The organism is Roseateles sp. FW305-36 (assembly GCF_058787015.1).
Window position 1 is genome coordinate 57,864 of sequence record NZ_JBYSZK010000018.1, and the last position, 93,924, is coordinate 151,787.

At 69.0% G+C, this 93,924-nt stretch carries 100 protein-coding genes; 53 read left to right on the top strand and 47 right to left on the bottom strand.

The annotated features are described in order from the left end of the window. Positions 1-55 precede the first annotated feature (55 nt). Genes AC3WOE_RS25945 through AC3WOE_RS25955 form a run of 3 tightly spaced genes read right to left on the bottom strand, consistent with a single transcriptional unit; the run spans position 56 to position 3,383 of the window. A complete protein-coding gene (locus AC3WOE_RS25945; RefSeq protein WP_492694607.1) occupies positions 56-1,075 on the bottom strand; it encodes a M48 family metallopeptidase in 1,020 nt (339 codons plus the stop codon). Continuing rightward, positions 1,075-2,199: a YjgN family protein gene (locus tag AC3WOE_RS25950; protein WP_492694609.1), complete on the bottom strand. Its 1,125-nt coding sequence runs from the start codon at positions 2,197-2,199 to the stop codon at positions 1,075-1,077. Before AC3WOE_RS25950 ends, AC3WOE_RS25945 begins: the two co-directional genes overlap by 1 nt. A gap of 2 nt (positions 2,200-2,201) precedes the next feature. Then, positions 2,202-3,383, bottom strand: coding sequence for a YjgN family protein (locus tag AC3WOE_RS25955; RefSeq protein ID WP_492694611.1), 1,182 nt, complete (start codon positions 3,381-3,383; stop codon positions 2,202-2,204). Between the two features lie 200 nt (positions 3,384-3,583). Between AC3WOE_RS25955 and AC3WOE_RS25960 the strand changes: the two genes are divergently transcribed. After that, positions 3,584-4,234: a glutathione S-transferase family protein gene (locus AC3WOE_RS25960; protein ID WP_492694612.1), complete on the top strand. Its 651-nt coding sequence runs from the start codon at positions 3,584-3,586 to the stop codon at positions 4,232-4,234. Between the two features lie 28 nt (positions 4,235-4,262). Here AC3WOE_RS25960 and AC3WOE_RS25965 read toward each other — a convergent pair whose 3' ends face one another. Both AC3WOE_RS25965 and AC3WOE_RS25970 read right to left on the bottom strand, forming a co-directional pair. Then, positions 4,263-4,910, bottom strand: coding sequence for a response regulator (locus AC3WOE_RS25965; RefSeq protein WP_492694614.1), 648 nt, complete (start codon positions 4,908-4,910; stop codon positions 4,263-4,265). A gap of 361 nt (positions 4,911-5,271) precedes the next feature. After that, positions 5,272-6,930, bottom strand: coding sequence for an FMN-binding glutamate synthase family protein (locus AC3WOE_RS25970; RefSeq protein ID WP_492694616.1), 1,659 nt, complete (start codon positions 6,928-6,930; stop codon positions 5,272-5,274). 85 nt (positions 6,931-7,015) lie between these two features. Here AC3WOE_RS25970 and sppA point away from each other — a divergent pair, with 85 nt between their 5' ends. Further along, on the top strand, positions 7,016-8,884 hold the full coding sequence (gene sppA, locus AC3WOE_RS25975) for a signal peptide peptidase SppA (RefSeq protein ID WP_492694618.1): 1,869 nt from the start codon (positions 7,016-7,018) through the stop codon (positions 8,882-8,884). A 1-nt stretch (position 8,885) separates the two neighbouring features. On the opposite strand, the gene AC3WOE_RS25980 is transcribed toward sppA, so the two are convergent. Both AC3WOE_RS25980 and AC3WOE_RS25985 read right to left on the bottom strand, forming a co-directional pair. Beyond that, positions 8,886-9,275 carry a nuclear transport factor 2 family protein gene (locus AC3WOE_RS25980; protein WP_492694620.1) on the bottom strand — a complete coding sequence of 130 codons (390 nt, stop codon included), beginning with the start codon at positions 9,273-9,275 and terminating at the stop codon, positions 8,886-8,888. A 179-nt stretch (positions 9,276-9,454) separates the two neighbouring features. Continuing rightward, positions 9,455-10,075 carry a glutathione S-transferase gene (locus tag AC3WOE_RS25985; protein WP_492694622.1) on the bottom strand — a complete coding sequence of 207 codons (621 nt, stop codon included), beginning with the start codon at positions 10,073-10,075 and terminating at the stop codon, positions 9,455-9,457. A gap of 54 nt (positions 10,076-10,129) precedes the next feature. Here AC3WOE_RS25985 and AC3WOE_RS25990 point away from each other — a divergent pair, with 54 nt between their 5' ends. The 3 genes from AC3WOE_RS25990 to AC3WOE_RS26000 all read left to right on the top strand — a co-directional run bounded on the left by AC3WOE_RS25990 (position 10,130) and on the right by AC3WOE_RS26000 (position 12,649). Beyond that, complete coding sequence (locus AC3WOE_RS25990) at positions 10,130-10,606, top strand: hypothetical protein (protein ID WP_492694624.1); 477 nt, start codon at positions 10,130-10,132, stop codon at positions 10,604-10,606. Next, the gene (locus AC3WOE_RS25995; RefSeq protein ID WP_492694626.1) at positions 10,606-12,090 is read left to right on the top strand and encodes a hypothetical protein; all 1,485 of its coding nucleotides are present in this window, start codon (positions 10,606-10,608) and stop codon (positions 12,088-12,090) included. Before AC3WOE_RS25990 ends, AC3WOE_RS25995 begins: the two co-directional genes overlap by 1 nt. Before the next feature lie 73 nt (positions 12,091-12,163). Then, positions 12,164-12,649: a hypothetical protein gene (locus AC3WOE_RS26000; RefSeq protein WP_492694628.1), complete on the top strand. Its 486-nt coding sequence runs from the start codon at positions 12,164-12,166 to the stop codon at positions 12,647-12,649. A gap of 12 nt (positions 12,650-12,661) precedes the next feature. Here the strand turns inward: AC3WOE_RS26000 and AC3WOE_RS26005 are convergent, their stop codons facing one another. The 6 genes from AC3WOE_RS26005 to bufA2 all read right to left on the bottom strand — a co-directional run bounded on the left by AC3WOE_RS26005 (position 12,662) and on the right by bufA2 (position 16,940). After that, positions 12,662-12,964, bottom strand: a complete 303-nt coding sequence (locus tag AC3WOE_RS26005) for a putative quinol monooxygenase (protein ID WP_492694629.1) — start codon at positions 12,962-12,964, stop codon at positions 12,662-12,664. Between the two features lie 14 nt (positions 12,965-12,978). After that, on the bottom strand, positions 12,979-14,361 hold the full coding sequence (locus tag AC3WOE_RS26010; protein ID WP_492694631.1) for an amidase: 1,383 nt from the start codon (positions 14,359-14,361) through the stop codon (positions 12,979-12,981). After that, positions 14,358-14,891 carry a peroxiredoxin gene (locus AC3WOE_RS26015; RefSeq protein WP_492694633.1) on the bottom strand — a complete coding sequence of 178 codons (534 nt, stop codon included), beginning with the start codon at positions 14,889-14,891 and terminating at the stop codon, positions 14,358-14,360. The genes AC3WOE_RS26010 and AC3WOE_RS26015 overlap by 4 nt, the downstream gene beginning before the upstream one ends. A 63-nt stretch (positions 14,892-14,954) precedes the next feature. Beyond that, positions 14,955-15,734 (bottom strand): HvfC/BufC family peptide modification chaperone, encoded by a 780-nt coding sequence (locus tag AC3WOE_RS26020; RefSeq protein ID WP_492694635.1) that lies wholly within the window; start codon positions 15,732-15,734, stop codon positions 14,955-14,957. Beyond that, the gene (gene bufB, locus AC3WOE_RS26025) at positions 15,731-16,552 is read right to left on the bottom strand and encodes an MNIO family bufferin maturase (protein ID WP_492694637.1); all 822 of its coding nucleotides are present in this window, start codon (positions 16,550-16,552) and stop codon (positions 15,731-15,733) included. Before bufB ends, AC3WOE_RS26020 begins: the two co-directional genes overlap by 4 nt. Positions 16,553-16,685: 133 nt before the next feature. Further along, the gene (gene bufA2 / locus AC3WOE_RS26030) at positions 16,686-16,940 is read right to left on the bottom strand and encodes a BufA2 family periplasmic bufferin-type metallophore (protein WP_492694639.1); all 255 of its coding nucleotides are present in this window, start codon (positions 16,938-16,940) and stop codon (positions 16,686-16,688) included. 221 nt (positions 16,941-17,161) lie between these two features. Between bufA2 and AC3WOE_RS26035 the strand changes: the two genes are divergently transcribed. From AC3WOE_RS26035 to AC3WOE_RS26060, 6 genes are all read left to right on the top strand, one after another. Next, positions 17,162-18,043: an N-acetylmuramic acid 6-phosphate etherase gene (locus AC3WOE_RS26035; protein ID WP_492694640.1), complete on the top strand. Its 882-nt coding sequence runs from the start codon at positions 17,162-17,164 to the stop codon at positions 18,041-18,043. Then, positions 18,040-19,320 (top strand): MFS transporter, encoded by a 1,281-nt coding sequence (locus tag AC3WOE_RS26040; protein WP_492694642.1) that lies wholly within the window; start codon positions 18,040-18,042, stop codon positions 19,318-19,320. Before AC3WOE_RS26035 ends, AC3WOE_RS26040 begins: the two co-directional genes overlap by 4 nt. After that, positions 19,317-20,453, top strand: coding sequence for an acyltransferase family protein (locus tag AC3WOE_RS26045; protein WP_492694643.1), 1,137 nt, complete (start codon positions 19,317-19,319; stop codon positions 20,451-20,453). Before AC3WOE_RS26040 ends, AC3WOE_RS26045 begins: the two co-directional genes overlap by 4 nt. Before the next feature lie 4 nt (positions 20,454-20,457). Beyond that, on the top strand, positions 20,458-21,729 hold the full coding sequence (locus tag AC3WOE_RS26050) for a glycoside hydrolase family 10-like protein (protein WP_492694645.1): 1,272 nt from the start codon (positions 20,458-20,460) through the stop codon (positions 21,727-21,729). A gap of 84 nt (positions 21,730-21,813) precedes the next feature. Beyond that, positions 21,814-23,076 carry a glycerophosphodiester phosphodiesterase family protein gene (locus AC3WOE_RS26055; protein WP_492694647.1) on the top strand — a complete coding sequence of 421 codons (1,263 nt, stop codon included), beginning with the start codon at positions 21,814-21,816 and terminating at the stop codon, positions 23,074-23,076. A gap of 88 nt (positions 23,077-23,164) precedes the next feature. Then, positions 23,165-23,944, top strand: coding sequence for a substrate-binding periplasmic protein (locus AC3WOE_RS26060; protein WP_492694649.1), 780 nt, complete (start codon positions 23,165-23,167; stop codon positions 23,942-23,944). On the opposite strand, the gene AC3WOE_RS26065 is transcribed toward AC3WOE_RS26060, so the two are convergent. Next, positions 23,892-24,503 carry a flavodoxin family protein gene (locus AC3WOE_RS26065; RefSeq protein WP_492694651.1) on the bottom strand — a complete coding sequence of 204 codons (612 nt, stop codon included), beginning with the start codon at positions 24,501-24,503 and terminating at the stop codon, positions 23,892-23,894. The genes AC3WOE_RS26060 and AC3WOE_RS26065 overlap by 53 nt on opposite strands. A 183-nt stretch (positions 24,504-24,686) precedes the next feature. Here AC3WOE_RS26065 and AC3WOE_RS26070 point away from each other — a divergent pair, with 183 nt between their 5' ends. Then, positions 24,687-25,331 (top strand): hypothetical protein, encoded by a 645-nt coding sequence (locus tag AC3WOE_RS26070; RefSeq protein ID WP_492694653.1) that lies wholly within the window; start codon positions 24,687-24,689, stop codon positions 25,329-25,331. Here the strand turns inward: AC3WOE_RS26070 and AC3WOE_RS26075 are convergent, their stop codons facing one another. Then, the gene (locus AC3WOE_RS26075) at positions 25,332-25,709 is read right to left on the bottom strand and encodes a DUF779 domain-containing protein (RefSeq protein ID WP_492694655.1); all 378 of its coding nucleotides are present in this window, start codon (positions 25,707-25,709) and stop codon (positions 25,332-25,334) included. A gap of 35 nt (positions 25,710-25,744) precedes the next feature. Next, positions 25,745-27,268 carry an acetaldehyde dehydrogenase ExaC gene (exaC, locus tag AC3WOE_RS26080; protein ID WP_492694656.1) on the bottom strand — a complete coding sequence of 508 codons (1,524 nt, stop codon included), beginning with the start codon at positions 27,266-27,268 and terminating at the stop codon, positions 25,745-25,747. Between the two features lie 385 nt (positions 27,269-27,653). On the opposite strand from exaC, the gene AC3WOE_RS26085 reads away from it, so the two are divergent. Beyond that, positions 27,654-29,396 carry a PQQ-dependent methanol/ethanol family dehydrogenase gene (locus tag AC3WOE_RS26085; RefSeq protein WP_492694658.1) on the top strand — a complete coding sequence of 581 codons (1,743 nt, stop codon included), beginning with the start codon at positions 27,654-27,656 and terminating at the stop codon, positions 29,394-29,396. A gap of 73 nt (positions 29,397-29,469) precedes the next feature. Then, the gene (locus tag AC3WOE_RS26090) at positions 29,470-29,775 is read left to right on the top strand and encodes a high-potential iron-sulfur protein (protein ID WP_492694660.1); all 306 of its coding nucleotides are present in this window, start codon (positions 29,470-29,472) and stop codon (positions 29,773-29,775) included. Positions 29,776-30,007: 232 nt separating this feature from the next. On the opposite strand, the gene AC3WOE_RS26095 is transcribed toward AC3WOE_RS26090, so the two are convergent. The 9 genes from AC3WOE_RS26095 to AC3WOE_RS26135 form a co-directional block, all read right to left on the bottom strand. After that, positions 30,008-30,304: a hypothetical protein gene (locus tag AC3WOE_RS26095; protein ID WP_492694662.1), complete on the bottom strand. Its 297-nt coding sequence runs from the start codon at positions 30,302-30,304 to the stop codon at positions 30,008-30,010. A 320-nt stretch (positions 30,305-30,624) separates the two neighbouring features. Then, positions 30,625-31,083, bottom strand: coding sequence for a hypothetical protein (locus AC3WOE_RS26100; protein WP_492694663.1), 459 nt, complete (start codon positions 31,081-31,083; stop codon positions 30,625-30,627). A 161-nt stretch (positions 31,084-31,244) separates the two neighbouring features. After that, positions 31,245-31,484: a hypothetical protein gene (locus AC3WOE_RS26105; protein ID WP_492694665.1), complete on the bottom strand. Its 240-nt coding sequence runs from the start codon at positions 31,482-31,484 to the stop codon at positions 31,245-31,247. A gap of 149 nt (positions 31,485-31,633) precedes the next feature. Then, positions 31,634-32,338 (bottom strand): hypothetical protein, encoded by a 705-nt coding sequence (locus tag AC3WOE_RS26110; RefSeq protein ID WP_492694666.1) that lies wholly within the window; start codon positions 32,336-32,338, stop codon positions 31,634-31,636. A 2-nt stretch (positions 32,339-32,340) separates the two neighbouring features. Next, positions 32,341-32,835 (bottom strand): hypothetical protein, encoded by a 495-nt coding sequence (locus tag AC3WOE_RS26115; RefSeq protein WP_492694668.1) that lies wholly within the window; start codon positions 32,833-32,835, stop codon positions 32,341-32,343. Then, a complete protein-coding gene (locus tag AC3WOE_RS26120) occupies positions 32,832-33,443 on the bottom strand; it encodes a hypothetical protein (protein WP_492694670.1) in 612 nt (203 codons plus the stop codon). The genes AC3WOE_RS26115 and AC3WOE_RS26120 overlap by 4 nt, the downstream gene beginning before the upstream one ends. After that, a complete protein-coding gene (locus AC3WOE_RS26125; protein ID WP_492694672.1) occupies positions 33,443-34,069 on the bottom strand; it encodes a hypothetical protein in 627 nt (208 codons plus the stop codon). Before AC3WOE_RS26125 ends, AC3WOE_RS26120 begins: the two co-directional genes overlap by 1 nt. Then, a complete protein-coding gene (pqqB, locus tag AC3WOE_RS26130; RefSeq protein ID WP_492694674.1) occupies positions 34,066-35,001 on the bottom strand; it encodes a pyrroloquinoline quinone biosynthesis protein PqqB in 936 nt (311 codons plus the stop codon). Before pqqB ends, AC3WOE_RS26125 begins: the two co-directional genes overlap by 4 nt. Before the next feature lie 270 nt (positions 35,002-35,271). Further along, complete coding sequence (locus tag AC3WOE_RS26135; protein ID WP_492694675.1) at positions 35,272-37,329, bottom strand: sigma-54-dependent Fis family transcriptional regulator; 2,058 nt, start codon at positions 37,327-37,329, stop codon at positions 35,272-35,274. A 298-nt stretch (positions 37,330-37,627) separates the two neighbouring features. On the opposite strand from AC3WOE_RS26135, the gene pedF reads away from it, so the two are divergent. The 6 genes from pedF to AC3WOE_RS26165 all read left to right on the top strand — a co-directional run bounded on the left by pedF (position 37,628) and on the right by AC3WOE_RS26165 (position 45,826). After that, the gene (gene pedF, locus AC3WOE_RS26140) at positions 37,628-38,041 is read left to right on the top strand and encodes a cytochrome c-550 PedF (protein ID WP_492694794.1); all 414 of its coding nucleotides are present in this window, start codon (positions 37,628-37,630) and stop codon (positions 38,039-38,041) included. After that, entirely contained in the window at positions 38,038-38,859 is an 822-nt protein-coding gene (locus AC3WOE_RS26145) for a substrate-binding periplasmic protein (protein WP_492694677.1), read from the top strand. The genes pedF and AC3WOE_RS26145 overlap by 4 nt, the downstream gene beginning before the upstream one ends. Positions 38,860-38,887: 28 nt before the next feature. Beyond that, positions 38,888-41,002 carry a TonB-dependent receptor family protein gene (locus tag AC3WOE_RS26150; protein WP_492694679.1) on the top strand — a complete coding sequence of 705 codons (2,115 nt, stop codon included), beginning with the start codon at positions 38,888-38,890 and terminating at the stop codon, positions 41,000-41,002. A gap of 11 nt (positions 41,003-41,013) precedes the next feature. Then, positions 41,014-41,955: a beta-propeller fold lactonase family protein gene (locus AC3WOE_RS26155; protein WP_492694681.1), complete on the top strand. Its 942-nt coding sequence runs from the start codon at positions 41,014-41,016 to the stop codon at positions 41,953-41,955. 21 nt (positions 41,956-41,976) lie between these two features. Beyond that, positions 41,977-44,463, top strand: coding sequence for a TonB-dependent receptor (locus AC3WOE_RS26160; RefSeq protein WP_492694683.1), 2,487 nt, complete (start codon positions 41,977-41,979; stop codon positions 44,461-44,463). Between the two features lie 235 nt (positions 44,464-44,698). Continuing rightward, a complete protein-coding gene (locus tag AC3WOE_RS26165) occupies positions 44,699-45,826 on the top strand; it encodes a porin (protein ID WP_492694685.1) in 1,128 nt (375 codons plus the stop codon). 68 nt (positions 45,827-45,894) lie between these two features. On the opposite strand, the gene AC3WOE_RS26170 is transcribed toward AC3WOE_RS26165, so the two are convergent. Beyond that, the gene (locus AC3WOE_RS26170; RefSeq protein ID WP_492694688.1) at positions 45,895-46,455 is read right to left on the bottom strand and encodes a cytochrome b/b6 domain-containing protein; all 561 of its coding nucleotides are present in this window, start codon (positions 46,453-46,455) and stop codon (positions 45,895-45,897) included. Between the two features lie 242 nt (positions 46,456-46,697). On the opposite strand from AC3WOE_RS26170, the gene AC3WOE_RS26175 reads away from it, so the two are divergent. Continuing rightward, positions 46,698-46,775, top strand: coding sequence for a PEP-CTERM sorting domain-containing protein (locus AC3WOE_RS26175; RefSeq protein WP_492694796.1), 78 nt, complete (start codon positions 46,698-46,700; stop codon positions 46,773-46,775). Positions 46,776-46,962: 187 nt separating this feature from the next. Here the strand turns inward: AC3WOE_RS26175 and AC3WOE_RS26180 are convergent, their stop codons facing one another. Beyond that, entirely contained in the window at positions 46,963-48,180 is a 1,218-nt protein-coding gene (locus AC3WOE_RS26180; protein WP_492694690.1) for a hypothetical protein, read from the bottom strand. Between the two features lie 246 nt (positions 48,181-48,426). On the opposite strand from AC3WOE_RS26180, the gene AC3WOE_RS26185 reads away from it, so the two are divergent. Continuing rightward, positions 48,427-48,912 carry a DUF1203 domain-containing protein gene (locus tag AC3WOE_RS26185; RefSeq protein ID WP_492694692.1) on the top strand — a complete coding sequence of 162 codons (486 nt, stop codon included), beginning with the start codon at positions 48,427-48,429 and terminating at the stop codon, positions 48,910-48,912. A 26-nt stretch (positions 48,913-48,938) separates the two neighbouring features. Here AC3WOE_RS26185 and AC3WOE_RS26190 read toward each other — a convergent pair whose 3' ends face one another. Next, positions 48,939-49,667 (bottom strand): hypothetical protein, encoded by a 729-nt coding sequence (locus AC3WOE_RS26190; protein WP_492694694.1) that lies wholly within the window; start codon positions 49,665-49,667, stop codon positions 48,939-48,941. A 106-nt stretch (positions 49,668-49,773) separates the two neighbouring features. Next, positions 49,774-50,019 carry a hypothetical protein gene (locus AC3WOE_RS26195; protein WP_492694696.1) on the bottom strand — a complete coding sequence of 82 codons (246 nt, stop codon included), beginning with the start codon at positions 50,017-50,019 and terminating at the stop codon, positions 49,774-49,776. Between the two features lie 219 nt (positions 50,020-50,238). Between AC3WOE_RS26195 and AC3WOE_RS26200 the strand changes: the two genes are divergently transcribed. The 3 genes from AC3WOE_RS26200 (at position 50,239) to AC3WOE_RS26210 (ending at position 51,930) form a co-directional block, all read left to right on the top strand. Then, positions 50,239-50,550, top strand: coding sequence for an HNH endonuclease (locus tag AC3WOE_RS26200; RefSeq protein WP_492694698.1), 312 nt, complete (start codon positions 50,239-50,241; stop codon positions 50,548-50,550). Positions 50,551-50,748: 198 nt separating this feature from the next. Then, positions 50,749-51,483: a hemerythrin domain-containing protein gene (locus AC3WOE_RS26205; protein ID WP_492694700.1), complete on the top strand. Its 735-nt coding sequence runs from the start codon at positions 50,749-50,751 to the stop codon at positions 51,481-51,483. Between the two features lie 12 nt (positions 51,484-51,495). Next, entirely contained in the window at positions 51,496-51,930 is a 435-nt protein-coding gene (locus AC3WOE_RS26210) for a hypothetical protein (protein WP_492694702.1), read from the top strand. On the opposite strand, the gene AC3WOE_RS26215 is transcribed toward AC3WOE_RS26210, so the two are convergent. From AC3WOE_RS26215 to AC3WOE_RS26225, 3 genes are all read right to left on the bottom strand, one after another. Further along, the gene (locus tag AC3WOE_RS26215; RefSeq protein WP_492694704.1) at positions 51,887-53,239 is read right to left on the bottom strand and encodes a GAF domain-containing protein; all 1,353 of its coding nucleotides are present in this window, start codon (positions 53,237-53,239) and stop codon (positions 51,887-51,889) included. The two genes, AC3WOE_RS26210 and AC3WOE_RS26215, sit on opposite strands and share 44 nt — an antisense overlap. Continuing rightward, the gene (locus AC3WOE_RS26220) at positions 53,229-53,726 is read right to left on the bottom strand and encodes a hypothetical protein (protein WP_492694706.1); all 498 of its coding nucleotides are present in this window, start codon (positions 53,724-53,726) and stop codon (positions 53,229-53,231) included. Before AC3WOE_RS26220 ends, AC3WOE_RS26215 begins: the two co-directional genes overlap by 11 nt. Before the next feature lie 69 nt (positions 53,727-53,795). Continuing rightward, positions 53,796-54,014: a hypothetical protein gene (locus AC3WOE_RS26225; RefSeq protein WP_492694708.1), complete on the bottom strand. Its 219-nt coding sequence runs from the start codon at positions 54,012-54,014 to the stop codon at positions 53,796-53,798. A 189-nt stretch (positions 54,015-54,203) separates the two neighbouring features. On the opposite strand from AC3WOE_RS26225, the gene trhA reads away from it, so the two are divergent. Beyond that, positions 54,204-54,881 (top strand): PAQR family membrane homeostasis protein TrhA, encoded by a 678-nt coding sequence (gene trhA / locus AC3WOE_RS26230; RefSeq protein WP_492694710.1) that lies wholly within the window; start codon positions 54,204-54,206, stop codon positions 54,879-54,881. Here trhA and AC3WOE_RS26235 read toward each other — a convergent pair. Beyond that, on the bottom strand, positions 54,872-55,189 hold the full coding sequence (locus AC3WOE_RS26235; RefSeq protein WP_492694712.1) for a PEP-CTERM sorting domain-containing protein: 318 nt from the start codon (positions 55,187-55,189) through the stop codon (positions 54,872-54,874). The genes trhA and AC3WOE_RS26235 overlap by 10 nt on opposite strands. A gap of 321 nt (positions 55,190-55,510) precedes the next feature. Here AC3WOE_RS26235 and AC3WOE_RS26240 point away from each other — a divergent pair, with 321 nt between their 5' ends. From AC3WOE_RS26240 to AC3WOE_RS26255, 4 genes are all read left to right on the top strand, one after another. Next, positions 55,511-55,717, top strand: coding sequence for a cold-shock protein (locus AC3WOE_RS26240; protein ID WP_492694798.1), 207 nt, complete (start codon positions 55,511-55,513; stop codon positions 55,715-55,717). 73 nt (positions 55,718-55,790) lie between these two features. Next, positions 55,791-56,009 (top strand): hypothetical protein, encoded by a 219-nt coding sequence (locus AC3WOE_RS26245; protein ID WP_492694714.1) that lies wholly within the window; start codon positions 55,791-55,793, stop codon positions 56,007-56,009. Positions 56,010-56,091: 82 nt separating this feature from the next. Next, positions 56,092-56,352, top strand: coding sequence for a translation initiation factor IF-1 (gene infA / locus AC3WOE_RS26250; RefSeq protein ID WP_492694716.1), 261 nt, complete (start codon positions 56,092-56,094; stop codon positions 56,350-56,352). Positions 56,353-56,467: 115 nt separating this feature from the next. Further along, positions 56,468-57,346, top strand: coding sequence for an alpha/beta hydrolase (locus AC3WOE_RS26255; RefSeq protein ID WP_492694718.1), 879 nt, complete (start codon positions 56,468-56,470; stop codon positions 57,344-57,346). Here the strand turns inward: AC3WOE_RS26255 and AC3WOE_RS26260 are convergent, their stop codons facing one another. The 3 genes from AC3WOE_RS26260 to dmeF are packed head-to-tail and all read right to left on the bottom strand — an operon-like array spanning position 57,347 to position 61,012. Continuing rightward, positions 57,347-58,882 (bottom strand): GGDEF domain-containing protein, encoded by a 1,536-nt coding sequence (locus tag AC3WOE_RS26260; RefSeq protein ID WP_492694720.1) that lies wholly within the window; start codon positions 58,880-58,882, stop codon positions 57,347-57,349. It lies immediately after the preceding gene. 48 nt (positions 58,883-58,930) lie between these two features. Further along, positions 58,931-60,037 (bottom strand): threonine aldolase family protein, encoded by a 1,107-nt coding sequence (locus tag AC3WOE_RS26265; RefSeq protein WP_492694722.1) that lies wholly within the window; start codon positions 60,035-60,037, stop codon positions 58,931-58,933. A gap of 3 nt (positions 60,038-60,040) precedes the next feature. After that, complete coding sequence (gene dmeF, locus AC3WOE_RS26270; RefSeq protein WP_492694724.1) at positions 60,041-61,012, bottom strand: CDF family Co(II)/Ni(II) efflux transporter DmeF; 972 nt, start codon at positions 61,010-61,012, stop codon at positions 60,041-60,043. A gap of 126 nt (positions 61,013-61,138) precedes the next feature. On the opposite strand from dmeF, the gene AC3WOE_RS26275 reads away from it, so the two are divergent. Genes AC3WOE_RS26275 through AC3WOE_RS26290 form a run of 4 tightly spaced genes read left to right on the top strand, consistent with a single transcriptional unit; the run spans position 61,139 to position 65,406 of the window. Next, positions 61,139-61,816, top strand: coding sequence for a DUF3348 family protein (locus AC3WOE_RS26275; protein ID WP_492694726.1), 678 nt, complete (start codon positions 61,139-61,141; stop codon positions 61,814-61,816). Then, complete coding sequence (locus tag AC3WOE_RS26280) at positions 61,813-64,209, top strand: coiled-coil domain-containing protein (RefSeq protein WP_492694728.1); 2,397 nt, start codon at positions 61,813-61,815, stop codon at positions 64,207-64,209. The genes AC3WOE_RS26275 and AC3WOE_RS26280 overlap by 4 nt, the downstream gene beginning before the upstream one ends. Beyond that, complete coding sequence (locus AC3WOE_RS26285) at positions 64,202-64,867, top strand: OmpA family protein (RefSeq protein WP_492694730.1); 666 nt, start codon at positions 64,202-64,204, stop codon at positions 64,865-64,867. Before AC3WOE_RS26280 ends, AC3WOE_RS26285 begins: the two co-directional genes overlap by 8 nt. Continuing rightward, positions 64,864-65,406 (top strand): DUF2894 domain-containing protein, encoded by a 543-nt coding sequence (locus tag AC3WOE_RS26290; RefSeq protein WP_492694732.1) that lies wholly within the window; start codon positions 64,864-64,866, stop codon positions 65,404-65,406. Before AC3WOE_RS26285 ends, AC3WOE_RS26290 begins: the two co-directional genes overlap by 4 nt. Here the strand turns inward: AC3WOE_RS26290 and AC3WOE_RS26295 are convergent. Beyond that, positions 65,371-67,302, bottom strand: a complete 1,932-nt coding sequence (locus tag AC3WOE_RS26295) for a M61 family metallopeptidase (protein ID WP_492694800.1) — start codon at positions 67,300-67,302, stop codon at positions 65,371-65,373. The two genes, AC3WOE_RS26290 and AC3WOE_RS26295, sit on opposite strands and share 36 nt — an antisense overlap. A gap of 236 nt (positions 67,303-67,538) precedes the next feature. Between AC3WOE_RS26295 and AC3WOE_RS26300 the strand changes: the two genes are divergently transcribed. Continuing rightward, on the top strand, positions 67,539-68,180 hold the full coding sequence (locus AC3WOE_RS26300) for a glutathione S-transferase family protein (protein ID WP_492694734.1): 642 nt from the start codon (positions 67,539-67,541) through the stop codon (positions 68,178-68,180). Between the two features lie 128 nt (positions 68,181-68,308). Here the strand turns inward: AC3WOE_RS26300 and AC3WOE_RS26305 are convergent, their stop codons facing one another. The 3 genes from AC3WOE_RS26305 to AC3WOE_RS26315 are packed head-to-tail and all read right to left on the bottom strand — an operon-like array spanning position 68,309 to position 70,030. After that, positions 68,309-69,091: a PEP-CTERM sorting domain-containing protein gene (locus AC3WOE_RS26305; RefSeq protein WP_492694736.1), complete on the bottom strand. Its 783-nt coding sequence runs from the start codon at positions 69,089-69,091 to the stop codon at positions 68,309-68,311. A gap of 47 nt (positions 69,092-69,138) precedes the next feature. After that, on the bottom strand, positions 69,139-69,627 hold the full coding sequence (locus AC3WOE_RS26310; protein ID WP_492694738.1) for a c-type cytochrome: 489 nt from the start codon (positions 69,625-69,627) through the stop codon (positions 69,139-69,141). A 25-nt stretch (positions 69,628-69,652) separates the two neighbouring features. After that, positions 69,653-70,030, bottom strand: coding sequence for a cupin domain-containing protein (locus tag AC3WOE_RS26315; RefSeq protein ID WP_492694740.1), 378 nt, complete (start codon positions 70,028-70,030; stop codon positions 69,653-69,655). A 137-nt stretch (positions 70,031-70,167) separates the two neighbouring features. Here AC3WOE_RS26315 and AC3WOE_RS26320 point away from each other — a divergent pair, with 137 nt between their 5' ends. Continuing rightward, entirely contained in the window at positions 70,168-71,070 is a 903-nt protein-coding gene (locus AC3WOE_RS26320) for a LysR family transcriptional regulator (RefSeq protein ID WP_492694742.1), read from the top strand. Between the two features lie 36 nt (positions 71,071-71,106). Here the strand turns inward: AC3WOE_RS26320 and AC3WOE_RS26325 are convergent, their stop codons facing one another. The 3 genes from AC3WOE_RS26325 to AC3WOE_RS26335 are packed head-to-tail and all read right to left on the bottom strand — an operon-like array spanning position 71,107 to position 73,795. Next, positions 71,107-71,808, bottom strand: a complete 702-nt coding sequence (locus AC3WOE_RS26325; protein WP_492694744.1) for a creatininase family protein — start codon at positions 71,806-71,808, stop codon at positions 71,107-71,109. After that, entirely contained in the window at positions 71,805-73,379 is a 1,575-nt protein-coding gene (locus AC3WOE_RS26330) for an ABC transporter substrate-binding protein (protein WP_492694746.1), read from the bottom strand. Before AC3WOE_RS26330 ends, AC3WOE_RS26325 begins: the two co-directional genes overlap by 4 nt. Beyond that, positions 73,376-73,795, bottom strand: a complete 420-nt coding sequence (locus AC3WOE_RS26335) for a GNAT family N-acetyltransferase (RefSeq protein WP_492694748.1) — start codon at positions 73,793-73,795, stop codon at positions 73,376-73,378. The genes AC3WOE_RS26330 and AC3WOE_RS26335 overlap by 4 nt, the downstream gene beginning before the upstream one ends. Positions 73,796-73,913: 118 nt before the next feature. Here AC3WOE_RS26335 and AC3WOE_RS26340 point away from each other — a divergent pair, with 118 nt between their 5' ends. The 7 genes from AC3WOE_RS26340 to AC3WOE_RS26370 all read left to right on the top strand — a co-directional run bounded on the left by AC3WOE_RS26340 (position 73,914) and on the right by AC3WOE_RS26370 (position 82,093). Then, a complete protein-coding gene (locus AC3WOE_RS26340) occupies positions 73,914-74,843 on the top strand; it encodes an N-acetylmuramoyl-L-alanine amidase (RefSeq protein WP_492694750.1) in 930 nt (309 codons plus the stop codon). Next, positions 74,843-75,856, top strand: coding sequence for an ABC transporter permease (locus AC3WOE_RS26345; protein ID WP_492694752.1), 1,014 nt, complete (start codon positions 74,843-74,845; stop codon positions 75,854-75,856). Before AC3WOE_RS26340 ends, AC3WOE_RS26345 begins: the two co-directional genes overlap by 1 nt. After that, complete coding sequence (locus AC3WOE_RS26350; RefSeq protein ID WP_492694754.1) at positions 75,856-76,152, top strand: DUF7660 family protein; 297 nt, start codon at positions 75,856-75,858, stop codon at positions 76,150-76,152. The genes AC3WOE_RS26345 and AC3WOE_RS26350 overlap by 1 nt, the downstream gene beginning before the upstream one ends. Positions 76,153-76,161: 9 nt before the next feature. Further along, a complete protein-coding gene (locus AC3WOE_RS26355; RefSeq protein ID WP_492694756.1) occupies positions 76,162-77,073 on the top strand; it encodes an ABC transporter permease subunit in 912 nt (303 codons plus the stop codon). Then, on the top strand, positions 77,073-78,023 hold the full coding sequence (locus AC3WOE_RS26360) for an ABC transporter ATP-binding protein (RefSeq protein ID WP_492694758.1): 951 nt from the start codon (positions 77,073-77,075) through the stop codon (positions 78,021-78,023). Before AC3WOE_RS26355 ends, AC3WOE_RS26360 begins: the two co-directional genes overlap by 1 nt. Beyond that, positions 78,016-78,978, top strand: a complete 963-nt coding sequence (locus AC3WOE_RS26365) for a peptide ABC transporter ATP-binding protein (RefSeq protein WP_492694760.1) — start codon at positions 78,016-78,018, stop codon at positions 78,976-78,978. Before AC3WOE_RS26360 ends, AC3WOE_RS26365 begins: the two co-directional genes overlap by 8 nt. 154 nt (positions 78,979-79,132) lie before the next feature. Continuing rightward, the gene (locus tag AC3WOE_RS26370; protein WP_492694762.1) at positions 79,133-82,093 is read left to right on the top strand and encodes a TonB-dependent receptor; all 2,961 of its coding nucleotides are present in this window, start codon (positions 79,133-79,135) and stop codon (positions 82,091-82,093) included. Positions 82,094-82,139: 46 nt separating this feature from the next. On the opposite strand, the gene AC3WOE_RS26375 is transcribed toward AC3WOE_RS26370, so the two are convergent. The 3 genes from AC3WOE_RS26375 to AC3WOE_RS26385 form a co-directional block, all read right to left on the bottom strand. Then, positions 82,140-82,394: a YMGG-like glycine zipper-containing protein gene (locus AC3WOE_RS26375; RefSeq protein WP_492694764.1), complete on the bottom strand. Its 255-nt coding sequence runs from the start codon at positions 82,392-82,394 to the stop codon at positions 82,140-82,142. 160 nt (positions 82,395-82,554) lie between these two features. Beyond that, a complete protein-coding gene (locus AC3WOE_RS26380; RefSeq protein WP_492694766.1) occupies positions 82,555-82,857 on the bottom strand; it encodes a PsiF family protein in 303 nt (100 codons plus the stop codon). An 83-nt stretch (positions 82,858-82,940) separates the two neighbouring features. Next, the gene (locus tag AC3WOE_RS26385) at positions 82,941-84,278 is read right to left on the bottom strand and encodes a serine/threonine-protein kinase (RefSeq protein ID WP_492694768.1); all 1,338 of its coding nucleotides are present in this window, start codon (positions 84,276-84,278) and stop codon (positions 82,941-82,943) included. Between the two features lie 40 nt (positions 84,279-84,318). Here AC3WOE_RS26385 and AC3WOE_RS26390 point away from each other — a divergent pair, with 40 nt between their 5' ends. The 9 genes from AC3WOE_RS26390 to AC3WOE_RS26430 all read left to right on the top strand — a co-directional run bounded on the left by AC3WOE_RS26390 (position 84,319) and on the right by AC3WOE_RS26430 (position 91,897). Beyond that, positions 84,319-84,711: a VOC family protein gene (locus AC3WOE_RS26390; RefSeq protein ID WP_492694770.1), complete on the top strand. Its 393-nt coding sequence runs from the start codon at positions 84,319-84,321 to the stop codon at positions 84,709-84,711. A gap of 63 nt (positions 84,712-84,774) precedes the next feature. Next, a complete protein-coding gene (gene argS, locus AC3WOE_RS26395) occupies positions 84,775-86,529 on the top strand; it encodes an arginine--tRNA ligase (RefSeq protein ID WP_492694772.1) in 1,755 nt (584 codons plus the stop codon). Beyond that, entirely contained in the window at positions 86,526-87,188 is a 663-nt protein-coding gene (locus AC3WOE_RS26400) for an SPOR domain-containing protein (protein WP_492694774.1), read from the top strand. Before argS ends, AC3WOE_RS26400 begins: the two co-directional genes overlap by 4 nt. Positions 87,189-87,219: 31 nt before the next feature. After that, positions 87,220-87,888, top strand: coding sequence for a thiol:disulfide interchange protein DsbA/DsbL (locus tag AC3WOE_RS26405; RefSeq protein WP_492694776.1), 669 nt, complete (start codon positions 87,220-87,222; stop codon positions 87,886-87,888). Next, positions 87,885-88,544, top strand: coding sequence for a thiol:disulfide interchange protein DsbA/DsbL (locus tag AC3WOE_RS26410; protein ID WP_492694778.1), 660 nt, complete (start codon positions 87,885-87,887; stop codon positions 88,542-88,544). Before AC3WOE_RS26405 ends, AC3WOE_RS26410 begins: the two co-directional genes overlap by 4 nt. A gap of 71 nt (positions 88,545-88,615) precedes the next feature. After that, positions 88,616-89,221 (top strand): lipopolysaccharide transport periplasmic protein LptA, encoded by a 606-nt coding sequence (lptA, locus tag AC3WOE_RS26415; protein WP_492694780.1) that lies wholly within the window; start codon positions 88,616-88,618, stop codon positions 89,219-89,221. Beyond that, positions 89,218-90,003 (top strand): LPS export ABC transporter ATP-binding protein, encoded by a 786-nt coding sequence (gene lptB / locus AC3WOE_RS26420; protein WP_492694782.1) that lies wholly within the window; start codon positions 89,218-89,220, stop codon positions 90,001-90,003. The genes lptA and lptB overlap by 4 nt, the downstream gene beginning before the upstream one ends. Positions 90,004-90,017: 14 nt before the next feature. Continuing rightward, positions 90,018-91,514, top strand: coding sequence for an RNA polymerase factor sigma-54 (locus AC3WOE_RS26425; RefSeq protein ID WP_492694784.1), 1,497 nt, complete (start codon positions 90,018-90,020; stop codon positions 91,512-91,514). Then, the gene (locus AC3WOE_RS26430; RefSeq protein ID WP_492694786.1) at positions 91,511-91,897 is read left to right on the top strand and encodes a hypothetical protein; all 387 of its coding nucleotides are present in this window, start codon (positions 91,511-91,513) and stop codon (positions 91,895-91,897) included. The genes AC3WOE_RS26425 and AC3WOE_RS26430 overlap by 4 nt, the downstream gene beginning before the upstream one ends. A gap of 15 nt (positions 91,898-91,912) precedes the next feature. Here the strand turns inward: AC3WOE_RS26430 and AC3WOE_RS26435 are convergent, their stop codons facing one another. Then, positions 91,913-92,746: an AraC family transcriptional regulator gene (locus AC3WOE_RS26435; protein WP_492694788.1), complete on the bottom strand. Its 834-nt coding sequence runs from the start codon at positions 92,744-92,746 to the stop codon at positions 91,913-91,915. A 113-nt stretch (positions 92,747-92,859) separates the two neighbouring features. On the opposite strand from AC3WOE_RS26435, the gene AC3WOE_RS26440 reads away from it, so the two are divergent. Further along, positions 92,860-93,795, top strand: coding sequence for an alpha/beta fold hydrolase (locus tag AC3WOE_RS26440; RefSeq protein ID WP_492694790.1), 936 nt, complete (start codon positions 92,860-92,862; stop codon positions 93,793-93,795). Positions 93,796-93,924 lie beyond the last annotated feature (129 nt).

Sequence of the window (93,924 nt, forward strand, 5' to 3'; positions counted from 1 at the left end):
TCTTCCCTTCCTCCCCCCCCCCCCCCCCCCCCCCCCCCCCCCCCCCCCCTCCGCTTCAACGCTCGCTGAAGAAACGCACCCGCTCTTCGTCAGCCGGATGCGTGGCAATCGCGATGGCCACAGGGTTGTTGTCCACCGTCGCCTTGTGCTGCTCGGCCAGGCGCTCGAAGAAGACGGCCATGCGCGAGGTGTCGACGCCGCCGGCCCGCGCCAGGCTGCGGCCGTAGAGGTCGGCCTCGCGTTCGTTGTCGCGCGAATAGGCGTTGCCGGCCAGCACGGCGGGCGCCGAGGCCAGCAGGGTCGAGAAGTCGCCGACGATGACCGAGGCCACGATGCTGACGGCGCCGGCGTGCAGCATCAGCCGCAGGCCGTGGCGATGCTGCACATGGCCGATCTCGTGGGCCAGCACCGTCATCACCGCATCGGGTTCGTCGGCCAGCAGCTCCAGCAAGTCGTCGGTGATGACGATGTCGCCGCCCGGCAGGGCGAAGGCATTCGGGCCCAGGGCCTTGCCGCCGTCGCGGAAGTGGATCTCGAAGCGCTCGGGCAGGGGCACGGCATGGCCGGCGCGGGCGATGACCTCGTCCCAGCGCCGGCGCCAGGCCCGCTGCTGCTCCGGCTTGAGCCGGCTGGGCTTGAGCCACTGGTCGTCCAGGCCGTCCAGCACATGCTCGCCCAGCGTCCGCTCGGCCGACCGCGGCATGGCGTCCACCGCCTTGTCCACGGCCCAGGGCAGGCCCCAGCGGTAGGCGGCCGCCAGGCCGGCGACCAGCAGCAGCAGCGACAGCAGGGCCAGCCGCCAGCTCTGCTGCCACTGCACGACGACGCTGTCGCCGCGGCCCGAAGCCTGGCACCAGGCGTCGAAGGCCGTGCCATCGGCAAAGCTCAGCAGGCCGCCGCCGGGCAGCAGGATCTGGCGCTGGCCATGGCGCTGGCGCTCGGGCCAGGTCAGGGTGGACAGGGCCGCGCTGTGTTCGCCGTAATGCAGGCTGGCCCCGTCCAGCCAGACCTCCACGGGCCGGGCACGCGCGCTGCGGCCGTCGAACCAGTCGGCATGCAGGCGCGGGCCGGTCATCACAGGCCCAGATCGATGCCGAAGAAGTCGCCGGCGAAGTCGCCCGCGGCCTCGGCGCTCAGTGCCGCCTCGTCACCCGTCCAGGCGTCCATGTCGGCCGTGGTCTCCAGGGTCACGGCCTGCAGGCGCAGGCGCGCCGTCGCGATGGCGGCAAAGGGACGGTAGAGGCTGAGCGTGACGATCACGAGCAGCCAGTTCTTCAGCGTCAGCTTGGCCAGGGTCATGGTGTCCAGCGCGCTGAGGAAGCGGATGTCGTTGCTGGACGTCTGCGTCCAGGCCATGTTCTGCAGGCCGGCCGTGAAGATGGACGACGTGATCACATAGGCCAACAGATACAGCAGGCCCAGGCCGACCATGAAGAACCAGCTGTCGCCACCGCGCAGGGACGGCAGCAGCACGGCAAAACCGATGCCGACCAGGATAGCCACGAGGCCGCCCGCGAGGCCGGCCCGGAAGCTCAGGCCCCAGACCTGCGACGGTTGCAGCGTCGTGCGCGCCTGCTGATGCGCATAGCGGTAGTGGTTGTGCTGGTAGCGCTTGGCCAGGCCCAGCGTCCACGGCACCATGAAGTTGAAGACGATGGCGGCCAGGCCAGCCAGGCCCATGGCGGCGAAGCCTCCCTGTTCCGGCAGGATCACCATCAGCATCAGCGGAACGGCCGCCGGCAGAAAGGCCTTGTAGGCATCGGCGACGCTGCCCGAGAAGCCCAAGCGCAGGCCGCGCCAGCTGGTGTGCGTCAGCCGGAAGCGCATGCCGGCCCGCCACAGCGGCGGCCACAGCAGCACCAGGGCCACGAAGGCCACTGCGCTCAGCGTGGTCGAGACCGCGCCCAGGCCGACGTAGAGGCCGAACAGCACGACCAGCAGCATGAAGCCCTTGAACATCTTCCACGGGTCGCCATGAAAGCTCAGGGCCTGTCCATCGATCAGGGTGTTGGCATAGAAGTAGCGGATGCGCCTGGCCTTGGCGAAGGGCAGGTACAAGCCCAGCGTCACCAGCGTGAGCAGCATGTTGACGGCCCAGATGCGAAAGTACTCGCTGCCCGAACCGGTGAAGCGGATCTCCAGCGTGCGCGGGACGGCAGCGGGGGCGGTGAAGCTGGGTTCGAGGCGTGCGTCGTCCATGCTCACAGGCCCATGTCGATGCCGAAGAAGTCACCGGCGATGTCGCCGGTCGCGTCCGCATGTCCGGCATGGGCCGCGGCGACCCAGTCGGCCGGGTCTTCGCTGCTCTGGACATAGACCGCCTCCAGCCGCAGGCGGGCCGTCGACACGGCGGCGAAGGGCCGGTACAGCCCGAGGGTCAACGCCGTCAGCAGCCAGTTCTTCAGCGTCAGGCCGAACAGGGCCGAGAAGCGCAGCGTGCTGCGGAACTTCAACGCCTCGCTGCTGGTGCCGTTCCAGGCCAGGTTCTGCATGCGCGTCGCGCCATAAGGCATGACGACGGCGAAGTACAGCAGATAGCCCAGCAGCAGGCCGATGGTCATGAAGGCGATGCTCGCGATCCGTCCGCCGCCGCCGACCGCGGCGCCCACGGCGCCGATGACGGCCACCAGCACGCCGGCACCGATCATCGGCAGCAGCGAAACGCCAAAGGTCTTCAGGGCCAGCAGATAGACCTTGGCCACCGACAGCTTCACGCGGCTGTGCTGGCCGGCGATGCGATAACCGTTGTGCTGGTAGCGCTTGAACAGGGTCAGCGACCAGGGCGCGAACAGCATCATGCTCAGGGCACCGACCGCGTACAGCGCCATGCCGGGCGTGAAGCCGCTGGCGGCCTTGAGGGTCTCGGGGTCCAGCGAGGTGGCACCGCCCACCAGGGCAATGGCCGGCAGATAGCTGGGCGCGCAGCTCAGATAGGCGCCCGCCAGCGTGCCGTCGAAGCGCATGCGCAGGCCGCGCCAGCTGGTGTTGCCGAGGCGGAACTGCAGCGAGGCCCGCCACAGTGCCGGCCAGACGGCGCACAGGATCAGGAAGGCGACGAAGGCGGCCGTGGTCGAGAAACGCCCCGCGCCGCTGTAGACCGCCATCAGCAGCACCAGCAACAGGAAGCCGCGGAACATCTTCCAGGCGTCGCCATGGAAGCTCAGCGCCTGGCCGTCGACCAGGGTGTTGGCATAGAAGTAGCGGATGCGCCGGGCCTTGGCGAAGGGCAGGTACAGGCCCAGCGTGACGAGGATGAGCAGCAGGTTGACCGACCAGATGCGGAAATACTCGCTGCCCGAACCCGTGAAGCGGATTTCGAGGACACGCGGCGCGGGCGGCTGCGCCGGAATAGCCGCGGCGAGGGCGGCGTCAGGTTCTTGCATGGAAAGGGATCTCCCTGGAGTCAGCCACCGTCTACCGCAGTGGGCCGGCCGACACTCTGGCGGCCGGCGGCCGGGCTGGCAACCCCCGCGTGAGGTGGCTGTGTACCGGAGCCGACAGGCCTTTTTCACGGCCGAATCGCCATGGGGCGCTGGCTAGAATCGTTTCGACTTGTGATCTCCGTGTTTGCCCTATGACCGCGATGAAGTTGATCGGATCTCTCGCCAGCCCCTATGTGCGCAAGGTGCGCATCGTGATGGCCGAGAAGAAGCTCGATTACCAGTTGGTGCTTGAAGATGTCTGGGGCAGCGACGCCATCCTGAAGATGAATCCGCTCGGCAAGGTGCCCTGCCTCGTCATGGAAGGCCAGGACTCCATCACCGGTGCCGTCTTCGACTCGCGCGTCATCGTCGAATACGTCGACACCCTGTCACCTGTCGGCAAGCTCATTCCCGAGCGTGGCCGTGAGCGCTGCGAAGTGCGCACCTGGGAGGCCCTGGCCGACGGCATCGTCGACGCCGCCATCCTCGTGCGCCTGGAGCGCACCTGGGCCCAGCGCCCGCCGGAGCAGCGCAACCAGGCCTGGATCGACCGCCACCTGACCAAGGTCACCGCCGCCCTGGCCGCCATGAGCCAGGGCCTGGGCGAGAAGCCCTGGTGCTCGGGCAACCACTTCTCGCTGGCCGACATCGCCGTGGGCTGTGCCCTGGGCTGGCTGGAGTTCCGCTTCCCTGAGATCAACTGGCGCGAGGCGCACCCGAATCTGGCGCGCCACATGGACAAGCTGTCGCAGCGCCAGAGCTTCATCGACAGCGCACCGACGGCCCAGCCGCCGGTGGCCGTGCCGGCCTGAGGGCCCGTTAGCGCTACGGCAACGGGCCCTAAGCGATCAGCAGCTCTCTCGATCGAACGTGCAGCAGGCGCACCAGGCGCCAGATGCGCCGTTCGATCTCGGCGACTTCCAGCTTCCACAGCGTCGCGATCTCGGCCAACAGCAGGCCCTGGGCCAGCAGCGTCAGCAGATGGCGGCTGGCCTGGTCGATCTGGCGGCCGGCGGGCGTGGCGTCCAGCGGCGCGGCGGCCTGGCGGGCGATGGTCAGCGGGCTGCGCTCGATGCCGAAGGCCGCCAGGCCCTGACGCGCGAGTTGGGGACTGAGGGCCGCACGGCGCTCGTGCAATCGCGCCAGGGCTTCCACCAGGCCGGCGCCGCTGCCGTCGTCGACGTGATAGGCATTGGCACCCGCGCTGAGGGCCGCAAACAGCTGCAGATCGTCGGCCGTCGGCGTCAGCAGCAGCAGTTGGGGGCGCACCGGCAGGCGGCCGAGTTCATGGGCGACCCGCATCGCATGGCTGTCGACCAGGCGCAGGTCGCTGGCGACGATGTCGGGCGCCAGCGCAGCGATCTCGTCCAGCGCATCGGCCAGCACGGTGCTGCTGCCGGCCAGTTCGATGCCCTGGGCCTGCAGCAGCAGCGAGCGGGTGCGCTGCAGCGCGGTCTCGCTGAGACGGAGAAGGTAGACGGTGGGCATGGCGCAGGGATGTAACCGCCCGTGATTGTGCGCGTTTTGGCCGCCGCCCCCCTAATTTGCAGTCGCCACCCCCCGCAAGCACGCGCCCCTCGTCCAAGGAGTACCTTGGCCGGTCTTGCAGACCGCGCAGCCGACAAAGCGGCCGCTCTTCGGCAGGCACGGCAAGTCCGCAGGACTTGCCGTGTCCGGCCTCAGCCCCCGAGGGGACGGCGATGCTTGCCGGCTCGACCGGCAAGCACATCGCCAGAGCGGGCCGGCTAGGTGAACTGGAGTCGGACACAAACAGTCCCTGCGGACTGTTTGTGCCTACGGAAGGCCGCGGGCCTCTGGCCCGTGGCAGGCCCGTCGCTCGGCCCGAAATTCACACGACAGAAGTACGTTCGATGCTGCCCTGGGGCGAAAAACTGTGGGCGCTGGCCAGCGGCCAGTAGATGCGGAAGGTGTTGTGCGGCAGTTCGCCGCGCAGCACGGCGCCGGGCTCGACGAAGGGCAGCAGATTGGCCAGCAGCCTCACCTCGTGCTTGTCCAGCCGGTGCACGATGTGCTGGGCCGTGATCTCCTGCGGGTGGCACAGGCCCGCGGCCTCGACCAGCTCCTTCAGCGCCTTCAGCGTGTTCTGGTGGAAGTTGGCGACGCGCTGGGCCTTGTCGGGCACGACGATGGCGCGCTGGCGGTGCGGGTCCTGCGTCGTCACGCCCGTCGGGCAGTGGCCGGTGTGGCAGGCCTGGGCCTGGATGCAGCCCAGCGCGAACATGAAGCCGCGCGCCGAGTTGCACCAGTCGGCGCCCAGGGCCATCAGGCGCACGATGTCGAAGGCCGTCGTGACCTTGCCGGCGCAGCCGATCTTGATCTTGTCGCGCAGGTTCAGGCCGAGCAGGGTGTTGTGCACCAGCAGCAGGCCTTCCTGCAGCGGGGCGCCGACGTTGTTGGTGAACTCGAGCGGCGCCGCCCCGGTGCCGCCCTCGGCGCCGTCGACGACGATGAAGTCGGGCGTGATGCCCGTCTCCAGCATGGCCTTGGTCAGCGCGAACCATTCCCAGGGATGGCCGATGCAGAGCTTGAAGCCGGTGGGCTTGCCGCCGGACAGGGTGCGCAGCTTCTCGATGAACTGCATCATCTCGACCGGCGTCGAGAAGGCGCTGTGGCGGGCCGGCGAGATGCAGGCCTGGCCCACCGGCACGCCACGGGCCGCGGCGATTTCCTCGGTCACCTTGGGGCCCGGCAGCACGCCGCCATGGCCGGGCTTGGCGCCCTGGCTCAACTTCAGCTCGATCATCTTGACCTGCGGGTCGCGCGCACTGGCCTCGAACTTCTCGGCGCTGAACGAGCCATCGTCATTGCGGCAGCCGAAATAACCCGAGCCGATCTCCCAGATCAGGTCGCCGCCATGGACGCGGTGGTGCGCGCTGATCGAGCCCTCGCCGGTGTCGTGGGCGAAGCCGCCGATCTTGGCGCCCTTGTTCAGCGACAGGATGGCGTTGGCGCTGAGCGCGCCGAAGCTCATCGCCGAGATGTTGAAGACGCTGGCCGAATAGGGTTGGGGCCGAGAGGCGCCGATGGTGATGCGGAAGTCGTGGCTGGTCAGATGCGTCGGGGCCAGCGAGTGGTTGATCCATTCATAGCCGCGCGCGCCGACGTCCAGCTGGGTGCCGAAGGGGCGCTGGTCGGGGTCGCCCTTGGCACGCTGGTAGACGATGGAGCGCTGGGCGCGCGAGAAGGGCGCGGCGTCGTTGTCGCCCTCCAGGAAGTACTGGCGGATCTCGGGCCGGATGAACTCCAGCAGGAAGCGCAGATGCCCGATGACCGGGTAGTTGCGCAGAATGGAATGACGCGTCTGGCGCGAGTCGCGCAGCCCCAGCAGCGCCAGCGCGAGGAAGACCAGCGTCAGCACGCCGTCGGTCAAGCCGCCCATCCAGCCGATGGCGAAGAACAGAGCCAGCAGGCCGCACAGCATCCACGTCAGATATCGCAGCGGGAAATGTTCGTTGATGCGTCTCGTCCAGCCGGGCCAAGCAAGCATGAGGTGTCCTCACAAACCGTGACTTGCAGAGCTTAAGGCCGCCGCCCCTCACAATCGCCCGCATCAACCCTCAAGGTAGCTGTCGATGAAGTCCTTTTTCTCCACGCTCGGCTGGCTGTTCTCCAAGGCCTGGTGGCTGCTGGACGGCACGCGCCGCGCGCTGATGAACCTGCTGGTGTTGCTGCTCATCATCATCTTCGTCATCGCCGTGATGACGCGCGGCCCCAAGCCGCTGAGCGACAAGACCACCCTGGTCCTCAAGCTCGACGGCAATCTCGTCGAGCAGTTCTCCGGCAGCCCGCGCGAGCAGCTGACGGCCCAGGCCCAGGGCCGCAGCGTGCCGCACCAGACGCGCCTGCGCGACGTGCTGGCCGTGCTCGACCAGGCCGGGCGGGACGACAAGATCAGCGCCGTGCTGCTCGACGTCGAGGAACTGCAGGGCGCCGGCCTGGCCGGCCTGCACGAGGTGAGCGCGGCCCTGCAAACCTTCAAGAAGAGCGGCAAGCCGGTCTACGCCTACGCCGACAGCTACAGCCAGCGCGGCTACTTCCTGGCCGCCCAGGCCAACGAGGCCTATCTGCACCCCATGGGCATGGTCGGCATCGAGGGCTTCGGCCGCTACCGCACCTATTACAAGGACGCCCTGGACCGCATCGGCGTGTCGCCCAATGTCCTCAAGGTCGGCACCTACAAGAGCTTTGCCGAGCCCTACACCGCCAACGGTCCCAGCGCGGCGACGCAGGAGGCCGAAGGATTGGTCTACGGCGAGCTGTGGAGCGGCTTCACCGGCAGCATCGAGACCGCCCGCAAGCTCGAGGCCGGCAGCGTCGCCAAGAGCATCAACGAGCTGCCTGCCCTGCTCGCCGCGGCCCAGAACGACCCGGCCAAGCTGGCCCTGCAGGCCAAGCTGGTCGATGGCCTGAAGACGCGTGACGAGATGCGCGCGCTGCTGATCGCCAAGGGCGCCAAGGACGACGAGAGCAAGAGCTTCCGCCAGGTGTCCGCAAATCAGTACATGGCCTATGTGAAGGAGGCCGGCACGCCCAACAAACTGCAGCCGGGCATCGGCATCGTCGTGGCCGAGGGCGAGATCGTCGACGGCGACGCCGGCCCGGGCCGCATCGGCGGCGACTCCACCGCCCGCCTGATCCGCAAGGCCCGCGAGGACGACGCCATCAAGGCCCTGGTGCTGCGCGTGAACTCGCCCGGCGGCAGCGCCTTCGCCTCCGAGATCGTGCGCCGCGAGCTGGAGCTGACGCGCCAGGCCGGCAAGCCCGTCGTCGTGTCCATGGGCGACGTGGCGGCCTCGGGCGGCTACTGGATCTCCATGGCCAGCGACGCCGTCATCGCCGACCCCGGCACCATCACCGGCAGCATCGGCGTGTTCGGCATGCTGCCGACGGCCGAGGGCCTGATGGACAAGCTGTCCCTGCACACCGGCGGCGTCACGACGACCTGGCTGGCCGGCGGCTACGACCCGCGCCGTCCGCTGGACCCGCGCCTGAAGGCCGCGGTCCAGGCCAGCATCGACAACATCTACGGCCGCTTCACCACCCTCGCCGCCCAGGCGCGCAAGAGCACGCCGGAAAAGATCGATGCCGTGGCCCAGGGCCGCATATGGACCGGCAACCAGGCACTGGCGCGCGGCCTGGTCGATCGACTGGGCAGCTTCGCCGACGCCGTGCAGACCGCCGTGCAGCTGGCCAAGCTCGAGGTCAAGGCCGGCGAGAAGCCGCGCCTGGCCTATGTGGAGCGCGACCTCAGCCGCAGCGAGCGCCTGCTGGCCTCGCTGACCGACACGCTGGCGCCGTCCATCGCCACTTCGCTCGGCCTGGACGCCCTGCCGGCGCCGGTGCGCGAGGAACTGGCCCTGCTGAAGGAACTGTCGCAGTTCTCCGCCCGCGGCCAGTGGGACAAGGCCGCCGCGGTGCACTGCCTGTGCGGGATTCCCTGACCTACTGCTGCATCTTCGCCAGCAGCTCGGCCATCTTCTGCTGCACGGCCTGGATGGCCTTCAGGGGCCGGATCATGACCTTGAAGTCGGTGATCTGGCCCGCGTCGTTCCAGCGGATCAGGTCGACGCCGTTGACGGCCACGCCGTCCAGCGCCAGCTCGAACTCCAGCAGCGCATCGCGCTCGCCGCGGATCTCGCGCACATAGCGGAAGCTGTCATTGCCCAGGATCATCAGCGCCGCGCCGAGGTATTGCGACGCCAGCGGCTTGCCGCGCTGAGGCGTGTGCACGACGGGCGAGTGGAAGACGACGTCGTCGGCCAGCAGGGCCGAAAGCGCGCGCGGGTTGCGGGCCTTGGCCAGTTCGTGCCAGGCGTCGATGGGATGGGTCATACCTGTTGTCCATGGTTAATAGTTGAATCGGAGTTTCGGGCCGAGCGCCGGGCCGCTCCCTAGCCGGCCCGCGCTGGCGATGTGCTTGCGGCTCGATGCCGCAAGCATCGCCGTCCCCTCGGGGGACCGACCAGACTCGCTCGCGTTCAACGACGCGAGGCTGGGCGAGGGGCTTCAATTCAAGGCCAGTGACGTTGAAAGACGGAGGCGACTTCCGGATGTTGCTCCACGCGCAGCAGCTGGGCATGAAAGCTCGGCCTGTCGGCCTGCAGCATAGGGCGCGCGCCCGACCATTTGGACACCACCGTCGCCAACAGCTCCAGCGCACCCGGCGATCCGGCGTCGAAGCCGATCTCGAACTGGTCGGCGAACAGCCGCCAGTGCTCGTGCAGGCGGGCGCGCGTGCCGGCCCGGATCTGCGCCTTCATCGCGTCGTCGCAGGGCTCGCACCAGCGCTCGGGGTAGTCGATGACGCTGATGGCCGCATAGCAGTTGGCCGCCACATAGACCAGGCCGCGGATGGCGCGCGCGCGGTCGCTGGCGTCGGCCGGCAACAGCAGCCCCGGCGGCGCCGTCAGGCCCAGATGGATGAGGATGGCCGCGCTTTCCGTCAACACCGTGCCGTCGGCCAGCACCAGGGTCGGAATTTGCCCCAGCGGATTCACCTTCAACAACTCGTCCCGCCCGGGGCCGGGGCTCCAGGACGCCGCGTCCACACCCGTGTAGGCCAGGCCCGCCCGCAGCAGCGCAGCCTCGACAGCCGCCGAACCCGAGCCCTTGGTGCCGTACAAGGTCAACATTGCCATGACTCCTTCATTGAGCGTGTCCTCGAGCGTGCAAAATGGTCTCACATCATGAGCACCGGCCCCGCTCTTCCCCCCTCCCGCCATCCGGTCGTCAAGCCCAGCTTCGGCCGCGTCAGCGTGGGAGTGCATGGCCGGGTCATGGTGTCGGTGGCCGAAGGCCCCTTCGATGCACCGCTGATGGCCGCCGTCAAGCGCGCCATCGCGCTGGCCGGCAAGCGCCTGCCGGCGGACCGCCGCTTCGGCGACCTGCTGGAGATCCGCGGCAGCCTGCAGATGAACTCCGACGCGCTGGCTGAACTGCGTGCCAGCATCGACGCCTTCGGTTCGCGCGGCATCGTCGCCGTGTCCACCGTCTTCCTCGTGCGCCCCGGCATCCCGGGCATCGAGCGCCTGCCGGCCTTGATGGACATCTGGCGCGCCAGCCGCCCGGTGCGCCGGGCCGACAACTTCGACTCCGCCTGGGCCCTGGTCAATGCCGACCTGACCGCGGCCGGCCTGCCCACGCAGCCACCTCCCGCGCGCTGATGACGGAAGCCCTCGGCCTGCAATGGCCCCTGGATGCCAAGGGCAGGCGCTCCACCGGAGCGCCGGGGCAGCGCATCGTGGCTGCCGCCCTGCGCGAGCTGGATGCCGCGGCCGCCGGCGCCGTCATCGCGGAGCGCGACTGGCGCCATGCCTACCCCGCACACTGGCTCGCGCTGGTGCAGGCCCAGGCGGCGCGGCCCGTCGGCGTGGTCGCATCCGCGCGTGCTGGCCTGGCCGCGGCCTGGAGTGAACTCCCCTTTTTGCGCAGCGGCAAGTCGCAGACTCTGCTGGAGGCGATGCGCGCGCCGCGGCGTCGCTTGCTGAGCCTGGAACTGCGCGGCAGCGGTGATGCGGCACCGGCGCCCTGGACCGTGCCCCACCAGGGCCGCGAGTTGTCTGGCGACGCCCTGGCCCGCCAGATCGACCGCTGGGAAAAGGCCGGCGTCTGCGAGGCGGCCCATGCGAGCGCCCTGCGCGACTGCCTCGCCCATCCCGAGTGGTTCGACCTGTCCGACCAGCACCTCGTGCTGCTCGGTGCGGGCAGCGAAGCCGGGCCGCTGACCTGGCTCGCGAAATGGCGGGCCCACCTCGTCGGCATCGACCTGGCCCGTGCCGCCAGCTGGAAGCGCATCGCCGCCACGGTCGCCGCCGGCAACGCCACGCTGACCGCGCCGGTCGCCCAGGGCCAGCCGCTGGACGTCGCCCATGCCGGCGCCGACCTGCTGGCCGAAACGCCCGAGATCGCGGCCTGGCTGGCGTCGCTGGGCACAACCAGCTCGAACGGGCTGTCCGTCGCCAACCTCGCCTACCTGGACGGCGAGCGCCATGTGCGGGTGTCGCTGGCCATGGACGCCATCAGCGCCACGCTGTGCGAAGCCGATGCCCGCACCCAGCTCGCCTACATGGCCACGCCGACCGACGTCTTCGCCGTGCCCGAGGAACTGGCCCGTGACGTGATGCGTCGCTACGCCGAGCGCGGTGTCGTCAAGAAGCTGGCCCAGTTCGGCGCCCGCCTCTCCAGCGGCGGCCGCGGCTTTGCGCCGCATATGGAGGCCCTCGTCGACGCCGGCGATTTCGGCCGCTGGGGCCTGGTGGACGCCCTTGTCGTCGAGCAGGGTCCGAACTACGCGCTGGCCAAGCGGCTGCAGCAATGGCGGGCCCTGGTGGCGCGCGCCGAGGGCCATCGCATCGCCTTCAATGTCGCGCCCAGCACCACGACCGCGTCGGTGGTCTCCAACCCGCTGTTGGCGGCGGGCTTTCGCGGCGCCAAGGCCTTCGGCGTCGAGGTCTTCGCGCCGGCGACGACGAATGCGCTGATGGCCGCGATGTGGGTGCACCAGCTGCGCACACCGGCGCGCGACTTCGCCCATCCTCTCAAGCTGCTGGTGCACAGCGCCAACCACGGCGGCCTGTGGCGCCTGCCCTACAGGCCGCGCTCGGTGCTGCCAATGGCGGCGCTGCTGGGGTTTGTCAAGCGGGCCTGAGGGCCCGCGGGTCAAGCGGCGGTAAGCTCGGCAAAAGGGGCCGGTTGCAGAATCTGCAGGGCACCCGACGCCCATGAACGCCCCGGACACCACCCCGCTTTACGAGCAGCCCGACGCTCACGGCTTCGGCCGCGTGACGGTGGGCTTCCTGGGCCGGGTCATGCACTACATCGCCCAGGGGCCGTTCGACGCGACGCTGATGGCCGCCGCCAAGCGCGGCACCAACATCGCCGGGGAACGCATCCCGGCGGACCGGCGCTACGTCAGCCTGATGGAATTCCGCCGGCCGCTGGGCCTGGACGACGAAGGCATGCGCGAATTCAAGGAGACGGTCGGCGGCTTCGTGGATCGCCGGACGGTGCCCCTGGCCACCATCCTGCTCGTCGCGCCGGGCGACGAAGACGCCCCCATGGTGCTCGACATGGCGGCCGTCTACCGGCTGAGCCGCCCCTGCCTGGTCTGCACGGACGTCGCCGCTGCCTGGGCCGAAGTCAACCGCGTGCTGCGCGAGGCCGGGCTGCCGGAGCAGCCGTTGCCTCCGAGCATCGGGCGGGCTTGACGGCCCGCCTCCTCAGCCCGCCGGGTTGAGGGCTGCGGCCTCGTAGATCTCCAGCCCCGGCAGCTCGGTCGCCATGCCGGCCAATGCCTTGCCGAAGGCGCGCGAGGCCGGCACGCGAAAGTGGACCTGCAGGGCCGCCATGTCGCTCCACTTCTCGACGAAGACGAGACGCAGCGGGTTCTCGCTGTCGCGGTGCACGGCATGCGCAATGCAGCCGGGCTCGGCGCGCGAACGCTCGACATGCTCCTGGCTGAGCTTCAGCACTTCGTCGAAGTGCTCGGGGCGGGCGGTCACATGGCCGAGGACAAGGATCATGAAAGTGGGCTCCGTCAAAAGGGCCAGGGACGCTGGGCGGGGCGCAGCTGTTCCCACACGGCACCCAGGGCCAGCACGCCGGCGTCGTCGAAGCGACGGCCGATGATCTGCAGACCGATGGGCAAGCCGCCCGCCGTGTAGCCCGCATTGATGGACAGGGCCGGCTGCTCGCTCATGTTGCAGGGCAGGGTGAAGGCGATGTGCTCGAAGGGCCGCGTGGGGTCGTGCAGCGGGCTGGCGAGATGGGCCGGGTAGGCCGGCATGGGCGCCACCGGCGACAACACGAAATCAAACGGCTCACAGGCGGCATTGGCCGCCTCGCGCAGCGCCTGCATCTGGCTGTAGCCGCGGAAGACCGTGCCGCCGTCATAGCCGGCCGCGGGCGCGACCCAGTCGAGGATATAGGGCAGGACCTTGGCACGGCGCTCCGGCGCCAGGGCCGAGATGTCCAGCCACGACCGCATGCGCCAGAAGCGGTCGATGCCATCGGCCATCTCGCGCGTCGTGAAGGGCGGCAGCGGTTCGACGATGGCACCGGCTTGTTCGAAGGCCCGCGCGGCGGCCGTGACGGCGGCGGCCACCTCGGGCTGCACGGCGTCGCCCCAGCCGGCGTCCATCAGCAAACCGATGCGCAGGCCGCGCGGTTGGAGCGGCCGCGGCGCCGCGCCGGAAGGCGGCAGCTGAGTCGGGTCACGGGCGTCGGGCTGGGCCAGCACGGCCAGCATCAACGCGGCGTCTGCCACCGTACGCGTCAGCGGCCCGGCGACGCGGCCGGCATAGCCCGGCTTGATGGGCACGCGACCATGGCTGGGCTTGAGGCCGACCAGGCCACACCAGCCGGCCGGCAGGCGGATGGAGCCGCCGATGTCGGTGCCCAGGTGCAGCGGCCCATAGCCAGCCGCGCCCGCGGCAGCGGCGCCTGCGCTGGAGCCGCCCGGCGTCATGGCCATGTCCCAGGGGTTGCGCGCCGGCTCGGAGTAAAGGCTGGACAGGCCCGAACTCAGCATGCCGTAGTCGGGCATGGTGGTGCGCGCCCAGGCAATGGCGCCCGCCTCACGCAGCCGCGCGGCCGGCGGTGCCTCGAAGTCGGCCACCGCATCGTCGGCCGTGGCGGCAGTGCCCACGCGATAGCTCGCGCCCGGCACGGCGATGTTTTCCTTCAACGTGACGGGCACGCCGTCCAGCGCCAGCGCGGTGCCGGCACGCCAGCGACCTTCGCTGTCACGGGCCGCCGCCAGCGCACCCTCGGCGTCGACCGCGCACAGCGCATGCAGCTCGCCCTCGCGCCGGCCGGCCTGCTCGAGCACGGCCCGCATGACGTCGACGGGCGACAACTCGCCCGAGCGATAGGCCGCCAGCAGCGCGGCCGCATCCAGGGCGTGGAGGCCGGTGGTCACTTCTTGAACTTCTCGGCGGCCTTCAACATCGCGTCGATGTGGCCGTCGGGGTTCATGCTGGCATGCACGGCGGCGATCTTGCCGTCCGGCGCGATCAGGAAGGAGACGCGGTCGGCCATGGTGCCGGGCACCATCTTCAGCGCGACGTCATAGTCCTTGATGACCTTGCCGCCGGCATCGGCCGCGACGGCGAACTTGTTGCGGCAGGCCTCGACGCTGAACTTCTTCAGCGTGTCGATGTCGTCGTTGGACATGCCAATGACGGTGGTGTTGAGGGCCTTGAACTTGTCGGTCGCCTCGGCGAACTGGTGGGCCTCGACGGTGCAGCCGCTGGTGAAGGCCTTGGGATAGAAATACACCACCACCGGGCCCTGCTTGAGGGCCTCGGCCAGCTTGAACTTGAAGGCCTGGCCCCCGACGGCGGCGTCGGCGCTGAAGTCCGGGGCCGGTGCGCCGACCTTGAGGGCGGCATGGGCCGCGCAGGGAATCAGCAGGGCGGCGGACAGGGCGGTGAACAGGCGTCGTGACATGGCAGGCCTCGTTGGTGAGGCCCGCAGGATAGCCAAGCCGCAAAGGCCTGGTATCGCGCTCGGTCAGGGCGTTTGCAACAACCCGTCGGCCAACCAACGCTGCAAGGCGCCGATGACGGCCGGCGCAGCGGCTTCGGCGTCACCCAGCACTTCGGCAGCACGCTCGCAAAGTAGTGCAAAGGGCAGGCCGGCGGCCACGCCGTCCAGCAGCGCCGCCTCCAGGGGCTCCAGCGAACGCCAGCGCGTCTCCAGGCCCTGGCGCCAGGCCAGCAGCACATGGTCATGCGGCACCGGCTCGGGCAGCTCGGGCTGGTCGTCGCCTGACTCGGGCTCCCACTCGCGCAGCACGCGCCAGGCGGGTTCGATGGCGCAGGTCAGCGTCACACGCTGCACATGGGGCTGCAGCTGCAGGAGGAGGTCGGCCCAGTCATCGGGGCTCAATGCGGCCAGCGTCGCCGGGTCGAGCAGCGGCGCCTCGGCGGCATCGAAGGCGCCGCGCAACGCCCAGTCCATGCGGGCGAAGTCGACCAGGCTGGCGTGGGGCACGAGTTCCTCGTCGGCCGTGGCCATGAAGTCGGCCAGCCCGTGGCCGAACCAGCGGATGGACGGCTGCTGGCTGGGCCTGGCGTCGAGGTAGGCGCGGCCCAGCGCGTCGAAGGCGTCGTCGCCCAGGGCGCGGGCCAGCACCGTGAAGTTGTCGGTCAGGGCCGCGACGAGGCGCGCGCGGTAGGCGTGGCGGTAGACCTCCAGGCCCGTGGCGAAGTCGCCCGCCAGCAGGCCGGCGGCGTCGGCGCCGTCGCGGATGGCGGCGGCGAGTTGTTGCTGTTGCTGCGTGACGCTCATGCTTCGGCGGCCAGACGACGGGCGACGTTGAGCTCGGCCAGCAGGCTGTCCAGCGGTGGGATGTGGTCGTCGCGCTCGATCATGGTCGGCACGGCGCCGAAGCGCTTCACGGCGTGCTGGTAGAGCGCCCAGACCTCGTCGCGCACCGGATGGTCATGGGTGTCGATGACGATGTCGCCGCGGTCTTCATGCCCGGCGAGATGGATCTGGCGCACCGGCTCGACGGGGATGCCGTCGAGATAGGCGACGGGATCGAAGCCGTGGTTGCGGCCCGAGACATAGACGTTGTTGACGTCCAGCAGCAGCTGGGCGCCGGTGGCCTTGAGCAGCTGGGCGATGAAGTCCCACTCCGTCATCTCGTCGGCCGCGAAGCGCACATAGCTGGACACGTTCTCCAGCACCAGCGGCCGGCCGAGGATGTCCTGCACCTGGGCAATGCGGCCGCCGACGTGGTCCAGGGCCGCGCGTGTCAGCGGCACCGGCAGCAGGTCATGCAGCTGGCTGTGGGCGTCCGCACTCCAGCAGAGGTGATCGGACACCCAGCCCGGCTCGAGCCGGTCGGCCAGGGTTTTCAATTCACGCAGATAGCCGAGATCCAGCGGCGCCGGCCCGGCGACGGACAGGGACACGCCATGCATGACCAGGGGGTAGTCCGCCCGGATGCGCTCCAGATGCACCAGCGGCGAGCCGCCCGGCACCAGGTAGTTCTCGGAAATGATCTCCAGCCAGTCGGGCTTGACGGCGGCATCGACGCCGGCCTCGAAGGCGGCGTAATGCTCGACGCGCAAGCCGAGGCCAAAGCCTTGAATCTTGGTCATGTCGTCACAAACGAAAACGACGTGCGGCCGCAGGCTCGCACGCCATCAAGCGGCAGCCGTGGAACTGGCTTTGCCAGGCCACTGGCTGCGCCCCCTTTGAGGGGGAGGCGCGTCAAGCGCCCCGGGGGTGGTCTTACTTCTCGACCTTGCCGCCAGCCTTGGTGCACTCGTCAGCGCTCTTCTTGCTGACCCAGCCCTGGCCCTTGCAGCCGTTGTGGCCCTTGCAGTCGCTCTTGGCGGTCTTGCACTCGGAAGTGCCCTTGCAGCCGTTCACGCCGGAGCACTTGACCATGCCGTCGGCCGCAGCAGCGGTCATGGGCACGGCGGTGGCGAACAGGGCGGCAGCGGCGGCAGCGATGCCCAGGCCGGTCTTCAGGGATGCGTTCATGTGGAGTCTCCAGAAAAGAAAGTGGATAGATCGGGTAATCACCACAGGTCGGCCCTGAACAGCGGAACCGACTTGCCAGCTTGCGTCGAAATGACCTTGCCAGTCCTTACAGCCAGCCAGCAGATTCTGATTACCTGACGTTATGACCGCAATGGCGCGTGGCATTCGTCATGCCTCGATGCCAACCGCTAGAGTCCGGCAGCTTGCTGCCAACCTCTCTCATGTTGAACACCGAAACACCGAGCACCCGGCATCCCGACCTGGATACCTACGCCACGCCGGCCCTGCTGGATGCATTCATAGACGACCAGACCGCCGCCATCGCCGCCGTGAAGGCCGCCGCGCCCCAACTGGCCGCGGCCGTGGACGCTGCCCTGCCCCGCATCCGCGCCGGCGGCCGCCTGCTCTATGCCGGTGCCGGCACCTCGGGCCGCCTCGGCGTGCTCGACAGCGTGGAGCTCTACCCCACCTTTTCCTGGCCGCGTGAGCGGGCCGTGGCCGTCATTGCCGGCGGTGCCGGCGCCATGTTCGTCGCCGTCGAGGGTGCGGAGGACGACCGCGCCCAGGGCGCCGCCGATCTCGCCGCGCTGAACCCCGGCCCCAACGACGTCGCCCTGCTGCTGGCGGCCTCGGGCGGCACCCCCTATGTCTTGGGGGCCATCGAAGCCGCCCGCGCGGCAGGTGCGCTGACCATAGGCTTCGCCAACAACCCGGGCGCCCCCGTCACCCGGCAGGCGGAGATCGGCATCACGCTGGACACCGGCGCCGAGGTCATCTCCGGCAGCACCCGGCTCAAGGCCGGCACCTCGCAGAAGATCGCGCTGAACACCTTCTCGTCGGCCCTGATGGTCAGGCTCAACAAGGTCTACGGCAATCTCATGGTGGACCTGAAGGCGACCAATGCCAAGCTCGTCAAGCGGGCCGTGGCGCTGACGGTGCGAGCCTCGGGCGCCGGCGAGGCCGAAGCGCAGGCGGCGCTGGCCCAGTGCGACCACCATGTGAAGACGGCCCTCGTGATGCTCAAGCGCGGCGTGGGCGTTGACGCGGCGCGAGCGCTGCTGGATGCCGCCGACGGCAACGTGGGCCGGGCCCTGGCCGCGTGAGCACGGCCCAGCGTTCGCCGTGGGCGTGGATCCCCACGCTCTACTTCGCCCAGGGCATTCCCTATGTCGTCGTCATGACGCTGTCGGTGGTGTTCTACAAGAACCTCGGCATCTCCAACACCGACATCGCCCTCTACACGAGCTGGCTCTACCTGCCCTGGGTCATCAAGCCCTTGTGGTCGCCGCTGGCCGAGCTGTTCGGCACCAAGCGCGCCTGGGTGGCGGTGCTGCAGTTCTTCGTCGGCGCGGCGCTGGCAGGCGTGGCACTGACCATCCCCGCCGACAAGGTCTTCCAGCTGTCACTGGCCGTCTTCTGGCTGATGGCCTTCGCCTCGGCCTCACACGACATCGCCGCCGACGGCTATTACATGCTGGCCCTGCCCCAGCACCAGCAGGCGGCGTTCGTCGGCGTGCGTTCCACCTTCTACCGCCTGGCCAATATCGGCGGCCAGGGCGGCCTGGTCTATCTGGCCGGTGAGCTGACCGAGCGCACCGGCAGCGTGGTGAAGGCCTGGACAGTCGTGTTCTGGTTGCTCGCCTGCCTGTTCGTGCTGCTGGCCCTGTGGCACGCCGCCGTGCTGCCGCGCCCCGCCGCCGACGTGCGCGGCCCGGGCCGCAGCGCGGCGCGCGGCCTGCTGGCCGAGTTCTTCGCCGTCTTCGCCAGTTTTTTCAGGAAGCCCGGCATCGCCGTCACGCTGGGCTTCCTGCTGCTCTACCGCTTCCCCGAGGCCCAGCTGCTGAAGCTCGCCAGCCCCTTCCTGCTCGACCCCGTCGACAAGGGTGGCCTGGGCCTGTCCACCAAGGCCGTCGGCATCGCCTACGGCACCGTGGGCCTCACGGCCCTGACCCTGGGCGGTCTGTTCGGCGGCTGGGTCATCTCCCGCATCGGGCTCAAGAAGGCGCTGTGGCCCCTGGTGCTGGCCATGCATGTGCCCAACGTCGCCTTCCTGCTGCTGGCGTTGACCCACCCCGCCAGCCTGGCCCTCATCAGCACGGCCCTGGCCGTCGAGCAGTTCGGTTATGGCCTCGGCTTCACCGCCTATCTGATGTACATGATCCACGTGGCCGATGGCCCGCAGAAAACCGCCCACTACGCCATCTGCACCGGCTTCATGGCCCTGGGCATGATGATCCCCGGCATGTGGAGCGGCTGGCTGCAGGACCACATCGGCTATGTGCCCTTCTTCGCCTGGGTGCTGGTGGCCACGCTGCCGAGCATCGCGATGGCCGCGCTGATCAAGGTGCCGGACGGTTTCGGCAAGAAGGTTGACGAGTGAACAACGGTCGCATCCTCAGCCTGGACGCCTTCCGCGGCTTCGCCATCGCGGCCATGCTGCTGGTCAACAACCCGGGCGACTGGGGCAACGTCTACGCGCCGCTGCTGCACGCGCACTGGAACGGCTGGACCTTCACCGACTGGGTCTTCCCCTTCTTCGTCTTCATCAGCGGCATGGCGATGACGATCAGCCTGGCGCGCCGCGCCCAGGCCGGGGCGGACAAGACCGCCCTGCTGCTGAGCACCTCGCGCCGGGCCCTCGTCATCATCGGCATCGGCCTGCTGCTCAATCTGATCCCCTACTTCAACTTCGAGACCCTGCGCATCCCCGGTGTGCTGCAACGTCTGGGCCTTTGCACGCTGGCGGCGGCGCCCATCGTCATCTGGTGCGGCCGGCGCGGCGTGGCGATCTGGGCCGTGGCGCTGATGGCCGTCTACTCGGTCGTGCAGCTGGGCCTGCCGATGCCGGATGCGGAAGGCGTCGTCCACGTCGGCCTGCTGGAGCCGGGCAAGGACGTCGGCGCCTGGCTGGACCGTCTGCTGCTCGACGGCCATCTGTGGAAACAGGCCAGGACCTGGGACCCCGAGGGCCTGCTGTCGACGCTGCCCGCCGTCGCGTCGCAGCTGCTCGGCGTGTTGGCCGGCTATGTGCTCGCCTCGAAGAAGCAGCCCGCCGAGAAGGCCATGACCTGGGTCCTCGCCGGCCTGGCCTCGCTGTGGCTGGGCCAGGTGCTGGATGGCTTGCTGATGCCCATCAACAAATCGCTGTGGACGCCATCCTATGTGTTCGCGATGGCCGGCTGGGCCCTGCTCGTCTTCGCCGTCTTCTACTGGCTGCTGGACGCCATGCCGCAGCCACTGGCCCGCCAGCGCTGGGCGCGCCTGTTCCATCCGCTGGTCGTCTTCGGCATGAACGCCCTCTTCCTGTTCGCGCTGTCGGGCCTGGTGGCCAAGCTGCTCTACACGGTCAAGTTCGCCGACGGCAGTACGCTGGGCCGCGTCCTCTACGCGCCGCTGCGGGATTCGGGCCTCGCCCCCGTCAACGCCTCGCTGCTGCACGCCATCGCCTTCGTGCTCGTTATGTACGCCATCGCCTGGCTGATGTACCGCAAGCACTGGTTCGTGAAAGTCTGAAGCCATGAAACGCCGCGATCTGCTCAGTCTCGCCTCCGTCCCGCTGCTCAGCGCCTGCGCGACGCCACCGGCGCCTGCGCCCATGGTGCTGCCTGGCGAAGCCGCATTGGCGCCGACACCACCGGCCTCCGCACCCGCCGTAGCGGCGTCCACGACGCCCGCCCCGCCGCGCGAATGGCGGGCCGCCTGGATCGCCACCGTCGCCAACATCGACTGGCCCAGCAAGCCCGGCCTGAGCGCCGAAGCCCAGCAGGCCGAGATCAAGACCCTGTGCGACACCGCCGTGCGCATCGGCCTCAATGCCCTGATCCTGCAGGTGCGCACCAGCGCCGATGCGCTGTACGAGTCCAAGCTCGAGCCCTGGAGCGAGTACCTGACCGGCACCCAGGGCCAGAGCCCTGGCTATGACCCGCTCGCCGTCTGGCTGGCCGAGGCGCGAGCCCGCAGCCTGGAGCTGCATGCCTGGATCAACCCCTACCGTGCACGGCACAGCACCGCCAAATCGGCCCTGGCCGAGACCCACATCGGCCGCGGCCGCGACTGGGTCAAGCGCTATGGCGACCAGCTCTGGATGGACCCGGGCGACCCCGCCGCCGCCGAGCAGACCCTGGCCGTCGTGCGCGACATCCTGAGCCGCTACGCCGTCGACGGCATCCACATCGACGACTACTTCTATCCCTATCCCGTCAACGACCCCGTCACCAAGCAGGAGGTCGACTTTCCCGACGAGACGAGCTGGCAGCGCTACGTCGCCAAGGGCGGATCGCTGAACCGCGCCGACTGGCGCCGCTACAACGTCAACACCCTGGTGCAGCGCCTGTACGCGCTGGCCCACGAGGTGCGGCCCGGCACGCGCGTCGGCGTCAGCCCCTTCGGCATTCCCAAGCCGTCTGCACGCCCTGCCGGCATCAGCGGCTTCAGCCAGTACGACAAGCTCTATGCCGACGTCGAGCTGTGGCTGCGCGAGGGCTGGATGGACTATCTCGCGCCCCAGCTCTACTGGCCGCGCGCGCAAACCGCCCAGGCCTTCGAGCCGCTGCTGCAGGCCTGGCGTGCTTCCAACCCGCTGGGCCGGCCCATCCATCCGGGCCTGTTCACCAGCCGCATCAACGACACCGACAAGAGCTGGCAGCCCGACGAGGTGCTGGCCCAGATCGACAGCATCCGCCACCTGTCGCCGGGCAGCGGCCACATCCACTTCAGCATGGCGGCGCTGGCGCAGAACCGCCGGGGCATCGCGGACGCGCTGCGCAGCGGACCCTACGCCGCCCCCTAACTTCACGTCGCCTGGGCTGCCGCCTGTCACGGCGGCTTCATCGCCTCTGGCTTAGCGTGCGGGTTGTCCACCCCTGGAGACCTCATGCACCGCACCCTCGCCCGCCTCGCGCTGCTGGCCCTGGCCACCGCCAGCCTGCCCGCCTTCGCCCATGACAATGACGGCGATCGCCGCGGCGGCATCGCCAGCGTGCAGCTCGGCCCGCGCCCCTTCTTCCTCGTCAACGACATGCCCGAGGGCGCACTGAAGAAGCGCCTGCAGCACTGCGCCGCCACACGCGAGAGCTACCGCCCCACGCTGTTCTCCATCGGCCACCGCGGTGCGGCCCTGCAGTTCCCCGAGCACACCAGGGAGAGCTACGAGGCCGCCGCGCGCATGGGCGCCGGCATCGTCGAATGCGACGTCACCTTCACCAAGGACAAGGAACTGGTCTGCCGCCACGCGCAGAACGACCTGCACACGACGACCAATATCCTCGCCACGCCGCTGGCGAGCAAATGCATCAAGCCCTTCACGCCGGCCGTCTTCGATGCCGCCGGCACCCTGGTCGCACCGGCTGCCGCCGAATGCCGCACCAGCGAGCTGACGCTGGCCGAGTTCAAGACCCTGCGCGGCAAGATGGATGCCTTCAACCCGCGCGGCCGCACCGTGGCGGAGTACATGGCCGGCACGCCCAACTGGCGCACCGACCTCTACGCCGGCCCCACCAGCGGCACCCTGCTGTCGCTGAAGGAAGCCATCGCGCTCTACCAGCAGCTCGGCGTGAAGATGACACCCGAGCTGAAGGCGCCCAGCGTCGTCATGCCCTTCGACGGCTTCACCCAGGCCGCCTATGCGCAGAAGATGATCGACACGCACAAGGCCGCCGGCGTGCCGGCTCGCGACGTCTGGGCCCAGAGCTTCGACCTCAACGACATCCTCTACTGGGTCAAGAACGAGCCGGCCTTCGCCCGCCAGGCCGTCTATCTCGACGACGCCAATGGGCCGGCCGACCTGCCCACCGCCGAGCAGCTCAAGGCCTGGCGCGCCCAGGGCGTGCGCATCGTCGCGCCGCCGCTGTGGGCGCTGCTGGCTGCCGACACCAGTGGCAACCTGCTGCCCTCGCAATACGCGCGCAACGCCAAGGCCGCGGGCCTGGACATCATCACCTGGTCGCTGGAGCGCAGCGGCATCCTGGCCGACGGCAACAACGGCTCCTACTACCAGACCTTCGACAGCGCCATCACCCGCGAGGGCGACATGTTCCGCATGCTGGACGTGATGGCCCAGGACATCGGCGTCATCGGCGTGTTCTCGGACTGGCCGGCCACCGTCAGCTTCTACGCCAATTGCACCGGGCAGAAATAGGGTGGCGCGGGCGGGCCCGCCCGCGCCCCTTGGTCATGACCTTGGCGAAGGACTACATTGCGTCTGACTCCTCGCCCGTCCTTCCGGCATGCGCTCCGTCGTCCGCCTCCTGTGCCTCGTCTTCGCCCTGTCCGGCGCGTTGGCGTCGGCGTGCGAGCTGCGCATGACCTGGAAGCACGATCCGCCCTACCAGTACCAGGACGACCAGGGCCGCCTCTCCGGCCTGGAGATCGAGGTGGCCTACGCGGCGGCGGCCCGCCTGCAGTGCCGGCTGCTGACCGTGGAACTGCCCTTCGCCCGCGCCATGGCCGAGCTGGAGGCCGGCCGCATCGACATCGTCCCCGGCGTATTGCCCACCGCCGAGCGCGAGCGCTACGCCCGCTTCTCGCTGCCGGGCATGCGCACGCGCAATCTCGTCTTCCTGCGCAGCGACCTCGCACCTGACCCACGCCTTGCCACCCTGGACGACCTGCGTGCGTCCGACCTGCGCGTCGGCCTGGAGCGCGGCACCGCCTACCGGGACGAGCTGAAGGCCCGGTTGCAGCGGCCCGGCATGGAGCGCCGGCTGGAGGAGGCGACCAGCCTCGAGGGCCTGCTGCGCATGCTGCAGATGCAGCGCATCGACGCCTTCGTGGCCGACGAGTACTCGACCGCCTATCTGGCCCGGCAGCTCGGCCTGGCCTCGTCCATCAAGGCCAGCACCCTCGTCATCGACAACGAGGCCCCGGTGTTTGCCTTCTCGCGGCGCAGCGTCGCCGCAGCCACCGTGGAGCGCTTCAACACGATCCTCGAGGCGCTGCGGCGCGATGGCACCCTCAAGCGGCTTGAGGGCCGCTTCCTGACCGCCCCGACGCCGCCGCCGCGCTGACCAGCAGCCGCGCCGCCGCGGCCATCGCGGCCTCGTCCTTCAACACGTCGCCGGGCCGGCTGCCGTCGCCCAGCACCACGCCGCCCCAGCGCATCTTCATGTAGTCGGCGCTGAAGCGCAGGCTGTCCACCAGCGGCGCGGCCAGATGAGGTTCGTCGCCGCTGCTGGTGGCACACAGCAGATGCATCGCCTTGCCGGCCATGCGCGGCTTGAAGTCCAGGCCCGGCACGCGCATGAATCCACTCCAGTGGTCGAGATAGAGCTTGAGCGGGGCCGGCAGGCTGTACCAGTACAGCGGCGTGGCGACGAGCAGGTCGGTCGCCCACAGCGTGTCCTTCAGCGCACGGCCGAGGTCGCCCTCGGGCTCGGGGTAGTGGCCGCCGCCCTCGTGGCGGATGTCGACGAAGGGTGGCAGGGCCAGTTCGGCCAGGCGCAGCCAGCGCACTTCGACGTCCGCGGGCAAGGCCCCGACGGCCGCCCGGGCCATCAGCTCGGCATTGCCGTCGGCGCGGGTGCTGGCGAGCAGGACGAGGATGCGGCGGTTCGCGGATTCCGTCATGGCAAGGGATGAAGTTTGGGGCTGCCCATGATGGCCCGGAGTCCTGATCCCCCGCCTGTCGCGGGACAAATCCTCGAATCGGCTCCCGCCCACCCCCATCCGCGGGGCGCCCCCCAGGCCTTGGGGTGGGCACGACCGCCGCTTCGGTCGCCCAATGGCACAGCAGCCTTTCGGAGACCCGCCATGCGCCGCACCCTTGTCGCTCTTGCCCTGTCCGCCGCGGGCCTTTCCCAGGCCGCCACCGTGTCCGTCTACGCCAACCTGGCCGCATGGCAGGCGGCCGTCGGCGGGCCGGGCCAGGCACAGGACTTCACCGGCTTTGCCCCCAGCGCCGACCTGACCGGCGTGGCGGTGCTGCCGGGCGTCACGCTGTCGAGCAACCTCGGCCCGGTGCAGACCTTTGCGCAGACGGCCATGGCCTTCGGCCCGCGCGCCAACGGCAATGCCTTCTACGAGGCCCACTACGCCCTGCCCTTCCTCGCGGTCGCCCTGGACATCACCGGCTTCGAAGCCATCCCCGGCGTGCCCAGCACCGCCATCGACCCCGGCCTGCTGTCCTTCCTGTTCAGCGACGGCACGACGCAGGACATCGCCATCTCCGGCGGCAGCGGCGCGCCCATCTTCGTCGGCATCCTGTCGAACAGCGCCATCACGTCCCTGCGCTGGACCGAGGCGCACGAAGGCAATGGCGGCAACGAGGAGACGGGGCTGGACAACCTGCGCGTGGCCCTGCGCAGCGCCACCAACCCACTGCCCTTGCCGGGCACGCTGCCCCTGGCCTTGCTGGCCCTGGGCGCACTGCCGCTGGTGCGCCGCCAGCGCGATTGATCAGACCGCTTCTATCGGGGCCAGCCGCGGCACTTCCTCATCGGTCCACAGCCGGAAGAAGGCGACGAAGTGCCGGCCCGAGCCGTCCTCCAGGCCGAAGCTGCCGCTGTTGCCCGGCGCCACATCCAGCGTCATCTGCAGGCCCGCGAGGTAGTCGCATTGCGCCTCGCTGGCATAGACCGGGACGCCATCCACACGGCCGAGCAGGCGATCACCGGCGTTCAGCTTCAGCTCATGCACGGCAAAGCACATCGGTGCGCTGCCGGCGCAGCAGCCATGCGATTGGTAGAACAGCAGCTCACCGTGGTCGCGCCTGAGCTGGGCGATCAGCGCCAGCGCGGCTTCGGTGGCCTGCACGCGGGGAATCGATTCCGTCATGGCAAAAGGGGCGGCCGAGGCCGCCCCACTTTGCTTCAGAAGAAGCCCAGTGCGTTGGGGCTGTAGCTGACCAGCAGATTCTTGGTCTGCTGGTAGTGGTCGAGCATGGCCTTGTGGGTCTCGCGACCGATGCCCGATTCCTTGTAGCCGCCGAAGGCAGCATGCGCCGGGTAGGCGTGATAGCAATTCGTCCAGACGCGGCCGGCCTGGATGCCGCGGCCCAGGCGATAGGCGCGGCTGCCGTCGCGGCTCCACACGCCGGCACCGAGGCCATAGGGCGTGTCGTTGGCGATGGCCAGGGCCTCGGCTTCCGTCTTGAAGGTGGTCACGGCCAGCACCGGGCCGAAGATCTCCTCGCGGAAGATGCGCATGTTGTTGTGGCCCTGGAACAGCGTCGGCTGGATGTAGTAGCCGCCGGCCAGGTCGCCACCGAGCTGGGCGCGCTCGCCGCCGATCAGCACCTTGGCGCCCTCTTCCTTGCCGAGCGCCAGATAGGTCTGGATCTTGTCCATCTGCATGGCCGAGGCCTGGGCGCCCATCATGGTGTCGGTGTCCAGCGGGTTGCCCTGCTTGATGGCCGCCACGCGCTTGACGGCACGCTCCATGAACTTGTCGTAGATGCTTTCCTGGATCAGCGCGCGGCTGGGGCAGGTGCAGACCTCGCCCTGGTTGAAGGCGAACAGCACCAGGCCTTCGATGGCCTTGTCGAGGAAGGCGTCGTCCTCGGCCATCACGTCCTCGAAGAAGATGTTGGGGCTCTTGCCGCCCAGCTCCAGCGTGGCCGGGATCAGGTTGCTGGCCGCTGCCTGGGCGATGACCTTGCCGGTGGCGGTCGAGCCCGTGAAGGCGATCTTGGCGATGCGCTTGCTGTTGGCCAGCGGCATGCCGGCCTCGCGGCCGAAGCCGTTGACGATGTTGAGCACGCCGGCCGGCAGCAGGTCGGCGATCAGCTCGGTCAGCACCAAGAGGCTGATGGGCGTGCTCTCGGCGGGCTTGAGCACGACGCAATTGCCGGCACCCAGGGCGGGCGCCAGCTTCCAGGCCGCCATCAGGATGGGGAAGTTCCAGGGAATGATCTGGCCGACGACGCCGAGCGGCTCGTGGAAGTGATAGGCGATGGTGTTGTGGTCGATCTCGCTGAGCGCGCCTTCCTGCGCCCGCACGCAGCCGGCGAAATAGCGGAAGTGGTCGACCGCCAGCGGGATGTCGGCATTCAGGGTCTCGCGGATGGGCTTGCCGTTGTCGACGGTCTCGGCGTAGGCCAGCAGCTCGAGGTTCTGCTCGATGCGGTCGGCGATCTTCAGCAGCAGGTTGGCACGCTCGGCGGGCGGCACGGCCGCCCACTTGGCGGCGGCGGCGTGGGCGGCGTCCAGGGCCTTGTCGATGTCGGCGGCGGTGGAGCGCGCAGCTTGCGTGTAGACCTTGCCGTTGATGGGCGAGATCACGTCGAAGTACTGACCTTCGACGGGCGGCACGAAGGCGCCGCCGATGAAGTTGTCGTAGCGGGGCTTGTAGGCGATCTTGGCGCCGGCTTGGCCGGGGGCGGCGTAAACGGTCATGGCTTGTCTCCTGCGAAAGGGGTTGTGGCTCCCCTTCAACGCAGAACCCGTGCCAACCCCTTGCAGGCGCTCCCCAGCCCGTTGCGGCGGCCCGCGCTTGAGGGAAACCACCCGCCGACTGTTTCAGCCTGGAGCAGTTTGGAGCAGTGCGGGACAGCGCGCGGCGACCGCGAGCACCGACTGCTCCAAACCGCCGCTGTCACACCGCGACGCAGCGGGGAGCAGGGACGTCCGTAGAAGCCAGCAGGCGCGACACGCCGACACGCCCACAACTGCTCCATCTCGCCGCGTTTTGGATTGGCATGGAGCTTGCGCTTTGACTGCTCATCCGCCCGCCGCAGCAACACCGGCCCGCGGACATCCATCAACACCGGAGACAAACACCATGCAACTCAAGCCCCTCGTCGCGCTGATGTCCCTGGGCCTCGTGGCCCTGGGCGGCGCCAACGCCGCCGTGACCGAGCAGATGATCGAAGCCTCGTCCAAGTCCGGCCAGGAAGTCCTGTCCTGGGGCCTGGGCACGCAGGGCCAACGCCATTCGCCGCTCAAGCAGGTCAACACAACCAACGTCGCCAAGCTGGTGCCGGCCTGGGCCTTCTCCTTCGGCGGCGAGAAGCAGCGCGGCCAGGAGTCGCAGCCGCTGATCCACAACGGCAAGATGTTCGTGACGGCGTCCTACTCGCGCATCTTCGCGCTGGACGCCGCCACTGGCGCCAAACTGTGGAAGTACGAGCACCGCCTGCCCGACGGCATCATGCCCTGCTGCGACGTCGTCAACCGCGGCGCGGCCCTGTTCGACAACCTCGTCATCTTCGCCACGCTGGACGCCCAGCTCGTGGCCCTGGACCAGAACACCGGTGACGTGGTCTGGAAGGAAAAGATCGACGACTACGCCGCCGGCTACTCGGCCACGGCCGCGCCCATCATCGCCAACGGCCTGCTGCTGACCGGCGTGTCGGGCGGCGAGTTCGGTGTCGTCGGACGCGTCGAGGCGCGCGACCCCAAGACCGGCAAGATGGTCTGGACCCGCCCCACCGTCGAGGGCCATATGGGCTACATCTGGGACAAGGACGGCAACAAGCGCGAGAACGGCGTCTCGGGCACGCCGGGCAAGAGCTGGCCCGGCGACCTGTGGAAGACCGGCGGCGCGGCCACCTGGCTGGGCGGCACCTTCGATCCCAAGACCGGCCTCGCTTACTTCGGCGCCGGCAATCCCGCGCCGTGGAACAGCCATCTGCGCCAGGGCGACAACCTGTTCAGCTGCTCCACCGTCGCCATCGACGTGAAGACCGGCCAGATCAAGTGGCATTACCAGGGCACGCCCAACGACGGCTGGGACTTCGACGGCGTCAACGAGTTCATCACCTTCGACATGGACGGCAAGCGCATGGGCGCCAAGGCCGACCGCAACGGCTTCTTCTACGTGCTGGACGCCAACAACGGCCAGCTGGCCAACGCCTTCCCCTTCGTCAAGAAGATCAGCTGGGCCACCGGCATCGACCTGAAGACCGGCCGGCCCAACTTCGTGCCCGAGAACCGCCCTGGCGATCCGACCGCCGGCGCCGACGGCAAGAAGGGCAACTCGGTGTTCTCGTCGCCTTCCTTCCTGGGCGGCAAGAACCAGATGCCCATGGCCTACAGCCCCGACACCAAGCTCTTCTACGTGCCGTCCAACGAATGGGGCATGGAGATCTGGAACGAGCCCATCGCCTACAAGAAGGGCGCGGCCTATCTGGGCGCCGGCTTCACCATCAAGACGCTCAACGACGACTACATCGGCGCCCTGCGCGCGGTCGACCCCAAGACCGGCAAGATCGTCTGGGAGGTCAAGAACAACGCGCCGCTGTGGGGCGGCGTGCTGACCACCGCCGGCAACCTCGTGTTCTGGGGCACGCCGGAAGGCTGGCTCAAGGCCGCGGACGCCAAGACCGGCAAGGTCGTCTGGCAATTCCAGACCGGCTCGGGCGTCGTCGCGCCGCCGGTGTCCTGGCAGCAGAACGGCGAGCAATACATCAGCGTCGTCTCAGGCTGGGGCGGTGCCGTGCCGCTGTGGGGGGGCGACGTGGCCAAGAAGGTCAGCTTCCTGGAGCAGGGCGGCATGGTCTGGGTGTTCCGACTCTCGAAGTAAGCCACTCGTCTCTTCCTCTCAAGGCGCCGGCCCGCAAAGGCAGGCCGGCGCCTTTCCTTTGCCCGAGTCCATCATGAATCCCACCCGCCGCATCTTCATGTTCCAGGCCACCACGGCCTGCCTGGCCGTGCCGGCCATTGCTCAAACCACCCAGGTCGACGAAGCCAGCGAGACCGCCGTCGCCCTCGGCTACAAGCACGACGCGAGCAAGGTCGACAAAGCGAAGTTCCCCAAGTACCAGGCCGGCGAGCACTGCGCCAACTGCCAGTTCTGGCAGGCCAAGCCGACGGAGGCTTGGAGCAATTGCGCGATGTTCGGGCGCAAGGCCCAAGTCGCGAACAAGGGCTGGTGCAACGCCTGGGCGAAGGCGGCGGGCTGAGCGCCAGCCGGGCTCGCTGAACAGGAGCCCGCTGGGTCGATCACATGGAAGCGGCTGTCGGCTTCAGGCTGATGGCAGTCCTCCGCCTTGGCGCGTTCAGCCGACGGCTTCCGACCCTGAGCGGACATGGAACCATGCCAGATTGGACGGCGAAAACCTGACGTTCAACGCTGACATCGGGCGGCCCGGACTGCACATCAGGCAAGGGTCGGTGGCAATTTCCGATTAGCGCTCATTCCTCTGCGTACAGAGTTGGGCGCACGACCCATGGTGAATCAGCCGCCGATCGAACAGCTTCATAGCCGCGCGGAATTGCGCTGTGCAACTGGAGCTCCGGAAAACTCTGGTAAAGGCAATCCAGCCCGACAACCAAGCCGTCCTCAGGATCCTCTGTCGTGTCGCAGAGTACCTGCCAGGCGCCGTCTTCGTCGTGAAGGACAGCAAGTACCGGATAGCCAAGCTTCATTACCTGCCGCGTTGTTACGCAGGCTGTATTTGGCGGCACGTCAAAAGGCCAGTCTGATTGCATAGCGCTAATGTGCAAAGCAGGAAGCCGCCCCGGCGCCTCCTATTGGAAGTAGGTCTCAGCAGGCATCCGGCGCTCGCGAGATTTAGCCCGAAGAATTGTCCATGATCGACCAGCTCCGTGGCACAGAAGCAAACAGCCGTCGAAGACTGCTCTTGGCCGACTGCGTACCTCCGCCGGAGTCGACACGAAGAACGACTCACGCTGCGGAGCGGCCGCCGGCTTCAGGCAGGTTGCGCTCCTGCGCTTGGCGCATCCGGCCGACAGCTTCCGACCGTGAACGGTCATGTGCTGCGGCCATATCACAGGACCGGAGCGGTCGTTCACCGTTGAAGCTGACCCGCAGGCGGCGGCTCGTCGACACGAGTCGGCTTGAGTGATTGGCTAGGGCTCAGGAGGCGCAGGAAGTCGGCGAGAGAAGAGTAGCTGGGACCTCCCCGGCGGGATATCCCGCCTGTGGCGGCATCCACAATGATTGGGTGCTCATCCGGCAGAGCAGCAATGCCCACCCGGGGCGTAACAGTCCATTTGCCGCGGCTCAGCTCCGGGACACCAACCGCGCCACAGTTCGAGATGTGGACCGCCATGTAAAGAGAGGCCACCGCTTGTGCTTGTATGGCGCTTAACCCCTGCTCGATGTCCACGTCCCGCAACGTCATCATGTCGTCGGTACTAGCAATCTGTTCGAGCACAGCTCGGTCGGTCGGGACTCTCCAAGAGACCTCAACTGCAGAGCAGCTTCCAGCCAGCCCGAAGAGGAGCACCAGCAGCAGTGTGGACAAGCACGATTTCACTTGAGTCCTAGGTGTCTATGCGAATCGATAACGATTCCTTCCCAACATTTGAGCATCTGCGCAGACCACCCGCTAGGCCTTCCGATATACGTAGCTCGAGGGCTCATTTTCGAGAGCGCATGCTCGTATCGACGGACCCGTCTTCCCGATCATGGCGGCGTCAAGTCGATGCCGAGCATCGAGCCCAGGCCGAATGTCAGGAACAGCAGGGCGACGAGCAACAGCACGAAGGCGACACCCGCCCTGGCGGCCGCCCAAAGCACCACGCGCCCTGACTCAGGCCCTTTCTCGCTTTTTGCCTTGTCGTAGTGCCACTTGACGGCGAGGAACATTCCGATTCCCAGCACGCCCACTTTGAACACGATAAGGACGGTGGGGACCCATTCCATGATTTCGATGATGCAGCCATCTAGCTGACGCTGTCTTCCGTAAGGCGAACGAGCACAGCAACTGCTTGCCACTGTGCCCTCGGCGGGATGAAAAAACAGGTTCAGATTCGTAGAAATCGCACCGGATCAGATGGGCGCGCCCCGCGGCATCACTTCCAGCTCTCCAGCTCCAGCGTTCGCGAACCGCCCACCAGCATCGGCGAGGTGGACGGCTCGTTGCGTTCCAGCTTCACGAGGCCGACGCCGCGGCAATACCACTCGACGGTGGTCAGTGGCTGGTCGCGATAGCCGCTGATGGCGTCGACAAAGATCTTCACCAGCGCGCTGCCGCGCACGCGCAGGCAGGGCGAGAAGCGGCCGGCCGGTGTCTGCACCGCGTCGGCCACGGCCTCGATCTCGTAGGTCATCGGGATGCTGGGATGGCTGTGCTTGATCTCGCGCGGGTACTCGGCCGTGCGCATCAGCAGATAGGCCGTCGTCGGTGCCTGCCATTGCGTGCCCACGGCGTACGGCGCCTTCAGCACATAACGGTCCCGCGCATCGGCCACCGGCTCGGCCTGCATGTCGCTCTTGCTGGCCACGCGCCGGATGCCGGCGGCGTCGGCGCGCAGCCAGTAGTCCACGCCGCTGTCGCTGCGGCGCTGCCAGGCCGGTTGATCGTCCAGCACCAGCGTCGTCGAGCCCAGGGTGCGCAGGGTCAGGCTCTCGCGCTCGGGCGCGTCCGCGCCGCTGCGCGTCGTCACCGTGTAGGTCCAGCGGTGGCCGGCTTCAAGGGGGAACCAGGACTGGCCTTCGGGCGTGCGGCTGCAACCAGCCAATGCCATCAGCGTGAACAGAAGACTGCGACGGCGCATGGTCACTTCTCGGGCAGTTGAGGCAGCGGCATATCGCGCAACTTCACCTGTTGCTCATCGCTGCCCGGCCTCAGCCAAGCCAATCCCTTGCGGCCCACCTTGGGCTCAGCCGTGCCGAGCTGCGCGATGCCATTGCGCACCTTCTTCAGGCCCTCGTTGAGCAGGGCGTGCAGGTCTTTGGCATAGGGCAGCTGATAGGCGCGCGGCTGGGCGGCGGGCTTGCCGTCCTCGATGGCGTTGACCCACACGTAGAGGGCACCTTCGCGCTTGGCCGTCGGCTCCTCGATGACGGCGGCCAGCAAAACAAAGCGCTCGGGCAGTGCGTCGCCGCTGGGCCAGCCCCACAGCGTGTGGATGGCGCTCTCGGCGTAGAAGTAGAAGGCGCTGACGCCGACGACCAGCAGGCCACGCAGCCAGGCGGGCCAGCGCGATTGCAGCAGGGCGAGCAGGCACAGCAGCAGCAGGGCGGCAAAACTCAGGATGATGGGCAGGGTCATGGTCTTTGCATCAAGCTCTTGGGCAAGGTGTTGACGTTGACGACGCTGCCGTCGGGCAGCAGCGTGAAGCGCACGGCCGTGGCCTCGTCGCCCTGGCGGGCGAGCTTGACGGTGCCGTAGAAGACGACGTCGGCGCGCGGGTTGACCTTGATGACGGTCACGGTCACCGGCACAGCCTGGCCGTCGTGGGACTGGTAGTACTGGGCGTTAACGACGAACTCGCCCGGCACCAGGCCGCGGATGGTCACCACCTCCTGGCGGAAGGGACTCTGGATCTTCTGGCCGTTGATGATGGTGGAGGCATTGCCCTCGCCGCGGTCGTCGCGGTCCAGGTACATCAGGCCGGCCTCGCGCTGGCGGAACCACACCAGGTTGCCGCCGGGGTCCTGCACCCAGGTGTCGATGTCGTTGGGGCTGTTGTCGGGCCAGGCGACATTGATCAGGTACTCGGCCTTGGACGGCACGTCGCCCGCCTTGGTGGCGCGCGGGTTCATGGCCAGCAGGGCCACGATGAAGCAGAAGACAAAGCCGATCAGCAGGTTGAACAGCATGTCGTAGAAGGGGTCGACCTCTGCTTCACGCGAGCCGCGGCGACGGGCGCGGGTCATCACTCGCCCCCTTGCAAGGCTGAGCGTTGAATGTCCGCCACCAGTGCATCGGCAAAGCGATCGAGCCGCGTCAGCTGCAGCCCGAGCAGGATGTTGCCCACCAGGCCCACCATGGTCGTCAGCAGCGCCACGCCCAGGCCGGCCGTCAGGCTGCGCAGCAGCTCCTGCGACTGGGCCGGGTCGAAGCTGTGCAGCTTGCCGATGGACAGGGCCAGCATCGAGAAGCCGATGACCTTGCCGAGCAGGCCGAGCTTGAGCTGGATGCCGTTGACCCACCAGGCCGTGCCATGCGGGCCGTGGCTGTGTTCCAGCAGCAGATCGGTGGCGGTCGCGGCGTCATGCCGCAGCGCCGCTGCGTACTCGGCGGCCCACCCGGTCTCGCGGTCGTTCAGCAAGACCCGCTGGCGCTGGAGCTCGCGCGAGCGCTGGCCGCACCACAGCGTGGAGCACAGGAAGACGACGGCGATGACCAGCGTCAGCCCCGTCGGGTCGGCGCCCAGCAGCAGGGCCCAGACGCCGCGCACGCCGAGCAGCCAACTGCAGAAGGCCAGGCCGCCGACCAGGGTCAGCCATTCCAGCCACAACGGCTCGGCCTCGCGCCGACGAGGAGCGATGAGCGCCCTCATAGCTCGATCACCATGCCGTCGTGAGCCACCTCGATGCCCTGGTCCGCCAGCTCGCGGTGCTGGGCGCCGCCGCGGTCGAGGATGGGGTTGCTGTGGTGGATATGGGTCAGCACCTTGCGCGTTGCGCCGCTGGCCCTCAGCACCTCAATCATGCCGGGCCGCTCGCCATGGCGGGTCTGGGGCAGATGGCCCTTGTCGCTCGCGCTGACCGAGCCGACGCCCGCATCCCGCATGCCGTGCTCGGTCCAGAAGCTGCCGTCGACGACGATGCAGTCCGACTCGCGCATCCAGGCCATCTCGGCCTCGCCCACATCCGCCAGGGCCGGCGACAGGAAGAGGCGGCGGCCGCTGCGCACGTCCTGCACCTGCAGCGCGATGCACTCGCCCGCCGCTTCTCCACGCAAGCGCGCGTGTCGCGGTGTGCGCGCGGGCACGGCCACGGCGGTGAAGCGCAAGGCCGGAAAGCCCGGGATCTCGAAGCTGGCGCTGCGCCGGTCGCCGGCGATGGGCAGCATGCGCCAGCGCACCCGGCAGTAGCTCTCCAGCACATGCAGCAGCGGCAGGTCGGCGGTCAGGTCCTCGAAGACCAGCGGCGTGGCATAGACCTCCAGCTCGCGGCTTTCGCGCAGGCTGAGCAGGCCGGCGACATGGTGCAGCCGCGAGTCCAGCAGCACGACGGCGTGAATGGGTGTGTCACCCGCCTGCGTGGGCTGCAGGGCCCGCGTGCTGCGGATCTGCTGCGGCAGGTCGGGGCTGGCGTTGATCAGCAGCCAGCCCTCGCCGGGCCGGCCGTCCTGGGAGATGGCGATGGAGGACTGGGTGCGTGCGCTGGCGTCGAGTTCACCGCGCCGCCAGGCGCTGCACAGCCGGCAGTGGCAGTTCCACAGCGGGAAGCCACCGCCCGCGCCGGAGCCGAGCACGAGGAGCTTCATGAGGTGAAGCCCCGCAGAAGAAGACGGGACATGGAGGCAAGGGTTGGCAAGCGATGCACGCTTCAGTGCAAAACCCATGCCTTGCGAAAACTGCCCCTTCCCTAGGGTTTTCTGCTCCAGATCGGCACAACGCGCTGTTCAGCGCCCCGGGAAAGTCCCGGGCCGCTGATTCGGCCCGGAAACAACGCCCAAGGGAGTGCCGGGCCGCCCCAAGCTCCCTTGACCCCCTCGGGGGGCGGGCCGGGATCTCGCCGACCCTGGGGGCTTATTTCAATCGCCTTGAGGGGCGTTCCAGCGCAGCTTGCGATAGATGGTGTTGCGGCTGATGCCCAGCTGCTTGGAGGCCAGCGAGATGTTGCCGCCCACCGCATCCAGCGTGGCGCGGATCATGTCGATCTCGGCCTGCTCCAGCGTGCGCGCCGTGGCGGGCTCGGCGGCGACGAAGGCGGGCTGCGGTGGCGGCAGCACGGGTGCTGCCTCGTAGGGCGCCCAGGCCGGCGCAGGCGCTGCCGAGAGCGTGGGCTGATGGGGCATCACGCCGGCACCCCCCACCGAACGCTGCATGTCCTCCAGGAAATCGTCGGACAGGTGGTTGGTGGTGATAAGCCGCTCGCCCGCCGACATCACCGCCGCCGTGCGCAGCACATTGGCTAGCTGGCGGATGTTGCCGGGCCACTGGTAGCGGCGGAACATGCCTAGCACCTGGGGGCTGAGCTCCGGCGTGTCCTGCGGGCGCTCGGCCTGCAGGATGCGGCGCACGATGGCCTCCAGGTCGGTCCGCTCGCGCAGCGCCGGCAGACGCAGGGCCAGGCCGTTGAGGCGGTAGTACAGGTCCTCGCGGAAGCTCTGCTGCTCGATCATCTCGCGCAGATTGCGGTGGGTGGCGCCGATGACGGCGATGTCCACGGCGATGGACTTGGTGCTGCCCAGCGGCGTCACGCTGCGCTCCTGCAGGGCGCGCAAGAGGCGGGCCTGCAGCGGCAGCGGCATGTCGCCGATCTCGTCGAGGAACAGCGTGCCGCCGTTGGCCTGCACCAGCCGGCCCGGCGCACCCTTGCGCCGCGCGCCGGTGAAGGCGCCTTCCTCGTAGCCGAACAGCTCGGCCTCGATGAGGCTCTCGGGAATCGATGCGCAGTTCACCGCCACGAAGGGCTGGCGCGAGCGGTTGGAGTCGTGGTGCACCGCGCGGGCCAGCAGCTCCTTGCCCGTGCCGGTTTCGCCCAGCACCAGCAGGGGGATGCCCTTGTCCAGCACGCGCTTGACCTTCTGGATGACGGTCTCCAGCTGCGGGTCGCCGGTGCGCAGGTATTGCAGGCCGGAGAAGCGCTGGGACGCGTCGGCACCCACGATGGGCGCCTCCACGGCCGGCGCGGCTTCGCGCACCTCGGCCACCTCCTCCACCTCGCCCCGATGCACGCCCGCCACCACCGGCCGCGACGGCCAGTCGAAGCGCGCCGTGACGAACAGCGTCTGGCCCGTCGGCAGGCAGAGCTGCATGGGCGGCGACAGCGGCATGCGGAAATGGTCGTAGATGGCCGCCGGCGTGGTGCCGAACAGGCTGCTCAGGCTGCGGGCGCGCAACTCGGCGCCGCTCATGCCGAGCTGGTCCAGCGCGGCGCGGTTGGCGCCCAGCAGCCGCCCGTCGGGCGACACGACGAGGATGCCCTCCAGCAGCGTGCCGATGAATTCGGGCCGGGTGTGGAAGTGCAGGCGCAGGCGGTTGTTGTAGTCGTCCGAGAGCCAGTGGTTCTCGATCATGCGGGCCGACATGCGCACCAGGCCCATGGTGTGCTGGTGATAGCCGCGGTGGTCGCCCGTCACGTCCAGCACGCCCAGCATGTTGCCGCGCGGGTCGAAGATGGGCGAGGCCGAGCAGGTCAGGAAGTTGTTGGCGTGCATGAAGTGCTCGCCGCCGTGCACCAGCGTCGGCGCCTCCTCGAACAGGGCCGTGCCGATGGCGTTGGTGCCCTTGGCGTGCTCGGCCCAGTTCTCGCCCGGCGCCAGCGCCACGCGGTGGGCGCGGGCCAGGAAGCTGTCGTCGCCGACGGCGTGCAGGATGGTGCCCTGGGCATCGGTCAGCACGATCATGCTTTCGGTGTTGACGATCTGCTCGTAAAGCAGCTGCATCACCGGCGCGGCGTGGGTGTACAGGCGCTGGTTGCGCTCCCGGGCCAGGTTCAGGTCGCTGCGGATCAGCGGGTCGAAACCGCCTTTCTCATGGCGCTTCAGGCCCAGGGCTTCGCTGCGCTGGTGGCTGCGCTCGATGAAGGCCTGTCGCGGCGCTGCCAGCGGCGCGGGGCCGGCCGGCGTTTCGGTCTCAATGGACATAAGAGGCTTCCTTGGCCTGCCTCTGCACAGGCTTGTCTCCGGGTGGCGCGGTCTGTGCCGCGCGTCTGTTGAGGTCATCGTGTCCCAAACCACACCGGCTGTCCATGCGCTGGCGCAAGCCGCGCGCAAGCGACTGTGTCAAGTTGGAGCACTCCGGCGCTGGCATGTGGCTTGCAGTTTGAAGCTCGAACCCGACACGGGCCTTGCAGACCTCGACAACACCGGAGACAGCCCCATCATGAAACCCCAACCCCTCGTCATCGGCGGCATCCTGTGCCTGGCCGTCCTGGCCACCGCCATGCAGGCCTGGGCCCACGGCGACGTCACGCCCCAGGCCGTGGACACCACCAGCCTGCCCCAGCTCGGCGACGGCTGGCGGCCCGAGAACCCCTACCGGGGCAACGACGCCGCCATCAAGATCGGCACCTCGGCCTTCAACCAGAACTGCGCCCGCTGCCACGGCCTGGAAGCCATCTCCGGCGGCATCGCCCCCGACCTGCGCCGCCTGGACAACGACTGCTCCACGCTGAAGGACGCCGCCAAGAAGGCCGCCTGCGTGAAGGAGAACGACGACTACTTCCTCAACACCATCCGCCACGGCCGCAGCCGCAACGGCGCCGTCTACATGCCGCCCTTCGAGGGCGTGTTCACCCAGGAAGCCATGTGGGCCATCAAGTCCTACCTGGAAACCCGCCGGGAAAAGCCCCTATGAACCGCCGCCAACTGCTGGCCTGGGCCGCCGCCGGCGCGCTGACGGGCACCCAGGCCGCCGCCGCCACGCTGGCCCAGGTGCGCGAGCGCGGCCGCCTCGTCGTCGGGCTCTACGAAGACATGCCGCCCTTCAACGTCAAGGGCCAGGGCATCGACGTCGAGCTGGGCCAGGCCCTGGCCGAGGCCCTGGGCGTCAAGTTCTCGCCCCTGCCCTTCAATGCCGACGAGAACATGAACGACGACCTGCGCAACATGGTCTGGAAGGGGCACTACCTCGGCTACGGCCCGGCCGACGTGCTGATGCATGTGCCGGTGGACCGCCCGCTGATCGAGGCCACGCCGCAGGCGCGCATCTTCGGGCCCTACTACCGCGAACGCGTCATGCTGGCGCGCCGCCTGGACCAGCTGCCCACGCTGGACAGCCTGTCCCAGCTCGGCACACGCCGCGTCGCCGTGGCCGGGCAGACCCTGGCGGGCTGGCTGATGATCGGCGCCGACGGCGGCGCCTACCGCGAGCAGCTGCTGACGACCTGGAAGGACGGCTGCGACGCCGCCCGCGCCCTGCAGCGCGGCGAAGTGGCCGCCGCGGCCGGCCTGGCCTCGGAGCTGGAGACGGTGCTGGCCGGCGATCCGGCCTACCGCATCGAACCCCTGCCCATGCCCCGCGCCCCCCACGACGGCTGGGCCGCGGGCATGGCCGTGAAGCGCGACGCCACCGACCTGGCCGAAGCCCTGCAGGCCGCGCTGAACGGGCTGCAGAAGTCGGGCCGAGTGGGCGAGATCTTTGCCAAATACAAGGTAGCGTGGCGCCCCGTCTGAGCTGACCGTCGAAAAACCGGAGACAACCATGACCACCAGATTCGCGTTTGGGACGCGAAGGACGGCTCTCGCGCTCGCGGCGTTGGCAGCAACCACCGCCCACGCCGCGCCCACCGTCCTCGATCCCGTCGTCGTCACCGCCACCCGCACCGAGACGGCCCCCTTCGACCTGCCCGCCTCCATCGACCGCATCGACGGCGAGGCCCTGCGCGCCGGCCGCGCCCAGGTCAACATCTCCGAGGGCCTGGGTGGCGTGCCCGGCCTGCTGGCCCGCGACCGCCAGAACTACGCCCAGGACGTGCAGATCTCGGTGCGCGGCTTCGGCGCCCGCGCCAGCTTCGGCATCCGCGGCGTGCGCGTCTACGTGGACGACATCCCCGCCACCCTGCCCGACGGCCAGGGCCAGATCACCAATGCCGAACTCGGCACGGTGGGCCGCGTCGAAGTGCTGCGCGGGCCCTTCTCGGCGCTGTATGGCAACTCCTCGGGCGGCGTCATCAGCATCTATTCCGAAGTACCGAGCGGCCCGCCGCGCCTGGACGCCGGCGTCGCCTTCGGCAGCGACGGCCTGCAGCGCGTGGCCGCCTCCAGCAGCGGCAGGGCCGGTGTCATCGCCTACACCCTGGGTGCCAGCCGCTTCGAGACCGATGGCTACCGCCAGCACAGCGCCGCCGAGCGACGCCTGGGCAATGCACGGCTGAGCTTCAAGCTCGGGCGGGACACCCAGCTCACGCTGATTGCCAACAGCGTCGAGCTGCCCGAGGCACAGGACCCGCTCGGCCTGACCCGCGCGCAATGGCAGGCCGACCCGCGTGGCGTCGACCCCTCGGCGCTCAGCTTCAACACCCGCAAGACCATGAAGCAGGAGCAGGGTGGCCTGGTGCTGGAGCACGGCATCGACGCGAGCAACACCCTGCGCGTGATGGTCTACCAGGGCCACCGCACGACGACGCAGTTCCAGTCCATCCCGGTCGCGACACAGGCCAACGCCCTGCACCCCGGCGGTGTCATCGACCTGGCGCGCGACTACGAAGGTGCCGACATCCGCTGGCGCTGGAAGAACGCCACTGCCAGCGTGGTCGCCGGCGTCGCTGCGGACGAGTTGCGCGAGCACCGCGTCGGCACGCAGAACTTCATCGGCACCACCCTCGGCGTGCAAGGCGCCCTGCGCCGCGACGAGACCAACCGCGTCTCCAACGCCGACCCCTATCTGCAAGCCCAGTGGCAGCCCACGCCGGCCTGGCTCGTCACCGGCGGCGTGCGCCGCGCCAAGGTCGACTTCCGCTCCACCGACGCCTACATCACCAAGACCAACCCCGACGACAGCGGCGCCGCCAGCTACGCGGCCACGCTGCCGGTGCTGGGCGCAAGCTATGCCGTCAGCGAAACCCTGCACGTCTACGCCACCGCCGGCAAGGGCTTCGAGACGCCGACGCTCAACGAGCTGGCCTACCGCGCCAGCGGCGCCACCGGGCTCAACTTCGGCCTGCAGGCATCCGTCAGCCGCAGCCTCGAGACCGGCATCAAGGCCCGCCCCTGGAGCGGCGCCGAGCTGACGCTGGCCCTGTTCGAGACCCGCACCGAGCACGAGATCGTCACGCAGACCAATGTCGGCGGCCGCGCCACCTACCAGAACGCCGGCGCCACGCGACGCCGCGGCCTGGAAGCTGCGGGAAGCTGGCAGCTCACGCCCGCGCTGCAGGCGCAAGCCGCGGCCACCTGGCTGGACGCCCGCTACCGCGACGGCTTCCTGACCTGCACCGCCACGCCCTGCGCCGCCGCCTCCAGCCAAGTCAACGCCGACAACCGCATTCCCGGCATCGCCCGCACCGCCGTCTACAGCTCGCTGACCTGGCAGCCCGCCGGCGGCTGGCGTCTCGGCGCCGAGGCACGCTCGCTGAGCAAGGTCTACGTCAACGACCTCAACAACGACGCCGCCCCCGGCTACGCGACGCTGGCCGCCTTCGCCGGCTACCAGCTCAGCCTCGGCCCCTGGGACCTGGGCGCCCTGCTGCGCGTGGACAACCTGGCCGACCGCCGCTATGCCGGCTCGGTCATCGTCAACGACGGCAACAGCCGCTTCTTCGAGCCCGCGCCCGGCCGCACGTGGTTGGCCTCGGCCAACGCCACTTACCGCTTCTGAGGAGAGCCACCATGCACCGCCTCCTGCCCACGCTGACCCTGCTCACCGCGGCCATCGCCCAGGCCCACGCCGGCCCGCTGGCCTATGTCTCCAACGAGGGCTCGGGCACGCTCAGCGTCATCGACACCGCGACCGATGCCGTGCTCTACGAGCTGCCCGCCGGCGCCAAGCCGCGCGGTGCCGTCATCAGCCCCGACGGCCGCCGCGCCTACGTCAGCGACCAGCCCGGCAACCGCCTCGTCGTCATCGACCTCGCCGCACGCCGCCAGGCCGGCGAGATTCCGCTCGGCGAGTCCCCCGAAGGCCTGGGCCAGTCGCCCGACGGCCGCTGGGTGACGGCCGCCGTCGAGGAGACCAACGAGGTCGTCTTCGTCGACACCCGCACCATGACGCGCAGCTTCGCCGTCAAGGTGAAGGGCAAGAACCCCGAGCACGCCGTCTTCAGCCCCGACGGCCGCCTGGTGCTGGTCAGCGCCGAGGAGGGCGAAGCGGTGGACGTCATCGACGTGGCCAAACGCGCCCAGATCGCGCAGATCCCCGTCGGCACGCGGCCGCGCGGCATCGGCTTCTCGCCGGACGGACGCAAGGCCTTCGTCGCGGCCGAGATGTCCAGCGAGATCTACGTCATCAACACCCAGACCTTCACGGTGCAGGACAAGCTGATGGCCGGCCCCAAGAGCAACGGCATCAGCGTGCACCCCGACGGCCGGCGCGTCTTCATCTCCAACGGCGGCGACGCCACGGTCTCGGTGCTGGACGTGGACCGCATGACCTTCATCGCCACCATCCCCGTCGGCCAGCGGCCCTGGAACATGGCCCTGACGCCCGACGGCCGCAAGCTCTACGTGGCCTGCGGCCGCTCCGGCGCCGTCTCCGTCATCGACACCGAAACCCAGCAGCGCGTGGCCGACGTGGCCGTGGGCAAGCTGCCCTGGGGCGTCGTCATCCGCTAGCCGCGGCACTCGAAAGACACCATGACACACCGCCACGGCCGATGCTGGGCGGCGCTGGCACTCGCCTGCGCGCCCGCCGCTCACGCCCAGGTCCAGCTGGAGCGCGTCGAGATCGTCGGCCTGTCGCCGATCGCTGGCGTGGACGTGCCGCGCGACTGGATCCCCGCCGGCGTGCAGACCGCCCGTGCCGCCGACATCGAACGCAGCCAGGCCCTGGACCTGAGCAGCTTCATGAACCGGCGCCTGGGCAGCGTCCATCTCAACGAGGTGCAGGGCAACCCGCTGCAGCCGGATGTCAACTTCCGCGGCTACACGGCCTCGCCGCTGCTGGGCACGCAGCAGGGCCTGTCGCTGTACCTCGACGGCGTGCGCCTCAACCAGCCCTTCGGCGATGTGGTGAGCTGGGATCTGCTGCCCAAGAGCGCCATCGCCTCCGTGTCGCTGAACGCCGGCTCCAACCCGCTGTTCGGCCTCAACACCCTGGGTGGCGCGCTGGCCGTGCAGACCAAGGACGGGCTGAAGAACCCCGGCACTTCATTGCAGGTTCAAGCCGGCTCGCACCGCCGCACCGCGGCCGAGTTCGAACACGGCGGCGCCGACGCCGAGGGCCGGCACTGGTTCATCACCGGCAACCAGTTCAACGAACGCGGCTGGCGAGTCGACTCACCGTCCAGCGTCAGCCAGCTCTTCGCCAAGCTCGGCCAGCGCAGCGGCGACAACGACGTGTCCTTCACCACGGCCCTGGCCCGCACCAGCCTCAACGGCAATGGCCTGCAGGAACGGCGCTTTCTCGAGCGCGACCGCGCCAGCGTCTACACCAGGCCCGACAACACCAGGAACCGCTCCGCCCTGCTCAGCCTCGCGCTGTCGCACAACCTGAACGCGCAGTGGACGCTGAGCGGCAATGCCTACGCACGGTTGATCCGCACCCGCACCTTCAACGGCGACCTCAATGACGACGCGCTCGACCAGTCGCTCTACCAGCCCAATGCCGCCGAGCGCGCCGCACTGACGGCGGCGGGCTACGCCGGCTTTCCCACCGCCGGCGAGAGCGCGGCCACCACGCCTTTCCCGAAGTGGCTCTGCATCGCCCAGGCCCTGCTGAAGGATGAGCCGGCCGAGAAGTGCAACGGCGTCATCCACCAGACCGCCACGCGCCAGAGCAACCAGGGCTTCAGCGCCCAGCTCGGCTACGACGGCCCGCTGTTCGGCTTCAAGAGCCAGTCCCTCGTCGGCGCCGCGGCCGACTTCAGCCGCAGCCATTTCACGCAGGGCTCGGAACTGGGCTACCTGAACGCCGACCGCAGCATCACCGGCGTCGGCGCCTTCGGTGATGGCATCAACGGCGGCACGGTGGACGGCGATCCCTACGACACCCGCGTCGACCTCGCGGGCCGCACGCGCACCCTCAGCGTCTTCGCCAGCAGCGTGCTCACGCTGAGCCGCGGCACCCACCTGACCCTGTCCGGCCGCTACAACCACAGCACGGTGCGCAACCGCGACGCCATCACGCCGGGTGGCGGTGCAGGTTCGCTGGACGGCGACCACCGCTTCAGCCGCCTCAACCCGGCCCTGGGCCTGACCTTCACGCCGGTGGCCGGCGTCAACGCCTGGGCCGGCATCAGCCAGGGCAGCCGCGATCCTTCGTCCATCGAACTCGGCTGCGCCGACCCCGCCAACCCCTGCAAGCTGCCCAACGCCTTCGCCGGCGACCCGCCGCTGAAGCAGGTCGTTACGACCACGCTGGAAGCCGGCGTGCGTGGCGCAGCCGGCAGCCCGCTGGCCTGGAGCGTGGGCGTGTTCCGCTCCGACAACCGCGACGACCTGCTCTTCGTCGCCGACGACGCGGCTGGCTTCGGCTACTTCAAGAACTTCGGCAAGACGCGCCGCCAGGGCGTGGAACTGGCCCTCAGCGGCCAGCCCGCCAAGGGCCTGACGCTGGGCTCCAACCTCACGCTGCTGGACGCCACCTACCGCACGGCCGAGGTCGTCAACGGCGCGTCCAACAGCAGCAACGGCGCAGCCCTGGCCGGCCTGCCCGGCGTGGACGGCAATGTCCAGATCAATCCCGGCGACCGCATCCCGCTGGTGCCGCGCCGCATGCTCAAGCTCTATGCCGATCTCGACCTCGGCGATGCGTGGCGCCTCGGCGCCGACGCCATCGCCATGAGCGGCGCCTCGGCACGCGGCAACGAGAACGGCCAGCACCGGCCCGACGGCGTCTACTACCTCGGCCCCGGCCGCAGCGCCGGCTATGCGGTGCTCAACGTCAACGCGGCATGGAAGCCCAGCAAGGGGCTCAAGCTCTTCGCCCAGGTCAACAACCTGCTCGACCGCGCCTACGCCACCGCCGCCCAACTCGGGCCGACGGGCTTCAACGACGCAGGCGATTTCCAGAGCCGCCTGTTTGCCGTCAATGCCAACGGCGACCGGCCGCTGCGCCATGCGACCTTCTTCGCGCCGGGGGCGCCGCGCAGCGTGCAGCTGGGCGTGAAGGTCGAGTTCTAGAGAACCCTCGAAAGCTGCTCCACGCAGTCACAGTTGCGCTGCACATCGGCGCAACACGCGCGCCGCCTCACGCCACAGCTCGCGTCGGGTGGGACCCGCAGCAGCGTGCCAGCGCGGCACGCTCACCTGTGCCTTCTGCGTCGCGCCGCAACGCCGCGCGCCCGCCTTCGCTCCAGCCCGGTACTGGCACAGCCCTTGCGCAAAGGGCTGGCCCACAACCACAACTGGAGACAACATGAACATCGTCAACAACCGCACCCTCACTGCCGTGGCGCTTGCCACGGTTGGCGCCACGGCCCACGCCGCCGACTTCAAGGCCGGCGAGTGGGACCTGAGCCTGGGCGGCATCGTCAACGCCTACTACACCCGCACCAGCTGCTCCGGCTCGCAGGCCGTCGGCGGCGCGGCGCTCGCCACCAAGGGCCTGGGCTGCGGCGGCACCGATGGCCGTACCGTCATCGGCAACGGCCTGCTGCCCAACGCCCTCACCACCACGGCCAAGACGCGCCAGGAGGGCTATGACATCAGCGCCACGCTGATGATCGGCGCGGCCGTCGCCTCGGGCGACGCCATCTCCAACAACAACAACGTCGACGTGCGCCAGGGCTTCGTCACCTTCGGCAATGCCGACATGGGCAGCGTCAAGCTCGGCCGCGACTACGGCCTGTTCGGCTCCTCGGCCATCCTCGGCGACATGACCCTGCTCGGCGCCGGCGCCCCCGTCAGTGCCACGCAGCGCAACCGCGTCACGCTGGGCCATATCGGCTCCGGCTACACCTACCTCGGCACCTACGGCCAGATCGCCTACAGCCTGCCCACCAGCGGCGGCTTCTCGGCCACCGTGGCGCTGATGAGCCCGGTCGACGCCGGCGCCCTGATCGGCCGCAACGAGCCGCAGATTCAGGCCCTGGCGACGGCCAAGTTCGACGGTGGCAAGGTCTGGCTGGGCGTGAAGCGCCAGAAGTTCGAGGGAACGGGCAGCTTCACGATGAACGCGGCTGAGGTCGGCGCCAGCGTCAGCGTCGGCACACTCGGCTTCGCCGCCAATGTGCAGAGCGGCAAGGGCCTGGGCGTGCTGACCGACGGCGACAGCGGCAACCGCAAGCAGACCAACCTGCTGCTGCAAGCCACCTGGCAGGCCACGGCCAAGACCAAGTTCGGCCTGAACTGGGGCGAGAGCAAGCTGAAGGACGGCGCGGCCACTGACCTGCGCAGCAACACCAATGTGACGGCCGGCCTGTACTACGGGCTGACCAAGAGCGTCACGCTGGTGGGCGAACTGAGCCGCACGACGTCCAAGCCGGTGGTGGGCGACTCCGCGCGCATGAACGGGGTGGCGCTCGGCGGCATCGTGTTCTTCTGAGGCGGCGAGGTCCTCGCGGCGCTGCCACGAGGGCCTTGTTCAAACCGGCGCTGAGGCGCGCCCGCGGCTCAGCGCCTGCTCTGCCAGGGGAGCATGGCCGCCAGCACGCCGTCGCGGCGCAGGAAGTGGTGATACAGCGCGGCCGCCGCATGCAGGCCGGCCAGCCACATCAACACGTCGCCCAGCAGGCCGTGCACATCGCCCCAGTCCGCCGCCTCGCCGAGGCGCGAGCCGGCGATCCAGGGGAACTCGTCGATCCGAACACCACCCAGCAGCGTCAGCGGGTGGTGCTCGCTGCCCAGGGCCAGCAAGGCCGTGGCCGGCAGGGCCAGCATCAGGGTCCACAGCGCGACGTGGACCAGCTTCGACAGCCCATGCATCCACGCCGCCATCTCGAAGCGCGGCTTGTCCGGCCGCAGCGCCACCCACACCAGGCGCGCCAGCGTCAGCGCCAGCACCAGCAGGCCCAGGGATTCATGCCAGACGATGTCCAGCCGCGTCGCCGGGTCGATGCCCTTGCGCATCATCCGACCGAAGCCACCCGGCCCCAGGATGAAGGCGACGGTCACGGCGATGGCGGTGAGCCAGTGAAGGGCGCGGCTGAGGGGGTCGTAGCGGGGAGAGGGCATGGGTAGGGCTCGCCGAAGAAGCGTTGGCTGGCAATTGTGGCGCGGTGCCGATGCCGTGCTGACCTTCCCGTATGCCAGCACACCCGGCGCGACCGGCATCGACGTCCGCTTCACCGGCGCCTTCGCGCCGATCTACACCGACACCGAAAACCACCTCACGGTGATTGAGTTCGAGTGGGGTTGCAGCCCCACCGGGCCCTGGACCGTCAGCCCAGACAACCTCAAGACCGTGCCCGGCGGCAGTGCCGGAGCCGGCGTCGGGGCTGCTGTTGGCCGTGGGGCTGGGGGTGTTGACTGGGTGGCGTTGGCATGGCACTTGAAGCAGTGCCGTTTTGATCGGGCGGACGAGCACCTCATCCGAGCGCCTGTTCACGCTCAACGAAAAGTGATGAGGTTACCGACGCTGCGGCTGACCCATTCGCAGTCGGTCCCGCGGGCACACAGGCAGCCGCTCGCCACCGCAGGAATGCAGCGTCAAAGATTTGAGTCTTGGCCCCGAGCTTGCGCTCATACGGAAAGCTGCTGGAGCTCTTTCTGTATAGCGGTGTCTAGAACCGCCCGTCCCCACCACATCAAACCCATCTCATCCGCCGACAACGTAAGCGCGTTGCCATGGACGACCTTCGAACGCACCTCATAAAACTTCTCGAACTTCGATCTGAGTTCACCGCGCTCGGAAAAATTGCGTCCTATCAGATAAGCGCATCGATCCGACAGCATTCTCGTAAGCCCGCCGCTGTCCTTTTCTTCCCCGAACAGTGCCTCAAGGCCAATGCTGGTCTGGATTAACGCCATCGTAGGACTGACCGAAAGGTATGCGTCAAAACCCCACTCGCAGGCTGTGCGGATACGACCGGCTCCAGCTACGTTTGAGTGCAGGAGGCGTGCTACAGGCTCAAGGACTTTGCGCAGCACCGATTTCTGGCCGTCGTGGTCACCCTGCTCGCTGACGGGAAGCCAGAACTGGTGGGTGTCAACGAAATGGCAAATCTCAATCGACAAATTCACATCTGGCGGTCCAGCGGAAGACGACGCGCCATTACTAAGAAACTTCGCCCGATGCTTGGGAACGCGATACGCATGGAGATCGTTCCACCCAGAGGCCGCCTCAGTGATGATCCCCGCTCGCTTGTGCAACAGCTTCGCGGACAGCAGCTGATGCATTGAGAGCTTGTATGCGGTCAGCGCTTTGCGCCCGGCCGAGGTATCCATGCCAGACCCTGCATAGCCGGCAACTCCAACTTCGAGCGAGGGCAAAACATCGTCAGCGGGTGGACTCGCAACACCGAGCAGACCGCCTTGAATCGCGTCGGTCGCGGCACCCGTGACGGAACTCGAAAACGTCAGTGCCATACCTGGTCCGATTTCTAGCTTAGATCCCGCCAACAAAAGCTGAGGCAGTGGCAGACGCACCTCATAGCTCAACGGAACCGAAGTAAAAAACGCTGTGAGCGTGGAGCCGAGCCGATCAAGCTCGCCAGGCGATATGACCGACTTCAACTGCTTGGACTCACCCCAGTCAATCGCCGCGCCCTGAAGTGCCTCGTAGATGTGTCGGAAAAAAATCGACAAAACATCGGCTTCAGACAGCCACTCGCTTTTGGCTTTCATGACCTCAGTTGTCACGCTGCGCAGCTGCGCTTGGCATCCGTCGAAATCCGAAAAACGCCCAATAACAGACGTCTGTTGCAGCAGCCCGACAACTTTCCTCAATAGCGCTTCCATCGCATCCCTATGCACTTTCTGCCCCCTCCAACTCTGATGGAATCATTGCGCGGTGAAGATACACGAGGAGTCTGAGCGGTTGGCTAGCTAGGCCCTAGATCTGATTCCCTTCGGTCGCCCAACAGCCCACAGCCTGCTTGCCGACCAACTGCATGTCCGCTCCCAGCCAGCACCGCGCTCGTCCCACTGCTGCAATCCCGCCCGTCATCCACAGCGGCACACCACCCGCCGCCAAGAACGGGCCCCATGCAGATCTCTACTCCCACGACCCCGCTGCTCGTCCGCGGCATCCCCACCGCGCACGCCGATGCGCTGCGCGCCGGTGGCCCTGACGCCCACGGCCAGGCGCCGCTGAAGGCCACGGCCCATGGCCTGGGCAACCCCTGCCGGCATTGCTTGAACCTGATCGCCGAGGGCGACACCAAGCTCATCCTGGCGTATCGCCCCTTCGATCACGCCCAGCCCTACGCCGAGACCGGCCCGATCTTTCTGCATGCGGCCGACTGCGAGCGCTACGAAGCCGACGCGCTACCCCAATGGTTCGCCCATCTCGCACCAGCCCTGGCGCGCGGCTACGACGCCAAGGACTGGATCGTCTACGAGACCGGCCGCGTCGTGCCCGGCCACGAACTGGCCGAGGCCTGCCGCGCCATCCTCGCCCGCGAGGACGTGGCCTATGTCCACATCCGCTCGAAGTTCAACTGCTTCCAGTGCCGCGTAGAGCGTGGCTGAGGCCGCCGAAAAAAGCAAAGCGCGGCTCAGTGCTTGGCGCGATGCAGGATGGTGGCGATGACGGAGCGGTCGTTCATGCCGGTGGTGGACGAGCTGGCGCCTGAAAAATTCTGGCCCCACCAGAGCTGCTGGCCGAGCTGGGCGGAGATGGCGCCCCAGCGCTGGCCGACGTCCGGCCCGGTGCCGAACAAGCGCAGCTCGCACAAGGTGCGGCGGCATTCCACGGCGAGCAGCTCGAAGCCCTTTTGCACGCCGGCATCCTGCAGGGCCTGGCGCAGTTGCGCCTCCATCTGCTGCGACCAGGCCGGGTCCAGGGGCTCGCCGGCGAAGCGGGCGTGCAGCTCGGGCAGGGAGGGTGGCCTCGAGTTCTCGTCGAGCAGCATCTTGGCGTGCTCGGCCGACAGCGTGATGGCCGGCACGTCGACTCGCCCCGCCGCTGGCGCCGCGGCCGAGGCCATCTTCTTGGCATCGACCGCAGCCACGGCGGGCGGGCAGACCGCGCCTGGCGCGACCGCTGCCGTGGTGGCGGCGCTGCTGCCCTGGCCGGCCGCTGCCGGTCGGCTGGCCGCCACTGCACTGGGCGGCACCGGGGCCGCTTGAGGCGCAGCGGCCGTGGCCGGCAGGGCGCTGGCTGATGCCATCGGCGCTGTGGCTGCGGCCGACGGGCTGGCCACCGCACCGTTGAGGTAGTGGGTACCGATGACGGCGAGGGCCGCCCCCGCGATGCCACCGATGGCGAGGTCTCGAATAGTCATGGCTCCCTTGCCGCCAGCGGGTTGGCCTTGCGCTGAACGGCGCGGGCAGCATAAGGCCAGCGGCAGGCCGCCGCGCCGTGCGTTCTGCTGCGAGCGGCCGAAGGACTCAGTGCACGTGCGAGGCCGCACCTGCCGGCGCAGCGGCCGCAGCCTTGCAATGCTTGTCCATCATGCTTTCCGGCGCGCTGGCGGCACCGCCGGGCTCGGCGGCATGGCGCTTGCACATCTCGTCCATCATGTTGCCGCCCTTGGGGCCGGCGCCCTCGGGTGGGCCTCCGCGCGACGGGGCGGTGGCGCAGGCGGCCAGGGCGAGGGTCAGCGCAAGCGCGGGGGCAAGGGTGAGGGACTTCATGCGGCGTTCTCCAACGGCAACAACTCGTCGCCAGCTTGCGACGCGGCGTACGTCCGGTGCTTGATGCGCGTCAAGCGTGTCGCGATGGTGGCAGCTCCTGCACGTCGCGCGCCTGCCCGGGCCAGACTGCCCTCCCGCCGCGCTCGGATTTGCCCACGCCTGCAAACGCGCGCCAGCCGGGCGGCCGAAGATGCGCACTGCTTCACCCGCCCTCACCGCATGCCCAGCCGCCCCGCCGACGCCGACACCGCCGTCTGCCCCTTGTGCGAGCGCGCCATCCCACCCGCGCAGCGCGACGCCCACCACCTGGTGCCCAAGAGCAAGGGCGGGCGGCACACGCAGTTCCTGCACCGCGTCTGCCACCGGCAGATCCACGCGCTGCTGACCGAGACCGAGCTGGCGCGCAGCTACACCACGATCGAGGCCCTGCTGGCCCATCCGCAGATCCGCAGCTTCGTGGACTGGGTGAAAACCAAGCCGGACGACTTCTTCGTCGCGACCCGCAAGAGCGCACGGCTGCGGCGGCGCTGACCGACGGGCCGGCCTTGCAGCATGACCTCCGGCACGGCTCAAATGTCAAAAATACCAATACCGACGCGCACTTAGCAAACTCTTAAGGTTCCGCTAGCAAGCATTTAGCGGCGCGCCGCCGCCCCGATTCCTACAGTTGCTGCACGGTCGAACAACAGCAGCGACCGACCCATTCACCGCACCACACAGGGAATCGACATGCACACCTCATTGCAGGAAATCCTCGCCGTTCGCGGCACCGTCACGACGCCGCGCTTCGACATCTACGCCACCATCCACAAGGGCGTGCGCCTGATGCTGACCGACCTCATCACCAGCGCCGGGCGCGTGGACCCGCAGGACGCGGCCTCGGTGCAGCAGCTCGTCGACAAGGTGGAGGCCGCAGCGGACTTCTGCCTGTCGCACCTGGAGCACGAGAACGCCTTCCTGCACACCGCCCTGGAGCGCCTGCAGCCGGGCACCAGCCAGCGCATCGCCACCGAGCATGTCGAGCATGAGCGCGACATCGAGGCGCTGCGCCGCCATGCCCGCGCCCTGCCCGACTGCACGGCAGAAGAGAGGCCCGCGGCCTGCCACGCGCTGTACCACGCCGTCAGCCTGTTCGCGGCCCACAACCTGGCCCATATGCACCTGGAGGAGACCGAGCACAACGCCGTGCTGTGGGCCCATCTGGACGATGCCGGCATCATGGCCATCCACGGCCAGTTGCTGGCCTCGCTGACGCCGGCCGAGATGACGATGTCGCTGCGCTGGATGCTGCCGGCCCTGTCGCCGGCCGAACGGCTGGGCATGCTGGCCGGCATGAAGGCCAAGGCCCCGGCGCCGGTGTTCGGCGTGGTGCTGGCCCTGGCGCGCGAGCGCCTCAACGACGACGACTGGGCGTTGCTTGCCCGCGGCCTGGGCATCCCCGTGGCCGATGGCCTCACCGCTTGAGGGGAGCCCGCGATGAACGCCAACAACAACAAGCGCTACGCCGCCTGGTGGCTGCGCATGGCCGCCGTCTATCTCGTCATGGGCGTGGCCCTGGGGAACTACATGGGCGCCACGCACGACTTCACGCTGCGCTCGGTGCACGCCCACATCAACCTGCTGGGCTGGGCCAGCATGCTGGGCTTCGGCCTGGTGGTGCAGCACCTGGCCGACACGCTGAGCGCGCGCCTGGTGGCCCTGCAGTTCTGGCTGCACCAGTGCGCCCTGCCGGTGATGCTGTCGGCGCTGGCGGCCTTGATGCGCGGCAACCCGGCGGTGGAGCCGCTGATCGGCCTGGGCTCGGCGACGGTGGGCGTGGCGGTGTTGTGCTTCGCCACCAATCTGTGGCGCGGCACGGGAGCGAAGCTCAGATTGGCAGGAGCTGAAGCTGCCCGCACACCTGCAGCCTGAGCCGGCCCCGGCCGTTCTTGTGCAGGGCGATGCCGAGCTTCTGCTCGTCCAGGCGCCGGCGCAGCAGGATGAGGCGGGCGTCGAGGTTGTCGACGACGTCAGGCAGCTTGATGGCGGGGTCGAGCCGGATCTCGCGGTTCGTGAACTCGGTGCGGCCGGTGGCCACGTATTCGTTCAGCAGCCGCCACAGGATGGCGCCGGCCACGCCCTTGATGACGTAGTCCTGGTTGCAGAAGACGCTGTGCGAAGCGGCGTGATAGCGCAGCTGCAGCGGCTCCTGCGGCTGGCCACCGAAGGGGCAGTCGAGTTCGGCAGGCCGGGTCTCGGCGGGAGCGGCTTCAGCAGCAGCGGCGACGCTGTCGCCCAGCGCACGCATGGTGGCCGCCACGAGATGGGCGAAGGCGACGAGGGCGTCCTCGTGGTCGTAGGTGAAGTGCAGGTCCTGCTCGCTCTCGACGAGCAACACGCCCAGCACACGCCCGCCGTGCAGCAGCGGCACGCCGAGCTGGCTGTGCGGGTCGGCCAGGCCGGGGTAGGGAATCTCGATGGAGAGGTCGGCCTGCGAGCCCTCCAGCCTCACCACCTCGCGCATGGCGCGGCTGTAGCGGTAGGCCTGGGTCAGCCAGCTGATGCGGATGGGCGTGCGTGCCTGGGCGCAGACGCCGATGACGCCCTCGCCCAGCGCGATCTCGGAGCCTATGCCCGAGCGCGCATAGCCGCGGCTGCCCACGGTGTAGAGGCGCCGGCCGTGCTCGTCCATGACGAGGAACATGGCATGGCGCACCTGCAGGTCGGCCACCAGGGTGTCCAGTGCCGCATCCACCAGGGCGCCGAAGTCGCTGGACGCCGCCACCTTCTCGCACATGCGGCGCAGCGCGGCCAGCGGCTGCAGGGCGGGCGCGGCCGGCACCACCGTGTTGCCGGGCAGGACCTCGAGCTCCTCGACGCGGTAGATGTCGGAGCCGAGCAGGCGGAACACGCCGGCCATGCCGGTGTGCGAGGCGATGCCTTCGAGGTGGGCCTTCATGCGCTCGAACAGCGCGCCCTCTGACTCGGTGCGCAGATAGCTCAGCCGCATGCGGTAGAGGCGCCCGGTGTAGGGGTCGACGACGCTCAACTGGCCCTGCGGGTTGGCGAGGATGTTGCGGCGCGTCTTGTTGAAGAACTGGTAGGACAGCGCGACGTGCTCGCCGTCGACGTAATGCACCTGCGACAAAAAGGCCACGTTGGGCTCGCCGTCGGGCGCGCAGGTGGCCATGGTGGCGGGGATGGCGCCTTCCAGCGCGGCACGGATCTGGTCAAGCCGCACGGCCAGGCTCCGGCTCGGTGGCGCCCAGCGCCTGCCCGGCACGCGGGCCGGGCGTCTGCACGAAGACGGCACCAGCCTCGAAGCGCACGACGGCCAGCGCCGTCCAGGGCTGCTCGAAGAAGTTGCGCGCAAACTGCTCGGCGATGTAGATGCGCGCCAGCTCGGCCACCATATGGCCCACGTGCTGGCGCAAAAAGGCCTCGTCGTCGCGCGTGGCGGCACGCACGCTGGCGCCGCCGCCCTTGAGCTGCACGGCAACGCTGGTATAGGGCTCGCTGAACACGGCGGCCACTTTGCCGGTGGCGCGCACGTCGGCCAGGAACTGGCGCGCCTGGTCTTCCCTCACCCAGGCCTCGACGGTGCGGCGGTCGTCGAGCACGCGGCCGGCCATGCCCCAGCACAGGCTGGGCACCGCGGCCGCGCTGCTGGAGGACAGCACCACGTCGCAATGCTGGTTGAGTTTGGCCAGGAGGGCGTCGTCGATCACGGCGGCGGCAGCGGTGTGGTCGGAGGCGCCCAGTGTAAGGAGGGCGGCGGCCGCACCGCCCGCGGCCGGCTAGTGCACGTGCGAAGCCGCGGCGCCGGGGGCGGCGGCCCTCTCCTTGCAGTGCTTGTCCATCATGCCTTCGGGCGCGCTGGCGGCCTGGCCGGGTTCGGCGGCGTGGCGCTTGCACATCTCGTCCATCATGCCGCCGCCGGGGGCGCCCTTGCCCGCGGGCGGCGCGGCGGCACAGCCGGCCAGGGCCAAGGCCAGAAGGGGTGCGAGCAGCTTCATGCGGTTCTCCATCGGCAGTCTGACGGGCAGCATGCGCCGGCATGGCCGCGCCAAGCTTGATGCGGGTCAAGCGACCGACAGGGACTGGCCGCGGTAATCCTGCCGCGCCCGAACCCCTCAAACCTTGGGTCGGCATGGTCACGAAGCGCTGGCATGCTGAGCACGTATCCTCAGCAGTTCGAGGCCCTCATGAATTCAACGCCCCTTCCTCTCACCGCCGACCGCCCCCAGACCCTGGGCGAAGAAGTCGCCAACGCCATCAGCCACGGCCTGGGCGCCGCCCTGGCCATCGCCGCCCTGCCCATCCTCGTGGCGCGGGCCATGAGCCACGGCGGCACGGCGGACGTGGCCGCGGCGGCCATCTTCGCCGCCACGGCCATCCTGCTCTACGGCATCTCGACGCTGTATCACGCCCTGCCGGCCTCGCTGGCCAACGGCCGCGTCAAGGCCTGGCTGGTGCGCCTGGACCACGCGGCCATCTATGTCTTCATCGCCGGCAGCTACACGCCCTTCACGCTGGGCGTGCTGCACACCGGGCCGGGCGTCACGCTGCTGATCGCCGTCTGGGCCGCGGCGGCCTTCGGCGTGACCATCAAGCTGCTGAACCGGCTGCGCCACCCACTGGTGTCGACGCTGATCTACCTGGCCATGGGCTGGGTGGTGGTGTTCGCCATCGGGCCGCTGGTGGAGCGCATGCCCGGCCCGGGCCTGGCCCTGCTGGTGGCCGGCGGCCTGAGCTACACGCTGGGCGCGGTGGTCTTCCTGCTGGACAACAAGCTGCGCTACGCCCACTTCGTCTGGCATCTGTTTGTGCTCGGCGGCAGCGTCTGCCACTTCTTCGCGGCGCTGTTCTACGCCTACGGCTGACGGCGCCTGAGCACCCGCAGGGCCAGCAGGCCGCCCGTCAGCAGCAGGGCCGCGCCGGGCTCGGGCACCGCCGGCGCATTGGCCACGCCGGGGCTCACGCTGACCGTGTAGAGCGCGGCGCCCGTGAAGCCGGGGTCCACGAAGATGAAGGGGTCGGCCGAGGCCGAGGCGAATTCGTCGTTGAAGCTGGAACCGGCCGCGGTGCTGATGCCCAGGTGCACGGTGGCATTGGGCCCGCCGGACTTCACCAGCACCGAGAAAGTGCCGTCGAAGCTCGGGCCGCCGCCGAGCTCATCCTCAAACCGCATCGCCGGGGATCGCCGTCCACAGGCCAGCCCGGGGGGCAAGGCACGACCAAACGTGACCTAACAACGTTGCAGGCGGACTTGCCTTGCCCCGGCGCGCAGGGTTTTCCAGCCCGCGTGGTACATTCGGGGCATAGATTCGCACAAGACCGTTTTCTCAAGGTCTTATCTGCAGCCCCGCCGGCCACCCCCTGGCCCTTTCTCGCGAGCGGCTCGCTACAGCCAACTCCCCGGCAAGTGTTCTTGAGTGTTTCTGTCTCCGCATGGCAAGTCGCCGCGGAGGGTTATCTCCATTTCCACAACTCCAAAGGAAACACCATGACTATCGAAACCGGCACCGTGAAGTGGTTCGACGACGGCAAGGGCTTCGGCTTCATCACGCCGGACAACGGCGGCAAGGATCTGTTCGCCCACCACAGCGAAATCCAGAGCACCGGCGGCTTCCGCTCGCTGGCCGAAGGCGCCAAGGTGCAGTTCGAGACCAAGCAGGGCCCCAAGGGCCTGCAAGCCTCGAATATCCGCTCGCAATGAGCAACCGGGCGCCCCGTGCGCCCACCCCACGGCGGCCCCCGACGGCCGCCGCGGCTCTACCAATAAGAAGAAAATGAACAACAACAAGAACATCGAAATCGGGCGCTACGTCGTATCGCCCATGACCCAGGCCCGGGATGGCGGCGGTTTCACCGCCTCGGTCTCGATCCGATCCGGCCGCGGAATGGCGAGCGTGGACCGCGTCATGTGGTTCAAGCCGCAATTCCGCAGCCCGCAGGCCGCCTGGCACTATGCCAAGGCCGAAGGCCTTGCCTGGGCGCGCAGCCACTGACGGCGCGGCCCTCACCCGGGCGACATGGCGGCATGCCGCCGTGTCGCGCCCCCGATTCACAACTCACTACGGAGCTCAAGACTTGGCCAAGGAAGAACTGATCGAAATGAACGGCGTCGTCGACGAAATCCTGCCCGACTCGCGGTTTCGCGTGACGCTGACGAACGGCCACAAGGTGATCGCCTACACGGGCGGCAAGATGCGCAAGCACCACATCCGCATCCTGGCCGGCGACAACGTGTCGCTGGAGATGTCGCCCTATGACCTGAGCAAGGGCCGCATCACCTTCCGGCATCTGGGCGCCCCGCGCCAGGCGCCGACCGGCGGCCAGCAGCGTCGCTGAGCCTTTCGCTCGATGCACCCGATCGGCCGCCACGGCATGTCCTGGCGGCCGATTGCCTTTGCGGGGCCCCTGCAGGTCCCGACATCCAAACCGGCGGCGGCCACGTAGGCTGCAGATGCCCATGTTGAAAGCCGGCCTCTTCCTGCTCGTCGCCCTGCTGCTGGTGGGCGTGCTCGTGGCCTGCGCACCCATCGCGACGCTCAACGCGCTGGCGCCCGGGCACACGCACACGCTGACCCGGGACGTGGCCTATGGCCCGGGGCCGCGTCAGCAACTGGACATCTACCAGCCGGCGCGCGCTGCACCCCGGGGCGGCTGGCCGGTGGTGGTGTTCTTCTATGGCGGCTCATGGAACCGCGGCAAGCGCGCCGACTACGCCTTTGTCGGCGAAGCCCTGGCCTCGCGCGGCATCCTGACCCTGGTGGCCGACTACCGCCTCTATCCCGAGGTGCGCTATCCCGACTTCCTGCGTGACAGCGCCACGGCCCTGGCCTGGAGCCTCAAGCACGCCGAGGGCCTGGGCGGCAACCCGCGGCGCGTCTACGTCATGGGCCACAGCGCCGGGGCCTACAACGCCGCCATGCTGGCGCTGGACCCGCGCTGGCTCAAGCCCACCGGCCATACGCCGCGCGAGCTGGCCGGTTTCATCGGCCTGGCCGGGCCCTACGACTTCCTGCCGATCACCAACCCCGACGCGCGGCCGGTGTTCTTCCACCCCGACTACCCGCCGGGCACCCAGCCGCTGGAGCATGCCGGCAAGGGTGCGCCGCGCAGCTTCCTGGGCGCGGCGCGCGACGACGAGCTGGTGAACCCCCAGCGCAGCTCGCAGGGGCTGGCCACCAAGCTGCAAGGCGCGGGCGTGCCGGTGACGCTGAAGTTCTACGACCGCGTCGGCCACATGACGCTGGTCGCGGCCTTCGGCGCGCCCCTGCGCTGGCTGGCGCCGGTGCTGGGCGACGTGGCGAGCTTCGTCAACGACGCGCCGGAGCGCTGATCAGCTGGTCGCCGCCGCAACGCGGTTGCGCCCCTCGCGCTTGGCCGCGTAGAGGGCACGGTCGGCGCGGCGCATCAGGTCTTCATGGCTGGCATCGCCGGCCGCCAGCTCGGCCACGCCGATGGAGACGGTCAGGCGCAGCGGCGAGCCGTACTGCAACTCGATGACCAAGGCCTCGATGTGCTGGCGCAGCCTTTCGGCGACGTCCAGGGCGGCGGGCAAGGCCGTCTCGGTCAGCAGGGCGCCGAACTCCTCGCCGCCCAGACGCGCCGGCAGGTCGATCTCGCGCAGCGCATGGCGGCAGCTGTCGGCCAGCCGGCGCAGGGCGACATCGCCCACCTCATGGCCGTGGCGATCGTTGACCTGCTTGAAGTGGTCGATGTCCATCATCAGCAGCGACATGGGCTTGGCGCTGCGGCGGCACCGCGCCAGCTCGGTATGGGCACGCTCGTAGAAGTCGCGCCGGTTGCTGAGGCCGGTCAGCGCGTCGGTGCGGGCCTGCTGCTCCAGGCGCTGCTCCAGCTTCTTGCGTTCGGTGTTGTCGAAGACGGTGGTGCGGCTGCGCAGGAAATTGCCCTGCTCGTCGCGCACGGCGGTGGCGCTGACGAGGACGGGCAGGGTGCTGCCGTCGGCACGTTGCAGCTCGATCTCGATGTCGTGCAGCTCGCCCGTCTGCAGCAGCCGCGGGAACTCCTCGCGGAAGCGCTGCTGGCCGGCGGGGGTGAGGAAGTCGGTGAAGGGCCGGCCGATGACCTGCTCCAGCGTAAGGCCGAGCCAGCCCAGCTCGGTCTGGTTCATGCGCACGAGGCGGCCTGTCGCGTCCACCGAGTGGTAGCCGCAGGGCGCGCGGTCGTAGAGATCGGAGACTTCGCGCCCCTTGGCCTGGATCTGCGCCATCAGGTCGACGATGGCGCGCTGGTGCATGCCGATGGAGCGCAGGCTCAGGAACAGAAAGGTGCCGGTTGCCACCAGCAGCGTCAGCCAGGCGCTGACCTGGCGGTGGTAGACCGCCTCGGGGATGAGGGTGTGCAGGCGCCCGCTGACATAGCCCGCGCCCACCGCCAGGATGGCCGCGCCCGCCAGCGCCGCGAAGGCCAGGCCGACGCGGGTCGAATAGAGGTTGCTGGCCACATAGCAGCTCAGCACCAGCCAGAAGGTGCTGGCCGAGATCAGGCCGAAGGACAGCACGCCCGGCACGCCGACCGCCCACAGCAGGCCCAGGAAGAGGCCGGACAGCCAGTGATAGGACAGGCGCCGGCGCAGCAGGAAGACGGCGCCCACCAGCACGGCCAGCACGACGTGGGAGGTGTAGACGGGCTGCCAGCCGCTGATCAGGGAGCGCGACACCGAGACGGGCACGCCGATCAGCGCGACGATGCACATGCCCCGCCACAGGTCCTCGATGAACTCGCGCTTGAGCCGCGCCAGCTGGGGCTCCAGCAGCTGGCCGATGTCCACGTCGGCCGGTGCCTGCGCTGCAGCCGACTTCTCGGCGGCAGCCCGGGGGGCGTCGGCGCTGGACAAGCTCGTCTGCATGGCAGGGGCCTCCGTCGGGGGGACTGCCATTCTGAGCCTGGGAGAGGCTCAGCCCGTCGCCAGCGCCAACGCAGTGCGCCAGGCCGTGACGGCTTCCTCATCCGTCCAGGTTTTGGCGGCGTCGCCGATGACGATTTCCACCATCGCGCCGCCGGCGATGAGGTGGGAGGCCACCGCCCGCGCACCCAGCCAGAAGCCGTCGCGCCGGGCCACTTCCAGCAGCGCCTCGCGCAGCCGCTCGGGGTCGGCGGGCAGGTGCAGCTGGAAGGCGTTGACGTGCGGCCGCGGCGGCGACACGCGCCAACCCGCTTGCGCCGCCAGCCGCGGCGCCAGCGCCAGTGCACGCTCGCGATAGGCGGGCATGTGCTGCAGTTGGGTGCGCAGGCCCTGCAGGGCGCTCAGCACAAAGGGGTGGACGGTGAAGAGATTGCCGGCGAGGCGGGTCTGCCAGGGCGCGGTGGCCTGGATGAAGTCCTCGCTGCCGACCAGCACGCAGCCGGCCAGGCCACCCAGGCCCTTGTAGAAGGACACATAGACCGAATCGGCCAGCGCGGCGATGTCGGCCAGCGGGCGGCCGTAATGGGCCGAGGCTTCCCAAAGGCGGGCGCCGTCGAAATGCAGAGGCACGCCGGCGTTGCGGCACCAGAGGCCGATGTCCACGAGCTCATCCCACTCGGGCAGCCGGTAGCCACCGCGGCGCAGCGGCAGCTCGATGGTGACGACGGCAGGCCTCTCGGGCAGGGCGATCAGTTCATCGACGCTGACCGGTGCATCCGTGGCGCCGATGCGCAGGCCGCGCAAACCCATCAGCTTCTCAAACGCCTCGGCCTCGTCGATGGCGATATGGCTTTGCGGATGCAGGGCCACCGGGCCGTCACCGTCGCCACAGTGCACACGCAGCGCGGCGAGCTGGGCGGCCACGCCCTTGTGCATGAAGCGCGCGGCCGGTTTGCCGAGCAGGGCCGCGACCTCGGCCTCCAGCGCCTGGATGGCCTGGCCCTGGCCGTAGACATCCAGCGGCAGCGCGGCCTCTGGGGCATCGGCCAGCGCGAGCAGAGACTCGCGCATGGAGGTGATGGGGCGATGGCCGTTGAGCCAGCGGCTGCAGCGATTGCGCAGTTCGATGTCGGCGTTGGGAGACGTGGCAGCGGGCATGGATCAGTGGGCTTGGGGGCAGCGGTGGATTTCGATGGTGGCGTGCGCGATTTCTTCGTGCACCGCCAGCCATTCGCGCACCTGGCCGGGCGTCAGGTGGGCATCGTGGGTGACGACGCTGAGGGCGCAGGAATAGCTGGCGCGGCCGACGCGCCAGACGTGCAGGTCGGTGATCTCGGTCTCGCCGGCCGCGCCGCGCTCGGCAATGACCTCGCGGATCTCGTCGACGACGGGATGGTCCATCTCCTTGTCCAGCAGCACCTTGCTGGTCTCGCCAATCAGGCCCTTGGCCCAGACGGCGACGATGACGGCGCCGATCAGGCCCATGGCCGGGTCCAGCCAGGCCCAGCCCATCCACCAGCCGCCGGCCAGGGCCGCGATGGCGGCGACGGAGGTGGCGGCGTCGGCCATCACGTGCAGATAGGCCGACTTCAGGTTGAGGTCGTGGTGGTGCTCGTGATGGTCATGCCCATGCGCGTGATGGTCGTGATCGTGGCCGTGGTGGTGGTGCCCGTGGTCATGGGCCTTGCCGAGGATCAGGGCGCAGACCAGGTTCACCAGCAGGCCCAGCACCGCGATGGTCATGGCCTCGGGGTAGTGGATGGGCTCGGGCTTGAACAAGCGCTCGATGGAGCCGTAGGCCATCAGCGCGACGACGACGAGCAGGAAGATGGCGCTGGCAAAGCCGCCCAGGATCTCGATCTTCCAGGTGCCGAAGGCGTAGCGCGGGTCCTGGGCGTGGCGGCGCGCGGTGGCGTAGGCATAGGCGCTCAGGCCGATGGCGACCGCATGGCTGCTCATGTGGAAGCCGTCGGCCAGCAGGGCCATGGAGTTGAAGAACCAGCCGGCCGCGATCTCGACGAGCATGGTGGCGGCGGTGATCCACATCACCACCCGCGCACCGCGTTCACCGGCGGCGTTGCCGGTGTCGAAGACGTGCTCGTGCCGCCATTCGGAAAGGTCGTGGGAATGCATGCGGGGCATTCTGCGCCCGGCCTTGTTACAGCAAGGCACCTCCCCGGCGGAGCCGATTTCATGGCCCTCACTAAAATCCCGCCCTTTTTCCTCGCGCGCCCGTACAGGCGCGAGCCGCCGCCTTCCATGCAAGCCGCCCAACCGCAGTCCCCCGCAGCCGAGCCCCTGGCCCGGCTGCTGCTGCAATGGGGCATCGCACCGGTGCCCACCGCACCCGTGGCCGAGCGCCTGGGCGGCTGGCTGGGCTGGGCGGACGCCATCGCCCTGTCCCAGGTGCTGGCCGTGAACCCGGCCACCGGCAGCAACGAGGCCGCGCGCCGCGAGGCTCGCGACTGGGCCGACGCCGCGCTGGAGCGGCTGCAGTCCGAGCTGACCGCCAGCTTCGACGACGCCCTGCTGGCCCTGGATGCCGCCGAGACCGCGCCCGAGGGCGTGCCGCTTTCCGACCTGCTGGCGCCCTTTCGCCTGCATCACGCCCAGCAGCAGCGCAGCATGGTCGCCCGCGTCGCCACACTGCGCGAACGCCTGCGCCCCCGCCTGGCCGAGGCCTCGGGCGCCCTGGCCCGCCTGGCCCAGCTGGACGCCCTGCTGGAACGCGCCGCCGGCGCCCAGGAGCGCCAGGCCCTGGCCGGCCTGCCGGCCCTGCTGACGAAACGCGCCGAGAGCCACCACGCTGCCGACCCGCGCCGCTGGCGCCAGCGCTTCTGGGCCGACCTGCAGCGCCTGCTGCGGGCCGAGCTCGACCTCCGACTTCAACCGGTGCAGGGCCTGATCGAAGCCCTGCACGACGACGCTGCCCGATGAACCGCTTCCTGAACGCCCTCTACCCCCTCGCCCTGGCCGCCGGCCTCGCGGGCATTGCCGGTGCGGCCGTCGCCGCCTCGCGCCACCACCCCGTGGCCCTGGCGATGACGCTGCTGATCGCGGCCTTCTTCGTCGTCGGCGTGTGGGAGCTGACGGCCTTCCGCCGCGCCAGCCGCGAGCTGGACGCTGCCTTGGACGGCGATGACTTCGTGGCCAAGCTGCCCGCCGCCCTGCGCGCCGGCGTGCAGCAGCGCCTCGAAGGCCTGCGCACGGCCCTGCCGGGCCTGGCGCTGGCCCCGGCCCTGGCCGGCCTGCTGGTGCTGCTGGGCATGCTGGGTACCTTCATCGGCCTGGTCATCACGCTGAGCAGCACGGCCTCGGCACTCGGCCAGACGGCCGACCTCGCCGCCCTGCGCAATGCGCTGGGTGCGCCGGTGCAAGGCCTGGGCCTGGCCTTCAGCGCCAGCGTGGCCGGCGTGACCGGCTCGGCGATGCTGGGCCTGATGGTGGCCCTGGCCCGCCGCGAGCGCGCCGCCGTGGTGGCCCATCTCGACACCGCCCTGCTGGGCAGGCTGCGCCCGCTGACGGCCGCGCATCGCCGTGCCGTCGAGCAGCAGGCCGCCGAAGCCGCCGCCGCCGCGACCGCACGCCAGAACCAGCTCGATCTCGTCGCCCAGCTGCAGCAGTTCGCCAGGCAGATGGCCGACCAGCTGGCCGCGCAGAACGACAAATTCCACGGCGAGACCAGCAAGGCCTATACGTCCCTGGCTGCCAGCGTCGACAGCACGCTGCGCAACAGCCTGGCCGAAAGCGCCCGCCTGGCCGGCGCCGCCATCCAGCCTGCCGCGGAAGCCGCCATGGCCGGCATCGCCCGCGAGGCCGCGGCCCTGCACGAGCGCGTGGGTGCGCAGGTGGTCGACCAGCTCGGCGCCTTGAGCGCGAAGTTCGAGGCCGGTGCCGCCAGGATCGGCCAGCAGGCCGAAGCCGCCGCCAAGTCGCAATCCGACGGCTTGGCCCAGCAGCGCGAGGCCGCGATGAAGCTGCTGGCCGACAGCAGCGCCACGACGCAACAGGCCATCGACCAGCTGAGCAGCCGCTGGGCCACCGAGGCTCAAGCCTTGCTGGCGGCGATGAACGAAGCCGAAGCCGAGCGGCGCGGCGAAGCCCGTGCCGAGGCCCAAGCCCTGGCCCAGCAGCGCAGCGCCAACGAACAGCTGCTCGCCGGCCAGCGCGAAGCCGCCCAGCAACTGCTGGCCGACAGCGGCGCCCGAGCCCAGAGCGCGCTGACCGAGCTGACCACCGGCTTCACGGCCCGGACCCAGGACCTGCTGGACCGCATCGCCGAGGCCCAGACGCGCCATGCCGCCCAGCTGGCCGAGCAGGACGCCCAGGCCCGCGCGCAAGCCCGTGCCGAGGCCGAGGCCCTGGCCCAGCAGCGCGAGGCCAACGAGAAGCTGCTGACCGCCCAGCGCGAAGCCGCCCAGCAACTGCTCGCCGCCAGCGGCCAGCGCGCCCAGGACGCGTTGACCGAGCTGACCGCAGGTTTCACGGCCCAGACTCGGGAAGCCATCGCCGCCATCGCCGCGGCCCACAGCCAGCTGCAAACCGCCCACGCCAGCCATGATGCCGAGCGCCTGGCCGCCTGGCGCAGCGAGCTGCAGACCGCGGGCGCCACCCAGCTGGCCCAGCAGCAGCAACTGGCCGACGGCCTGCTGCAACACACTCGCGATCTCGTCGCCCAGAACGAGGCGCAAGCCAAGACCACGCTGACCGAAGCCGGCGCGCTGCTGAAGGCCGCCGGCGAAGCCCCGCGCGCCGCCGTCGAAGTCGTTGCCGCGCTGCGCGAGCAACTGGCCCAGAGCCAGGCCCAGGACCGCGCCGCCCTGGCCGAGCGCGCCGAGCTGATGCAGACCGTGTCGACCCTGCTGGCCTCGCTGCAGCAGGCCGCCGGCGAACAGCGTGCCGCGTTGGACACGCTGCTCGACGGCACGGCGTCTCACGTGAATGCCTTGACCACCAGCGCTGCATCGCAAGTCGAAGCCCTGGTCGGCAACTCCGCCACCCAGCTCGAAGCCCTGGGCCAGCGCTTCACGGCCCAGGCCGACGCCACCGGTCAGGCGCTGTCGGAAGCCGCCACCACCATCGCCGCCAGCGCCGCCGAGATGGGCAGCCTGGGCGAAGGCTTCGGCGCTGCCGTCGAGCAGTTCCAGGGTGCCAATGCGCAGCTGGTGCAGCACCTGGCCGCGCTGGAGGAGCGCCTGGGCGCCGCCATGACGCGCAGCGACGAGCAGCTGGGTTACTACGTGGCCCAGGCCCGGGAGGTCATCGACCTCTGCCTGGGTTCGCAGAAGCAGGTGCTGGACGCGCTGCAGGGAGCCACCGTCCATGGATGAGCCGCTGGAGATGGAACAGGAAGGCCAAACTGACGATCTCAGCACGCCCGCCTGGGCCGCCTTCGGTGACCTGATGGCCGGCGTGCTGGGCGCCTTCGTGCTGGTGCTGGCCGCGGCCCTGGTGGGCCAGCTGGACCTGGCCAACAAGCTGGAAGCCGAGATGCAGCAGCGCCAGGCCGAGCAGGCCCGCCGCGAGGCGCTGGAGCGCGCCCTGGCCGGCCCGCTGGCGGATGGCCGCATCACGCTGTCGGACGGTCGCATCGGCATCAGCGGCGCGGTGCTGTTCGCCATCGGCTCCGACCAGTTGCACGCCGACGGCCGCGCCCTGATCAAGAGCCTGGCCCTGCCGCTGCGCACCTATCTGAGCCAGCGCGACGAGATCCTGATGGTCAGCGGCTTCACCGACGACCGCGGCATGCTGAGCGGCAAGGGCGGGGCCAGGTTCGCCGACAACTGGGAGCTGTCGGCCCAGCGCGCGCTGACGGTCACGCGCACGCTGATGGCCGAGGGCCTGCCGCCCGACGCCGTGTTCGCCGCCGCCTTCGGGCCGCAACAGCCGGTGGCATCCAACGAAGACGCCTCGGGCCGCGCGCTGAACCGACGCGTCGAGATCGCGCCCACACCGCGGCCCAAGCGGGCTGCCGCGTCCGCACCGTGATTGACGATCCCATCGCCTGGGTGCAGACCCGCGACGAAGCAGATCCGGTGCGCCGACGCGTGCTGGAGGCCCTGGCTCGTCGCGCGGCTGCCCAGCCCGATGGTGCGCTGCGCGAGCGGCTGGTGGCCAAGCTGGTGCAGCGCGCCGAAGCGGCGCCCGTCGCCCTGCCGGTGCGCCGGATCGCGAACACATCCAGTCCACTGACCGAACTGCTCGCCGAGATGCGGACCGATGCCGGCCCCGAGCTGCGCAATGTGCAGGTCCACCGCCGCACCTGGAGCGCGCTGCGCCTGACGCGCCGCATGGCCGAGGTCAGCGCGCCGGTGCCCGAACACCTGGGTCCGCTGAACAGCCAGGTGCTGGTGGCCCGCGCCCTGCAGCAACTGCAGACCCTCGCGCCCGGCTATCTGCAGCGCCTGCTGACCCAGCTCGATGCACTGGCCGCGCTGGCGCCGCTGCAGGTGGCCGCCGAGGCCGAGAAGCCGGCGCGAGGCACGTCACGGTCAGCGGCGAAGAAGCCCGCCGGCCGCAGGCGCTAGGCCCTCGCCAACCGCCGCCTGACGCGATGCCGGCTGTCCGGTGAAGATCGCTTCGATGGCCGAAGGCCCAGGCAGCACGCGCTCCAGCCTCGGGTAGCGGAGGCCTGTATCGGCTTCGATGCGGACCTGGATGCCTTCTCCCTCGAGCTCCGCTTCGAGCTCCACGGGCTTGCCGGACGCGACTGCGGCCTTCAAGCCCGTGGCGTCGTAGGGCTGGCCATTCACACGCCTCAGCCTCGCGCCCGTCGTCAGCCCGGCGCGAAAGGCCGGGCCATCCCAGCGCACGGCACGCAGCAGGCCCGCCTTGCCCACGGAGATCCCGAGCGAGAACACGTAGTCGTCCACGCCCCGGTCCAGCGCATCCTGGCGATAGGTTTCGGTGGGCTCGTCGGTGTAGACCAGGCGGTGGCCGCCGCGCTCCAGGGCACTCAGCAGGGCGGCACCGTCCCGTGCGTCCAGGCGCGCATCGAAGAAGCGCTTCCAGTCGCCGGGCGACACCCGGTTGAGCGCGGCATAAAGGTCTGCCTCGGTGTAGGTGTGCACCACGTCAGCAGCGTCCTTGCGCGGCGCGAAGAACAGTTGCACGAAATCGTCGATGCTTTTCCGGCCTGCAGTCTTGGCACGGATCTCGACGTCGACGGCGAGCCAGAGCAGGACGCCGTCGACGTAGTAGTCCTTCTTGCCGGTGAAGTCCGGCCACTCGATGCCGCGCCCGGAAATGGTGATGGGGTCGTAGACGCTGTCGCGCAGGGGTTTCCAGGCACGGGAAGGCTGGACCTGCGTTCGCGCTGCATCGATGGCGAGATCATCGAGAGCCTGTTCCAGCGTGCGCATGCCACCCCGCGCGGCAGCGACCTTGCCCAGGTACTGGGTCAGCCCCTCATCCACCCAGAGCAGCGAGTTCTGCAGCGGCTCGTTGAAGTTGCGCTTGCGCATGCCGACGGGCAGGAACTGGGTGCCGTTCCACGAATGGATGTACTCGTGCACCGCCAGGTCCAGGTTGCGCAGATTGTCCTGAGGCCGCGTGAAATAGCTGGCCGGCATGAAGGCTTCGGTGGAATGCCGGTGCTCGACGCCCCCCGGGCCGCCCATCCGCTCATCGAGCACCATCAGAAATCGATAGGGGTCGCGTCGGGTGGCACCGAACATCTTCTGCACCTCGGCGACCGCAGCGCGAAAGGGCGCGATGGCGGTCTCGGCAAGCGCCAGGTCTTCGGGCTGGTTCGCGAAGATGTTCAGCATGACCGACGCCCCGGGACGGTCCGACAGCGACAGGGCGCGCATATGAAGGCCCGCCAGCAGCGGTGCATCGGCCAGCGCCTCCAGCGACGTGGCCTTGAACCGCACGACATCGCCATCGCGGCCCGCCACATCGAGGCTGGACGCGAACTGCATGCCGGCCGGCAACTTGACCTGGGCTGCGACTGCGATCCGATGCGCCGCAAATCCGGCGGGATAGACCAGCAGGTTGGACCAGCCGACGTTCACGATGTTGCGGCTCATGGCCAGATTGCCGGCCCGTGGCGACAGATAGCTGAAGGCGACTTCCAGCACCTGGGCGCCAGCGGGCGGGCGCACGTGAAAGGCGAAAGGATTCGAGGGGTCACGGGTCCACGCGATGGACCGTCCGTCGCACCGCACCACGAGACCCGCCAGGCGCCCGACCTGTCCGGTGGGTGCATGGCTGGCGACTTGCCATTGCGGGTACAGCAAGGTAAGGGGCGCGGCGGCTTGCAAGGGAATGCGCTGCGTGACGTGGAAGACCTTGTGGGTCAGATCCGTGGCATCGACCGCCAGACCGATCACGCCTGAAAAGCCCCTGTCGCCGACAGGCGGCACCACGGGCGCCACACCGCCGTCAGCCGGCTGGGCGCCAACCCCATGGGCGGCGACCACGAGCAAGGCTCCCGCCATCCAGCTTCTGCAGCGCAGAGCGATTCCAGAAATCATGTGTCCTCTGCGTCCGTACCGCCACAACGATGCTACGCAGGCCAACGCGACCATTCCAAAGTCATGCGCAATGTCCGGCCGCAACGGCCCCGGATTCACGCCGAACAGACACCAACGCCCCGGTTGAATCGCGGGACGCGTTTGAAGACACTGCGCAGCGCCCGACGACAACGCTGCCAACCATGAAGCCCATCCTCTACTTCTCGCGCAACCCCAACCCGCGCCTCGCCGTCGCCGCGGCCAAGCACCTGGCGGCGCCGGTCGTCTACGAGTTCGCCGCGCCACTGGCGCCAGGACAGGCGGAGAAGTTCCGGCCGCTGAATCCGTCCTTGCGCGTGCCCATCCTGGTGGAGGACGGCCGCCCGCTGTGGGAGGCCGACGCCATCGCCTGCCGGCTGTCGCAGCTGGTGGGCTCGGAGTTCTGGCGCACGGGGGCGGAGCTGCCCGACATGATTCGCTGGATCAGCTGGAGCCGCGACAACTTCATGCAGGCCTGCGACATGGTGCACTTCGAGCGTGGCACCAAGCAGCGCTACAAGCTGGGCGCGCTGGACGAAGGCTTGGTGGCTCAAGGCATGGAGCGCTTCCGCCAGACCGCGGCCATCCTCGACGCCCACCTCAGCCAGCAGGACTGGCTGCTGGCCAGCGGTCTGTCGTACGCCGACTTCCGCATGGGCGTCTTCCTGCCCTACAACGACGTAGCCAGGCTGCCGCTGGCCGACTATCCGGCCCTGGCGGCCTGGCATGCGCGGTTGATGGCGCTGCCGGCCTGGGCCGATCCTTTCGCGGGGCTGAGCGCGCCGGAGCTGCCGCCGCTGCCCTGAGCGCGATGCGGTTCAGCCGGGGCAGTCGTCGGCGCGAAGCCGAGGGGCAAGTTCCGCACCTTGGCCGCGTGCAGCCGTTGGCGCCGGGACGCAACACCATGGCCAGGGCGAACGCCGGCGGACGACGACTAGCGCCGGAATCGACGCATCACCCAGCCCATCAGGCCAATGCCGGTCAGCAGCATCGCAGCGCTCGACGGTTCAGGCACCGACGCGGTTGCGGCCATGAAATGGCCCGAGGCCGACGTGTACAGGACGTCGGGAGGCACATCCCAGCTGAAGGCCATGGTGTTGGAGTAGTCGGCCACCGAGCCGCTTTCGGCCGAAACCATCAGGTCGGCGAGGTAGTAGAGGGTGATGCTGCCTTCGGCCGGCACGGTGAAGCTGCCCTTGACGCCGTTGCTGGCGCCCAGCGCCACCTGGTGCGGCGCGTACATGCCGCCCAGGTTGGTGCCGAAGTAGTAGGAGGCCGTGGCATAGGCGCCATCGCCCCAGGCCCACTTGCCGCGCTGCTTGGTGCCATCGATGGCAAACGCCCAGTTCACCACGTCGCCGGCCTGGTGGGTCTTGGAGCTCAACGTGACCGTTTCCCAGACCTCGGCCTCCGCGAAGCCGCTCCAGCTGCAGGTCACGACGGTGCAGTAGCTTGGCAGCGTGGGGTCTTCCGTGGTCCATGCGGCGGCGTGCAGCTTGCCGTCGTCCAGGCTGGCGCTGGCGTGGCTCACGTCGTTGAGCGTCGTGTTCTGCACACTCGCTGACGTCTGTGCATCGCCGCCGTTGAAGTGGGCGTCGGCCCTGACATAGGTGCCGTAGCCGCTGTTCGGTGGCGTGTAGGCGTTTGCGGCCAGCGGCACAGCCAACAAGGCGCTGCCGAGCGTGGCGCCGACGTGAAGGCGTTGGATGAAATTCATGGGTTGCTCCCGTGGATGGGCGACGAGGTTTGAACGGAACAAGTCCGTCAGGGAATCTGGATCACCGGCCCGGGCGCCCGCTGACCGGGCGGCACATAGGCGGGCGCTGGTTGTCCCGCGGGACCGGCGGTCCGGATATAGCGGTAGATGGCGCGCAGGTCGGTATCGGACATGGCGCGCACGTTGAACCATGGCATCGGCGGACGCGGCTCCATCGTGCGAGCGTGGCGCAGCCACTGCGATTCGCTCATCGTGGCCATGAACAAGCGCAGATTGGTGGGGTAGGTCGTGCCCCAGGGGCCACGCCAGCCCAGCGTGTCGCCCGTGAGCCAGGTTTGCTCGGCGGTCTGGCCGCCGCGCTGCGTGTAGCCGGGCGAGTGGCAGTCGTTGCAGCCGCTGGTCCGCACCAGGTAGCGGCCCAGCGCCACGTCATCGCGGGGGCGCTCGTCGGCGCGCACGCTGCGGGCAGCGGCGCAGGCGGACGCGATGCACAACAGGGCCAGCGCGACGCGAGACGGCGATCGGTGTGTCGTCATGGTCATCTCCTCGGTCGAAGAAGCTTCACGTACGCCAGGGCAGGTCGATGGGTTCGCCGCCGGGTTTCCGGGTCATCACCGGCGTGGCAGCGAGGATTCCGATGGTCTCCAGCGGCATCGGTCCGATGTTGAAGATCTGGTGCACCTGTCCGCGCCGCAGCACGAGCGTCGAGTCGGCGCCGAAGCGTTGTGCCTGGCCATCGCTGTGAAGCTCGCCCCAGCCAGCCAGGCACAGCACGACCTCGTCGCAGTCGTGGCAATGGGGCGGCGTGGCGCCCCCCGGCGCCATGGTCTGGCGCCAGACGGACAGCTGCTGCAGCCCGTCGGCCTCGCTGGCCCAGGTGCTGTGCGCGACACCCGGCAGTTCGCTGGGTTCGGGTGGACGTTGATCGATGACAGGCATGGTGAAGCTCCAGGTTTGAATCGGTTGCCGCGGCCGGACGCGCTGCGGTGCTCGCAGTGTGGGCACGCCCGATTGATTCGAGAAGACAGCGCTTCGCCATAACATTGACGACATCCGTTCCTCAATTGAAAAGCACCATGCAAGGCCTTCAACAGTTCATCGCCTTTGCCGAGACCGCCAAGCACGGCGGCTTTGCCGCAGCGGCGCGCGAACAGGGCGTGGCGCCTTCGACGCTGGCCAAGGCCGTCGCGCGACTGGAGGCGACGCTGGGCGTGAAGCTGTTTCACCGCACCACCCGGCAAGTGACGTTGACGCCCGATGGCGAGAGGCTGTTCCACCGCTGCCAGCGCGTGCTGGCCGAGATCGAGGACTTGCAGGCGGAGGCTTCAGGCACTCGTGCCGAGCCCATGGGCAGCTTGCGCATCGACCTGCCGGTGTTCTACGGCAAGAAATTCGTGATGCCGCTGCTGGCTCAACTCGTCCACCGGCACCCCGCGTTGAGGCTGGATGTCCGGCTGACCGATACCAAGGTCGACCTGATCCGCGACGGCACCGACCTTGCAGTGCGCATCGGGCGGATGCAGGACTCGACGCTGGTCGCGCGACGTGTCGATCAGCAGGGTCTTGTCTTGTGCGCCAGCCCGGAATACCTGAAAGCGCGCGGCACGCCGCGTCGTCTCGAGGAGCTGGTGAATCACGCAGCGGTGGTGTTCCGGCTCCCCACCAGCGGGCGTGATCGACCGTGGCAATTCCGCCAACGCGGGACCGAGGTCGAGTTGTCGCCGGCTCCCCACGTTCGCGTCAACGAGACCGAGGGGCTGCTGGCGGCGGTCAAGCTGGGGTTGGGGATCTGCCAGCTTCCGGATCTGCTGGTCGAGGAGGAACTGGCGCGCGGCGAGTTGGTGGAGCTGCTGCCGTCGTGCCGTCCCGAGGCCATGCCCATCTCGATCGTCTACCCATCCGGGCGCCTGGTGCCTTCACGTGTGCGCGCCGCCATCGAAGTGCTGAACGCACTGCGGCACCGGTCAGCGCGCTCTTGACAGCCGCCGGAGCCGCCCAGGCTGAACCGCGAGGATCTAAGCCCACGGCCCCTCGATCAGCGCTCGCGTCTCCTCGACGGCGATGCGCCACATCTCCAGCACCTCTTCGTCGGGCCTCTTGTAGGCGCCGCCGAAGTTGCCGTCGCCGGCCAGCTCGCGCGCCGCGTCGGGCGGCAACACGGCATAGCGCTGGTAGTCCACCGGCGCTTTGCGGCCCTCGGGCTGGGTGACGCCAGCCAGGCGTGTCCACGGCAGGTTTTCCATCCACGAGGCGTGGGAGGACTGGGGATCCTTGCTCTTTACATAGCCCATGGTTCTGGGCGCGCTCCACCAGTTGTGCATGCGCACCCGCGTGCGCGGATGAGCCGCCATCCATTCGCCGATGACGGCCGCCACGGGCTGGTTGCCGCCATGGCCGTTGACGATGAGGATGCGCCGAAAGCCCTGGTGATCCAGGCTGTCGAGCAGGTCCTGCACGACGCGCACCATGGTCTCCACCTTCAGCGTGACGGTGCCCGGATAGCTCATGAAGCTGGGCGTGATGCCGAAGGGCAGGACCGGAAAGACCGGCACGCCCAGCGGCTCGGCGGCTTCGACGGCCACGCGCTCGGCCAGGATGGCGTCGACGGCCAGGCTGAGATAGGCGTGCTGCTCGGTGCAGCCGATGGGCAGCAGGCAGCGGTCGTCGGCTTTCAGCCAGGCCTCGACCTGCATCCAGTTCATGTCGGCGATCTTCATTTCAGGTCGACCTGTGAATAGTTGTTGAGTCCGAAGGGACTGACCTTCATGCCGACGACGCGCTTCGCCGTCGCAATGGCTGTCGTCGGGTAGGTCAGCGGCACCCAGGGCGCATCCTCACGATAGACGGCCTGAGCGCGCCGGTAGAGGAGGTCGCGCTTGCCCTGGTCGGCCACCGCGCGCGCCTCGGCCAGCAACGCGTCGAAATCCTTGCGGCACCAGCGCGCCACATTGCTGCCGCCAGCCACGGCCGCGCAGGCGAAGTTGGGCGTCAAAAAGTTGTCGGGGTCGCCGTTGTCGGACGCCCAGGCCAGCAGCGTCGCGTCGTGCTCGCCGGCGCGGGTGCGCTTGAGCAGCTCGCCGAACTCCAGCGTGACGACCTCGACCTTGACGCCGATGCGGGCCCAGTCGGCCTGCAGCAACTCGGCCGTCGCCTTGGGATTGGGGTTGGTGGCGCCGGCGCCGGCGCGAATCCACAGCTTGAGGGCGAAGCCGTTCGGCAGACCCGCGGCCTTCAGCAGCTCACGCGCCTTGGCGAGATCCTGGGGCGCCGGGCCGGCCTTGTCGTCATAGCTCCATTGCGAGGGCGGATAGGGGTTGCCGGCCGGGCTGGCCGCGCCGCCGTAGACGGCCTTGGCGATGGCGGCGCGGTCGGTCGCCAGCCCCAGGGCCTGGCGCACGCGGCGGTCGTCCAGCGGCTTGTGCTCGACATTCAGGCCGACAAAGGTTGTCACCAGGCCTGGGCCGGTGAGCAGCTGAAGCTTGGGGTCGCGGCGGATCTCGTCCCAGGTCTGCGGCATGGGATAGAGGCCGATGTCGCACTCGCCGGCCTTCAGGCGCTGCAGCCGCGTGGCCGGGTCGGGCGAGATGGAGAAGATCAGCTTGTCGAGCGCCACCTTGCCGCGGAAGTAGGCCGGGTGGGCGTCGTAGCGGACGACGGCGTCCTTCACATGGCTGCGGAAGACGAAGGGCCCGGTGCCGACGGGCTTGAGGTTCATGTCCTCCATGCGTCCCGCGGCCTGCAGCGCTTCAGCGTACTCGGCCGACAGCACGCTCAGGAATCCCATGGCCAGGTCGGCCAGGAAGGGCGCCTCGGGGCGGGTCAGCTCGATGCGAACGGTGCGTGCATCCACGGCGGTGACGCTCTTGACCAGCTGGCCGAACTGCATGGCCGTCGCGTAATACCAGCCCTGGCGCGGCTGGCCGTACCAGGGGTGTTTGGCGTCGATCTGGCGGTTGAAGCTGTAGACGATGTCGTCGGCCGTCAGCGGCCGCGTCGGCCTGAACCAGGGTGTGGTGTGGAAGGCCACGCCGGAACGCAGATGGAAGGTGTAGGTCTTGCCGTCGGCACTCAGCTCCCAACGCTCGGCCAGGGCCGGCACCAGCTTGGTGGTGCCGGGTTCGAATTCGACGAGGCGGTTGTAGAGGGCCTCGGACGAGGCATCGGCCGTGGAGTTGGCGTGGAAGAGGGAGTAGTCGAAGCCGTCGGGGCTGGCTTCGGTGCAGACGGTCAGGGTCTTGGCCGAGGCCGATGCGGCGACGAGAGCGAGGACGGCGAGCCAGGGCTTCATGCCGGGCGCTTCCAGGCCATGCCCACGGTGCGCGGCGCCGTGTGGACGAAGCCGAACTGGGCATAGAGAGCATCAGCCGGCACATCGGCCAAGAGGCTGACATAGCCGCTCTCGGGCACGTTGTCGCGCAGCCAGGCGGCGATCTCGCCCATGATGAGCTTGCCCAGGCCCTTGCCCTGGTGAGCGGGCAGCACGGCGATGTCGACGACCTGGAAGGCCGTGCCGCCGTCGCCGACAACGCGGCCCATGCCGACCGGCTCTCTGTTCAGCAGGACCTGCACGCCGTACAGCGTGTTCGGCAGCCCGCGCGCGGCGGCCTCGGCGGTCTTGGGGCTGAGCCCCGAAGCCACGCGCAGATGGCGGTAGGTCTCGGCCGAGGGCGTGGCGTGCAACGTCGTGTAGCTCATGGCATCCATTCAACCATCACCTGCAGGCATACCCGCATGGCCGTCCAGCATGACCCCTGCGGGCAGGCCCGGGGTCACCAGTTCGAGCGCGCTGCAACAATCCAGGCTTGGCCAAGCCTCCCCACGCATGAAGTTCACGTTCTCCCTCGCCGCCACCGCCCTGGCCCTGCTGCTCAGCGCCTGCGCCAGCGTGAAGCCCCCCACCGCGCCCTCCGCACCCGCCCAGCAGGCCGCCCCGGCCGCGGCGGCCCCCGCACCGGCCATCGCCGTGCGCGCGCCCAACATCGACCGCAGCTACACCTCGCAGAACCAGGACAGCCGCGCCCTCTACATCGTGCTGCACTACACCGTGCTGGACTGGGAGAAGTCGCTCAAGGTGCTGACGACCGGCGGCCAGGTGTCGGCCCACTACCTGGTGCGCGACAACCCCGTGGCCAGCTATGCCCTGGTCGACGAGAACCGCCGCTCCTGGCATGCCGGCGCCAGCTTCTGGGCCGGCAATACCAACCTGAACTCAGCCTCCATCGGCATCGAGATCGTCAACGCCGGCTATGTGGACGGCCCCACCGGCCGCGTCTATGCGCCCTTCCCCCAGGCCCAGGTGGACGAGGTCATCGCCCTGGTGCGCGACATCCAGAAGCGCCATAACGTGCGGCCCGAGCGCATCATCGGCCACGCCGACATCGCCCCCGGCCGCAAGCAGGACCCCGGCCCGCAGTTCCCCTGGAAGCAGCTGGCCGACGCCGGGCTGATCCCCTGGCCCGACGGCCCCTCGGTCATCTTGAAGACGCTGGAGCATGAAGTGGCGCCGCGCGACGTGGCCTGGCTGCAGGAACGCCTGGCGCGCATCGGCTACAACGTGTCGCGCTCGGGCCAGCTGGACGCGATGACCAAGGAGGTCATCACCACCTTCCAGATGAAGTACCGGCCGCGCGACATCTCGGGCACGCCGGATGCCGAGACGGCGGCCCTGATCGAGGTGGCCTCCACGCCCGGCATCATGCGTGTGGCCGGCGCCTCCGAGACCGAAACCCGTCCCTACACCTCGCGCTGGTGATGCTGGGCTTCCTGCTCAAACGCCTGGCGACCCTGGTGCCGACGCTGATCGGCATCACCCTGGTCGCTTTCGGCCTGATCCGCCTCGTGCCCGGCGACCCCATCGAGGTCATGATGGGCGAGCGCCGCCTCGACCCCGAGGCCCACGCGGCCCTGGTCAAGCGCATGGGACTGGACCAGCCTCTGCCGGTGCAGTACGCCGATTACGTCGGCAAGCTGCTGCACGGCGACCTGGGCCAGAGCCTGGTCAGCCGTGAGCCGGTCAGCAAGGAGTTCGCGGCCCTGTTCCCGGCCACGGTGGAACTGGCCACGGCGGCGCTGATCTTCGCGGTCGGCTTGGGCCTGCTGCTGGGCGTCAGCGCCGGCCTCAAGCGAGGCTCGCTGCTGGACCAGGGCGTGATGGGTCTGGCCACGGTGGGCTATTCCATGCCGGTGTTCTGGTGGGGGCTGATCCTCATCATGTTCTTCTCGGTGCAGCTGGGCTGGACGCCGGTGAGCGGCCGCATCGGCATCGAGTTCGACCCCGAGCGCGTGACCGGCTTCATGCTGATCGACGCCTGGCTGTCGACCGAGGAAGGCGCCTTCAAGTCGGCCCTGATGCACCTCATCCTGCCGGCCCTGGTGCTGGGCACCAGCACGCTGGCCGTGGTGGCCCGCATGACGCGCTCGTCCATGCTGGAGGTGCTGCGCGAGGACTATGTGCGCACCGCCCGCGCCAAGGGCCTGTCGCCGACGCGCGTAGTTGTCGTGCATGCGCTGCGCAATGCGCTGATCCCGGTGCTGACGGTGGTGGGCCTGCAGACCGGCAGCCTGCTGGCGGGCGCGGTGCTGACCGAAACCATCTTCTCCTGGCCCGGCATCGGCAAATGGCTGATCGACTCGATTGCCCGGCGCGACTACCCGGTCGTGCAGGCCGGCATCCTGATCTCGGCGCTGACCTTCATCGGCGTGAACCTGATCGTGGATGTGCTGTACGGCGTGGTGAATCCGCGGATTCGGGGCGGGGGGCACTGATGGCAATCGATCTGCACGAGCTTGCCGATGCGGTCGTCGATGAATCTTCATTCCTGTCCTTCGTTACGGCACTCGCCAACGACTGGAAGGCATCGCAAGACCTTGAAGCCACAAACCCCTCATCGCCGTACGGCCCAAACGCGCTTGGCTGGGAGAACGTGACCGTAGGGACGTTTTTGGAAGCCGGCGCTGACTGGGGTGACGCATCGAAGGGCGGACTTCCGCTCTATCAGCCGCCTTCGAATCCCTGGAGTCGCGCGGCGCACATCCTGCTCGCAGGCAAGTTCTACGAGTAGATCCACAACATGAATCCCGTCACGCCCATCACAGCACAGGAGCGCGCCATCGAGCCCCCCGGCCCGCTGCGCGAGTTCTGGCTGGGCTTTGCCGCCAACCGCGGCGCGCTGGCCGCCCTCGTCGTCTTCGCGCTGATCGCGCTGGCGTCCCTCTTCGCTCCGCTGATCGCACCCCACGATCCCATCGAGCAATACCGCGACTTCATGCTGACGCCGCCGGTGTGGGCCGAGGGCGGCAGCACGCGCTTCCTGCTGGGTACCGACGAACTGGGCCGCGACATGCTGAGCCGGCTGCTGCATGGCGGCCGCGTGTCGCTGGGCATAGGCCTGGCGGCCGTGCTGATGTCACTGCTGCCGGGCGTGCTGCTGGGCCTGCTGGCGGCCTTCTTCCAGCGCTGGCTGTCGCCGGCCATCATGCGCGTGATGGACATCGTGCTGGCCCTGCCCGCCCTGCTGCTGGCCATCTGCGTCATCACCATCCTCGGTCCGGGCCTCGTCAACACCGTCATCGCCATCGCCATCGGCGCGTTGCCGGGCTATGTGCGGCTGACGCGTGCCGCGGCACTTGGAGAGATTGGCCGCGACTATGTGACGGCCAGCAGGGTTGCAGGCGCCGGCGCAGCCAGGCTGATGTTCATCACCGTGCTGCCCAACTGCATGGCGCCGCTGATCGTCAACGCGACGCTGAGCTTCTCCTCGGCCATCCTCGAGACGGCGGGCCTGGGCTTCCTGGGCCTGGGCGTGCAGGCACCCACGCCCGAGTGGGGCACCATGTTGTCGTCCGCCCGCGACTACATCACGCGGGCGCCCTGGGTCGTCACGCTGCCGGGCCTGACCATCCTCGTGTCGGTGCTCGCCATCAACCTGATGGGCGACGGGCTGCGCGATGCGCTGGATCCCAAGCTGAAGAAAGTGTCTTGATGCCTTTGTTGAACATCAAGAACCTCAAGGTCCAATTCGGCAACTTCCCCGCCGTCGATGGCGTGGACCTGACGCTGGAGGCCGGCGAGCTGCTGGGCATCGTCGGCGAATCCGGCTCGGGCAAGTCGGTCACCATGCTGGCGCTGATGGGCCTCATCGACGCGCCCGGCAGGGTGACGGCCGACGCCATCGAGTTCCAGGGCCGCGACCTGCTGAAGCTGTCGCCGCGCGAGCGCCGCGCGCTGATCGGCCGCGACGTGGCCATGGTGTTCCAGGACGCGCTGACCAGCCTCAACCCCAGCTACACCGTCGGCGCGCAGATCGCCGAGGTGCTGAAGGCCCATCTCGGCCTGCGCGGCTCGGCTTTGAGGCAGCGCGTCGTCGAGCTGCTGGAACAGGTCGAGATCCCCGACGCGGCCAACCGCGCCAATGCCTATCCGCACCAGCTGTCGGGCGGCATGAACCAGCGCGTGATGATCGCGATGGCGATTGCCTGCGGCCCCAAGCTCCTGATCGCCGACGAGCCGACCACCGCCCTGGACGTGACCATCCAGGCCCAGATCATGGCCCTGCTGCTGAAGCTGCAGCGCGAACAGGGCATGGGGCTGATCATGATCACCCACGACCTCGCCGTCGTCGCCGAGATGGCCCAGCGCGTGGCCGTCATGTACGCCGGCCAGATCGTGGAGACCGGCCCCGTGCCCGAGCTGTTCGACGCGCCGCGCCATCCGTACACGAATGCGCTTCTGGCGGCCATTCCCGAGCACAACAAGGGCGCCACGCGCCTGTCGGCTCTGCCCGGCATCGTGCCCGGCGCGCTGGACCGCCCCGTGGGCTGCCTGCTGTCGCCGCGCTGCCCGCGCGTGCAGGAACGCTGTCGTGCCGAACGACCGGCGCTGGCGGATGGCGTGCGCTGCTTCTTCCCGGTCGAGGAGGCAGCCCATGTCTGAACTCCTCCTCGAAGCCCATGACCTGGCAAAGCACTACAACGTCAGTCGCGGCCTGTTCAGACCCAAGGCGACGGTGAAGGCGCTCAACGGGGTCAGCTTCTCGCTGGCGCCCAAGAAGACCCTGGCCGTCGTCGGCGAGTCCGGTTGCGGCAAGAGCACGCTGGCGCGGCAGCTGACGCTGATCGAGCCGCCGACGCGCGGCTCGCTGAAGATCCGCGGCACGGACGCCGCGATTGCGGATGCCGCGACGCTGAAGGCCCTGCGCCGCGACGTGCAGATGGTGTTCCAGAACCCGTTTGCCTCGCTGAACCCGCGCAAGACCGTCGAGACGACGCTGGCCGAGCCGCTGCTGATCAACACGCCCATGACTGCGACCGAGCGCAAGGAGCGCGTCGCCGCTCTCGCCGCCAAGGTGGGCCTGCGGCCCGAGCATCTGCGCCGCTATCCGCACATGTTCTCGGGCGGCCAGCGCCAGCGCATCGCCATCGCGCGGGCCATGATCCTGAATCCCGGCATCGTCGTCGCCGATGAACCGGTCAGCGCGCTGGACGTGTCCATCCAGGCCCAGATCCTGAACCTCTTCATGGACCTGCAGGACGAGTTCGGCACGGGCTATGTGTTCATCTCGCACAACCTGTCGGTGGTCGAGCATGTGGCCGACGAGGTCATGGTGATGTACCTCGGCGCGGCTGTCGAGGTCGGACCGAAGGCGACGCTGTTCGCCCGCCCGCTGCATCCCTACACCCGGGCGCTGATGAGCGCGACACCGGCCCTGCGCAAGGCCGACCGGCGCGAGCGCATCGTCATCCGCGGCGAGCTGCCCAGCCCGCTGAACCCGCCCACGGGCTGCGCCTTCCACAAGCGCTGCCCGCTGGCCGTGGCGCGCTGCGCGGAAGAGGTGCCGCTGCTGCGCGAGGTCGATGGCCGCCGCGTGGCCTGCCACGTCGTCGGATGAGATGACGCGCGGGGCATAACCGCCGTACATGCCCCGCGCTCATTCCGTGATGCGCGGAGTGTTGCTGCGGTGCCGATTCCGCGGGCTTGGCCCCTCATGCGGCGTGAACGGGGCGCCAAGAATCTTTGCGTTCAGCAACGCAAGGAAAAAGACCATGAGATTCCAGCCCACCCCCGTCGCCTGCGGCCTGGCCGTCCTGTTGCTGAGCCTGCAGGGTGCGGCCCTGGGCCAGGAAGCCGCCCCCGAGGCTGCCAAGCCCAAGGCCGATGCGCAGGCGCTGGAAAAGGTCGTCGTCACCGGCATCCGGGCCTCCAACGAGCGCTCGCTGCTGATCAAGCGCGACGCGTCGGCCAACGTCGACGTCATCACCGCGGTGGACGTGGGCAAGATGCCCGACAAGAACCTGGCCGACTCGCTGCAGCGCATCGTCGGCGTGGCGGTGCGCACCGACTACGACGAGGCCGAGAAGGTGTCCATGCGCGGCACCAACCCGGACATGAGCCTGATCCTGTTCAACGGCCACACGGTCAGCGGCGGCGACTGGTATCTGGCCGACCAGAGCAGCAGCAGCCGCAGCACGTCGCTGAGCCTGATGCCCTCGTCGGTGCTGAACGCCGCCACGGTCTACAAGACCTCGCAGGCCAATATCGCCGACGGCGGCCTGGCGGGCACCATCAACGTGACCACGCGCAGGCCGCTGGACGAGCCGGCGCGCCTGGGCGGCCTCATCAGCATCGGCGGCGTCTATGCCGACCTGCCCGACAAGACCAGCCCGCAGCTCAATGCCAGCATGAACTGGAAGAACGAGGCCAACACCTTCGGACTCATCGGCCAGCTCTTCTCCGAGAAGCGCTATGTGCGCCGCGACTCGGCGTCGCGCCTGGCCTATGGCGCCAACTCGGGCTGGGACCAGATCAACACCAGCACCATGCTGGGCGTCACCGACCCCTCGCTGAACGGCGTGCGCCTGCCGGGCTCGATGGCCACCGAGTTCGTGGAAGGCGTGCGCGACCGCAAGGGTGGCATGTTCTCCGCCGAGCTGCGCCCGACCAGCAACACCGATGTCGGCCTGACCGGCTTCTACTCCAAGATGCGCGCCGCCAACTTCGGCCGCGCCACCATGGGCGCGATCTACCAGATGCTGTCGGGCCAGACCGGCCCGCTGGGCGCCACCACCGCCACCAGCGTCAACGGCCAGCGCGTCTATGCGCAGCTCAAGAATCCGGTGGTCGCCGAGGAGACGACCATCTACGGCGACAAGCTGCGCGTGCTGCGCTCCGCCGACATCGTCTACGCCAATGGCACGCCGCCCCAGTACGTCGGTGAATCCGAGGGCTTCTACCGCAGCGGCGCCTACGCCAGCAGCGGCTTCCTGGACCTGGACGGCAAGTGGGTCGTCAACGACCGCCTGACGCTCAAGGGCCTGCTGAGCACCACCAAGGGCGTGGGCCACACCGAGAACGACCGCGGCCTGACCTACACCCGCTATGGCCAGGGCGTCTCGTATGCCTTCAACGCGGTGGACGAGGCGCCGAGCTTCCACTGGATCAATGCCGGCAACGGCGCCTCGCCGACGGTGGACGCCAACGGGGCCGGCTACAAGCTGACCTCGCGCAGCGGCGTGAACCGCTACAACACGGTGGACAGCGAGAAGAGCATCGCCATCGACGGCGAATACAAGCAGGACGGCGGCATCTTCGAATCGATGAACTTCGGCTTGCGCAATGCCGACCACCGCCGCCGCTACGGCCTGGCCACCGTGGCCCTGAAGGCGGCGTTCACCCCCGCCACCGGCACGCCCGACCCGGCCCTGGCCGTGGGCTACCCGGCCGACTTCGGCCAGGACCTGGGCGGCAACTTCGACAACAGCGGCTTCTACTTCCCCCGCGATGTGCTGACCAGCTATTTCAGCGGTCTGACCAAGGACACCACGCCCGCCTTCGAACGCCGCGTCGCCAACGAGATCGACCTGCGTGAAGTGCAGAGCGCCGTCTACCTGATGCAGAACCTGGAGGGCAACAAGTGGTCGGGCAATGTCGGCCTGCGCTACACGCGCACCCGCGTGACGTCGAGAAACCCGGTGCCGCTGCCGGCCGGCAGCTGCCTGCGCATCGAGCCCGGCAAGCCCTATGTGCCCTGCGCCAGGTTCCCGGACGCCATCGTCGACGCCGGTGAAGGCACGACCTACTACGACGGCGCCGTCTGGAATGCCGCCGCCGGCACGATCTACCGCAAGGAAGCGGTCGTCCGCACCTTTGACGACATCCTGCCAAGCATGAACCTGCGCGTGGAACTGGCGCCCGACTTGATCGGCCGCCTGGGCCTGTCCAAGACCATCGGTCGCCAGAACTACAACCTCTACGGCGCCACCTACGGCACGCCCACCTGCACCTCGAGCGGCTGCACGGTCACGGGCCCCAACCCCAACCTGGTGCCGCTGACCGCGCGCAACCTCGACCTGTCGGTGGCCTGGTTCTATGCCAAGCGCGCCCTGCTGTCGTTGAGCGCCTTCGATTCCCTGATCGACGGCTATGCCAAGACGGGCTCGGTGCAGGCGGGTGCCACCGTGGACCTGCTGGATCCGAACACCAACACGGTCAAGACCTATCTGATCAGCACCTCCACCCAGCAGAAGGCGCGCATCCGTGGCCTCGAGCTGTCGTGGGAGCAGCCCATCGCCTGGGGCTTCGGCTTCCAGTCCAACGCCAGCTACACCGAGACCCGCGTGGCGGACGGCCGCCCGATGACGGGCGCCTCCAGGAAGGCCGGCAATCTGGGCGTGTACTGGGAAAACGACGTGTTCAATGCCCGCCTGGTCTACAACTACCGCGGCGCCTACGTGTCGAGCACGACGGCGCCGTCGCCCACGGCCAACAGCCAGGGCCTGTCGGTGATCGGCGGCGTGACCATGCCTTCGGCCCCCACCATCGCCGCCCCGGTCAGCAACGTGGCCTTCTCGGCCAGCTACGACTTCACGCCGGAGCTGCAGCTGTCCTTCAACGCGACCAATCTGACCAACCCGGCCCGCGCGCAATACCGCTACAGCGAGATGGAGCCGCAGAAGGTGGACGTCAGCGGCCGCCAGTACTACCTGGAGGCACGGTACAAGTTCTAAGTCGAGAGGCCGGCGTCAGCCGGCCTCTTGCTTCGCGTCGCCGCACTCAGCGGTCGCGCTTCTTGGCGACTTCGTTGCCCACGACGCCACCGGCGGCGGCACCGAGGGCAGCACCGGTGGTCGTGCCGGTCACCACGCCGCCGACAACGGCACCTGCCGTCGCGCCGACGATGGTGCTGGTCTCGCGGTGGGACATCCCGGCACAGGCCGTCAGGGCCAGGGTCGCAGCGGCGGCGACGGAGATCACGCTGACGCGCCAGTAGGCGGTCATGGGGGCGGTGGTCAGATCAGTGTTGCTCATGGTTTGCTCCTTTGGGGTGGCAATCACGTGAGCCAACTTTCGGCGCTGCGAGCCCCGGGCGGAACCGGAAACCCCGCCGACTGGACGTCGGACCTGGCCTACCGAGCCAAGAAAAAAGCCACCCGGAGGTGGCTTTCGTCCTACAGGGCCCATCAGCCCATCACTTGGGTGCCGAGGCGGCCGCGTCGGCCATGCACTTCTTGATATGGCTCTTGGCGGCTGCACCGTGCAGCTTCTTGTCGGCGGCGGACTTGTCGCAGGCAGCCGTGGAAGGCGCTGCGGCGGCCGGCGCAGCGGCAGCACCGCCGGACAGGCACTCCTTCATGAAGGCCTTGCGATCGTCGCCCGTCTTGCCGTTGGTCTTGGCTTCGGCATTGCAGGACTTCATCTTGTCCTGCTGCGGCGTGGCCTGCGCCCCGAAGGCGATGGCGGTACAGGCGAGCAGGATGGCGATTCGTTTCATGGGGAACTCCTTCCTCAAGAGTGGGGGTGGCGAGTCAATTCAAGCATGCGCCCATGACGCTGCCAAGCCGTGTTTCATCGGCGTCACAAAATTCGCCGCGGATGGTGCAGGGCCTCGTGGGCGGCGTGCAGGCGGCGCACCAGCACGCGGATGAAGCCGCGGTCGAAACGGTGCTGGCACTCGGGGCTCAATTGACCCACGGACTCCGGCGTGAAGCAGATCGTCGTGCACTCCTGGCTGACGCGGATCTCGGCGCTGTGGCGGCGCAGGTCGGGGTTGGGCGCCAGATAGGCCATCTCGCCCACCGAGGTGCCCTGGCCCAGCGAGGCCACCAGCCGGCCCTCGCGGAAGACCTGCACCTCGCCCTGGGCAATGATGTGGAAGCTGTTGCCCTCCTGGCCGCGCCTGAACAGGGCATGGCCTTGCGGGTAGCGCTTCCAGCGCGCTCGCCTCACCACCTCCCACAGCTGCACGTCGCCGAAGTCGGCAAAGAACTCCAGCGAACGCAACAGATTGAAACGCTCGGAGTCGCGCACCTCGCCGAGGCGGTTCAGCGGCACCTGCTGGCTGGCCACCAGGGCCGACAGGGCCTGGGCAAAACTCTCCCAATCCGCAAAGCGCGCGTGCGGGTCCTTGGACAGGGCGCGCATCACGACGGCATCCAGGCCGTCGGTGACACCGGCGCGCTGGCCCATCAGCGGCAGCGGCGGCTGGTGGTAGATCTGGTGCATCAGCGCCATCTGGTGCGGCGCATCGAAGGGCGGCCGGCCGCTGATGAGGTGGTAGATCACGGCGCCCAGGGCGTAGATGTCGGCGCGGCAATCCACGTCGCCGCCCTCGATCTGCTCGGGCGGCATATAGGCCAGCGAGCCGACGCGGTGGATCTGGGTCGAATCGGCCAGCAGGTTCAGGGCCGAGCCGAAGTCGCTGACCTTGACGTCGACGACCTGGCCGCCGGGGTCCAGCACGGCCAGCAGATTGGCCGGCTTCACGTCGCGGTGGATGACGCCCTGGCGGTAGACATAGCTCAGGGCCATCGCGCACTTGAAGCCCAGTTCGACGATCTGGTCCAGAGGCAGCAGGCGGTCGGTGCGGCAGAAGTGCTTCAGCGTGACGCCGGGCACGTACTCCATGACCAGATAGGGCGAGGCCTCCTCGGACACGGCGTCCAGGATGGCGACCACGTTCGGGTGGTGCAGCCGCCCGGCCAGGGCCGCCTCGGCACTGAAGAAGCGGTTGCTGAAGTCGCTGCCCGGCGCATCGGCCGGCGCGGCCCAGGAGCGCATGCGCTTGATGGCCACTTCCTTGTCCTGGAAGGGGTCGCGGGCCAGGAAGACGTCGCTGGTCGCGCCTTCGCCCAGGCGCTTCAGCACCTGGTAGCGGCCGATATGCGGAGGCAGGTCTTCAGCGAGGGCGCTCATCGCGGGGCATGATACGGGCCGGTTTCGGAGGTGAGCCCCCTTGTTCTCCCACGTATTTCTCGGCATTCGCGACTTTGAGCGCGCCCTGGCCTTCTATCGGCCGCTGCTGGCGGGCCTCGGCATCGCCGAGCGCTTCTGCGACCCCGACGGCTGGGCCGGCTGGCAGAGCACGCCGGGGCCGCGCCCCCTGCTCGTCATCGGCAGGCCTTTCGAGGGCGAGCACGAGCCGGGCAACGGCCAGATGGTGGCGCTGCTGGCCTCGAGCCGCGCCCAGGTGGACGCCGCCCACGCCACCGCCCTGGCCCATGGCGGACGCTGCGAAGGCCCGCCCGGGCCGCGCCCGCACTACCACCCGAACTACTACGGCGCCTATTTCCGCGACCCGGACGGCAACAAGCTCTGCGTCGCCTGCCACGACGCCCCTTCCGACTGAGTCAGCCGGGCGGCCCGGCCATGCGTTCTGGCTGGACGAGGCCCGCCTCCTAAAATCGCCCCCATGATCCAAGCCAAGCAGGCGCTGCTCGCCGCACTCGCCGACTCTCTCCAGGAAATCGCCCCCGGCTCGAATGCCGCGGTGGCCTTCGAATCCCCCAAGCAGGCCGCCCATGGCGACTTCGCCTGCACGGCCGCCATGCAGCTGGCCAAGCCGCTGAAGGCCAACCCCCGAGAGCTGGCCACCCGCCTGATCGCCGCCCTGCAGGCCAAGCCGGCCTTCCAGGCCTGGGTGCAGGCCCTGGAAATCGCCGGCCCCGGCTTCATCAACATCCGCCTCAAGCCCGAAGCCAAGCAGGCCGTCGTGGCCGAAGTGCTGGCCGCCGGCGCCAGGTTCGGCCACCGCCCGGCCACGGACAAGCACGTGATGATCGAGTTCGTGTCGGCCAACCCGACCGGGCCGCTGCACGTCGGCCATGCCCGCCAGGCGGCCCTGGGCGACTCGCTGTGCTCGGTGTTCCAGAGCCAGGGCCACCAGGTCACCCGCGAGTTCTATTACAACGACGCCGGTGTGCAGATCGCCACCCTGGCCAAGTCCACGCAGATGCGCCTGCAGGGCTTCAAGCCCGGTGACGCCGTCTGGCCGACCGATCCGGACAACCCGGAGAGCAAGAAGTTCTACAACGGCGACTACATCCAGGACATCGCCGACGCCTTCGTCGCCAAGGAAACCGTCAAGGCCGACGACCGCGAGTTCACGGCCTCGGGCGACATTGACGACCTGGACAGCATCCGCCAGTTCGCCGTGGCCTATCTGCGCCACGAGCAGGACCTGGACCTGCAGGCCTTTGGCCTGAAGTTCGACAACTACTTCCTCGAGACCAGCGTCTACAAGGGCGGCCAGCTCGACGCGGCCGTGCAACGCATGGTCGACAGCGGCAAGACCTACGAGAAGGACGGCGCGCTGTGGTTCAAGTCCACCGACTACGGTGACGACCAGGACCGCGTGATGCGCAAGTCCGAGGGCGGCTACACCTATTTCGTGCCCGACGTGGCCTACCACGTCAACAAGTTCGAGCGCGGCTACACCCAGTGCATCAACATCCAGGGCACCGACCACCACGGCACCATCGCCCGCGTGCGCGGCGGCCTGCAGGCGCAGAACCTGGGCATCCCCCAGGGCTTCCCCGACTACGTGCTGCACAAGATGGTCACGGTCATGAAGAACGGCGAGGAGGTCAAGATCTCCAAGCGCGCCGGCTCCTATGTGACGCTGCGCGACCTGATCGACTGGACCAGCCGCGACGCGGTGCGCTTCTTCCTGATCAGCCGCAAGGCCGACACCGAATTCATCTTCGACGTCGACCTGGCCCTGAAGGCCAATGACGAGAACCCGGTGTTCTATGTGCAGTACGCGCATGCACGCATCTGCTCGGTCATCCGCAAATGGGCTGCCGAAATGGGCGGCGACGTCGCGGCCATCGCCGGCGCCGACCTCAGCCTGCTGACGGCACCGACCGAGGAGGCGCTGATGCTCAAGCTCGCCGCCTATCCCGACATGCTGACCGGCGCCGCCAGCGGCATCGCGCCGCACGACGTCGCCTTCTACGCCCGCGACCTGGCCGGCGCCTACCACTCCTACTACGCCGCCGAGCGCGTGATGGACCAGGCCCCCGAGCTGAGCCGCGCCCGCGTCGCCCTGCTGGCCGCCACCCGCCAGGTGCTGGCCAATGCCCTCGGCATGCTGGGCGTCAGCGCGCCTGAGCAGATGAGCCGCGACACTGCGGCTGAAACCTCGGAAACCCCGGAGAACGAATGACTGCTGCCTCCAAACCCGCCGGCCAGAAGAACCAGAAAGGCGGCTTCGTCCTCGGCCTCATCGTGGGCCTGCTGGTGGGCCTGGCCGTCGCCCTCGGCGTGGCCCTGTACATCACCAAGGTGCCCATCCCCTTCGTGAACAAGGTGCCCCAGCGCACCGCCGAGCAGGACGCGCAGGAGGCCGAGCGCAACAAGAACTGGGACCCGAACGCCCCGCTGGCCGGCAAGGCCGCGCGCAGCGCCAGCGGCGTCGTCAATGCGCCCGTCGCCGCCGCGCCGCCGCCGCCCAGCACCACGGCCAGCGCCGCGGCCGCCACGGCCAATGCCGCTGCCACTGCTGCCCTGCCGACACCCAAGCCGGCCGCGCCCAAGGCCGAAGCGCCGGCCGCTGCCTCCGCGCCCGCCGCGACGGCCGGTGCCGACGCCTATGTCTACTTCGTCCAGGCCGGCGCCTTCACCCGCCCCGAGGAGGCCGAGGCCCAGAAGGCCAAGCTGGCCATCCAGGGCTTCACCGCCAAGGTCATGGAGCGCGAGCAGAACGGCCGCACCGTCTTCCGCGTGCGCCTGGGGCCCAACGACACCCGCGAGGCGGCCGAGGACCTGCAGCGCAAGATTGAGGCTGCCGGCTTCGAGGCCAATCTCGTTCGTGTACAACGCTGACCGCACTACCGCCTGAAGGATGACTGCCGCCATGAAGCGCCGCGATTTCTCCGCCCTGCTCGCCGCCGCCCCCGCCCTGGGTGCCGCCGGCAACGCCCTCGCCCAGGGTGGCCCCATCGAGGGCCGCCAGTACATGGTCATCAACCCGCCGCTGGGCACGCCGCCGGGCAAGATCGAGGTGATCGAGTTCTTCTGGTACGGCTGCCCGCACTGCTACGCCTTCGAGCCCTTCATCGAGTCCTGGACCAAGCAGCTGCCGAGCGACGTCGCCTTCCGCAAGGTGCACGTGGCCTTCCGCGCCAACGTCAAGATCCACCAGCGCATGTTCTATGCGCTGGAATCCATGGGCAAGGAAGCCGCGGCGCGCCCCGCCATCTTCAATGCCATGCACCAGCAGGGCATGGCCCTGGACGACGCCAAGAGCCAGGCCAAGTTCCTCGCCCCCCTGGGCATCGACCCGACCAAATACCAGGAGGCCTACAACTCCTTCGGCGTGGTCAGCAAATGCACCCAGGCGGAGAAGCTGTCCGAGGCCTACCGCATCGACGGCGTGCCCAGCATCGGCGTCGCCGGCCGCTTCCTGACCTCGCCCAGCGATGCCAGCAAGGGCTCGCCGCAGCGCCTGTCCGAGCAGGAACTGGGCCAGAAGGCCCTGCAGATCACCGAATTCCTGATCCAACGCGCGAGGAACAAGGCATGAAGCGCCGCACCGCCACGGCGGCCCTGATTGGCGCCGGCTTCGCCCCCGCCGTGTTCGCACAGGGCGGCCCGATCGAAGGCAAGCACTACGCACGCCTGGTCCAGGCCATGCCCGGCACGCCCGGCAAGATCGAGGTCATCGAGTTCTTCTTCTACAAGTGCCCGCACTGCAACGCCTTCGACCCGCTGCTGGAGGCCTGGGTGCATCAGCTGCCGGCCGACGTCAGCTTCCGCCGCGTGCCGGTGGGCCAGCAGGCCGTCCTGAAGCTGCACCAGCGCATGTACTACGCGCTGGAGGCCATGGGCGCGATGACCCCGGCCGTGCACAGCGGCATCTTCAATGCCTTCCACCGCGCCGGCGTCGAAGCCAATGACGAAGACGGCGTCGTGGCCCTCGTCAACCGCCTGGGCGTTGACGGTGCCAAGTTCAAGCAGGCCTTCAACTCCTTCGGCATCCAGGCCAAGCTGCAGCAGGGCCTGAAGCTGGCCGAACAGGCGGGCGCCAACGAAGTGCCGACCCTGGTCATCGCCGGCCGCTGGCGCACCAGCCCCGGCCAGGCCGGCACGCCGGGCCAGAGCGAAGCCGCCCAGGGCCAGCAAGCGCTGGCCGTGGCGGACTTCCTTGTCAAGATGGCACGCAGCGGCAAAGTTTCCTGACGCAGTTGCCGCGTGGGAAAGGCTGGCGACGGTAGCCGGCCCCTAGAATGGCCTGCAACTTCCGTGCCGCCATGTTCCGCCACCTGATCCCGCTCGCTCTCGTGCTTGCCTTCTCCGCCGCCCAGGCCGAGAAGGCCGACCGGCTCAAGCCCATGGTCTTCACGGCCGACAAGGAGGGCCGGATCGACAGCGTCAACCAGCGCACCGAGCTGTTTGGCAATGTCATCATCACCAAGGGCAGCCTGATGCTGAACGCCGAGAAGGTGGACGTGCGCGAGACCCGCGACGGCTACTGGCAGGCCTATGCCAGCGGCGCGACGGGCAAGCCGGTCAGCTTCCGCCAGGCCCGCGATGTCCCCGGCGAGGCGATCGAGGGCGTGGCCGACCAGCTCGAATACGACACCAAGACGGAGACGGTGCGCTTCATCGGCAACGCCAAGGTGCGCCGCACGCGCGGTGCGACGGTGGCCGACGAAGTGACCGGCGCCGTCATCGTCTACGACAGCCGCACCGAGGTCTTCGCGCTGGAGGGCGGCAACGCCTCGCCCAATCCCAACGGCCGCGTGCGCATGGTGCTGATGCCACGCACCCAACCCGACGCCGCGGCCTCGGCACCGGCGGGCGCGCTGCCCCTGCAGCCGTCCACGACGATCACGCCGCCGAAGAAGGCTCAATGACCGCGGTCGAACCCGTCACCGGCCGCGCCGCCGCGGACTGCGGCAGCCGCCTCGAGGCCGAGGCCCTGGCCAAGACCTATGGCGTGCGCAAGGTCGTCAAGGACGTCCATGTGCGCGTGGACTGCGGCGAGGTCGTCGGCCTGCTGGGGCCCAACGGCGCGGGCAAGACGACCAGCTTCTACATGATCGTCGGCCTGGTGCGCTCCGACGCCGGCATCATCCGCATCGACGGCGCCGAGGTGCAGCGCCTGCCCATCCACGAGCGCGCCCGCCTGGGCCTGAGCTATCTGCCGCAGGAAGCGTCGATCTTCCGCAAGCTGACCGTCGAACAGAACATCCGCGCCGTGCTGGAGCTGCAGCAGGACGAGCGCGGCAAGGCCCTGTCCAAGGCCCGCATCGACGAGCTGCTGAACGGCCTGCTGCACGACCTCTCCATCGAGGGCCTGCGCGACAGCCCGGCGCCGGCCCTGTCGGGCGGCGAGCGCCGCCGCGTCGAGATCGCCCGCGCCCTGGCCACCCAGCCGCGCTTCATCCTGCTGGACGAGCCCTTCGCCGGCGTCGACCCCATCGCGGTGCTGGAGATCCAGCGCATCATCAGCTTCCTGAAGGCGCGCGGCATCGGCGTGCTGATCACGGACCACAACGTCCGCGAGACCCTGGGCATCTGCGACCGGGCCTACATCATCAGCGAGGGCGCCGTGCTCGCCGAAGGCACGCCCGACGAGATCGTGGCCAATGCCGACGTGCGCAAGGTCTACCTCGGCGAAAACTTCCGCATGTAGGGCCTGGAGCGGCGATGAAACAGACGCTCCAGGTACGCCTCAGTCAGCATCTCGCGCTGACGCCCCAGCTGCAGCAATCCATCCGCCTGCTGCAGCTGTCGACGCTGGAGCTGCATCAGGAAGTCGAGCAGATGCTGGCCAGCAACCCGCTGCTCGAGACCGAAGAGGAATTCGCCGTCAGCACGCCCGAGCTGGCTGCGAACGCGCCGGCCGAGTCGTCCGCCGAGAGCGGCAATGACAGCGGTGGCGAGGCCGACGCCGCCGAGGCGCCCGAGCTCAGTGGCGAGGACTTCGGCGGCACCGAGCGCGAGGACTGGGAGAACGGCACCGAGGGCGACGACTTCGACGGCATCCGCGAGCTGCCCAGCAGCGCCGGCAGCGGCAGCGACGACGGCGAGCGCGAGAGCCAGGAGTCGGCCGAAACGACGCTGGCCGAGCACCTGGGCCAGCAACTGGCCGGCCACCATCTGTCGGCCGAGGACCGCGCCGCCCTGCACGTGCTCATCGAGTCGCTGAACGAGGACGGCTATCTCGAGGACGCGCTGGAAGAAATCGCGGCGGCCTTCACCGAAGACGCCGAAGAACTGGAAGAGCTGCTGGACCGGCTGCGCATTGCGCTGCGCCTGCTGCAGAGCCTGGAGCCGGTCGGCATCGCGGCACGCAACCTGTCCGAATGCCTGACGCTGCAACTGCGTGCACTGCCCAAGAGCCCAGCGCAGGTCATCGCCATACTCATCTGCAAGGGTCATCTGGAATTGCTGGCCAAGCGCGACATGCGCCGCCTGATGAGCGAGACCGGCGCTGACGAGACCCTGCTGCGCGAGGCCCAGGTGCTGATCACCCAGCTCGAGCCCAAGCCCGGCCGCCGCTTCGCGCAAGGCGCCGCCGCGGCCATCGTGCCCGACGTCATCGTGCGCAAGAGCGGCCGCGAGTTCCGCGTCATGCTGAATCCCGAGGTGGCGCCCAAGCTGCGCATCAACGAGCTCTACGCCAATGCGCTGCGCGCCACGCGCGGCGGCATCAGCAACTCGCCGCTGGGCGGCCAGCTGCAGGAGGCACGCTGGTTCATCAAGAACATCCAGCAGCGCTTCGACACCATCCTGCGCGTCAGCCAGGCCATCGTCGAGCGCCAGCGCGGCTTCTTCACCCATGGCGAGCTGGCCATGAAGCCCCTGGTGCTGCGCGAAATCGCCGACGAGTTGAGCCTGCACGAGTCCACCATCTCGCGCGTGACGACGGCCAAGTACATGGCCACCAGCTGGGGCACCTTCGAGCTGAAGTATTTCTTCGGCTCGGGCCTCTCCACCGAAGCCGGCGGCGAGGCCTCCAGCACGGCGGTGCGCGCTCTCATCAAGCAGTTCGTCGCCGCCGAGGACATCAAGAAGCCGCTGTCGGACAGTGCGCTGGCGGCCATGCTCGAGGAGCAGGGCATCCAGTGCGCGCGGCGCACGGTGGCCAAGTACCGCGAAGCGATGAAGATCGCGCCGGCGAATCTGCGCAAGGCCTTGTGAGGCGCCGCACCGCCCTGTTCGCGTTCGCGCTGCCGGCAAGTCCGGCTCTTGCGGCCGGACTGGGCGTCAATGACTATGGTTTCGTAGACGCCATCCAGGTCGACCCCGACACCGGCGCTGCCACGCTCGCGCTGGTCATCGATCGTCCTTTGGAGGACGGCCTCACCAAGCCCAGGGCGCGCAACAAGATGCTGGCGTATCACCAGTGGGTTTTCGTCGAACGGCAGCTGGCCAAACGCTTTCCCAAGGCCAGGCCCGAACTGGGCGTGCGCCTGGTGATCATGCATCCGCATGCAAAGAATGCGCTCGGCGCCTCGGTGCTGGAGCAGTTGCTCGGCTATGCCCGTGAGCTGCGCTTCGAGCCCGCGGAAAAGACCTTGTAGGTCGCTGTCCCGGCCTCAGCCCACCAGCAGCTCCGCCTTGCGCCACTCCCTCGGCGACTGCCCCGTATGCGCCCGGAAGGCGCGTGACAGCGCCGCCTCGCCGCCATAGCCCACATCCGCGGCGATGTGCTTGAGGGCCCGGCCCTCGCGCAGCCCCTTCTGCGCCAGGGCTATGCGCCAGCGCTGCAGATAGACGCCCGGCGTGCAGCCCACCACGTCGCGGAAGCTGTTGGCGAACACGGTGCGCGACATGCCCGCCGCCCCCGCCAGCTCCTCCAGCGGCCACTCGCGCTGCGGCGTGTCGTGCATCGCCACCAGCGCGCCGCGCAGCCGGGGATGGGACAGGCCGGCCAGCATGCCCGAGTCGACCCGACCCTGGGCCATCAGCTCGCGCAGCACCCAGATCATCAGCACCTCGAACAGCCGGTTCAGCATCAGCTGCCGGCCGCAGTGCGTGGCCTCGGCCTCGGCGAACAGCTGGGTCAGCACCGGCGCGCAGCCCGGTACCGCCGACAGCGGCAGGCAGATCCACGCCGGCAGGGCGGCCGCGACGGGGTGACTGGCGCCGCCCTCGAAGGCCATGTGGGCGCACAGGAACTGCGCGCCGCAACTCGGGTCAGTCACGAAGCGGTGCGGCAGCGGGCGTGGGTAGAGCAGCAGGCTGGGCTCGGCTATGCGCAGCGGCTCGGGCGTGCCGTGGTGCACCTCCACGCCGCCCTCTCGGATCAGGTGCAGCTGGCCGCGCCCCGCCTGGGGCTCCAGGCTGTTGACGCCGCACAGCGGACCGATCTGGAAGGTCTCGGCACGCACCGCGAAATGGGCAAACAAGGCGGCAAGTCGGTCAGCCATGGCTCCAGTACCAAATGCAAAGTTAAACGTACTTTATGGCATTTTCAGTACACCCATCGCCGGCAAAGTTCATCCCGTCGCAAGACATCCCCACCCACCGACAGGAGCTCACCATGAACGCCCTCACCCGCCTCGCCCTTGCCGCCACCATCGCCTTCGGCGGATTCGCCGTCCAGACCCAGGCGTTGGCTGCGCCTACCGCTGCAGCCGCGGTCGCCAGCCAATACGTGGCCGCCAACGACGGCACGCCCCTCTACGTGAAGGACTGGGGCCCGAAGAGCGGTCCTGTCGTCGTCTTCAGCCACGGCTGGCCTCTGAACGCCGACAGCTGGGAGTCGCAGATGCAGTTCCTGGCCGAGCATGGCTACCGCGTCATCGCCCATGACCGCCGCGGCCACGGCCGTTCGGGCCAGCCCTGGACCGGCAACAACATGGACCAGTACGCCGACGACCTCGACGCCGTGCTGCGCGCCCTGGACGTCAAGCACGCCACGCTGGTGGGCTTCTCCACCGGCGGCGGCGAGGTGGCCCGCTACATCGGCCGCCACGGCACGGCGCGTGTCGCCAAGGCCGTGCTGGTGAGCGCCGTCACGCCCATCATGGGCCAGTCGCCCAGCCATCCCGAAGGCCTGCCCACGGCAGTGTTCGATGGCCTGCGCAAGGCCTCGCTGGACAACCGTGCCCAGCTCTACAAGGACATCGCGGGCGGGCCCTTCTTCGGCTTCAACCGCCCGGGTGCCAAGCCCTCGGCCGGCCTGGTGGACAGCTTCTTCGCCCAGGGCATGCAGGCCGGCGCCAAGGCCACCTACGACAGCATCGACGCCTTCTTCAACTCCGACTTCCGCGGCGACCTGAAGAAGTTCGACATCCCGACCCTGGTCATCCACGGTGACGACGACCAGATCGTGCCCATCGAGACCACCGGCCGCGCCACGGTCAAACTGGTCAAGGGCGCGCGCCTGATCGAGTACGCCGGCGGCCCGCACGGCATCACCGACACGCACAAGGACCGCCTCAACCAGGACCTGCTGGACTTCATCAGCAAGTAAACCGTCCGATCTGCGGGACGAGCGCCGGGCCGCCCCTAGCCGGCCCGCCTCAGGCGATGTGCTTGCGGCTCGATGCCGCAAGCATCGCCGTCCCCTTGTATCTTCCCAATTGGACGCTCAGCCGGTGTT

Excerpts from the sequence above, each read along its gene's own strand:
- AC3WOE_RS25945 (WP_492694607.1), bottom strand. The coding sequence starts at position 1,075 with ATGACCGGCCCGCGCCTGCATGCCGACTGGTTCGACGGCCGCAGCGCG.
- AC3WOE_RS25950 (WP_492694609.1), bottom strand. The coding sequence starts at position 2,199 with ATGGACGACGCACGCCTCGAACCCAGCTTCACCGCCCCCGCTGCCGTC.
- AC3WOE_RS25955 (WP_492694611.1), bottom strand. The coding sequence starts at position 3,383 with ATGCAAGAACCTGACGCCGCCCTCGCCGCGGCTATTCCGGCGCAGCCG.
- AC3WOE_RS25960 (WP_492694612.1), top strand. The coding sequence starts at position 3,584 with ATGAAGTTGATCGGATCTCTCGCCAGCCCCTATGTGCGCAAGGTGCGC.
- AC3WOE_RS25965 (WP_492694614.1), bottom strand. The coding sequence starts at position 4,910 with ATGCCCACCGTCTACCTTCTCCGTCTCAGCGAGACCGCGCTGCAGCGC.
- AC3WOE_RS25970 (WP_492694616.1), bottom strand. The coding sequence starts at position 6,930 with ATGCTTGCTTGGCCCGGCTGGACGAGACGCATCAACGAACATTTCCCG.
- sppA (WP_492694618.1), top strand. The coding sequence starts at position 7,016 with ATGAAGTCCTTTTTCTCCACGCTCGGCTGGCTGTTCTCCAAGGCCTGG.
- AC3WOE_RS25980 (WP_492694620.1), bottom strand. The coding sequence starts at position 9,275 with ATGACCCATCCCATCGACGCCTGGCACGAACTGGCCAAGGCCCGCAAC.
- AC3WOE_RS25985 (WP_492694622.1), bottom strand. The coding sequence starts at position 10,075 with ATGTTGACCTTGTACGGCACCAAGGGCTCGGGTTCGGCGGCTGTCGAG.
- AC3WOE_RS25990 (WP_492694624.1), top strand. The coding sequence starts at position 10,130 with ATGAGCACCGGCCCCGCTCTTCCCCCCTCCCGCCATCCGGTCGTCAAG.
- AC3WOE_RS25995 (WP_492694626.1), top strand. The coding sequence starts at position 10,606 with ATGACGGAAGCCCTCGGCCTGCAATGGCCCCTGGATGCCAAGGGCAGG.
- AC3WOE_RS26000 (WP_492694628.1), top strand. The coding sequence starts at position 12,164 with ATGAACGCCCCGGACACCACCCCGCTTTACGAGCAGCCCGACGCTCAC.
- AC3WOE_RS26005 (WP_492694629.1), bottom strand. The coding sequence starts at position 12,964 with ATGATCCTTGTCCTCGGCCATGTGACCGCCCGCCCCGAGCACTTCGAC.
- AC3WOE_RS26015 (WP_492694633.1), bottom strand. The coding sequence starts at position 14,891 with ATGTCACGACGCCTGTTCACCGCCCTGTCCGCCGCCCTGCTGATTCCC.
- AC3WOE_RS26020 (WP_492694635.1), bottom strand. The coding sequence starts at position 15,734 with ATGAGCGTCACGCAGCAACAGCAACAACTCGCCGCCGCCATCCGCGAC.
- bufB (WP_492694637.1), bottom strand. The coding sequence starts at position 16,552 with ATGACCAAGATTCAAGGCTTTGGCCTCGGCTTGCGCGTCGAGCATTAC.
- bufA2 (WP_492694639.1), bottom strand. The coding sequence starts at position 16,940 with ATGAACGCATCCCTGAAGACCGGCCTGGGCATCGCTGCCGCCGCTGCC.
- AC3WOE_RS26035 (WP_492694640.1), top strand. The coding sequence starts at position 17,162 with ATGTTGAACACCGAAACACCGAGCACCCGGCATCCCGACCTGGATACC.
- AC3WOE_RS26050 (WP_492694645.1), top strand. The coding sequence starts at position 20,458 with ATGAAACGCCGCGATCTGCTCAGTCTCGCCTCCGTCCCGCTGCTCAGC.
- AC3WOE_RS26055 (WP_492694647.1), top strand. The coding sequence starts at position 21,814 with ATGCACCGCACCCTCGCCCGCCTCGCGCTGCTGGCCCTGGCCACCGCC.
- AC3WOE_RS26060 (WP_492694649.1), top strand. The coding sequence starts at position 23,165 with ATGCGCTCCGTCGTCCGCCTCCTGTGCCTCGTCTTCGCCCTGTCCGGC.
- AC3WOE_RS26065 (WP_492694651.1), bottom strand. The coding sequence starts at position 24,503 with ATGACGGAATCCGCGAACCGCCGCATCCTCGTCCTGCTCGCCAGCACC.
- AC3WOE_RS26070 (WP_492694653.1), top strand. The coding sequence starts at position 24,687 with ATGCGCCGCACCCTTGTCGCTCTTGCCCTGTCCGCCGCGGGCCTTTCC.
- AC3WOE_RS26075 (WP_492694655.1), bottom strand. The coding sequence starts at position 25,709 with ATGACGGAATCGATTCCCCGCGTGCAGGCCACCGAAGCCGCGCTGGCG.
- exaC (WP_492694656.1), bottom strand. The coding sequence starts at position 27,268 with ATGACCGTTTACGCCGCCCCCGGCCAAGCCGGCGCCAAGATCGCCTAC.
- AC3WOE_RS26085 (WP_492694658.1), top strand. The coding sequence starts at position 27,654 with ATGCAACTCAAGCCCCTCGTCGCGCTGATGTCCCTGGGCCTCGTGGCC.
- AC3WOE_RS26090 (WP_492694660.1), top strand. The coding sequence starts at position 29,470 with ATGAATCCCACCCGCCGCATCTTCATGTTCCAGGCCACCACGGCCTGC.
- AC3WOE_RS26095 (WP_492694662.1), bottom strand. The coding sequence starts at position 30,304 with ATGCAATCAGACTGGCCTTTTGACGTGCCGCCAAATACAGCCTGCGTA.
- AC3WOE_RS26105 (WP_492694665.1), bottom strand. The coding sequence starts at position 31,484 with ATGGAATGGGTCCCCACCGTCCTTATCGTGTTCAAAGTGGGCGTGCTG.
- AC3WOE_RS26110 (WP_492694666.1), bottom strand. The coding sequence starts at position 32,338 with ATGCGCCGTCGCAGTCTTCTGTTCACGCTGATGGCATTGGCTGGTTGC.
- AC3WOE_RS26115 (WP_492694668.1), bottom strand. The coding sequence starts at position 32,835 with ATGACCCTGCCCATCATCCTGAGTTTTGCCGCCCTGCTGCTGCTGTGC.
- AC3WOE_RS26120 (WP_492694670.1), bottom strand. The coding sequence starts at position 33,443 with ATGACCCGCGCCCGTCGCCGCGGCTCGCGTGAAGCAGAGGTCGACCCC.
- AC3WOE_RS26125 (WP_492694672.1), bottom strand. The coding sequence starts at position 34,069 with ATGAGGGCGCTCATCGCTCCTCGTCGGCGCGAGGCCGAGCCGTTGTGG.
- pqqB (WP_492694674.1), bottom strand. The coding sequence starts at position 35,001 with ATGAAGCTCCTCGTGCTCGGCTCCGGCGCGGGCGGTGGCTTCCCGCTG.
- AC3WOE_RS26135 (WP_492694675.1), bottom strand. The coding sequence starts at position 37,329 with ATGTCCATTGAGACCGAAACGCCGGCCGGCCCCGCGCCGCTGGCAGCG.
- pedF (WP_492694794.1), top strand. The coding sequence starts at position 37,628 with ATGCAGGCCTGGGCCCACGGCGACGTCACGCCCCAGGCCGTGGACACC.
- AC3WOE_RS26145 (WP_492694677.1), top strand. The coding sequence starts at position 38,038 with ATGAACCGCCGCCAACTGCTGGCCTGGGCCGCCGCCGGCGCGCTGACG.
- AC3WOE_RS26150 (WP_492694679.1), top strand. The coding sequence starts at position 38,888 with ATGACCACCAGATTCGCGTTTGGGACGCGAAGGACGGCTCTCGCGCTC.
- AC3WOE_RS26155 (WP_492694681.1), top strand. The coding sequence starts at position 41,014 with ATGCACCGCCTCCTGCCCACGCTGACCCTGCTCACCGCGGCCATCGCC.
- AC3WOE_RS26160 (WP_492694683.1), top strand. The coding sequence starts at position 41,977 with ATGACACACCGCCACGGCCGATGCTGGGCGGCGCTGGCACTCGCCTGC.
- AC3WOE_RS26165 (WP_492694685.1), top strand. The coding sequence starts at position 44,699 with ATGAACATCGTCAACAACCGCACCCTCACTGCCGTGGCGCTTGCCACG.
- AC3WOE_RS26170 (WP_492694688.1), bottom strand. The coding sequence starts at position 46,455 with ATGCCCTCTCCCCGCTACGACCCCCTCAGCCGCGCCCTTCACTGGCTC.
- AC3WOE_RS26180 (WP_492694690.1), bottom strand. The coding sequence starts at position 48,180 with ATGGAAGCGCTATTGAGGAAAGTTGTCGGGCTGCTGCAACAGACGTCT.
- AC3WOE_RS26185 (WP_492694692.1), top strand. The coding sequence starts at position 48,427 with ATGCAGATCTCTACTCCCACGACCCCGCTGCTCGTCCGCGGCATCCCC.
- AC3WOE_RS26190 (WP_492694694.1), bottom strand. The coding sequence starts at position 49,667 with ATGACTATTCGAGACCTCGCCATCGGTGGCATCGCGGGGGCGGCCCTC.
- AC3WOE_RS26195 (WP_492694696.1), bottom strand. The coding sequence starts at position 50,019 with ATGAAGTCCCTCACCCTTGCCCCCGCGCTTGCGCTGACCCTCGCCCTG.
- AC3WOE_RS26200 (WP_492694698.1), top strand. The coding sequence starts at position 50,239 with ATGCCCAGCCGCCCCGCCGACGCCGACACCGCCGTCTGCCCCTTGTGC.
- AC3WOE_RS26205 (WP_492694700.1), top strand. The coding sequence starts at position 50,749 with ATGCACACCTCATTGCAGGAAATCCTCGCCGTTCGCGGCACCGTCACG.
- AC3WOE_RS26210 (WP_492694702.1), top strand. The coding sequence starts at position 51,496 with ATGAACGCCAACAACAACAAGCGCTACGCCGCCTGGTGGCTGCGCATG.
- AC3WOE_RS26225 (WP_492694708.1), bottom strand. The coding sequence starts at position 54,014 with ATGAAGCTGCTCGCACCCCTTCTGGCCTTGGCCCTGGCCGGCTGTGCC.
- trhA (WP_492694710.1), top strand. The coding sequence starts at position 54,204 with ATGAATTCAACGCCCCTTCCTCTCACCGCCGACCGCCCCCAGACCCTG.
- AC3WOE_RS26235 (WP_492694712.1), bottom strand. The coding sequence starts at position 55,189 with ATGCGGTTTGAGGATGAGCTCGGCGGCGGCCCGAGCTTCGACGGCACT.
- AC3WOE_RS26245 (WP_492694714.1), top strand. The coding sequence starts at position 55,791 with ATGAACAACAACAAGAACATCGAAATCGGGCGCTACGTCGTATCGCCC.
- AC3WOE_RS26255 (WP_492694718.1), top strand. The coding sequence starts at position 56,468 with ATGCCCATGTTGAAAGCCGGCCTCTTCCTGCTCGTCGCCCTGCTGCTG.
- AC3WOE_RS26260 (WP_492694720.1), bottom strand. The coding sequence starts at position 58,882 with ATGCAGACGAGCTTGTCCAGCGCCGACGCCCCCCGGGCTGCCGCCGAG.
- AC3WOE_RS26265 (WP_492694722.1), bottom strand. The coding sequence starts at position 60,037 with ATGCCCGCTGCCACGTCTCCCAACGCCGACATCGAACTGCGCAATCGC.
- dmeF (WP_492694724.1), bottom strand. The coding sequence starts at position 61,012 with ATGCATTCCCACGACCTTTCCGAATGGCGGCACGAGCACGTCTTCGAC.
- AC3WOE_RS26275 (WP_492694726.1), top strand. The coding sequence starts at position 61,139 with ATGCAAGCCGCCCAACCGCAGTCCCCCGCAGCCGAGCCCCTGGCCCGG.
- AC3WOE_RS26280 (WP_492694728.1), top strand. The coding sequence starts at position 61,813 with ATGAACCGCTTCCTGAACGCCCTCTACCCCCTCGCCCTGGCCGCCGGC.
- AC3WOE_RS26285 (WP_492694730.1), top strand. The coding sequence starts at position 64,202 with ATGGATGAGCCGCTGGAGATGGAACAGGAAGGCCAAACTGACGATCTC.
- AC3WOE_RS26300 (WP_492694734.1), top strand. The coding sequence starts at position 67,539 with ATGAAGCCCATCCTCTACTTCTCGCGCAACCCCAACCCGCGCCTCGCC.
- AC3WOE_RS26305 (WP_492694736.1), bottom strand. The coding sequence starts at position 69,091 with ATGAATTTCATCCAACGCCTTCACGTCGGCGCCACGCTCGGCAGCGCC.
- AC3WOE_RS26310 (WP_492694738.1), bottom strand. The coding sequence starts at position 69,627 with ATGACGACACACCGATCGCCGTCTCGCGTCGCGCTGGCCCTGTTGTGC.
- AC3WOE_RS26315 (WP_492694740.1), bottom strand. The coding sequence starts at position 70,030 with ATGCCTGTCATCGATCAACGTCCACCCGAACCCAGCGAACTGCCGGGT.
- AC3WOE_RS26320 (WP_492694742.1), top strand. The coding sequence starts at position 70,168 with ATGCAAGGCCTTCAACAGTTCATCGCCTTTGCCGAGACCGCCAAGCAC.
- AC3WOE_RS26325 (WP_492694744.1), bottom strand. The coding sequence starts at position 71,808 with ATGAAGATCGCCGACATGAACTGGATGCAGGTCGAGGCCTGGCTGAAA.
- AC3WOE_RS26330 (WP_492694746.1), bottom strand. The coding sequence starts at position 73,379 with ATGAAGCCCTGGCTCGCCGTCCTCGCTCTCGTCGCCGCATCGGCCTCG.
- AC3WOE_RS26335 (WP_492694748.1), bottom strand. The coding sequence starts at position 73,795 with ATGGATGCCATGAGCTACACGACGTTGCACGCCACGCCCTCGGCCGAG.
- AC3WOE_RS26340 (WP_492694750.1), top strand. The coding sequence starts at position 73,914 with ATGAAGTTCACGTTCTCCCTCGCCGCCACCGCCCTGGCCCTGCTGCTC.
- AC3WOE_RS26345 (WP_492694752.1), top strand. The coding sequence starts at position 74,843 with ATGCTGGGCTTCCTGCTCAAACGCCTGGCGACCCTGGTGCCGACGCTG.
- AC3WOE_RS26350 (WP_492694754.1), top strand. The coding sequence starts at position 75,856 with ATGGCAATCGATCTGCACGAGCTTGCCGATGCGGTCGTCGATGAATCT.
- AC3WOE_RS26355 (WP_492694756.1), top strand. The coding sequence starts at position 76,162 with ATGAATCCCGTCACGCCCATCACAGCACAGGAGCGCGCCATCGAGCCC.
- AC3WOE_RS26360 (WP_492694758.1), top strand. The coding sequence starts at position 77,073 with ATGCCTTTGTTGAACATCAAGAACCTCAAGGTCCAATTCGGCAACTTC.
- AC3WOE_RS26365 (WP_492694760.1), top strand. The coding sequence starts at position 78,016 with ATGTCTGAACTCCTCCTCGAAGCCCATGACCTGGCAAAGCACTACAAC.
- AC3WOE_RS26370 (WP_492694762.1), top strand. The coding sequence starts at position 79,133 with ATGAGATTCCAGCCCACCCCCGTCGCCTGCGGCCTGGCCGTCCTGTTG.
- AC3WOE_RS26375 (WP_492694764.1), bottom strand. The coding sequence starts at position 82,394 with ATGAGCAACACTGATCTGACCACCGCCCCCATGACCGCCTACTGGCGC.
- AC3WOE_RS26380 (WP_492694766.1), bottom strand. The coding sequence starts at position 82,857 with ATGAAACGAATCGCCATCCTGCTCGCCTGTACCGCCATCGCCTTCGGG.
- AC3WOE_RS26385 (WP_492694768.1), bottom strand. The coding sequence starts at position 84,278 with ATGAGCGCCCTCGCTGAAGACCTGCCTCCGCATATCGGCCGCTACCAG.
- argS (WP_492694772.1), top strand. The coding sequence starts at position 84,775 with ATGATCCAAGCCAAGCAGGCGCTGCTCGCCGCACTCGCCGACTCTCTC.
- AC3WOE_RS26400 (WP_492694774.1), top strand. The coding sequence starts at position 86,526 with ATGACTGCTGCCTCCAAACCCGCCGGCCAGAAGAACCAGAAAGGCGGC.
- AC3WOE_RS26405 (WP_492694776.1), top strand. The coding sequence starts at position 87,220 with ATGAAGCGCCGCGATTTCTCCGCCCTGCTCGCCGCCGCCCCCGCCCTG.
- AC3WOE_RS26410 (WP_492694778.1), top strand. The coding sequence starts at position 87,885 with ATGAAGCGCCGCACCGCCACGGCGGCCCTGATTGGCGCCGGCTTCGCC.
- lptA (WP_492694780.1), top strand. The coding sequence starts at position 88,616 with ATGTTCCGCCACCTGATCCCGCTCGCTCTCGTGCTTGCCTTCTCCGCC.
- lptB (WP_492694782.1), top strand. The coding sequence starts at position 89,218 with ATGACCGCGGTCGAACCCGTCACCGGCCGCGCCGCCGCGGACTGCGGC.
- AC3WOE_RS26425 (WP_492694784.1), top strand. The coding sequence starts at position 90,018 with ATGAAACAGACGCTCCAGGTACGCCTCAGTCAGCATCTCGCGCTGACG.
- AC3WOE_RS26435 (WP_492694788.1), bottom strand. The coding sequence starts at position 92,746 with ATGGCTGACCGACTTGCCGCCTTGTTTGCCCATTTCGCGGTGCGTGCC.
- AC3WOE_RS26440 (WP_492694790.1), top strand. The coding sequence starts at position 92,860 with ATGAACGCCCTCACCCGCCTCGCCCTTGCCGCCACCATCGCCTTCGGC.